At 43.3% G+C, this 115,343-nt stretch carries 114 protein-coding genes and 1 other annotated feature (2 of these 115 only partly in view); of the genes, 105 read left to right on the forward strand and 9 right to left on the reverse strand.

The window, feature by feature from the left end:
- Positions 1 to 310: the 3' portion of a 16S rRNA (guanine(966)-N(2))-methyltransferase RsmD gene (gene rsmD, locus G6R08_RS19305; RefSeq protein ID WP_163530376.1), read on the forward strand. Its footprint begins 287 nt before the window's first position; only the last 310 of its 597 coding nucleotides appear in the window; its start codon lies beyond the left edge, outside the window; the stop codon is at positions 308 to 310.
- Positions 307 to 786, forward strand: coding sequence for a pantetheine-phosphate adenylyltransferase (gene coaD / locus G6R08_RS19310; RefSeq protein WP_163530377.1), 480 nt, complete (start codon positions 307 to 309; stop codon positions 784 to 786). Before rsmD ends, coaD begins: the two co-directional genes overlap by 4 nt.
- Positions 787 to 1,068: 282 nt before the next feature.
- Here the strand turns inward: coaD and ylbJ are convergent, their stop codons facing one another.
- On the reverse strand, positions 1,069 to 2,238 hold the full coding sequence (ylbJ, locus tag G6R08_RS19315; RefSeq protein WP_163530380.1) for a sporulation integral membrane protein YlbJ: 1,170 nt from the start codon (positions 2,236 to 2,238) through the stop codon (positions 1,069 to 1,071).
- Between the two features lie 163 nt (positions 2,239 to 2,401).
- On the opposite strand from ylbJ, the gene G6R08_RS19320 reads away from it, so the two are divergent.
- Positions 2,402 to 3,193 (forward strand): patatin-like phospholipase family protein, encoded by a 792-nt coding sequence (locus G6R08_RS19320; RefSeq protein WP_079529737.1) that lies wholly within the window; start codon positions 2,402 to 2,404, stop codon positions 3,191 to 3,193.
- On the forward strand, positions 3,193 to 4,218 hold the full coding sequence (locus G6R08_RS19325) for a SepM family pheromone-processing serine protease (protein WP_163530382.1): 1,026 nt from the start codon (positions 3,193 to 3,195) through the stop codon (positions 4,216 to 4,218). Before G6R08_RS19320 ends, G6R08_RS19325 begins: the two co-directional genes overlap by 1 nt.
- Before the next feature lie 44 nt (positions 4,219 to 4,262).
- On the opposite strand, the gene G6R08_RS19330 is transcribed toward G6R08_RS19325, so the two are convergent.
- Complete coding sequence (locus G6R08_RS19330; protein ID WP_163530384.1) at positions 4,263 to 5,465, reverse strand: nucleotidyltransferase; 1,203 nt, start codon at positions 5,463 to 5,465, stop codon at positions 4,263 to 4,265.
- Positions 5,466 to 5,691: 226 nt separating this feature from the next.
- On the opposite strand from G6R08_RS19330, the gene G6R08_RS19335 reads away from it, so the two are divergent.
- From G6R08_RS19335 to G6R08_RS19350, 4 genes are all read left to right on the forward strand, one after another.
- Positions 5,692 to 6,216: a YceD family protein gene (locus tag G6R08_RS19335; RefSeq protein WP_163530386.1), complete on the forward strand. Its 525-nt coding sequence runs from the start codon at positions 5,692 to 5,694 to the stop codon at positions 6,214 to 6,216.
- Between the two features lie 48 nt (positions 6,217 to 6,264).
- Entirely contained in the window at positions 6,265 to 6,438 is a 174-nt protein-coding gene (gene rpmF, locus G6R08_RS19340) for a 50S ribosomal protein L32 (RefSeq protein WP_079529741.1), read from the forward strand.
- A 93-nt stretch (positions 6,439 to 6,531) separates the two neighbouring features.
- Positions 6,532 to 7,302: an enoyl-CoA hydratase/isomerase family protein gene (locus G6R08_RS19345; protein WP_163530388.1), complete on the forward strand. Its 771-nt coding sequence runs from the start codon at positions 6,532 to 6,534 to the stop codon at positions 7,300 to 7,302.
- Between the two features lie 61 nt (positions 7,303 to 7,363).
- Positions 7,364 to 7,840, forward strand: a complete 477-nt coding sequence (locus G6R08_RS19350; protein ID WP_163530390.1) for an RsfA family transcriptional regulator — start codon at positions 7,364 to 7,366, stop codon at positions 7,838 to 7,840.
- A gap of 54 nt (positions 7,841 to 7,894) precedes the next feature.
- Here the strand turns inward: G6R08_RS19350 and G6R08_RS19355 are convergent, their stop codons facing one another.
- Positions 7,895 to 8,371 (reverse strand): N-acetyltransferase, encoded by a 477-nt coding sequence (locus G6R08_RS19355; protein WP_079529744.1) that lies wholly within the window; start codon positions 8,369 to 8,371, stop codon positions 7,895 to 7,897.
- Positions 8,372 to 8,536: 165 nt separating this feature from the next.
- On the opposite strand from G6R08_RS19355, the gene G6R08_RS19360 reads away from it, so the two are divergent.
- The 30 genes from G6R08_RS19360 (at position 8,537) to ileS (ending at position 40,575) form a co-directional block, all read left to right on the forward strand.
- Positions 8,537 to 9,412: a 2-dehydropantoate 2-reductase gene (locus G6R08_RS19360; RefSeq protein WP_163530392.1), complete on the forward strand. Its 876-nt coding sequence runs from the start codon at positions 8,537 to 8,539 to the stop codon at positions 9,410 to 9,412.
- Positions 9,409 to 9,789 (forward strand): DUF3397 domain-containing protein, encoded by a 381-nt coding sequence (locus G6R08_RS19365; RefSeq protein WP_163530394.1) that lies wholly within the window; start codon positions 9,409 to 9,411, stop codon positions 9,787 to 9,789. The genes G6R08_RS19360 and G6R08_RS19365 overlap by 4 nt, the downstream gene beginning before the upstream one ends.
- Positions 9,790 to 9,945: 156 nt before the next feature.
- The gene (gene bshC / locus G6R08_RS19370) at positions 9,946 to 11,571 is read left to right on the forward strand and encodes a bacillithiol biosynthesis cysteine-adding enzyme BshC (RefSeq protein ID WP_163530396.1); all 1,626 of its coding nucleotides are present in this window, start codon (positions 9,946 to 9,948) and stop codon (positions 11,569 to 11,571) included.
- Between the two features lie 159 nt (positions 11,572 to 11,730).
- Positions 11,731 to 12,162 (forward strand): division/cell wall cluster transcriptional repressor MraZ, encoded by a 432-nt coding sequence (gene mraZ, locus G6R08_RS19375; RefSeq protein ID WP_079530608.1) that lies wholly within the window; start codon positions 11,731 to 11,733, stop codon positions 12,160 to 12,162.
- A 24-nt stretch (positions 12,163 to 12,186) separates the two neighbouring features.
- The gene (gene rsmH, locus G6R08_RS19380; RefSeq protein ID WP_163530398.1) at positions 12,187 to 13,167 is read left to right on the forward strand and encodes a 16S rRNA (cytosine(1402)-N(4))-methyltransferase RsmH; all 981 of its coding nucleotides are present in this window, start codon (positions 12,187 to 12,189) and stop codon (positions 13,165 to 13,167) included.
- Positions 13,164 to 13,529: a cell division protein FtsL gene (gene ftsL / locus G6R08_RS19385; RefSeq protein ID WP_163530400.1), complete on the forward strand. Its 366-nt coding sequence runs from the start codon at positions 13,164 to 13,166 to the stop codon at positions 13,527 to 13,529. The genes rsmH and ftsL overlap by 4 nt, the downstream gene beginning before the upstream one ends.
- 22 nt (positions 13,530 to 13,551) lie before the next feature.
- Complete coding sequence (locus tag G6R08_RS19390; protein WP_163530402.1) at positions 13,552 to 15,690, forward strand: penicillin-binding protein; 2,139 nt, start codon at positions 13,552 to 13,554, stop codon at positions 15,688 to 15,690.
- 84 nt (positions 15,691 to 15,774) lie between these two features.
- Complete coding sequence (locus G6R08_RS19395) at positions 15,775 to 17,700, forward strand: stage V sporulation protein D (RefSeq protein WP_163530404.1); 1,926 nt, start codon at positions 15,775 to 15,777, stop codon at positions 17,698 to 17,700.
- Between the two features lie 85 nt (positions 17,701 to 17,785).
- Positions 17,786 to 19,261: a UDP-N-acetylmuramoyl-L-alanyl-D-glutamate--2,6-diaminopimelate ligase gene (locus tag G6R08_RS19400; RefSeq protein ID WP_163530406.1), complete on the forward strand. Its 1,476-nt coding sequence runs from the start codon at positions 17,786 to 17,788 to the stop codon at positions 19,259 to 19,261.
- Positions 19,261 to 20,613, forward strand: coding sequence for a UDP-N-acetylmuramoyl-tripeptide--D-alanyl-D-alanine ligase (locus tag G6R08_RS19405; RefSeq protein WP_163530409.1), 1,353 nt, complete (start codon positions 19,261 to 19,263; stop codon positions 20,611 to 20,613). Before G6R08_RS19400 ends, G6R08_RS19405 begins: the two co-directional genes overlap by 1 nt.
- Positions 20,614 to 20,651: 38 nt before the next feature.
- Positions 20,652 to 21,638 carry a phospho-N-acetylmuramoyl-pentapeptide-transferase gene (mraY, locus tag G6R08_RS19410; RefSeq protein WP_163530411.1) on the forward strand — a complete coding sequence of 329 codons (987 nt, stop codon included), beginning with the start codon at positions 20,652 to 20,654 and terminating at the stop codon, positions 21,636 to 21,638.
- Positions 21,635 to 22,978: a UDP-N-acetylmuramoyl-L-alanine--D-glutamate ligase gene (gene murD / locus G6R08_RS19415; protein ID WP_163530413.1), complete on the forward strand. Its 1,344-nt coding sequence runs from the start codon at positions 21,635 to 21,637 to the stop codon at positions 22,976 to 22,978. The genes mraY and murD overlap by 4 nt, the downstream gene beginning before the upstream one ends.
- A gap of 68 nt (positions 22,979 to 23,046) precedes the next feature.
- Positions 23,047 to 24,147 carry a stage V sporulation protein E gene (spoVE, locus tag G6R08_RS19420; RefSeq protein WP_163530415.1) on the forward strand — a complete coding sequence of 367 codons (1,101 nt, stop codon included), beginning with the start codon at positions 23,047 to 23,049 and terminating at the stop codon, positions 24,145 to 24,147.
- Positions 24,148 to 24,688: 541 nt separating this feature from the next.
- Positions 24,689 to 25,498, forward strand: a complete 810-nt coding sequence (locus G6R08_RS19425) for a cell division protein FtsQ/DivIB (protein ID WP_163530417.1) — start codon at positions 24,689 to 24,691, stop codon at positions 25,496 to 25,498.
- Entirely contained in the window at positions 25,488 to 26,189 is a 702-nt protein-coding gene (locus G6R08_RS19430; RefSeq protein WP_240339780.1) for a DUF881 domain-containing protein, read from the forward strand. The genes G6R08_RS19425 and G6R08_RS19430 overlap by 11 nt, the downstream gene beginning before the upstream one ends.
- A gap of 5 nt (positions 26,190 to 26,194) precedes the next feature.
- Positions 26,195 to 26,914 carry a DUF881 domain-containing protein gene (locus tag G6R08_RS19435; protein ID WP_163530421.1) on the forward strand — a complete coding sequence of 240 codons (720 nt, stop codon included), beginning with the start codon at positions 26,195 to 26,197 and terminating at the stop codon, positions 26,912 to 26,914.
- 1 nt (position 26,915) lies between these two features.
- Complete coding sequence (locus tag G6R08_RS19440; RefSeq protein ID WP_163531404.1) at positions 26,916 to 27,284, forward strand: small basic family protein; 369 nt, start codon at positions 26,916 to 26,918, stop codon at positions 27,282 to 27,284.
- 177 nt (positions 27,285 to 27,461) lie between these two features.
- Positions 27,462 to 28,757 carry a cell division protein FtsA gene (gene ftsA / locus G6R08_RS19445; protein WP_163530423.1) on the forward strand — a complete coding sequence of 432 codons (1,296 nt, stop codon included), beginning with the start codon at positions 27,462 to 27,464 and terminating at the stop codon, positions 28,755 to 28,757.
- A gap of 75 nt (positions 28,758 to 28,832) precedes the next feature.
- The gene (gene ftsZ, locus G6R08_RS19450; RefSeq protein WP_163530425.1) at positions 28,833 to 29,984 is read left to right on the forward strand and encodes a cell division protein FtsZ; all 1,152 of its coding nucleotides are present in this window, start codon (positions 28,833 to 28,835) and stop codon (positions 29,982 to 29,984) included.
- A 746-nt stretch (positions 29,985 to 30,730) separates the two neighbouring features.
- Positions 30,731 to 31,639, forward strand: a complete 909-nt coding sequence (gene spoIIGA, locus G6R08_RS19455) for a sigma-E processing peptidase SpoIIGA (RefSeq protein ID WP_275897962.1) — start codon at positions 30,731 to 30,733, stop codon at positions 31,637 to 31,639.
- A gap of 16 nt (positions 31,640 to 31,655) precedes the next feature.
- The gene (gene sigE, locus G6R08_RS19460; protein WP_079529762.1) at positions 31,656 to 32,372 is read left to right on the forward strand and encodes an RNA polymerase sporulation sigma factor SigE; all 717 of its coding nucleotides are present in this window, start codon (positions 31,656 to 31,658) and stop codon (positions 32,370 to 32,372) included.
- Positions 32,373 to 32,455: 83 nt separating this feature from the next.
- Positions 32,456 to 33,235 (forward strand): RNA polymerase sporulation sigma factor SigG, encoded by a 780-nt coding sequence (gene sigG / locus G6R08_RS19465; RefSeq protein WP_079529763.1) that lies wholly within the window; start codon positions 32,456 to 32,458, stop codon positions 33,233 to 33,235.
- Between the two features lie 99 nt (positions 33,236 to 33,334).
- Entirely contained in the window at positions 33,335 to 33,610 is a 276-nt protein-coding gene (locus tag G6R08_RS19470) for a YlmC/YmxH family sporulation protein (protein ID WP_079529764.1), read from the forward strand.
- A gap of 65 nt (positions 33,611 to 33,675) precedes the next feature.
- Positions 33,676 to 34,467 (forward strand): peptidoglycan editing factor PgeF, encoded by a 792-nt coding sequence (gene pgeF, locus G6R08_RS19475; protein ID WP_163530427.1) that lies wholly within the window; start codon positions 33,676 to 33,678, stop codon positions 34,465 to 34,467.
- Positions 34,468 to 34,496: 29 nt separating this feature from the next.
- Positions 34,497 to 35,165, forward strand: coding sequence for a YggS family pyridoxal phosphate-dependent enzyme (locus G6R08_RS19480; protein ID WP_163530429.1), 669 nt, complete (start codon positions 34,497 to 34,499; stop codon positions 35,163 to 35,165).
- A 24-nt stretch (positions 35,166 to 35,189) separates the two neighbouring features.
- Entirely contained in the window at positions 35,190 to 35,645 is a 456-nt protein-coding gene (locus G6R08_RS19485; RefSeq protein ID WP_163530431.1) for a cell division protein SepF, read from the forward strand.
- A 3-nt stretch (positions 35,646 to 35,648) separates the two neighbouring features.
- Positions 35,649 to 35,915, forward strand: a complete 267-nt coding sequence (locus tag G6R08_RS19490; RefSeq protein WP_163531406.1) for a YggT family protein — start codon at positions 35,649 to 35,651, stop codon at positions 35,913 to 35,915.
- An 83-nt stretch (positions 35,916 to 35,998) separates the two neighbouring features.
- Positions 35,999 to 36,775, forward strand: a complete 777-nt coding sequence (locus G6R08_RS19495; protein WP_163530433.1) for a YlmH family RNA-binding protein — start codon at positions 35,999 to 36,001, stop codon at positions 36,773 to 36,775.
- A gap of 79 nt (positions 36,776 to 36,854) precedes the next feature.
- Positions 36,855 to 37,364 (forward strand): DivIVA domain-containing protein, encoded by a 510-nt coding sequence (locus G6R08_RS19500; RefSeq protein WP_079529770.1) that lies wholly within the window; start codon positions 36,855 to 36,857, stop codon positions 37,362 to 37,364.
- 86 nt (positions 37,365 to 37,450) lie between these two features.
- Positions 37,451 to 37,680, forward strand: a binding site (T-box leader).
- Positions 37,681 to 37,824: 144 nt separating this feature from the next.
- Positions 37,825 to 40,575: an isoleucine--tRNA ligase gene (gene ileS / locus G6R08_RS19505; RefSeq protein ID WP_163530435.1), complete on the forward strand. Its 2,751-nt coding sequence runs from the start codon at positions 37,825 to 37,827 to the stop codon at positions 40,573 to 40,575.
- Between the two features lie 409 nt (positions 40,576 to 40,984).
- Here ileS and G6R08_RS19510 read toward each other — a convergent pair whose 3' ends face one another.
- Positions 40,985 to 41,761: a TerC family protein gene (locus tag G6R08_RS19510; protein ID WP_163530437.1), complete on the reverse strand. Its 777-nt coding sequence runs from the start codon at positions 41,759 to 41,761 to the stop codon at positions 40,985 to 40,987.
- 394 nt (positions 41,762 to 42,155) lie between these two features.
- On the opposite strand from G6R08_RS19510, the gene lspA reads away from it, so the two are divergent.
- The 12 genes from lspA (at position 42,156) to pyrE (ending at position 55,448) form a co-directional block, all read left to right on the forward strand.
- Positions 42,156 to 42,629 (forward strand): signal peptidase II, encoded by a 474-nt coding sequence (gene lspA, locus G6R08_RS19515; protein WP_163530439.1) that lies wholly within the window; start codon positions 42,156 to 42,158, stop codon positions 42,627 to 42,629.
- A complete protein-coding gene (locus G6R08_RS19520; RefSeq protein ID WP_163530440.1) occupies positions 42,626 to 43,534 on the forward strand; it encodes an RluA family pseudouridine synthase in 909 nt (302 codons plus the stop codon). The genes lspA and G6R08_RS19520 overlap by 4 nt, the downstream gene beginning before the upstream one ends.
- 159 nt (positions 43,535 to 43,693) lie before the next feature.
- On the forward strand, positions 43,694 to 44,236 hold the full coding sequence (pyrR, locus tag G6R08_RS19525; RefSeq protein ID WP_163530442.1) for a bifunctional pyr operon transcriptional regulator/uracil phosphoribosyltransferase PyrR: 543 nt from the start codon (positions 43,694 to 43,696) through the stop codon (positions 44,234 to 44,236).
- Positions 44,237 to 44,470: 234 nt separating this feature from the next.
- Positions 44,471 to 45,856, forward strand: a complete 1,386-nt coding sequence (locus tag G6R08_RS19530) for a solute carrier family 23 protein (RefSeq protein ID WP_163530444.1) — start codon at positions 44,471 to 44,473, stop codon at positions 45,854 to 45,856.
- Between the two features lie 144 nt (positions 45,857 to 46,000).
- Positions 46,001 to 46,894: an aspartate carbamoyltransferase catalytic subunit gene (locus tag G6R08_RS19535; protein WP_163530447.1), complete on the forward strand. Its 894-nt coding sequence runs from the start codon at positions 46,001 to 46,003 to the stop codon at positions 46,892 to 46,894.
- Positions 46,884 to 48,176, forward strand: coding sequence for a dihydroorotase (locus G6R08_RS19540; protein ID WP_163530449.1), 1,293 nt, complete (start codon positions 46,884 to 46,886; stop codon positions 48,174 to 48,176). Before G6R08_RS19535 ends, G6R08_RS19540 begins: the two co-directional genes overlap by 11 nt.
- Positions 48,151 to 49,251 (forward strand): carbamoyl phosphate synthase small subunit, encoded by a 1,101-nt coding sequence (locus tag G6R08_RS19545; protein ID WP_163530450.1) that lies wholly within the window; start codon positions 48,151 to 48,153, stop codon positions 49,249 to 49,251. Before G6R08_RS19540 ends, G6R08_RS19545 begins: the two co-directional genes overlap by 26 nt.
- Entirely contained in the window at positions 49,244 to 52,444 is a 3,201-nt protein-coding gene (gene carB / locus G6R08_RS19550; protein ID WP_163530453.1) for a carbamoyl-phosphate synthase large subunit, read from the forward strand. The genes G6R08_RS19545 and carB overlap by 8 nt, the downstream gene beginning before the upstream one ends.
- Positions 52,444 to 53,208: a dihydroorotate dehydrogenase electron transfer subunit gene (locus G6R08_RS19555; RefSeq protein WP_163530455.1), complete on the forward strand. Its 765-nt coding sequence runs from the start codon at positions 52,444 to 52,446 to the stop codon at positions 53,206 to 53,208. Before carB ends, G6R08_RS19555 begins: the two co-directional genes overlap by 1 nt.
- Positions 53,208 to 54,113: a dihydroorotate dehydrogenase gene (locus G6R08_RS19560; protein WP_163531407.1), complete on the forward strand. Its 906-nt coding sequence runs from the start codon at positions 53,208 to 53,210 to the stop codon at positions 54,111 to 54,113. The genes G6R08_RS19555 and G6R08_RS19560 overlap by 1 nt, the downstream gene beginning before the upstream one ends.
- Positions 54,110 to 54,853, forward strand: a complete 744-nt coding sequence (gene pyrF / locus G6R08_RS19565; protein WP_163530457.1) for an orotidine-5'-phosphate decarboxylase — start codon at positions 54,110 to 54,112, stop codon at positions 54,851 to 54,853. The genes G6R08_RS19560 and pyrF overlap by 4 nt, the downstream gene beginning before the upstream one ends.
- Positions 54,819 to 55,448 carry an orotate phosphoribosyltransferase gene (gene pyrE, locus G6R08_RS19570; protein WP_163530459.1) on the forward strand — a complete coding sequence of 210 codons (630 nt, stop codon included), beginning with the start codon at positions 54,819 to 54,821 and terminating at the stop codon, positions 55,446 to 55,448. The genes pyrF and pyrE overlap by 35 nt, the downstream gene beginning before the upstream one ends.
- A gap of 513 nt (positions 55,449 to 55,961) precedes the next feature.
- Here the strand turns inward: pyrE and G6R08_RS19575 are convergent.
- Positions 55,962 to 56,555, reverse strand: a complete 594-nt coding sequence (locus G6R08_RS19575) for a TetR/AcrR family transcriptional regulator (RefSeq protein WP_163530461.1) — start codon at positions 56,553 to 56,555, stop codon at positions 55,962 to 55,964.
- 83 nt (positions 56,556 to 56,638) lie between these two features.
- Between G6R08_RS19575 and G6R08_RS19580 the strand changes: the two genes are divergently transcribed.
- Entirely contained in the window at positions 56,639 to 57,178 is a 540-nt protein-coding gene (locus G6R08_RS19580) for a hypothetical protein (protein ID WP_163530463.1), read from the forward strand.
- 476 nt (positions 57,179 to 57,654) lie between these two features.
- Here the strand turns inward: G6R08_RS19580 and G6R08_RS19585 are convergent, their stop codons facing one another.
- Positions 57,655 to 59,364 (reverse strand): Rqc2 family fibronectin-binding protein, encoded by a 1,710-nt coding sequence (locus G6R08_RS19585; RefSeq protein ID WP_163530465.1) that lies wholly within the window; start codon positions 59,362 to 59,364, stop codon positions 57,655 to 57,657.
- A gap of 237 nt (positions 59,365 to 59,601) precedes the next feature.
- On the opposite strand from G6R08_RS19585, the gene G6R08_RS19590 reads away from it, so the two are divergent.
- The 14 genes from G6R08_RS19590 to spoVM all read left to right on the forward strand — a co-directional run bounded on the left by G6R08_RS19590 (position 59,602) and on the right by spoVM (position 73,242).
- On the forward strand, positions 59,602 to 60,483 hold the full coding sequence (locus tag G6R08_RS19590) for a YicC/YloC family endoribonuclease (protein ID WP_163530467.1): 882 nt from the start codon (positions 59,602 to 59,604) through the stop codon (positions 60,481 to 60,483).
- Positions 60,484 to 60,615: 132 nt separating this feature from the next.
- Positions 60,616 to 60,879, forward strand: coding sequence for an extracellular matrix/biofilm regulator RemA (remA, locus tag G6R08_RS19595; RefSeq protein ID WP_079529790.1), 264 nt, complete (start codon positions 60,616 to 60,618; stop codon positions 60,877 to 60,879).
- 12 nt (positions 60,880 to 60,891) lie between these two features.
- Positions 60,892 to 61,518: a guanylate kinase gene (gmk, locus tag G6R08_RS19600; RefSeq protein ID WP_163530469.1), complete on the forward strand. Its 627-nt coding sequence runs from the start codon at positions 60,892 to 60,894 to the stop codon at positions 61,516 to 61,518.
- Positions 61,508 to 61,735, forward strand: a complete 228-nt coding sequence (gene rpoZ, locus G6R08_RS19605) for a DNA-directed RNA polymerase subunit omega (protein WP_079529792.1) — start codon at positions 61,508 to 61,510, stop codon at positions 61,733 to 61,735. Before gmk ends, rpoZ begins: the two co-directional genes overlap by 11 nt.
- 154 nt (positions 61,736 to 61,889) lie before the next feature.
- Positions 61,890 to 63,095, forward strand: a complete 1,206-nt coding sequence (coaBC, locus tag G6R08_RS19610; RefSeq protein ID WP_163530471.1) for a bifunctional phosphopantothenoylcysteine decarboxylase/phosphopantothenate--cysteine ligase CoaBC — start codon at positions 61,890 to 61,892, stop codon at positions 63,093 to 63,095.
- Positions 63,092 to 65,503 carry a primosomal protein N' gene (gene priA, locus G6R08_RS19615; protein WP_163530473.1) on the forward strand — a complete coding sequence of 804 codons (2,412 nt, stop codon included), beginning with the start codon at positions 63,092 to 63,094 and terminating at the stop codon, positions 65,501 to 65,503. The genes coaBC and priA overlap by 4 nt, the downstream gene beginning before the upstream one ends.
- Positions 65,504 to 65,523: 20 nt before the next feature.
- Positions 65,524 to 66,471 (forward strand): methionyl-tRNA formyltransferase, encoded by a 948-nt coding sequence (fmt, locus tag G6R08_RS19620; protein ID WP_163530475.1) that lies wholly within the window; start codon positions 65,524 to 65,526, stop codon positions 66,469 to 66,471.
- Complete coding sequence (gene rsmB, locus G6R08_RS19625) at positions 66,464 to 67,810, forward strand: 16S rRNA (cytosine(967)-C(5))-methyltransferase RsmB (protein WP_163530476.1); 1,347 nt, start codon at positions 66,464 to 66,466, stop codon at positions 67,808 to 67,810. The genes fmt and rsmB overlap by 8 nt, the downstream gene beginning before the upstream one ends.
- 299 nt (positions 67,811 to 68,109) lie before the next feature.
- Entirely contained in the window at positions 68,110 to 68,853 is a 744-nt protein-coding gene (locus tag G6R08_RS19630) for a Stp1/IreP family PP2C-type Ser/Thr phosphatase (RefSeq protein WP_205439480.1), read from the forward strand.
- A complete protein-coding gene (gene pknB, locus G6R08_RS19635) occupies positions 68,853 to 70,859 on the forward strand; it encodes a Stk1 family PASTA domain-containing Ser/Thr kinase (protein WP_163530481.1) in 2,007 nt (668 codons plus the stop codon). The genes G6R08_RS19630 and pknB overlap by 1 nt, the downstream gene beginning before the upstream one ends.
- A complete protein-coding gene (gene rsgA, locus G6R08_RS19640; RefSeq protein ID WP_163530483.1) occupies positions 70,860 to 71,741 on the forward strand; it encodes a ribosome small subunit-dependent GTPase A in 882 nt (293 codons plus the stop codon).
- A 1-nt stretch (position 71,742) separates the two neighbouring features.
- Positions 71,743 to 72,393: a ribulose-phosphate 3-epimerase gene (gene rpe, locus G6R08_RS19645; protein ID WP_163530485.1), complete on the forward strand. Its 651-nt coding sequence runs from the start codon at positions 71,743 to 71,745 to the stop codon at positions 72,391 to 72,393.
- A gap of 69 nt (positions 72,394 to 72,462) precedes the next feature.
- Positions 72,463 to 73,113, forward strand: a complete 651-nt coding sequence (locus tag G6R08_RS19650; protein WP_163530487.1) for a thiamine diphosphokinase — start codon at positions 72,463 to 72,465, stop codon at positions 73,111 to 73,113.
- Positions 73,114 to 73,161: 48 nt separating this feature from the next.
- Positions 73,162 to 73,242, forward strand: coding sequence for a stage V sporulation protein SpoVM (gene spoVM, locus G6R08_RS19655; RefSeq protein ID WP_079529801.1), 81 nt, complete (start codon positions 73,162 to 73,164; stop codon positions 73,240 to 73,242).
- 45 nt (positions 73,243 to 73,287) lie between these two features.
- Here the strand turns inward: spoVM and rpmB are convergent, their stop codons facing one another.
- Positions 73,288 to 73,476, reverse strand: coding sequence for a 50S ribosomal protein L28 (gene rpmB, locus G6R08_RS19660; protein WP_079529802.1), 189 nt, complete (start codon positions 73,474 to 73,476; stop codon positions 73,288 to 73,290).
- Positions 73,477 to 73,702: 226 nt separating this feature from the next.
- Between rpmB and G6R08_RS19665 the strand changes: the two genes are divergently transcribed.
- On the forward strand, positions 73,703 to 74,065 hold the full coding sequence (locus tag G6R08_RS19665) for an Asp23/Gls24 family envelope stress response protein (protein ID WP_163530489.1): 363 nt from the start codon (positions 73,703 to 73,705) through the stop codon (positions 74,063 to 74,065).
- A gap of 30 nt (positions 74,066 to 74,095) precedes the next feature.
- Positions 74,096 to 75,757: a DAK2 domain-containing protein gene (locus G6R08_RS19670; protein WP_163530491.1), complete on the forward strand. Its 1,662-nt coding sequence runs from the start codon at positions 74,096 to 74,098 to the stop codon at positions 75,755 to 75,757.
- A gap of 444 nt (positions 75,758 to 76,201) precedes the next feature.
- Here the strand turns inward: G6R08_RS19670 and G6R08_RS19675 are convergent, their stop codons facing one another.
- Complete coding sequence (locus G6R08_RS19675; protein ID WP_163530493.1) at positions 76,202 to 77,470, reverse strand: NCS2 family permease; 1,269 nt, start codon at positions 77,468 to 77,470, stop codon at positions 76,202 to 76,204.
- Positions 77,471 to 77,686: 216 nt separating this feature from the next.
- On the opposite strand from G6R08_RS19675, the gene sdaAB reads away from it, so the two are divergent.
- The 9 genes from sdaAB (at position 77,687) to rnc (ending at position 85,920) form a co-directional block, all read left to right on the forward strand.
- A complete protein-coding gene (gene sdaAB, locus G6R08_RS19680; RefSeq protein WP_163530495.1) occupies positions 77,687 to 78,349 on the forward strand; it encodes an L-serine ammonia-lyase, iron-sulfur-dependent subunit beta in 663 nt (220 codons plus the stop codon).
- 21 nt (positions 78,350 to 78,370) lie between these two features.
- The gene (gene sdaAA / locus G6R08_RS19685) at positions 78,371 to 79,255 is read left to right on the forward strand and encodes an L-serine ammonia-lyase, iron-sulfur-dependent, subunit alpha (RefSeq protein WP_163530497.1); all 885 of its coding nucleotides are present in this window, start codon (positions 78,371 to 78,373) and stop codon (positions 79,253 to 79,255) included.
- Positions 79,256 to 79,260: 5 nt separating this feature from the next.
- On the forward strand, positions 79,261 to 81,297 hold the full coding sequence (recG, locus tag G6R08_RS19690; RefSeq protein WP_163530499.1) for an ATP-dependent DNA helicase RecG: 2,037 nt from the start codon (positions 79,261 to 79,263) through the stop codon (positions 81,295 to 81,297).
- Between the two features lie 306 nt (positions 81,298 to 81,603).
- Positions 81,604 to 82,173: a transcription factor FapR gene (gene fapR / locus G6R08_RS19695; protein WP_163530501.1), complete on the forward strand. Its 570-nt coding sequence runs from the start codon at positions 81,604 to 81,606 to the stop codon at positions 82,171 to 82,173.
- 8 nt (positions 82,174 to 82,181) lie between these two features.
- Positions 82,182 to 83,186: a phosphate acyltransferase PlsX gene (plsX, locus tag G6R08_RS19700; protein WP_163530503.1), complete on the forward strand. Its 1,005-nt coding sequence runs from the start codon at positions 82,182 to 82,184 to the stop codon at positions 83,184 to 83,186.
- Entirely contained in the window at positions 83,183 to 84,124 is a 942-nt protein-coding gene (gene fabD, locus G6R08_RS19705) for an ACP S-malonyltransferase (RefSeq protein ID WP_163530504.1), read from the forward strand. The genes plsX and fabD overlap by 4 nt, the downstream gene beginning before the upstream one ends.
- The gene (gene fabG / locus G6R08_RS19710; protein ID WP_163530506.1) at positions 84,124 to 84,864 is read left to right on the forward strand and encodes a 3-oxoacyl-[acyl-carrier-protein] reductase; all 741 of its coding nucleotides are present in this window, start codon (positions 84,124 to 84,126) and stop codon (positions 84,862 to 84,864) included. Before fabD ends, fabG begins: the two co-directional genes overlap by 1 nt.
- A gap of 59 nt (positions 84,865 to 84,923) precedes the next feature.
- Positions 84,924 to 85,157, forward strand: coding sequence for an acyl carrier protein (gene acpP, locus G6R08_RS19715; protein WP_079529814.1), 234 nt, complete (start codon positions 84,924 to 84,926; stop codon positions 85,155 to 85,157).
- A gap of 73 nt (positions 85,158 to 85,230) precedes the next feature.
- Positions 85,231 to 85,920: a ribonuclease III gene (rnc, locus tag G6R08_RS19720; RefSeq protein ID WP_163530508.1), complete on the forward strand. Its 690-nt coding sequence runs from the start codon at positions 85,231 to 85,233 to the stop codon at positions 85,918 to 85,920.
- Between the two features lie 98 nt (positions 85,921 to 86,018).
- On the opposite strand, the gene G6R08_RS19725 is transcribed toward rnc, so the two are convergent.
- Positions 86,019 to 86,240: a DUF1128 domain-containing protein gene (locus G6R08_RS19725; protein WP_163530510.1), complete on the reverse strand. Its 222-nt coding sequence runs from the start codon at positions 86,238 to 86,240 to the stop codon at positions 86,019 to 86,021.
- 336 nt (positions 86,241 to 86,576) lie between these two features.
- Between G6R08_RS19725 and smc the strand changes: the two genes are divergently transcribed.
- The 29 genes from smc to fliH form a co-directional block, all read left to right on the forward strand.
- Complete coding sequence (gene smc / locus G6R08_RS19730; protein ID WP_163530512.1) at positions 86,577 to 90,143, forward strand: chromosome segregation protein SMC; 3,567 nt, start codon at positions 86,577 to 86,579, stop codon at positions 90,141 to 90,143.
- 13 nt (positions 90,144 to 90,156) lie between these two features.
- Positions 90,157 to 91,374, forward strand: coding sequence for a signal recognition particle-docking protein FtsY (ftsY, locus tag G6R08_RS19735; protein ID WP_163530514.1), 1,218 nt, complete (start codon positions 90,157 to 90,159; stop codon positions 91,372 to 91,374).
- Positions 91,375 to 92,152: 778 nt separating this feature from the next.
- The gene (locus G6R08_RS19740) at positions 92,153 to 92,482 is read left to right on the forward strand and encodes a putative DNA-binding protein (protein ID WP_163530516.1); all 330 of its coding nucleotides are present in this window, start codon (positions 92,153 to 92,155) and stop codon (positions 92,480 to 92,482) included.
- Positions 92,483 to 92,495: 13 nt separating this feature from the next.
- The gene (ffh, locus tag G6R08_RS19745; RefSeq protein WP_163530518.1) at positions 92,496 to 93,836 is read left to right on the forward strand and encodes a signal recognition particle protein; all 1,341 of its coding nucleotides are present in this window, start codon (positions 92,496 to 92,498) and stop codon (positions 93,834 to 93,836) included.
- Between the two features lie 90 nt (positions 93,837 to 93,926).
- Positions 93,927 to 94,199: a 30S ribosomal protein S16 gene (rpsP, locus tag G6R08_RS19750; RefSeq protein WP_163530520.1), complete on the forward strand. Its 273-nt coding sequence runs from the start codon at positions 93,927 to 93,929 to the stop codon at positions 94,197 to 94,199.
- Positions 94,200 to 94,213: 14 nt separating this feature from the next.
- Entirely contained in the window at positions 94,214 to 94,441 is a 228-nt protein-coding gene (locus G6R08_RS19755; protein ID WP_163530522.1) for a KH domain-containing protein, read from the forward strand.
- Between the two features lie 66 nt (positions 94,442 to 94,507).
- Positions 94,508 to 94,894, forward strand: a complete 387-nt coding sequence (locus tag G6R08_RS19760) for a YlqD family protein (protein WP_163530524.1) — start codon at positions 94,508 to 94,510, stop codon at positions 94,892 to 94,894.
- 6 nt (positions 94,895 to 94,900) lie between these two features.
- Complete coding sequence (gene rimM / locus G6R08_RS19765; protein WP_163530526.1) at positions 94,901 to 95,422, forward strand: ribosome maturation factor RimM; 522 nt, start codon at positions 94,901 to 94,903, stop codon at positions 95,420 to 95,422.
- On the forward strand, positions 95,422 to 96,153 hold the full coding sequence (trmD, locus tag G6R08_RS19770; RefSeq protein ID WP_163530527.1) for a tRNA (guanosine(37)-N1)-methyltransferase TrmD: 732 nt from the start codon (positions 95,422 to 95,424) through the stop codon (positions 96,151 to 96,153). Before rimM ends, trmD begins: the two co-directional genes overlap by 1 nt.
- A 129-nt stretch (positions 96,154 to 96,282) precedes the next feature.
- On the forward strand, positions 96,283 to 96,627 hold the full coding sequence (rplS, locus tag G6R08_RS19775) for a 50S ribosomal protein L19 (RefSeq protein WP_079529826.1): 345 nt from the start codon (positions 96,283 to 96,285) through the stop codon (positions 96,625 to 96,627).
- 66 nt (positions 96,628 to 96,693) lie between these two features.
- Positions 96,694 to 97,239: a signal peptidase I gene (gene lepB, locus G6R08_RS19780; RefSeq protein ID WP_163530529.1), complete on the forward strand. Its 546-nt coding sequence runs from the start codon at positions 96,694 to 96,696 to the stop codon at positions 97,237 to 97,239.
- Between the two features lie 16 nt (positions 97,240 to 97,255).
- The gene (gene ylqF / locus G6R08_RS19785; protein ID WP_163530531.1) at positions 97,256 to 98,098 is read left to right on the forward strand and encodes a ribosome biogenesis GTPase YlqF; all 843 of its coding nucleotides are present in this window, start codon (positions 97,256 to 97,258) and stop codon (positions 98,096 to 98,098) included.
- A 135-nt stretch (positions 98,099 to 98,233) separates the two neighbouring features.
- Complete coding sequence (locus G6R08_RS19790) at positions 98,234 to 99,004, forward strand: ribonuclease HII (RefSeq protein WP_163530533.1); 771 nt, start codon at positions 98,234 to 98,236, stop codon at positions 99,002 to 99,004.
- A 15-nt stretch (positions 99,005 to 99,019) separates the two neighbouring features.
- On the forward strand, positions 99,020 to 100,894 hold the full coding sequence (locus tag G6R08_RS19795; RefSeq protein WP_163530535.1) for a hypothetical protein: 1,875 nt from the start codon (positions 99,020 to 99,022) through the stop codon (positions 100,892 to 100,894).
- Positions 100,891 to 101,163: an EscU/YscU/HrcU family type III secretion system export apparatus switch protein gene (locus tag G6R08_RS19800; protein ID WP_163530537.1), complete on the forward strand. Its 273-nt coding sequence runs from the start codon at positions 100,891 to 100,893 to the stop codon at positions 101,161 to 101,163. Before G6R08_RS19795 ends, G6R08_RS19800 begins: the two co-directional genes overlap by 4 nt.
- Positions 101,164 to 101,288: 125 nt before the next feature.
- The gene (gene sucC / locus G6R08_RS19805; RefSeq protein ID WP_163530539.1) at positions 101,289 to 102,449 is read left to right on the forward strand and encodes an ADP-forming succinate--CoA ligase subunit beta; all 1,161 of its coding nucleotides are present in this window, start codon (positions 101,289 to 101,291) and stop codon (positions 102,447 to 102,449) included.
- A 17-nt stretch (positions 102,450 to 102,466) separates the two neighbouring features.
- Positions 102,467 to 103,369 (forward strand): succinate--CoA ligase subunit alpha, encoded by a 903-nt coding sequence (gene sucD, locus G6R08_RS19810; protein ID WP_163530541.1) that lies wholly within the window; start codon positions 102,467 to 102,469, stop codon positions 103,367 to 103,369.
- A 77-nt stretch (positions 103,370 to 103,446) separates the two neighbouring features.
- Positions 103,447 to 104,328, forward strand: coding sequence for a DNA-processing protein DprA (dprA, locus tag G6R08_RS19815; protein ID WP_163530544.1), 882 nt, complete (start codon positions 103,447 to 103,449; stop codon positions 104,326 to 104,328).
- 156 nt (positions 104,329 to 104,484) lie between these two features.
- Positions 104,485 to 106,560 (forward strand): type I DNA topoisomerase, encoded by a 2,076-nt coding sequence (gene topA, locus G6R08_RS19820; RefSeq protein WP_163530546.1) that lies wholly within the window; start codon positions 104,485 to 104,487, stop codon positions 106,558 to 106,560.
- A 491-nt stretch (positions 106,561 to 107,051) separates the two neighbouring features.
- Entirely contained in the window at positions 107,052 to 107,960 is a 909-nt protein-coding gene (gene xerC, locus G6R08_RS19825; RefSeq protein WP_163530547.1) for a tyrosine recombinase XerC, read from the forward strand.
- Positions 107,961 to 107,973: 13 nt separating this feature from the next.
- On the forward strand, positions 107,974 to 108,519 hold the full coding sequence (gene hslV / locus G6R08_RS19830) for an ATP-dependent protease subunit HslV (protein ID WP_163530549.1): 546 nt from the start codon (positions 107,974 to 107,976) through the stop codon (positions 108,517 to 108,519).
- Positions 108,520 to 108,531: 12 nt separating this feature from the next.
- The gene (gene hslU, locus G6R08_RS19835) at positions 108,532 to 109,929 is read left to right on the forward strand and encodes an HslU--HslV peptidase ATPase subunit (protein WP_163530551.1); all 1,398 of its coding nucleotides are present in this window, start codon (positions 108,532 to 108,534) and stop codon (positions 109,927 to 109,929) included.
- A gap of 25 nt (positions 109,930 to 109,954) precedes the next feature.
- Positions 109,955 to 110,734: a GTP-sensing pleiotropic transcriptional regulator CodY gene (gene codY, locus G6R08_RS19840; protein ID WP_079529839.1), complete on the forward strand. Its 780-nt coding sequence runs from the start codon at positions 109,955 to 109,957 to the stop codon at positions 110,732 to 110,734.
- 368 nt (positions 110,735 to 111,102) lie between these two features.
- Positions 111,103 to 111,495 (forward strand): flagellar basal body rod protein FlgB, encoded by a 393-nt coding sequence (gene flgB, locus G6R08_RS19845; RefSeq protein WP_163530553.1) that lies wholly within the window; start codon positions 111,103 to 111,105, stop codon positions 111,493 to 111,495.
- Between the two features lie 3 nt (positions 111,496 to 111,498).
- A complete protein-coding gene (flgC, locus tag G6R08_RS19850) occupies positions 111,499 to 111,954 on the forward strand; it encodes a flagellar basal body rod protein FlgC (RefSeq protein ID WP_163530555.1) in 456 nt (151 codons plus the stop codon).
- Positions 111,955 to 111,969: 15 nt separating this feature from the next.
- Positions 111,970 to 112,278, forward strand: coding sequence for a flagellar hook-basal body complex protein FliE (fliE, locus tag G6R08_RS19855; protein WP_163530557.1), 309 nt, complete (start codon positions 111,970 to 111,972; stop codon positions 112,276 to 112,278).
- Positions 112,279 to 112,341: 63 nt separating this feature from the next.
- Positions 112,342 to 113,937 (forward strand): flagellar basal-body MS-ring/collar protein FliF, encoded by a 1,596-nt coding sequence (gene fliF, locus G6R08_RS19860; protein WP_163530559.1) that lies wholly within the window; start codon positions 112,342 to 112,344, stop codon positions 113,935 to 113,937.
- A 12-nt stretch (positions 113,938 to 113,949) separates the two neighbouring features.
- Positions 113,950 to 114,963: a flagellar motor switch protein FliG gene (gene fliG / locus G6R08_RS19865; protein WP_163530561.1), complete on the forward strand. Its 1,014-nt coding sequence runs from the start codon at positions 113,950 to 113,952 to the stop codon at positions 114,961 to 114,963.
- On the forward strand, positions 114,956 to 115,343 hold the 5' portion of the coding sequence (fliH, locus tag G6R08_RS19870; protein WP_163530563.1) for a flagellar assembly protein FliH. It continues 365 nt past the right edge of the window; the window shows 388 of its 753 coding nt (coding positions 1-388); the start codon lies at positions 114,956 to 114,958; its stop codon lies off the right edge, out of view. Before fliG ends, fliH begins: the two co-directional genes overlap by 8 nt.

Below are 115,343 nucleotides of genomic sequence, written 5' to 3' on the forward strand. Positions count from 1 at the left end.
GACTCTCAGTTTAAAGGATCAGGCTGAAATATTTAGAACTGATGCGCACAGAGCGATTAAGGCGGCTGGGAAGAGAGGACTGACTTTTCAATACATATTTCTCGACCCTCCTTATAAAAAGTTTTCCTATGAAGAGCTGCTGGAAGCTCTGATTCATGAGGAACTGATTGATAGCGGGACAACCGTCGTCTGTGAACACGATGCTGCTGAGGATATTCCTGTGCAAGTAGGGCAGCTTAAACAAATAAAAACAGAGAAATACGGCAGTAATATCGGTGTTTCTATTTTTAGATATGAGGTGACAGAATGACCAGGTTAGCGATTTGTCCAGGAAGTTTTGATCCTGTGACATACGGACATTTAGATATCATTCAACGCGGGGCGAAGGTGTTCGATCACCTGATCGTAGCTGTGTTTAATAATCAAAGCAAGGCGCCGTTGTTTGATGTCCATGAGCGTGTAGCATTATTGGAAGAAGTAACAGCTGATCTTCCTAACGTTTCAGTGGATGCTTGTGACGGACTGTTAATGGAGTATGCGCAGGGTAAAGGGGCACAAGCGATCATTCGTGGATTGAGAGCCGTTAGTGATTTTGAGTATGAAATGCAGATTACATCTATGAATCGGAAGCTTAATGAAGAAATTGAGACCTTCTTCATGATGACGAATAATCAATATTCGTTCTTAAGTTCGAGTATCGTCAAAGAAGTTGCCAAGTACAGAGCCAATATTTCTGATTTGGTTCCGCCGACAGTTGAGAAAGCGCTGCAAAATAAATATAAATAAGCAAGAGGGTGTCCCCAACATGAGGGGCACCCTCTTTTTTAGAAGGGTTTTACATTTTTTTACACCTCAGGTCATCCATTCATTTCCATTTTCATAGGTTTTTTTAATGTTATATTTCATTGTTCCCTAACGTGAAGCGATAACGCCCTGTCTCAAAATTATAGCGCCCTATCTCAAAAATATACCTTCCTAACTCGAAGTCATTACGACTTTACGAACAAACATTATGTCATAACTCATAACCTTACTTTCGAATTGTTTTGATAGGAGAGAAATAGTGGATCATCCTCTTTTTTTAATCCAAAAAATGTAAAGGGATAGGGATAGCAGACAGAACGTAAAGGTCGGACCGTAATTTTCAAAAAAAGTCATCCAGTGATTATGTGGATCGTGTGTTCCTGTCCATACATTGAGCGAATCTTCAGCAACACCGAAATACGGATAAAAAATCATCATGAGAATAGCGGCAATTGTTCCATGGGCCAATCTCGCCCAGGCATATGGGGCAAAGCGAATATCTGTATCGGCTAAGATGCTGGCAATTTGAGCTTGAATAGACAGCCCGTGAAATCCTAGTATAAAACTGACGAAAACCAATTGAGCTAATAAAGACGTGTTCGTATCGGTCAATGCTGAAACACCGGTTGTAATTTCGAACAATCCTGCTGTTAATGGTAGATGGAATACCTCAGGGATACCGATCAAACTGAGCAGGATAGCAGATAAATGGATCACATCTGTTTGTTTTAACAAATCTGTTACGACGGAAAACATCATAATAAAGCCTCCGACGAGGATTAAAGTCTGGACAGAGCGCATTACAGCATCTCCAAGCAGCTGGCCAAACGGGCGGCCATCATTAATCCTTGTTTGGTGCAAAATGTGAAATGCCTCTTTTATCGATTTTTTATGAGAGTGGACAGTCGGCTGGTCTGCTCCATAACGATAAAAGCGCATACCAAGTCCAACTAAAAAGTTTCCCCCGTAATGAGCAGCAGCGATCATCAGCCCCAGGCCTGTATTACCGAAGAATGCACCTGCTACCACCCCGAAGAGGAAGAGTGGACTGGAAGCATTCGTAAACGCTACGAGTCGTTCTGCTTCGATCTTTGTGACCTGGCCGTTCTCCCGTAAATCTTTTGTCCATTTTGCGCCTGCCGGATATCCACTCACCATCCCCATCACCCATACAAATCCACCTGCTCCCGGCACATTAAATAATGGACGCATAAATCGTTCGCATAATGCCCCAACCCCGTGTACGACACCGAACCCGAAAAGCAATTCAGCAACGATGAAGAACGGCAGCAGCGATGGAAATACTTTAGTCGCCCATAAGTCTAGTCCTCGTAAACTGGCGGATAAGACCGTATCAGGATACATAATAAGGGCAATGGTAAAAAAGATAGATAGGAAGGTGAAAGCGACGGTCGTTAATTTAGCGATAGCCATCACACCTTTACACGTCGTTTTCTGTACTTCTAAAATCATCCATAGTAAAATGAGTATAGATTTTACATCGTAATGGTTGTCCCCACTTATATGTACGCTCATAAGTAACGCAGATATACCATAAAATAGAATCAATCGATTTTCAGTCAAGGAGAGATGTGGTGTGGAGCATCCTAAAATAGGGCTGGCCCTTGGCTCAGGGGGTGCTCGAGGGTTTGCGCATTTGGGAGTACTTAAGGTGCTGAGTGATCATGGAATCCCGGTACATTTGATCGCTGGCAGCAGTATGGGAGCCCTCGTCGGTTCATTTTATGCAGCGGGACAACGAATTGAAGACTTATATAAGTTAGCCTTCACATTCAAACGGAAGTACTACCTTGATTTCACTGTTCCGAAAATGGGATTCATTCAGGGACGAAGAATTAAGGAGTATATCCGTTTATTTACGTTTGGTAAATCCATTGAACAATTTAATCTGCCCATGTCGATCATTGCGACAGATTTATCAGCCGGAACGAAGAAAGTGTTTCAAAATGGTCCTGCAAGCGATGCTGTTCGAGCTAGCATAGGGATCCCTGGGATTTTCGTTCCAGAAAAAATTAATGATCGTTTGTATATCGACGGCGGGGTGATTGATCGGGTGCCCGTCTCGGTAGTCAAGCAAATGGGCGCCGATCTGATTATTGCAGTTGATTGCTCTCATTTCGATGCTGATCCAAGCATTCATTCTATTTATGATGTTATTTTCCAGAGTATCGATATTATGCAGGATCAACTGTCAACAGCGATGGGGATTTCCTCAGATGCAGATGTGATGATACGCCCTGAGGTGACCACTTACAGTTCCCGAGCTTTCACCAATATTAAGGAAATTATTGAGGCAGGGGAAGCAGCAACCACACTGCAGATCGACGCGATTAAACACAAGATAGCTAATTGGAAGGGGACATCATAATGAAATCGAATAAACGGATTATAATAACTGGAATCATTACGATCTTAATCGTTGCATTTCTCGGAGCTTATCGATTACCTTATTACATTTACAAACCGGGAAGCGCTGACGCCCTGGACCCTTTTGTTGAAGTGGCCAGCGGGTACTCGAGCGAAGGGGATATGCATTTAGTAACCGTCCGAGGCGGGCAGGCTACGCCGATTCAGTGGCTGGTCGCTAAAGTCAGACCATTTTATCAAGTTCATCCTTTAGATGAGATCAGACCAGAAGGCATTTCTGAAGAGGAATATTTTCATGCCCAGCTCAGAATGATGGAATCTTCCCAGGAGGCTGCCAAGGTGGTAGCCTACCAAGCGGCTGACAAAGATATTGACATTAATTACGAAGGAGTCTACGTTGTCAATGTGTTAAAAGGAATGCCGGCGGCGGATCATCTTAAAGCTGGGGATGAAATTGTTCAAGTAGATGGGAAAAAGATCAATGAATCAACTGAACTGGTTGAGTATGTCGGCGGATTTAGTGAAGGAGAGACGGTATCGCTGACGATTAAACGAAACGGGGAAAAGCTGACAAAAGAAATCGAACTTGCTACTTTCCCCGAAAACCCAGATAAAGCAGGTGTCGGCATATCGCTTGTTACCGACCGCACGGTGGAAGTGGATCCTAATGTTAAGATAAAAAGCGGTGAAATTGGCGGGCCTAGTGCCGGGCTGATGTTTTCATTGGAAATGTATGATCAATTAACAAAGCAGGACCTCACGAAAGGTTATCAGATCGCTGGTACTGGTGAAATTAATTATGAAGGTCAGGTAGGCAGAATCGGCGGGATTGGTAAAAAGGTAGTAGCAGCTGATGAGGACGGCTGTGATATCTTCTTCGCTCCAAGTGAAGAGGGGAGAGAGAAGTCTAACTATGAGATGGCTAAGAAAGCAGCAGAAGAGATCGGAACAGATATGAAAATTGTTCCGGTTGATACCTTCCAGGATGCACTTAACTACCTGCAGGATCTTGAACCCAAAGAATAGAGAAGTACAAAGAATGCCGCAGATTCAACTTGCGGCATTCTTTTTTATATTCGAACGGGAGGCCCGTACTCTGTAGCTATTTGTTTGACTCTTTCCTCAGCAGGCAGCACGCTGTAGTATGCCGCGACAGCCCTTTCTTCGAATTCCAGCAGAGGATGAGCCCATTGCTGAGGCTGAGTAATCAGCGGAACTTCCATGCGTTTTTTTTGTTTATTCAAATAGGTCTGCCCCGTTTCATTCATGCCAAGCACACGTACATAAGGCGTCTGTGTGTTCAGAGACTGTTGGGCTTCGTTCTTGGTCAGACCTGTTAAAATGTGGACACATGTCCGTTGCAGTCGTGTCCATGTGTATCGTTTCGTTTTAACCGTATCAATGAGCTGGTCAAAACTTGCGGTTTTTTTGGCGGCTTGCTTAAAACGATGCTCTAACCCTTCGTCCATGCCGTGAATCAGCTGTAATTGTTCTGCAGGAAGAGTAAGTAGTTTATACTGAAGCAAGTCAAAGTAATGCTCCCACTCATGCCAGAGTTCATTCTTATGTCTGTAACGGGCCAGTTCGTTAGCTGTCAGTATGGGCATAGCCTCACGCGCTTGTTCCGTCATTTCATGATGGGCTAGTAAGTCTTTTCGTATACTTGTAGCACTAGCGATTGATCCGCCCATTTGCTGGTCGTGGTACTGGCTTCCTGTCCGTTTAATAGTAAGCGGAGTAATCTGTTTATGACGGGTAAGCATCTGTTTCATGTAGCTGTATCCTAGAGTGTTATTGGGCTGGCCAAGGTCAAGGGCCTCCAATCCGATTGCTTCGTAGGCAAAACGAGCTGCTTCCGGATAAGACAGCCCTTTATCCATATGCTGACGTAAGCTGCTATGGAATTCTTCTCCGTGCTGCTTTAAAGTTTCGTGCGCCGCCAGAAACGGGGCGATTTCACCATTCTCGCTGCCAAAACAAATCGCATCGACTCCAGCGTAAGACAGCGTATCGACAGCACCCTGACTAAAATAATCACTATGCTGGACGGCAAAAACATAAGGCAGTTCCAGCACTAAATCGGCTCCAGATTGTAATGCGGCTCTGGTTCTATGCCATTTATCGATGATAGCGGGTTCGCCTCGCTGCAAGAAGTTCCCGCTCATCACGGCAATCATACAATCCGCATGAGCGGCTTGTCTGCTTTGTTCGATGTGATAAGCATGACCATTATGAAACGGATTGTACTCGACAATGACTCCACAAGATTTCATCGTATGAAAGTCCTCCTTCGTTTAATACTAGAGCATAACGGACCTATTGAATCCCTGCTGTTTATATCTTATCATGAAGATAGTATAAAATTTTTCATTTATAAGTAAAGGGTAGGTTCTAAAAGACTGGGATTATACACGCACGTGTAAAAGGGTGTAAAGAAAATATATTGACAAAAAGCTTAAATCCTTTTACAATAACTCTTGTTGCCATGGGGTGATAACTATGAAATTTCCTCTACAAAAACTAAACCAGGCGGGCGATGATCCGTTTGATTTTGAAGACGATGTAGACATTCGCGAATTAGAGGACATGAATAACGACATTCGCAGGATTTCTCCTGTTCATGTAGAAGGTCAAGCCAGAAGACGCGGTGATGATATCTCGGTGACTTTTTCCGTTGAAGGCGAAATGATTTTGCCATGTGCAAGAACATTAGTTGATGTGGAATACCCTTTTCAAATTGAGGTGCGGGAAGAATTTAACCTGTCTCCCTATTATGAAGAGGAAGATGAAAGCGAGATTCACCCTGTTAGTGGAGAAGTGCTTGACTTAACGCCTTATATCAAGGAAAATGTACTATTAGAGGTTCCAACTCGGGTATTTTCAGATGATCAAGAGGCACATGATCAAGCTCTTACAGAGGGTAAGGGCTGGCAGGTGGTTACAGAGGAACCGGAGGAGAAGAAAGTGGATCCTCGAATGGCTAAGCTGCAATCATTATTGAATGAAGAAGAAAATAACGAATAAGAAAATCATTTTGGTTTTCTCGGTCGTAAATAAAAGGAGGTGTACAACATGGCAGTACCTAAGCGTAGAACATCCAAAAAGGTAAAAAACCAACGTCGTACTCATAAAAAACTTCACGTACCTGGTATGGTAGAATGCCAAAACTGTGGAGAGTATACAAAACCACACCATGTTTGCAAATCTTGTGGACAATATGATGGAAAGCAAGTGGTTGAACAGTAAGATCTGTACGGAAAAAAGGGCCTGAATGTCAGGTCCTTTTTTTTGCAAAAAAAGAAGTCCATGAATGATATCACACGAAAAGGGAGCAAACTTATGGAACAAGTAACACTGACTGTATCTGATGACGGGTATGGACTGGTCACGCTGAATCGTTCGGATAAAATGAATGCGGTTACAAAGCAGATGGCTGACGAACTCCTTAATGCTTTAGAACAAGCGAAGAACATAGAACATATTAAATGTCTCGTTATCCGCGGAGCAGGGGACCGTGCATTTTGTGCAGGCGGAGACTTAACAGAGCTGCATGGCGATTTAACGAGCGAACAGGCTTATCGCACCCTTTTACCTATGAAGCAGGTGCTGCATGAGCTGGCCTGCTTTCCAGTCCCCACGTTCGCGTTTCTCAATGGTCAGGCTCGCGGCGGGGGATGTGAAATAGCAACGGCTTGTGATTTTAGATATGGTTTAGCGGACGGAAGTTATGGATTCATTCAAGGCCAGTTAGGCATTACGCCAGGTTGGGGCGGCGGGGAAATTTTATATAAACGGATCCCATCTAATATTGCTGCGCATTGGTTAATGGAGGCGCAGATGTACAGTGCAAGCCGGGCCCTTGAGATTGGCTGGTTACATAAGATCGTGACAAGACAGCAAATGGACGGCAAGGAATTACTTCGTCCTTTTTTAGAAAAATCGGTGGAACAATTGCATGTCTTCAAACAGCAATACATAGAAAAGCTTTCTATAGAAGGGTTATCACAGCACATGGATCAAGAAGTCCAGCATTGTGCCGGGCTATGGGAATCCGAGGCGCATGTAAAAGCCGTGAGAAGATTCGCCGCATCTTCCAGAAAAAACTCATAAATACGATTCTATCAACCTCTTCTTTTGCATAACTATAAGCAAACGATAGAGGAGGGATCAAATGGACGCCCCAAGACAAGATGCCTGGAAGGGTGAAGAAGATGTGCTTCTTGCCCAGACGGTGCTGCGCTATATCCGGGATGGAAGAACCCAGCTGGAAGCCTTTCAGGAGGTAGCACAGCAGCTGAAACGAACCCCCGCAGCATGTGGGTTTCGATGGAATGCTACAGTAAGAAAGGATTATCAGAAGGACATACGTGAAGCGAAGCAAAATAGAAAATCCAGATCTGTACTTGCGCAAACAGCTTTACAAAGGGAGTCGCCCATTTCATTTGATGATGCCATTTCTTTTCTGAAAGAGATGAAAACGAGTCAGCATTCATCGTATGATCATGAACAGCTTCAAAGCAGGCTGCATCAGTTAAATGAAGATAATGTTAAATTAAAGGACCAATTGAAGGAGCTGGAACAAGCGTGGAGTGAAATGGAAAAGCTTGTGACTTATGTGAAAAAAAGCAGGCCGCAAACCTACACATAATGAGAGAAAGAAAAAGGCCCTACACAGCATTGTAGCGGCCTTGTTTATTTTATATTAAACTTCTCTTTCTTTTACACCTGAAGGCATCCAGATCAGCGGGTTCTCACCGAGGTCACGCCCAACATCGTAATGAGCCTTTTGGAAGTCCATTTTTTCCCAGAAAGAGTGGGATTTAATTCTCGGATTTGTCTTGATAGGCAAATTAAAGCTTTTCGCGAAATCTACCATTGCTTTTCCGAATCCTTGGTCACGATAGTCTGGCAGTACTTCTAATTTCCAAAGCTCCAAGTAGTCTTGTGGCGGGTTAAAGTAATGATCGTATTTCGCCCGGACACGATAAAGGCTCATCCTGCCCGCTAAAGCGTTTCCAAAGTAGACTCCGAAGAAAGGTGACTCGCTGTCATTCTCGACAATGTTGCTTTCAAGGTCTTCGAGCATCGCTAATTCTTGATTGCCATATTCTTTAAATCGTTTAAATTCTTCTAATGTTTTATAATTAACTAATAATGGCTGAACTTTATGCTTCGTCATCACGTGGAATTCCCCTTTCAAAATTCTGTATCTCTCCCTAATTATAATATAAAAATATTCAGAATGAAATGAATGACCCTCATATTTATAAAAAGCCATTCCCTGTTTTAGCGGAAGTTTGCTACAATAAGGAAAAAAGAGGCTTTAAGGAAATGAGGGAATGCCATGGAAGTGGGAATTATTGGCGGTGGTGCGATTGGGTTATTGATAGCCTCACACTTACATGAAGTACATAACGTAACTCTTTATGTCAAACGGGAGGAACAGCGTAATCGTCTATCCAGGGAGGGCGTATCTTGTTCTTCGTTACCTCATCCCGCCCCTGTAGACGTTGAGTTGTTTGCAGGTCAGCAATTGGAACATGACTTGGTTATACTTGCTGTTAAACAGCGGTCTCTATCTTCAATCATTGACAATCTACGTACAGAAGCTCCATTACTTTTTCTGCAAAATGGAATGAACCATCTCGACCTCGTTTCCCATTTATCTAATCCATGCCTGATCGGAGTTGTGGAGCATGGGGCTCTTAAGGAAAGTGATACGGCCGTTCATCATAAGGGCCTAGGGAAAATACTAATCGCTCCTCATCATGGAGGAGAAGTGATTGAAAAGTGGGCAGCAAGATTATCAACTGATGCGTTTTTGTTTAAAGCTGAAAAAGCATACTTTCCGATCATGGCCGACAAACTAGTGGTAAACACAGTCATCAATCCTTTGACAGCTCTTTTTCACGTTTCCAATAACATGATTATGGACAACCCTTCGATTCAATCATTGGCTAAACAGCTGTGCAGCGAAGCGTGCTCTGTTCTTAATCTTTCCTACCCCGACCAATGGGATCGTGTTGCCGCTGTGGCTTGCAATACGGGAGAGAATCAATCATCAATGCTTCAAGATATTCGGCTTGGAAGGAAAACAGAAGTGGACGCCATTTGCGGGTATATTGTGAACGCAGGTAAGGGAGAGGTCCCTTTCCATGAGTTTGTAACGGAAGCGATTCATGCCTTGGAAATACGATCGGCTAAAGGAGAAGCGCAATGATTAATTTCCTCAGCTATATTATTGCTGCTTTAGTAACCATGCCGCTGTTATTTTTATTGATAAGTTACTTTTTTGCGATGAAATGGCACCGTTATAAGAAAAGAGCTGTCCGGCAGTGCACACAATTTACGGTTCCGTTTCTAGTATTAGCAATTCACGTCTTGCTGCTTGTCTTATTTGAGGAGAGTTACTGGTCCTGGATTATTATTTTTTTACTGGTCATTCTAAGCTTATCTGTTATTATTCAATATAAAGTATATGAAGAGGTACAACTGGGGCGGTCGTTCATTGTATTTCTGAGGCTTAGCTTTGTTGTACTGCTGGTTGTGTACATGGGCTTGACGGTATATGGGCTGGCTGACAGGCTGTTTCTCTGAAAAATTTTAGAGGTTAAGCGAAGGCAACACAAGGTTTTTCTAATTATTACCGAAGAGATATGTTTTTTAGCAAACAGATTAGGTGAACTCTCCGGCGCTTTTTTGTACAATACATAAGGGTACATAACAACCTGAGCATAAAAGGAGACGTTCATCATGCGAATCGATCCCGTCAAACTAAATCAGAAGAATGTTTTAGTAGACGATTATTTAAATCATTATAAAAATGTAGAAGATAAATTTGAATACAACCCTCATCATGAAGATACGTTACGAAAGCGGGCTGAGTATGTGCAGGAGCGCACATACAATCGTAACGGCTTGGCGGATACACTCACTGAGATGAATGAACAGTGGGAGGCTCCTTCGCACACCTTCACCATGATTGAAAAACTTAGAAATGACAAGACGATGGCCGTAGTGGCTGGACAGCAGGCTGGGCTGTTGACGGGGCCTTTATACACCATTCATAAAATCATTTCAGTGATTCAGCTCGCAAAACAACAGGAGAAGGAGCTTGGCACACCTGTCATTCCAATCTTTTGGATTGCCGGGGAAGACCATGATTTTGCTGAAATCAATCACGTGATGATGAAGAGCGAACAAAGAATGAAGAAAATTCAGCTGCAGGCTCAAAATGATCAGAAAGCTTCCGTGTCAGATTTGCCTTTTGATCGTGAAGCCGTAGACTCCTGGTTGAAGAAGGTTTTCGCTGAGGTTAAGGAAACCGAAATTACACGCGACTTTTACCAAACAGTGGTCAGCCACATGAAACTTTCCTCAAGTTACAGTGAGTTCTTCGCACGTTTGCTCTATACTCTGTTTAATGAAGAAGGTTTAATCATTGTAGATGCGCATCACCAGGGCATCCGTCGACTGGAATCTGGGTATTTTGAGCAGATGATTCATGAAAATGAAACCATTGCAGAAGGCGTATGGGCAGCGATTCAGCGAAACAGACAGCAAGGATATCCGGTATCGTTAGATAGTGAGGCCGATGATGCTCATTTGTTCTATCATCACAACGGCGAACGAGTCTTGCTTGCGAGAGCCGAGGAAGGAAGTTTCCGTGGTAAAAAGAATGAGCTGGAGAAGACCAAAACAGAACTGCTTCAAATCGCACAGGAATCGCCTTGGCAATTAAGTAACAACGTGGTCACAAGACCTCTTATGCAGGAATTTTTGCTTCCTGTTCTTTCTTTCATTGGCGGACCTGGTGAAATTAGCTATTGGTCTGTGCTCAAACCAGCTTTTCAAGCAGTAGGGTTACAAATGCCGCCTGTTTATCCGCGACTATCTTTTACGCTGGTTGATCGAAAGACTGAGGTAGCGCTTCGTGAGCTGCAGCTGGACATGAAGAAAGTTCTAGAACATGGGACTGCGAGTGAGAAGGTGAAATGGCTGGCGGCAGCGAGCAACCCGCCTATTGAACAGATGAGCGAGCAGATTAAACAAGAGATGGCAAGCATACACCAGCCGCTTCGTGAAAAAGCGTCTGAACTCGGCCCTGACCTAGAGGCGCTGGGAGAGAAGAATTTAGACTATATCAAGCAAATGGTGGAGTTTTTAGAACATCGGATGCTTCAATCGATTGAAGAAAAATATCAACGAGAGATGAAGACATTCAAAGAACTGGATCTGCTGCTTCATCCCGAAGGAGGATTACAAGAGAGGGTGTGGAACATCACTCCATGGGTGAACACGTATGGAATGGATGTGTTTAAGCGAATCAACGATCATCAGCTTTCCTTTACTCATCCGCATTATGTGGTGTATGTGTGAATCCCTCCACAATCCCCCACAATGAAAAAATAAAATAAAAACCTTGAAAATCTTGCCCCTCCAGGCAGGATTTTTTTATTATTTAAAGAATGATAAAAAAGTAAGTGGTGAAAAGTGGAGCGATGTGGTAGGATGATTGTAGAAGGTGGGGAAGAGTCTATGTTCATGGGCGAATTTCAACATAACATTGATACCAAAGGACGAATTATCGTACCTTCTAAATTTCGTGATGAACTCCAGGACGGCTTTGTGCTGACAAGGGGTTTGGACCAATGTTTATTTGCCTATCCTATGAATGAGTGGAAGCTGCTTGAAGAGAAACTGAAAAAGCTTCCATTAACGAAGAAAGACGCCCGCGCCTTCACGCGGTTTTTCTTATCCGGGGCTGTTGAATGTGAAGTAGACAAGCAGGGAAGAATTAATATCCCTCCACCGCTTCGAAAGCACGCTCTGCTCGATAAGGAATGTGTCGTTATTGGTGTTTCCAACCGTATTGAATTCTGGAGTAAGGATCAGTGGGAAACGTATTTCGAAGCATCCGAAGAATCTTTCTCTGAGATTGCAGAAAATATGCTTGATTTTGATATTTGATTGATAGAAGAAACGAGTGAGTAGATGTTCGAACATTATAGTGTGTTAAAAGAAGAAACGATAAAAGGGTTACATATTCGACCGAATGGTGTGTATGTTGACTGTACGTTGGGAGGAGGAGGTCACGCAGAAGAGATCGCTTCCCGGCTCGGGGAAGGCGGACAGTTAATCGCCTTTGACCAGGATGAGCATGCACTAGAAGCGGCACGAGAGAGATTAGCCCCTTATCGTGAACGAATCACCTTTGTTCATGCCAACTTCAGGCAATTGGAAGAGAAATTGGCAGAACTAAGCTATGACCAGGTGGATGGAATTGTTTATGACCTTGGCGTCTCAAGTCCGCAGCTCGATGTGGCTGAGCGTGGGTTTAGTTATCATAATGATGCTCCACTCGATATGAGGATGAACCAGTCAGATGAATTATCAGCGTGGCATGTGATTAATGAATGGCCTTATGAAGACCTCGTACGCATCTTCTTTAAATATGGAGAAGAAAAATTTTCTAAACAGATTGCCAGGAAAATTGAGGCAGCGAGAGAGCAGCAGGCGATAGATACGACAGATCAGCTTGTAGACCTCATTAAAGAAGGGATTCCGGCTCCGGCACGCAGAAAAGGCGGGCACCCCGCTAAACGAGTGTTTCAGGCCATCAGAATCGCTGTGAATGACGAGCTGGGGGCTTTTCAGGATACCCTGCATCAGGCAGCTAGAGTGGTAGGGGTAGAAGGACGAATCGCTGTCATCACCTTCCATTCACTTGAAGATCGATTGTGCAAACAAACCTTTAAGAAATGGAGTTCGAATCCTCCATTGCCAAAGAATATTCCAGTGATTCCGGAGGACAAACAGCCTCCATTTACTTTAATTACGAGAAAACCTATTACAGCAGATAACGATGAACTTGAAGACAATAGACGATCACGATCAGCCAAGCTCCGTGTAGTAGAAAAAGTGAAACCGTGGTCAGAAGAATTTAAATTTGAAGAAGGGTGGAAGCAAACATGAGCACTGAAAGAGTAAGAGATTTGCAACAGCCTGTACAAGAACCGAATAAGCAGCAGCCCAAAGTAAAAGTTCATAAGAAGCAATGGATCAGTACGGGAGAAAAGTTTTTATACAGTGCTTTTACAGGAGTCGTCGTTGCTGCTTCTATCTTTATGGTTAACTTTACCTCTTCGACAGATACGCTAAACCGAAATATTCAGCAACTTGAACAGGAAGTAGAGCAGCAGGCAGCACACAATGAAACCCTTGCTTACCAAGTAAAAGAACTAAGCAACCCGGACCGTATCCTGGAGATTGCCAAAGAACACGGCCTTGACATTCAGAATGCTAAAGTGAAGCAGGCAGGCTACTTAGGAAACTAACTCCATAGAAGGTGGTGTCTTTATGAAAAGTGCCAATACACATAAAGGTGCCGCTTTGTTGATCATTCTTTTTTCAATCATGTTCCTTATTATTGCCGGGCGATTTCTTTATATTGAAACAACGGCTGAAGTAGAAGGGGTTAACCTGGAGAAATGGGCTGAAGAAAGCCGAACAACTTCCTATCAGTTGGACGCAAGCCGCGGTAAAATTTTTGACAAAAACGGAATGGTGTTGGCGTACGATCGTCCCACCTACCGTTTATATGCAATTGTTGATCCTGCTTTTACTACTAATAAGGAGGATCCTAAACACGTAGATGATATTCAGGAAACAGCCTCAAAGCTGGCTCCAATATTAGATATGGATGCTGCAAAGATGGCCGAGACGATGAAGGAAGCACAGGAAGCTGGAAGTTTTCAGGTTGAGTTTGGAAGTAAAGGCCGGGAGATCTCCCGCAAGACTATGAAGAAAATTAAGGAAATGGATTTAAGCGGAATAAAGTTTGATCAAAGATCTAAGCGGTATTATCCAAACGGAAAATTTGCCTCGCACATCATCGGTTTTGCCCGAACGGAAAACGGACATATCAACGGTGTGACTGGCGTTGAGAAACAGTTGGAGGAATATTTAGAAGGTGAAAAAGGTAAAATTTCCTATGAACGTGATAAATATGGAGTAAAGCTTCTGGATCCGAACGAAATATTGAAACCGCCGGATGATGGTGAAAATGTTCATCTTACCATTGACCAGAAAATCCAAACATTCCTCGAGGATGCGATGTCTTCTGTCCAAGAACAGTACAAGCCAAAGAAAATCATGGCAGCTGTTATGGACCCGGAGACTGGGCAAATTCTGGCCATGAGTAACCGGCCAAGTTATAATCCGAATGATATTGGTGATGTGGAAAACTGGTATAATGACGTGATTTCCTATCCATTTGAACCAGGATCTACAATGAAAATGTTCACGTGGGCCGCTGCGATTGAAGAAGGGGTCTATAATGGAAAGGAAAAATTCAAATCCGGTTCATATGATATCGGTGAGAATTACAGAGCGATTCATGATCACAATTACGAAGGATGGGGAGAAATTACCTTTAATGAAGGGTTTAGACGTTCCTCTAATGTGGCTGCAGCCAAGTTGGCAATGGAGAAGATTGGACCACAGACATTTAGAGAGTATCTGTCAGACTTCCATTTTGATCAGAAAACAGGGATAGACTTACCTGGCGAAGCGAAAGGAAAGATCCTCTACAAGTGGCCGATTGAGAAAGTGACGACATCATTTGGACAAGGGACGACGACGACACCGATTCAATTGATGACCGCCGCGACTTCGATCGCAAATGATGGGGAAATGATGCGTCCGTATGTGCTCTCCAAAATCACCGGAAGTGATTCAGACAAAACGATTGAAATTAGTGAACCTGAAGTCATAGGCGAGCCGATTTCTGCTGAAACTGCTAAAAAAATGCGTGATTTATTAGGCAGCGTTGTAACAGGTGAACATGGGACAGGAGCTCCCTATAAGTTAGGAGATTATTCTGTAGCCGGGAAAACGGGTACAGCCCAAATTCCAAGTCCTGACGGCGGGTATATGACTGGAAGAGAGAATTACATCTTCTCTTTCCTTGGAATGGCGCCTAAAAAAGATCCGGAACTTCTTATGTACGTGGCTGTACAGCAGCCAGAGCTTGAACCGACTGAAACTGGATCTGCACCTGTGTCATATATCTTTAATACCGTAATGGAGAACAGTCTGCATTATCTTGATATTAATCCAGATAAAAATAATGATCAGCAGGTGAAAACACAAGAGCTTCAAGATGTGACAAACATGTCTACAAAAGATGCCGTGGCTCAATTACAGAAAACATATGAGCATGTTTCCGTCGTAGGGAATGGTGGGAAAGTAGAGGCCACCCTCCCAGAAGCAGGGACGACAACGCTGAATGGCGAGCGTATTATTGTCATTACTGATCAGCCCACGATGCCTGACCTTACTGGATGGTCGTTACGGGATGTCCAAAGGCTGGCAGACTATTTTAATTTAAAAATGGAAACTATGGGTAGTGGATACGTTGTGAAACAAAGCATCGAAAAAGGTTCTAAATTAAAAGGTGATGGTTATTTGGTGGTCGAACTTTCGCCGCCGCAGTAACCCTAAATGAGCAGTGTTCTAATCGTTCTGTGATTGCATATAGTGATACAAGCCTACTCTATCGATTTTAAAGGAGTTATGGATATGAGGAGAGTATCACAAGTAGTCGTCAGAAAACGTTTAGTCACTGTTTTTTTAGTGGGTTTACTTATTTTTACCACGATCGCTGGCCGGTTAGGGTACGTTCAATTCGTGTTAAGTGACTTTTTAATCGCTAAGGCCGAAGAATCGTGGGGGAGAGATATCACCTTCGAGCCTGAGCGCGGCAGAATTTTAGACACGAATGGAAAAGTGCTCGTTGGAAATCAATCAGCCCCTACAGTTATGGTCGTGCCAAGACAAATTAAGAAGCCAGAAGAAACGGCCCAAAAACTGGCCAAGATTCTCGATATGACAGTAGAGAAAGCCTATGACCATGTCACAAACAAAGTATCGATCGAGAAAATCAATCCAGAAGGCCGGAAAATATCTGAAGATCAAGCAGAAGCCATTCAGTCGTTGAACATCCCTGGCGTGTACATAGCTGAAGATTCCAAGCGCTATTACCCACATGGTGCTTTTCTTTCGCATGTACTTGGTTTCAGCGGGATAGATAATCAGGGACTGCTGGGACTGGAAGCCTATTATGATGAGAAACTTAGTGGGGAGCAGGGAGCACTTTCGTTCTTTTCTGATGCAAAAGGGAAGCGAATGCCCGATATTGCTGATGTGTACGAACCTCCTGTTGATGGAAAGGATCTGCGTCTGACGATTGACTATAAGGTACAGTCGATCATTGAGCGGGAGCTGGATTTAGCCGTTGAAAAGTACAACCCTGATGGTGCGCTGGCCATTGCGGTTGACCCGGATACTGGCAAGGTAATGGCTATGTCATCGCGGCCTAATTTCCATCCAGGTAATTATCAAAATGTTGATCCATCTGTTTACGACCGAAATTTACCAATCTGGAGTACGTATGAGCCTGGGTCAACGTTCAAAATCATCACCTTAGCAGCAGCTCTTGAAGAAGATGTAGTTGATTTACATGACGATCATTATCACGATGACGGTTCGATAAAAGTGGATGGGACGACCTTGCATTGTTGGAAACGAGGCGGACATGGTGATCAATCCTATCTTGAGGTTGTTCAGAATTCATGTAACCCAGGTTTTGTCACCCTAGGGCAGAAGTTAGGCACAGAAAGCTTGTTTGAATACATTAATCGATTTGGCTTTGGTCAGAAAACAGGGATCGATTTACAAGGTGAAGGAAAAGGGATCTTATTCAAACCGGAACGAGTCGGACCTGTCGAATTGGCGACGACAGCTTTCGGTCAAGGGGTATCTGTCACACCGATTCAGCAAGTTATGGCTGTAGCGGCCGCCGTAAACGGGGGGTACTATTACGAACCTTATGTTCAGGAAGCATGGCTCGACCCAGTGAGCGGTGAAGTTTTGCAAAAAAGTGAACCGGAAATGGAGAGACGAGTCATTTCGGAGGAAACGTCAGAGCAAGTACGAAAAGCACTTGAAAGCGTTGTGGCAAAAGGAACCGGACGCGGTGCATATGTCGAAGGCTATCGAGTTGGCGGAAAAACCGGTACCGCCCAGAAGGTGGGGGAAGATGGTCAGTATATGAGCAACAACCATATTGTATCATTTATTGGGTTTGCTCCTGCAGACGATCCTGAACTCGTCGTTTATCTTGCTATTGATAACCCGAAAAACACGGTCCAGTTTGGGGGCGTCGTTGCGGCTCCGATTGTAGGAAACATCATGGAGGACAGTTTGCGTTCCTTAGGTGTAAAACCGAGAAAAGACGGTCTCGAGAAAGAATACGCCTGGCCGGAGGAACCACTTGTTGAAGTTCCGGACGTGACTGGGATGGAGAAAAAAGAACTCACCCAATTTTTAACAACTTTAAAAATTAAAACAAGCGGTGAAGGATCAGAAGTTGTTACTCAGGCGCCAGAAGCCGGAGTGAAGGTGCCGAGCGGATCCACTATTCGCGTTTACTTGGGTGAGGAATAAGTTGTCAAAATTCATTATAGGACGGTACAGCCGATTATATCTTTGCTATAATGAATGAGAATGTGGGAAAGTTAGGATGATTAGAATGAAGTTGAAAGAGTTATTAGAAATTGTTCCATTTTATAAAACTAACCAATCAATTGATACGATTACGATAACCGGTGTGACGATGGATTCAAGAACTGTTTCCCCTGGCGACTTGTTCGTATGTATTCGCGGGGCCGAAACCGACGGTCATGCTTATGTGACATCTGCAATTGATCAAGGAGCAGCCGCAATTGTGGCGGAAGAAGACTTGAATATTGAGTTTCCTGTCGTCATTGTAAATGACACGACCAAGGTGCTGGCCATGCTGGCAGCCGCCTATTATGAATATCCAACAGAGAGTGTTTACACAATTGGTGTAACAGGTACGAATGGTAAAACAACCGTTACGTATTTGCTTGATGAAATTTTTCGACGTGAACAGCAGACGACAGCCACCATTGGTACGATCCAAATGAATATAGCAGGGGATGTGTATCCAGTGAAGAACACAACCCCAGACGCTCTTTCGTTACAGAGCAGTTTTCGCAAGATGATCGACAGTGGTGTGGAAACAGCGATCATGGAGGTTTCTTCCCATGCCCTTGATCAGGGCCGCGTCTATGGCTGCGACTTTGATATTGCTATTTTTACAAATTTAAGTCAAGATCATTTAGATTATCATGAAGATATGGAAGATTATCTTCGTGCTAAGTCCCTATTGTTTGCACAGCTTGGAAACGGGTATAATGTGGAGCGGGAAAAATTTGCTGTCATTAATATTGACTCGCCTGTGGCAGCTAAGCTGGTGCGTTCAACGGCTAAACCGACGTTAACGTATGGCATACATGAGCAGGCAGATATTATGGCGAAAAACATTGATCTTCACGAAAAAGGTGCTTCATTTACACTGGAAACCCCTAAAGGGACAGTTATGATTACAAGCCCTTTAATGGGTATGTTCAGTGTGTATAATATGCTGGCAGCCGCTGGAGCCGCTCTGGCTGCAGGAGTAAGTCTGCAGACGATCCAGCAATCCTTCGCGCAAACAGAAGGGGTACGCGGCCGTTTCGAACCTGTACTAGCAGGTCAGGAATTCGGTGTTGTGGTAGATTATGCTCACACACCGGATTCGCTTGAGAATGTGCTGAAAACAATGAAAGAATTTTGCTCTGGGCAAATTCGTGTCGTGGTAGGCTGCGGCGGAGACCGTGATCGGACTAAACGATCGTTAATGGCTGATGTGGCGATGAAGTATGGAGACCACATTATTTTCACATCAGACAATCCGCGAACAGAAGAGCCTGAGCGAATTCTTTATGACATGACAGCACATTTGGACGGGAATTTTGAAGTAGAAAAGGACCGGAAGCAGGCCATTGAACAAGCCATTCTTCACTCAAGTGAAGGAGACATGGTGCTGATTGCCGGGAAAGGTCATGAGACGTATCAAGAGATCAACGGTGTAAGGTATGACTTTGATGATCGTGAAGTGGCCAGAGATATTTTATTGAAAGTAAAAGGGAGTCATTTTTAATGTTCACAGTTGAAGAACTAACAAACGTCTTTCCGGATTACAGGGGAGAAACAGGTGCTATCTTGATGGAACGCATTATGACAGATACGAGAAAAGAGGCTAAGAAGAGCCTCTTTGTTCCGATCGTAGGGGAGTCATTTGATGCCCATCACTTTCTTATGGAAGCAATCGATCAAGGAGCGGTAGCTGCTCTATGGCAGGAAAACTATGCTCTTCCTGAGAGCCTGCCGACAGGGTTTCCGATCTTTTTTGTTAAGGATACAACTGCTGCGCTGCAGCAGACTGCGAAATATTACTTGAAGCAAGTTGCTCCGATGGTGATCGGGGTGACCGGCTCAAATGGTAAAACAACCACGAAAGATCTAGTGGCCTCCATTCTGCAAGTCAAGTATAAAACCCATAAAACAGCAGGAAACTATAATAATCATATTGGATTACCGTTAACGCTCCTAGCCATGCCGAGAGATACAGAGGTGGCGGTACTAGAAATGGGGATGAATCAGGCCGGTGAAATCTCGCTGCTGTCCCAACTAGCGGAACCAGACCATGTGATCATTACAAATATTGGCGAGTCTCATATCGAGTATTTGGGATCGCGGGAAAATATTTCGCGCGCTAAACTCGAAATTCTTGATGGCTGGAAACAGCAAGGGTTATTTGTCTTCGATGGCGATGAACCGTTGCTTGCTGCTGATTCCTATGGTCCGTCTGCGATATCATGCGGATTCTTAGACAGCTCCCGGGAGCAAATCCGGAATGTGGAAATGACTGATCATGACAGCAGCTTTACTTTTGCAGGTACATCCTACCATATCCCGCTATCGGGCAGGCATAACGTTAAAAATGCATCATACGTTATAGCTATTGCTACTTTTTTAGGAATGACGCCAGCGGAAATTAATCAAGGGTTTACACGCCTGGAAATGTCCGGGATGCGTTTTGAGAAACATGAAGGGCAGCAGGGGGCTTTGATTATTAATGATGCTTACAATGCCTCACCCACTTCAATGAAGGCTGTCATTGAAGTGATTTGTCATTTAAAAGAGAAGACACATAAAATACTTGTGCTCGGAGATATGTTTGAGCTGGGCGAATATGCTGATGAACTACATGCAGGCGTCGCTGAAGCGATAACCGATCAAATTCAGGCTGTCTATACGATTGGTGATCATGCTGATAAGATTTCAGCAGCTGTTCAGAAATCTCATCCAGCCATCGAAGCCCAACATTTTGAAACAAAACAACAATTGAGTGATCAGCTTCAAGGTCAATTAACATCAGAGAGCGTTGTACTAATCAAAGCTTCACGGGGCATGAAACTTGAAGAGCTAATGACAGATTTAACGAACTGATGAGCAGGCGATTGCGATCACGATAAAGGAGGAAAAACATGAACGACTACATACTTTTCATAACCATGGCTCTAGCATTCGCTATAACAGTCGTTATATCGCCGATCATTATCCCGTTTTTAAGACGGCTTAAATTTGGCCAGAAAATTAGGGAAGAGGGTCCACAGTCTCATCAGAAGAAATCGGGAACACCTACGATGGGCGGTGTGATGATTCTGATCGGGATCACACTGACTACGCTCGCCATTACTTTCTGGTTTTTACCAGAAGCAGAAGTTGTCAAGGTATTTATTGTGCTGTTTGTACTACTTGGTTATGGATTATTAGGATTTCTGGATGATTATATTAAAGTGGCCAAGAAACGAAATCTTGGGTTAACGTCAAAGCAGAAGATGCTCGGGCAAATTGTGATTGCCGTCGTCGTCTATTGGATGTTAGTACAAAATGATTTCCCCACATACATTACACTCCCTGGGACTTCCTTTGAGTTCGAATTGGGCTGGGGATATGGACTATTAATTTTATTCATGCTTGTTGGTGGATCCAATGCTGTCAATCTGACAGACGGACTAGATGGTCTTCTTGCCGGAACTGCAGCAATCGCTTTTGGAGCATTTGGTATTTTAGCGTGGAATGGCGAAGCTGATACAGTCGTCGCCATCTTTTCGATTGCTGTTGTGGGAGCACTGTTAGGTTTTCTAGTGTTTAACGCCCACCCTGCCAAAGTGTTTATGGGCGATACTGGCTCACTTGCTTTAGGCGGAGCCATTGCCATTATTGCTATTTTGACAAAACTTGAATTGCTTCTCGTCATCATCGGCGGTGTATTTGTGATTGAAACCTTATCAGTCATTATTCAAGTAATATCATTTAAAACGACGGGTAAACGAGTATTTAAAATGAGCCCCCTGCACCATCATTATGAATTGAAAGGATGGTCAGAGTGGCGTGTCGTCACCACATTTTGGGCGGTAGGGCTGCTTTTCGCAATACTCGGGATTTATATTGAGGTGATGTTCGGATGAGAAGTTTTTCATCATTTGCTTATAAGCATGTATTAGTCTTGGGTCTTGCTAAAAGCGGTACTGCAGCGGCTGAACTGCTTTTAGACAGCGGAGTTTCGGTACGGATCAATGATTTGAAAGCGGATGAAGAAAGTGATCTGGTGAAACGTCTCAAAAGTAAGGGGGCAGAAGTGATCACAGGCGGTCACCCGCTCCATCTTCTTGATGGGATCGACCTGATCGTTAAAAACCCAGGGATTCGCTATGAAAATCCGATTGTAGAGGAAGGGCTAAAGCGAGGGATTTCAGTCGTCACCGAAATTGAACTGGCAGGTCAGCTCCATCGGGGAGATTTAATAGGCGTAACTGGATCCAATGGTAAAACAACGACCACAACGCTGATTCATGCTTTTTTACAAGCAGATCAACAGCCTGTATCCATTGCAGGAAATATTGGCGAAGTAGCCTCTGAAGTAGCTCGTACCACAACAGAAGAGGAGACGATGGTCATCGAACTTTCCTCTTTTCAGCTGATGGGCGTGGAGACTTTTAAACCGAACATTGCTGTCTGGTTGAATTTATTCGAAGCTCATTTGGATTATCACCATACGCTGGAGCATTATTTTCAAGCCAAAGCGAATATCATGAGAATGCAGACAGAAGAAGATTACTTGGTGTATAACGCGGATGATGAAGCAATTTTGTCTTTTCTACAGGAGGCAGCTTCCACTCTAGTTCCTTTCTCGATTACGAACAAAGTGAACGGAGCATGGGCAGATGACGAGTATATTTATTTTAAAGAAGAGACAGTCATGAAGCGCAGTGAAATTGTTTTGGTGGGGGAACACAACCTGGCAAATATCCTGGCAGCTGTGGCGACGGTTAAAATAAGAGGAATTTCAAACCAAGCAATTCAAACTGTTTTGACAAGCTTTGCAGGCGTGACGCATCGGTTAGAATATGTGACCAAAAAGCGAGGCGTTTTATTTTACAATGATTCAAAGGCTACGAATATTTTAGCAACTTCCTATGCATTAAGGTCGTTTACACAGCCGACTGTATTGTTGGCAGGGGGTCTTGACCGGGGTAACGGTTTTGATGCATTAATACCTTATTTGAATCATGTGAAAGCTATGGTCGTGTTCGGGGAAACAAAAGACAAGCTGGCTGAGGCTGCAAAGCAGGCGAATGTTGAGCATGTAAAGATCGTTGAAACGATGGACGAAGCTGTAGGTGCTGCTGATCGTTTCACGAATGAAGGGGATGTAGTTTTATTATCTCCGGCCTGTGCCAGCTGGGATCAATATCGTACATTCGAAGAAAGAGGTCATATGTTTAAACAAGCTGTGCATAAGCTGTAAGTAAGGGGCTTATGTGACAAGCTTGACAAGCCCTGTTTTCCAAATCATATGGGAGGTAGGGCTTTTTTATGGACAGAAATGAAAAAAAGCCAGACATATGGCTGACTTGTACAATCCTTAGCATTTTAATTATTGGCATTGTGATGGTTTACAGCTCTTCAAGCATCTGGTCAGAATATAAATTTGATGATGCATGGTATTATGCCAAGCGCCAAATATTGTTTGCTATTTTAGGCTTGGTTGCGATGGTTGCCCTATCCCGGATTCCTTATCATATGTGGTTTAAACATGCGAAATGGATCGCGATCCTCTGTCTCGTTTTTCTCGTCGCCGTGTTAATTCCAGGAGTTGGAATGGTCCGCGGGGGAGCGCGAAGCTGGATTGGAATCGGAATGTTCAGCATCCAGCCGTCAGAGTTCATGAAGCTTGGATTAATTATTTTTCTGGCCAAGTTTTTAGCGTTAAGGCAAAAGAAAATTGTCTCGTTTCAGGAAGGATTTCTTCCAGGACTAGCTTTGATCCTCGTTCCTTTTGCTTTGATTATGCTTCAGCCAGATTTAGGGACAGGCGTCGTTATGGTCACCACATGCCTCGTTATGATGTTTACAGCTGGTGCAAGAATAAGCCATTTTATGTGGATCGCAGCCGCCGGGGCAGCGGGGATGGTCGGTTTGATTGCTTCGGCACCGTACCGAATTGATCGGATTACAGCCTTTTTGCATCCGTGGGAAGATCCGCTTGGGACCGGCTTTCAAATTATCCAATCCTTATATGCGATCGGACCGGGAGGACTGCTCGGAGTGGGGTTAGGCAACAGTATGCAGAAGTTCTTCTACCTGCCCGAACCGCAAACTGATTTCATTTTCTCTGTGTTAGCAGAAGAATTAGGGTTTCTCGGCGGCAGTGCGGTGCTGTTTTTATTTTTAATTTTATTGTGGCGCGGAATTCGTGCCAGCTTATACGCACCAGATTTATATGGCAGTTTACTGGCACTTGGAATAGTTGGGATGATCTCCATTCAAGTGATGATTAATGTCAGCGTGGTCACGGGGTTAATTCCAGTAACAGGAATCACTCTTCCGCTCGTAAGTTATGGAGGGTCTTCTTTAACTTTAACTCTCGCTGCACTTGGCTTATTGTTAAGCGTCAGCCGCTATTCAACGAAATAGGTGACCGTGCTAATTTTCAACAAGAGGCTAGGGCATAAGTAAAACAATGATGTCAAAGAACGACGATGAAAAATTGAATAGTAAAAACGCAGATCATTAGCGTAGTCAAAATACGAAGACTCCTGCGGGAACAGCGCGAGTCGAAGATCCCGCAGGAAAGCGTTCCTTGCTTTTCGAGGAATCTGAGGCCGTGCCCGCGGAAAGCGAAGTGTTTTGACGGAGCGATGGTAGAAATCCTTTCTTGGCTACATAAGTAATTCCGAACTGAATAGTTCGGATTATTTTATGTTTAGTTCAGTTTTGTATCCCAATCCCTTTTTTTATGTGGACTTATTGACTGGGTATAATATCTTGTTATTTTACATGAAAGAGGGCTTGAAAAAACAAGTATTAAATTGCAAACTAGTTCCTAATTCGCATGGGTATATGTGATATAATGGGGGGTACCATGAGCCTAATCAGTTCATATTAATTGATTGAAAAAGTTAGAAGTTTGCTGTGATGAAGCTTTTACATCTGGCAACAAGGAGACATGCTGATTATGGAAGAAAAAAAGAAAGTTGTTTCCATAGAGGATCGAATTCCTAAATTAAAACAAGTTAGAAAGAAAAAAGCGAATAGAAGGTTAGTTCAATATTTGTCCGTATTATTTCTGTTAATCGCGATTGTTGTCTATTTACAGTCTCCTCTCAGTCATGTGCGCAACATTGAGGTCGAAGGGGAGAATTATGTCAGCAGCGAGCAAATAAAAGACATGTCAGAGATAACCGATACTACGAACTTTTGGAAAGTCGACCCAGCTGACATAGAAGCAAACATCTCATCCCATAATCAAATTATTGATGTGGAAGTGAAGAGAAATTTACCAAGCACGATCCGCATCGAGGTAGAAGAAGCGGAAAGAATTGGATATGTGCAGGTGGATGGCAAGTTTCAGCCTATTTTAGAAAATGGCACAAAGCTAGATGTGCAAATGGCCATCCCTGGCGGGGACGCGCCCGTTTTAAAAGGGTTTACAAAAGCCACATATTTAAAGGAAATGTCTAAAGAACTCAAGGAGCTGCCAAACAGTATTGCCAGTTTAATTTCTGAAATTCACTGGACGCCTAAAGAGGACAACCCTTATCTGATCACGCTTTACATGAATGACGGGTATGAAGTACAGGCTTCAATACGAACTTTTTCCAGTAAAATGCCAGCTTACCCTTCCATTGTCTCTCAGCTGAGCGAGGATCAAGAAGGAATCGTACATATTGATGTAGGAGCCTATTTCGAAGCCTATCCGGACTCAAAGAAGAAAGAAGATGACACGGAAGGGAATGCGGCCGAGGAGAATGAGGATGAGTCATAAAGGAAGAACCTTTATCCTTTCTCTCGTGTTACTCAGCTCAGGTTTTCTAGTTGCCTACAGCTACCAGCAAACGAAAGCGGAACCGGAAATGGTTCAGTTAAATGACACCCAATGGGAAAAAGAATACTACTATCAGCAGCAGTTGTTAAAAATTGAGAAAAGGAATAAACAGCTGAAAGAAGAATTAAGAAGTAAGCGTAAAGAAATCCAGGAGTTCGAACGTCAGTTGGCACAGTCTGAACAAATGGTTTCAGATTATGTGGATGAAAAGCAGGAGCTCCAGTTATTGGCAGGCGAGTTACCCGTCAAAGGGCCAGGTGTGACCATTACGCTGCGTGACGCCAAATATACCCCCGAGGCCGGCAATATTAATAACTATATGGTCCATGAAAGCCATGTACACCTTGTGATTAACGAGCTGCTGAGTGCAGGAGCTAAGGCGGTATCTATCAATGGCCAACGTTATTTTAGTGATAGCTACATCTCCTGTACCGGTCCTGTCATTACAGTAGATGGTGTCCAACATGCCGCTCCCTTTGTGATTTCCGCGATCGGAGACACCAATGTTCTCTATTCAAGTCTAGATTTAACACGCGGGGTAGTAGATCAATTAGAGAGTGAGCATGTTGATGTTGAAATGACAGAAGAAAACGAAATCAGAATGAAAGCTAGAGTTACATCTGAAGGGTGAAAGGCATGAGCAAACGTACAACATGGGTGATTTCAGTTATCTTTCTAGTAATTGGATTTATGATTGCGATTCAATATCAAACGACCCAAGCTGGACCTGTTAAACGAGACACGAGGGACGTATGGGAAATAAGAGAGGCATTGGATAGGCAGCAAACCCAACAGCAGGACCTGTTGGAGAAAATTGCTGACGCGGACCGTACGATCGAGAAGTATCAGGAGCAAAGCCAACAAGAGCAAATCGAAACACTGAAATCTTCCATTAATAAACTCGAAAGAAACCTCGGGCTGACTCAGCAAACAGGTTCAGGAATTGTGATTGAGGTAGGGCCTATCTTTGTGGAGACAGATGAAGTGCAAAGTTACCCATCCATTTCTCCAGAGCTCCTGACTCGTCTGATTAATGATTTAAACAAGTTTGGAGCATCAGAAATAGCGATAGGGAACGAACGGGTTACTAATTTATCACCAGTGAGAGGTGTGAACGGTTATACTTATATAAACAATCGCCCTTTACCTCCGCTGCCCGTAACCATTTATGCCCTCTCCTCTAATCCTGAAAAGCTGTCAGACTATATGGAAGTGAGTCAGTCAAAAGAGTACTTTGCCATTGAAAATCTCGAACTGAAAGTTAGTATTAAGACCAACATCACTCTGCCGGAATATGAAGATCCTTTACATTTGGAAGTGTTACAAAAAGGGGAAATGGGGGAGACAAGTGAATAGAATGTGGCTCCCTGTACTGTTTTTGATTATCGGGGTTGCGGTTGGTTTGATGACGAACCTTCGTATACCTGAGGAGGATAAGGATTATCTGTCTATTGCTGTTTTAGCTGCATTTGATACACTATTAGGAGGGGTACGGGCCAGTTTGGAGAAAACATTTAATGAGACCGTATTCGTAACTGGCTTTTTTTCAAATGTTGCTCTAGCGGCGTTGCTCGCCTTTGTAGGTGTACAACTGGGGATAGACCTGTACCTTGCGGCAGTATTCGCTTTTGGGGTACGTTTATTCCAGAATATCGCTGTAATTAGGAGACAAGTGATTGACCAACGGCTTATCACACGTAAAATTGAAAAAATGAGGCAAAAATAAAAGGAATTCTTGAAGTGGTGTGGAAAATAATAATTATACAATATTTTCTATTCAGCCGTTAATTTCATTACTCAATTTATCAATTCATTTACGTTTTTATTGCAACGATTGTTTTTTATCTGTAAATTCGATATGATTTTAGTACTTATATGGCTTGTAATAGGAGGTGCGTCACTGGTGAACCAAAATGAAATATTAGTGAGTTTAGATATAGGAACGAGTCGAATTAAAGTTATTATTGGAGAAATTATGAATGATTCCCTTAATATAATTGGCGTTGGATCATCCAAATCAAATGGCATGAAAAAAGGCGCTATTGTAGATATTGACCAAACCGTACATTCGATTAAATCTGCTGTAGAACAAGCAGAGCGAATGGTAGATATGAAAATAGATCGTGTAGTAGTCGGTGTTAACGGCAATCATATTCAACTGCAGCCCTGCCATGGGGTCGTAGCTGTTTCTAGTGAAACGCGTGAAATTGGGAATGAAGATATTACGAGAGTAATAGATGCAGCACAGGTGGTTTCAATTCCTCCTGAACGGGAAATTATTGATGTAATTCCACAACAATTTATTGTGGATGGCCAGGATGAAATCACGGACCCTCGCGGGATGATCGGAGTTCGTCTTGAAATGGAAGGCATGATTATTACATGCGCGAAAACCGTTTTACATAATACATTGAAATGTGTGGAACGAGCCGGGTTAGAAGTGCTCGATGTTTGTTTGCAGCCACTTGCAACCGGTACGGTGGCACTTTCTGAAGATGAAACAAATCTCGGAGTGGCTCTTGTCGATGTAGGTGGTGGATCAACGACTATATCTATTTTTGATGAAGGGCATTTAAGAGGCACAAGTATGATTCCTTATGGTGGAGATAATTTAACGAAAGACTTGTCCGTTGGTTTAAGAACTTCTACACAGGAAGCTGAAAAAATTAAAATCGATCATGGGCATGCTTTTTTTGATGATGCGAACGAAGAGGAAACATTTTCTGTCACAATTATTGGGAGTAATCGCGAACAATCATTCAATCAATTGCAAATCTCTGATATGATTGAAGCAAGACTGGAAGAGATCCTTGTTTTTGCTGCCCAGGAATTGCAGCGTATGGGTGTACGGGAACTACCGGGGGGCTTTGTGCTTACCGGCGGCGCGATGAATATGCCTGGCGTACTGGAGTTGGCTCAAGATGTGTTCAACTCAAATATCCGTCTAGCCATCCCTGATTACATTGGTGTTCGCGAGCCACAGTACACAAGTGGTGTTGGGATATTGCAATTCGCTTATCGTAATGCGAAAATACAAGGGAAAGAGATGTTTCCATCTGTCTCTATGGATTTTGAGCAGCCTGCTCCTAAAAAACAGAAGCGGGTGGCAAAGCAGACAAAAGAAGAAGAAACTGAAGAGCCTAAGAAGAAGAAAAAGGAATCAGGGTTCCAGAACCTATTAAAGTATTTCTTTGATTAAAGTAACAAGAAAATATTTATGGGTAACGTTCGACATAGTAAATCTTGTAATCTTGTGTATTAGGAGGAACGGAAGATGTTAGAGTTTGATACGAGCATGGATTCGCTAGCAACAATTAAAGTGATTGGGGTCGGTGGCGGTGGAAGTAATGCCGTTAACCGAATGATCGAGCATGGAGTTCAAGGTGTAGAATTTATTGCTGTGAACACAGATGCTCAGGCGTTGAATCTATCGAAAGCTGAAGTAAAAATGCAGATTGGCGGCAAACTGACGCGCGGACTTGGTGCTGGAGCGAATCCAGAAGTGGGTCGCAAAGCAGCTGAAGAAAGTAAAGAACAGTTAGAAGAAGCGTTGCAAGGAGCCGATATGGTCTTCGTTACAGCCGGAATGGGTGGAGGCACAGGTACAGGTGCAGCTCCTGTTATTGCTCAAGTAGCTAAAGAACTTGGAGCTTTAACTGTCGGTGTTGTTACCCGTCCGTTTACGTTCGAAGGCCGCAAACGTTCAACTCAGGCAACAGGTGGAATTGAAGGCTTAAAAGGCAGTGTAGATACGTTAATTGTTATCCCGAATGACCGCCTGCTTGAGATCGTTGATAAAAATACACCGATGCTTGAAGCTTTCCGTGAAGCCGACAACGTGCTTCGCCAGGGTGTTCAAGGTATTTCAGATTTGATCGCAGTACCTGGTTTAATTAACGTTGACTTTGCAGACGTCAAAACCATCATGGTTGATAAAGGTTCAGCATTGATGGGGATTGGTATTGCTACAGGAGAAAGCCGGGCGGCAGAAGCTGCCAAAAAAGCAATCTCCTCACCGTTGCTTGAAACGTCTATTGATGGAGCACACGGGGTTCTCATGAACATTAGTGGTGGAGCGAATTTAAGTCTTTATGAAGTCCAGGAGGCAGCTGATATTGTTACGTCGGCAGCAGATCAGGAAGTAAATGTTATCTTTGGTTCCGTTATCAACGAGAACTTGAAAGATGAGATCGTCGTAACTGTTATCGCGACTGGATTTGATGAGGCTCAAATTGCAGAAGCTCAAAAGAGACCGCGCGGTAATATGATGAATCAATCGAAGCCGACACCTCAAGAGCGTGTACGTGAAGAACAGCCGCAATCACGTCGAGAGGCTTCTCATCAAGTGCCGCCTAAACAAGCTCCGCAAGAAGAAGATACACTTGATATTCCAACGTTTTTACGTAACCGTAATCGCCGTAGATAAATAAGTGTGAGAATATCGCTGTCCCTAGAGGGGCAGCGATATTTTTTTATGTGCAGAGATCTATTTTATAGCAGTTAAGTTTATATAAGTTTGGGTGCGTTCAGCGCAAGGAGTAATTAATCAATTCTGGCGGACATCACAGATTCGTATAGTTCTCAGAGAGTTTCACCCGTTATGATATGGCATAATAACCGCGTCACAGAGAGATTTTCATCTATCTCATAAGAAGTTATTTTATCGTGGGTATCTTGAACCTGGAGTGTTTCCGTTCTTCTTTAAACACAAGGAGGTTCGGGAAATTGCGAGACTCCTGTGGGATGAACATGACAGGTGAGACCTCAGAGGACGGAGTCCGAGGAGGCTCAGCGGGTAAAGGAAGTTCGGGGAAAGGCAACGGAAATATATCTCGAGACTGGGTCTTCCAGATTGCTGCCCTTCACCTAATAAAAATGATTTCAAATATTTGACTAGACTTATAGGAGGTATTTCTTTATACATATTTAATCCCTTGGAGAACATGTGACTTAAATTATGAAATTGATTTAACTAACTACAATTTAGTCTACATAATAAAATTACTATGTACTTAACCTTGCAGTTTTCCTCCATAATCATTTTTGAGATTCCCCAAAAATTACTAGACAGAAACTAACAAAACTAGCTTTGAATCAAATCAAAATGTGACAGACTTTTTACATAGACAGGCTTTATACTAATTTATAAATCAATAGAGAGGAGAGGGGAGGATTTACCTTGATGCTGTTTGGACATTGAATATTTTCATGGACGGGATGATTCTATACTTAACGCAAGGATTAACTCGGGCGAAAACGACTAATAAACGTTTAGCCGCAGCAGCTTTGTTTGCTTCCTGCATCGTTCCTATTACGGTGTATATGCCTCATATTTGGTTAACTTCAGCGTTAGGGAAGTTATTTTTTTCGCTTATCATTATCTATATGGCATTTTCTTTTAAGTCTATTCAATCATTTTTCATCCAATGGCTGACGTTCTATTTTGTAACGTTTGCGATTGGAGGTGCATTACTTGGGATTCACTTTTTTTTAAATAGTCGAATTGAATTTGATGGGAGCAGTATGATCACCTTTTCTTCTGGATATGGAGATCCTGTCAGCTGGGTACTTGTGTGTGTCGGCTTTCCGTTATCGTGGTTGTTTACGAAATGGCGCATGGAACAAGTGCAAGCTCACAAAATGAAGACAGAGGATTTGTATAATGTCACGGTCAGCTTTGATGGAAAACAGGCAGATTGTACCGGGTTAGTGGATAGTGGAAACCAGCTGATTGATCCGATCAGCAAGAAAATGGTTTTCTTAGCTGACCTCCATGTGTGGAAGCAGCTTTTGCCCGAACAGGATTTAGAGTACGTAAAGACAGACGAAGTATTGGAGCACTTAGAAGAATTGTCACCTGCAGTACAATCAGCGGTCCGTGTTGTACCGTATCAGGGAGCAGGGTCGCTTGGGCAGTTGATGGTTACGTTCTTTGTCGAGTCGATTACCATTCATACTGATGAAGGTCAATTAAAGGTAGATCAACCACTTCTGGGCGTTCAGCATCATGACTTAACACATGACCAAATGTACCAGATTTTAATTCATCCTCATGCTTCATTAAAGGGAATTACGGCTTAGCGAAGGGAGAGTTTTCATGAAGTGGAAATTTAAACTTAAATTATGGATTTATAAGTTATTAATAAAACTCGGTATTAAGCAAAGTGAAATCTACTACATTGGCGGGAGTGAGGCATTGCCTCCGCCTTTATCTCGAGAGGAAGAGCGGGAATTATTAGAACGGCTGCCTAAAGGAGATAAGGCAGCGCGGGCTATGCTGATTGAACGTAACCTGCGTCTCGTTGTCTATATTGCTCGGAAATTTGAGAACACGGGGCTGAACATCGAAGATTTAATTAGTATCGGTACGATCGGACTCATTAAAGCTGTGAATACGTTTGATCCGGAGAAGAAGATTAAACTGGCAACGTACGCATCAAGATGTATTGAAAATGAAATTCTCATGCACTTGCGTAAAAGCAACAAGCTAAAGACCGAGGTTTCTTTTGATGAACCATTGAATGTGGATTGGGACGGAAATGAATTACTCTTGTCTGACATCCTTGGCACGGATGAAGATTTAATTACAAGAGGCATTGAGAAAAAGATTGATAAAACATTACTTAAATCAGCTCTCAAACAATTAAATGATCGTGAGAAAGAGATTATGGAATTGCGGTTTGGATTGATTGGAAAAAAAGAAAAAACTCAAAAAGATGTTGCAGATATGATGGGCATCTCTCAATCCTATATATCAAGGCTTGAGAAGAAAATCATCCGCCGCTTGCAACGTGAATTTGATAAAATGGTATAGATATTCTTACGTGGAGTCGTGCATAAATTTTCCTCCCAAGGAGATACTGAGAACTGATTAAAGCTTCTTGGGAGGGTCTTACATTGACACGTCATAAAGTAGAAATATGTGGTGTAGATACATCAAAGCTTCCTGTACTTAAAAATAAAGAAATGCGGGCCCTATTTAAACGAATGCAAAGTGGAGATGACAGTGCTCGGGAAGAGCTTGTCAATGGAAACTTACGCCTAGTTTTATCAGTCATTCAGAGGTTTAACAATCGCGGCGAATACGGGGATGATTTGTTCCAGGTTGGCTGTATTGGATTGATGAAATCGATTGATAACTTTGATCTCAGTCACAATGTGAAATTTTCCACCTATGCCGTTCCGATGATCATTGGGGAAATTCGCCGTTACTTGCGGGATAATAACCCCATTCGCGTTTCCCGTTCACTTCGGGATACAGCCTACAAAGCGCTGCAGATGCGTGAGAAAATGATAGGTGAAACATCGAAGGATCCAGCCCCTCATGAAATCGCTGATAAAATGGGTGTGCCCCATGAGGATGTTGTCTTTGCGATGGATGCGATCCAAGATCCTGTTTCCTTGTTTGAACCGATTTATAATGATGGCGGAGACCCGATTTTTGTTGTCGATCAATTAAAGGATGATCGTGAAAAAGATTCTAACTGGGTGGACGAGTTATCTTTAAGGGAAGGTATGAAAAAGCTGAATGACCGCGAAAAGATGATTCTAACGAAACGATTTTTTCAAGGGAAAACTCAAATGGAAGTTGCTGATGAAATCGGTATTTCACAAGCACAAGTTTCAAGGCTGGAGAAAGCGGCCATAAAGGAAATGAATTCATCTATGTTTCAATAGAGAAAACACCGTTTGCAAGGAATTTGCAGCGGTGTTTTCTTTTTGTAAAGAAAGAGTTGCCGATCTTGTGCATACACTCTAGAAAGGAGTGGTGAAGTAATGAAAATTTCTGAACTGCAAATGAAAGATGTTATTGCGATGGAAACAGGGGAACGCCTTGGCTATATATCAGATTTAGACATCGATACTCAACGCGGCCAGCTGCAAGGCTTAGTCATTACCTTAAAAGGAAAAGCGATGGGGCTGTTCGGCAAAGACGAGGAAATCGTCATCCCCTGGACGCAAATTGTAAACATTGGGGCCGACGTTATTTTAGTGAAAAAATCCAGTTATAGTGGAGTTAAGAGTCAACAAAAGTCAAATTCTCACGAATGACTTACGAATGATATAGGAAAAAGCATGAATAATGTGGTAAAATGGAGGGAAATTGAGGTGGTATTATGACCGAGCCTTTCAAACACCAGGCGATGAGACATTTATCGTGTTTAGAAGAATATGGCGTAAAAGCAGGAATAACGACGAGACAGAACGGGTATAGTGAAATGCCATACGATTCATTAAATATGGGATTACATGTCGGCGATGCAGAAGCTGACGTGTTACGGAATCGCAAAGAACTTGCAAATGATCTGGGAATTCCATTAGCCCAATGGGTGATGGGCCAACAAGTTCATGGAACGGGTATACACGTTGTCAAACAGGAAGATGCAGGAAGAGGAGCATTTGCTAAAGAACAGACGATAGCTGATGTAGATGGATTGATTACCAATCAAAAAGATCTTCTTCTTACCGCCTTCTATGCGGATTGTGTTCCTCTTCTTTTCATCGACCCGGAAGCAGAATGGATAGGGATCGCCCATGCAGGCTGGAAAGGTACTGTGCACGATATGACTGAGCGCATGGTTAATGCTTTAACAAGCCAGGGGGCTTCTGCCGAGAACATGAGGATGGTTATTGGACCTTCCATTGGTGAACGAAATTATGAAGTCGACCACCATGTTATTCGTCACATTCCCGAAGCTTATAAGAAGAAAGTGTCCATTCCTAAGGGATCTGATAAATATTTGTTAGACTTAAAAGAATTAAACAGACAAACGGCGCTTGATGCAGGTTTGCGCGAATCCCACATTTATAAGACGAATTTATGTACGTATGAGGAAGATGAGCTATTCTATTCTCATCGGCGTGACCATGGGAAAACGGGGAGAATGCTGGCTTATATTGGTCTTTAAGTAAATGTGAAAGGAGCAGCGATACATACATGACTGTAGCAGACAACTTAACACAAATGGAAGAAACGATTGAGCAAGCGTGCAAGAGAAGTAATCGTAATCGTGATGAGATTACGATCATTGCTGTAACGAAGTACGTATCGATCGAAAGGACAAAAGAAGCATTGGAAGCTGGGGTAACAAATCTCGGTGAGAACAGGAAAGAAGGCTTCCTTGAAAAATATGAGAGTATTGGAAATCAGGCGAAGTGGCATTTTATCGGTTCACTGCAATCGCGTAAGGTGAAGGATGTAATCCACCAAATTGATATGCTTCACTCTTTGGATCGCCGGTCCCTCGCAAAAGAAATTAATAAGCGGGCTGAAGACCCTGTTTCTTGTTTTGTACAAGTTAATGTCAGTGGAGAAGAATCGAAACATGGCCTCCCCCCGGAGGAAGTGGGCTCCTTCATTGAGGCCATGAAAGCATATGAAAAAGTTAAGATTGTCGGACTAATGACTATGGCGCCGCATGTTGAGGCAGAAGAGGAATTAAGAGCCGTTTTTAGAAAACTACGTGCTTTACGTGACCAGGTTAGGGACAAGCATCTGGCCCATGCTCCTTGCGAATGGCTGTCCATGGGAATGAGTAATGATTACCAGATTGCCATTGAAGAGGGAGCTACCCACATCCGGGTCGGATCCAGTTTAGTTGGATAATAAAAAATATCTGAGGTGATCAGAATGAGCATGAAAAATAAATTCAAATCTTTTTTTACACTGGAAGATGAATATGAATACGTCGACGAAGATAGAATGGATAGTGAAGCAGAGGAAGAAGAAATAACACCTATGCAAAGAAACAGGCAAAGACAGGAACATCAAAATGTTGTGAGCCTGAAGAGTGCCAAGTCTTCCTCTAAAATGGTTTTAAGTGAACCTAAAGCATATAACGAGGCGCAGGAAATAGCTGACCAGCTTGTGAATCGAAAAGCAGTGGTTATTAATTTGCAGCGAGTAGACCATCACCAAGCGAAGCGAATTGTGGATTTTCTCAGTGGTACCGTTTATGCTATAGGTGGAGACATTCAAAAGCTTGGTACCCAAACATTTCTATGTACACCGGATAATGTGGAAATTTCTGGTTCGATTACAGAAATGCTGATGGGTGAAGAAGAAGATATGAGTAGAAGGTGGTAAATGATGGTCCAGTTGTTCAATGTTTTACTTTTTGCGATTAATATTTATAGTTGGCTCTTAATTATTTACATTCTTTTGTCTTGGTTCCCAGGTGCAAGAGAGTCAAGTTTTGGCGAGATTCTCAGTAAAATGTGCGAACCATTTCTAGAGCCGTTTCGAAAGATCATTCCGCCGCTAGGAATGATTGATTTATCTCCTCTTGTAGCCATTTTTGTCTTGCGATTTGCAGGGCAAGGTCTTCAAGTTTTGTTTAATATGATTTTTTATTAATAACCGAATCGGAACAGGTTAGATGCTAGCCGAAAGCAGCCAGCCTCTCATCTGTTCTTTTTGTCGTAAACGGTGGTGATTTTATGGAAATCTATCAGCATTTCAGAGAAGATGAGCGTCCATTTATCGATCAAGTGATCTCCTGGGAGAATGATGTGGAGATGCGCTATGAACGAAAAGAAAGTGATTTTCTAAACCCCCGGGAACAACAGATCGTAAGTGCAGTTATGGGAAATAATCCTGTGCTGCAATGGAGCTTATACGGCGGATCAGAAGCCAGTGAGAGAAAACGAGCGATTATAGCTCCTGAATATGAAGTCATTAATGACCAGGACTTCCAAGTTGTGCTGTTGGAAGCAAGTTATCCTGATAAGTTTATGACACTTGAGCACCGGGATGTACTTGGGGCGTTTATGTCACTAGGCATTCGCAGGGAAAAACTCGGTGACCTTATTGTTCAAAATGGATGGATTCACATTGTGGCAGCTTCCGAAATCAGTGAATACATATGTATGAATTTTACCGGCGTGAAAAAAGCAAAAGTAAGCTTCGAGCCAAAGCCGCTTAACTCGTTGATGGAAAGTAACGACGTGTGGCAGTCGAAAGACGCTACGTTAAGCTCATTAAGGCTAGATGTCGTTGTAAAAGAAATATACGGCGTATCTCGAAAAAAGGCAGCAATGTATATTGAGGCGGGGCATGTGAAGGTCAATTTTAAAATAGTAGAAAGCCCATCCTTTCTTATAGAAGCAGGAGATCTCCTTTCTGTCCGGGGAAGCGGAAGAAGCAGAGTAGACCAAATTAATGGCATGACGAAGAAAGAAAAATATCGTGTGACGATTTCTAAATTAATTGGATGAATTTAGAGGAATTACACGAATGACTGTCGAAAGAAGTAACTAGTGCTATTTGTATCGAACTTATAGGGAGGTGGCCGGTGTGCCTTTAACACCACTTGATATTCACAATAAAGAATTTACACGCGGGTTCAGGGGATATGATGAGGATGAAGTCAATGAATTTCTAGATCAAGTCATCAAAGATTATGAAATCGTCATTCGTAAGAAGAAAGAACTCGAACGTGAAGTCGAACAGATGAATGAACGTCTAGGTCACTTCAACACAATTGAAACCACGCTGAATAAATCCATTCTTGTTGCGCAGGAAACCGCGGAAGAAGTTAAAAATAGCGCGACGAAAGAATCTAAACTTATCGTACGCGAAGCAGAAAAAAATGCAGACCGGATTATTAATGAGGCTTTAGAGAAATCCAGAAGAATTTCAGTAGAAGTTGAAGAAATGAAGAAACAAGCTAAAGTGTTTAAGATGAGGCTGCGCATGCTCGTTGAAGCACAAGTGGATATGATTGATAATGATGACTGGGATCATCTCTTTGAAACTGAATTTGATGAAGAAATTGACTTAAAAGAAGAGCTGGCAAATAAATAACACTTGACTTCTTGAACGGGATTACATATAATGCATAAGCATAAAGTGAAACTCCCATGTCTATTTGGCCGGGATAATTGAATATGAATCAAACGATGATAGGGAAAGTACGTCAGGGATGCAGGGACTCTTGAAGCGATTCGGTGATGGTGGAAGACCGAAGCTTGCCTCTGTTGGAAAATCCCCCTTGAGTTACTACGTCGAACCTTGTAGCAGTAGATGTAGTCGAGTCATTCACGATACGAATAAGACAAGTGAATCAGCTGCGTTCCAGCTGATTGATTAGGGTGGTAACGCGAGCCTTCTCGTCCCTTTATTAGGGATGAGAAGGCTTTTTTATCGTCATTAGATATCCATTTAAAGGCAGGATCATTTTGCTGGCAAGCGAAGTTGGGTAGCCCGTTTCCCGGCACCCAGGCAGCTTGCGATTTAGTTCTATGAAAACGAAGGAGGAGCATCTATGAATTACAAAGAAACATTGCTGATGCCTAAAACAGAATTTCCGATGCGAGGCAATTTACCGAATCGTGAACCGGAAATGCAGAAAACGTGGGAAGAATTAAATATTTATCAGGAAGTCCAAAAACGAACAGAGGGACGTCCGTTGTTCGTGCTGCATGATGGACCTCCCTACGCCAACGGAAGCCTGCACATGGGGCATGCGTTAAATAAGTCACTAAAAGATTTTATTGTACGATATAAATCCATGGCCGGCTACCATGCTCCATACGTTCCTGGCTGGGATACGCACGGGTTGCCAATCGAATCAGCGTTAGCTAAGAAAAAGGTAGATCGCAAAAAAATGTCTGTTGCGGAATTCCGTGAGCGCTGTGCCGAGTATGCTCTAGGTCAGCTTGACAGTCAGCGAAAAGAATTTAAACGTATGGGTGTTCGCGGTGACTGGGATAACCCTTATATTACATTAAATAAAGATTATGAGGCCGAACAAATTAAGGTATTCGGCGACATGGCTAAGAAAGGATATATTTATAAAGGTCTTAAGCCAGTTTTCTGGTCTCCATCTTCTGAATCTGCTTTAGCTGAAGCAGAAATTGAATATCAGGATAAGCGTTCTCCATCTATTTATGTAGCGTTTGACGTTAAAGATGGTAAAGGACTACTGGAAGGCGATGAAAAGTTTATCATCTGGACGACAACGCCTTGGACGATTCCGTCTAACTTAGGGATTGCTTTAAATCCGGGCTATGATTACGCAGTCGTTCAAGTCGGTCAAAATAAATTTATCATTGCTCGCGATTTGCTAGACACAGTAGCTGAAAAGCTTGAGTGGACAGATTATGAAGTGAAACAGATTTTCAAAGGAAAAGAAGCGGATCGTATAACCGCCAAACATCCATTGTATGATCGTGAATCACTAGTCGTTCTAGGGGACCACGTTACCGTCGACGGTGGTACGGGATGTGTGCACACTGCCCCAGGTCACGGGGAAGATGACTTCTGGGTAGGGCAGCAGTATGGTCTTGATGTGCTTTGCCCTGTCGATCATAAAGGTGTCTTCACAGAGGAAGCTCCGGGGTATGAAGGAATGTTCTATGATAAAGCTAACAAACCGATCACGGATGAGCTGAAAGAATCAGGTGCCTTGTTAAGCCTTGAATTTATTACACACTCCTATCCGCACGATTGGCGTACGAAGAAGCCGACTATTTTCCGGGCTACGGATCAATGGTTTGCTTCAATTAAAGATTTCCGTGAAGAACTATTGGAGGAAATCAATCAGGTAAAATGGACGCCTAAATGGGGAGAAACCCGTTTGTATAATATGGTTCGCGACCGTCAGGACTGGTGTATTTCCCGTCAGCGCACGTGGGGCGTGCCGATCCCTGTCTTCTATGCTGAAAATGGCACACCTATTATTACAGATGAGACAATTACTCACGTATCTGAGCTGTTCCGTGAACACGGTTCTAATGTCTGGTTTGAGCGTGAAGCGAAAGACTTGCTTCCTGAAGGATTTACGTCAGAATATAGTCCAAATGGTGAGTTTACGAAAGAGACGGATATTATGGACGTATGGTTTGATTCTGGATCTTCCCATCAAGGTGTCCTGCATCAAAGGGAAGAGCTGAATCGCCCTGCTGATCTTTATCTCGAAGGATCCGACCAATACAGAGGCTGGTTTAACTCTTCGTTATCGACCTCTGTTGCAGTTACAGGAAAGGCACCGTTCAAAGGTATCCTGAGTCATGGATTTGCTCTTGATGGAAATGGACGCAAGATGAGTAAGTCGCTTGGAAATGTCATCATTCCTGACAAAGTGATGAAACAGCTTGGTGCTGATATTATTCGTCTTTGGGTTGCCTCTGCGGATTATCAAGCTGATGTGAGAATTTCTGATAAAATTTTAAAACAAGTAGCTGAAGTTTACCGTAAAGTTCGTAATACCTTCCGCTTTTTACTCGGTAATCTGCACGATTTTGATCCAACCACAGACATGGTTAGCGACGAGAAGCTCCAGGAAGTGGATCAATATATGCTGCATCGTCTCCATACGCTTGTAGATGACGTTCGCCATGCATATGATGACTACGAGTTTTCGGTAGTTTATAACAAGGTACACAATTTCTGTACCATTGATCTAAGTTCATTCTATTTAGACTTTGCTAAAGATATTCTGTATATTGAAGCGAAAAATCATCCTTACCGTCGCAGCATCCAGACGGTTTATTATAAGATTTTAACTTCTCTCGTGAAGCTGATGTCACCGATTATCCCGCATACGGCTGATGAGACTTGGCGCTTTATTCTAGGAGCAGATGCAGCTAGTGTCCAGCTGACGGATATGCCGGAAGCCAATGATCCTGTCGATGCGTCACTCGTTGAGAAATGGGATCACTTCATGGAAGTACGCGATGACGTGTTAAAAGCACTTGAAGTCGCTCGTAATGAAAAAGTGATCGGAAAATCACTTGAGGCTCGTGTGACTCTGATACCTAAGGATGACAAAACCCGTGAAGTCCTTACGAGCATTGAGCACCTCCATCAGCTTCTGATTGTATCGGACGCAACCGTTGCGACGGAGGCAAAAGAAGCTCAATCTTATGAGCATGTGGACGTAGAAGTTGTGAAGCATGACGGGGAAAAATGTGAGCGCTGCTGGGTATCCTCTGATGATATTGGAAAAGATCAGAATCATCCAGAATTGTGTGTGCGTTGTGCAACCGTTGTGAAAGAACATTACGAAGTGTAAATAAAGTGTGCCGCTCTCGTTGATGGGGCGGCACATTTTTTTGTGTGAAGGGGGCAGACTCTGGCCATTGGGTAGAATAACTGATCGCTAGAGCCGAATCCCCGTGTGTTAAGGCCGAACCTCCGTGTGTTAGGGGCGAACTCTCATGCGCTAGGTCCGAACCCCCGCGCGCCAGGGTCGAGCCCCTGCGAGCTAAGTCCGAACCTCCACGCGCTAGGGTCGAGCCTCCGTGAGCTAGGTCCGAACCTCCGCACGCCAGGGTCGAACCCTCATGTGCTAAGTCCGAACGAGCTACCCGGCCCCCAGATCAAATCCATAGTGTCAATTTCACTAGACCGAACGATACTAAAAAGCCCTAACCTCTGATTCAGAAGTTAGGGCTTTTGCATAAGTTTTAATGAAATGACTTCTAATTAGAATTAGAATACTCTTTCTGTGACTTGCTCTTATCAGAAAGGAACCAGCCGCCGATTGCGATGGTAAGTAGTACGGTCCAGAAAATAATTGTCCAAATTGTGCTGTGAGCAAATGTTTCTGGCAGTATGCCGACATTGTGGTGGGACAGTGTAATAATAGCTAGTTTCACACCTACCCATGTCACGATCAAATAGGCTGCTGTCTCTAAGCCAGGACGTTTTTCAAGAAGTTGTACAAACCAGTTGGCTGCAAATTTAATAAGTACCAGTCCTGCGATCGTGGCGATGACGATTACCGCATATTTACCGCCATCCATTCCTCCAAACTGGGGAAGTGGTGTAGCTGGTAATGTTACGGCAAGGGCCACGGCTGCCAGGATAGAATCGATCGCAAAAGCCACATCGGCAATCCCGATTTTTGCTACAGTAGGCCAGAAACCGGCTCCAGCTTTATCTTCCTCACTTTCTTCACCTTCATTTTTCTTAACGAAAAATGTAGCATATACGTGTTTGACACCGAGGTAGATAAGGTAAGCTGCTCCAATTGCCTGAACTTGCCAGACACCTGCCAAAAATGAGATTAGGAAGATGGCAGCGAATCGGAAAATAAAGGCCATAAGAATACCATAGTCGATCGCACGTTTTTTCTCATTTTCTGGTAAGTGCTTGGCGATCACCGCAAGCACAAGGGCGTTATCAGCAGATAAGATACCCTCCAGACCAATTAACACCAGTAAGGTCCAGCCATATTCCAGCCAGATTGATTCCATGTTGATTTCTCCTTTCAAGACGACAATATAAGATGAATGCATTTCCAAGTTGAACTGGTATAGACCACAAAAAACAAGACCTTTCACCATTCAACATGGTCAAAGGTCTTGCTAACAATACCGTAGTTGCCAGTAATGCCGAGAATGATTTTACCCACTCTGTAATGACGACAGTTACTGTTAAAGCTACTCCCCTTTGGAATTCTATGATTAGTTAACCACGTTAGGCACCATAAGTCAATAATTTTTCCCTGAGGTTATTAAACTAATTGTAGACAAAACATGGGCCTGATGAATGCCGAGCTAGTCTGAGTGAAGACATGTGACCCTGGTCTCTCCGCTTCCTTTCATTTTATGATACAATAACAAAGGAAAATAATAATGGAGGCCGGTTATGTACATATTCTATTTGATTGCTGCTGCGATTATCGTGCTTGATCAACTGACTAAGTGGATTATTGTACGAACTATGGAGATACGTGAATCCATTCCTGTTATTGAGAACTTCTTTTACATCACCTCCCATCGAAATCAAGGGGCGGCCTGGGGAATCCTGCAGGGTCAAATGTGGTTTTTCTACATTGTTACCGTCATCGTAATTGGTGTGATTATTTATTATATGGGTCAATACGCGAAACAAAGCAGCTTCGTGGGAGTGGCTCTAGCCTTAATACTAGGCGGTGCAATTGGGAACTTCATTGATCGGTTATTTCGAAAAGAAGTCGTTGATTTTCTTAATTTCTATATTGGAAACTATAATTTTCCGATCTTTAATGTCGCGGATTCATCACTCGTTGTAGGCGTGATCTTTGTGCTCATTGCTACATTTATTGATGAACGACGCCAGAAAAAAGGAGTAAAAGCATGAGTGAAACTTATCAGGCGAAAGATACTGACCAATCCAAAAGAATTGATAAATTGTTAGCGGACATCATCGACGATGCTTCCAGGTCCCAAGTGCAGGGCTGGTTAAAAGAGGATCTCGTATTAGTCAACGAACAACCTGTCAAAAGTAATTACAAAATTCAAGCGGGAGATGTGATTACCTGGACAATCCCTGAACCCAAGCCATTAGAGCTAAAGGCAGAAAACATCGATCTTGAAATTGTGTATGAGGATCGTGATGTAATTGTTGTCAATAAGCCTTCTGGGATGGTCGTTCACCCTTCAGCCGGCCATGAGAGTGGAACGCTCGTGAACGCCTTGCTGTATCATTGTGATGATTTGTCAGGAATCAATGGCGTAGAGCGTCTGGGTATTGTGCATCGGATTGATAAAGATACGAGTGGACTATTGATGGTGGCCAAAAATGATCGTGCTCATGAGTCTCTTGTTACACAACTTAGGGACAAAACAGTGGAACGAAAATATATAGCAATTGTTCACGGGTCGATCTCTCATGAATATGGCACGATCGATGCTCCGATTGGACGTGATACGAAAGACCGTCAGCGTATGGCAGTCGTTGAAGGAGGCCGAGATGCGGTCACACACTTCAAAGTACTTGATCATTTTCCTGAATTCACTCTCGTTGAATGTACATTGGAGACGGGAAGAACCCATCAAATTCGTGTTCATATGCGCTATATTAATCATCCGCTGGCAGGTGACCCTAAATACGGTCCGCGAAAAACGCTTGATTTGAACGGACAAGCCCTTCATGCGAAAACCTTGGGATTTGATCACCCCACGTCAGGCGAGCGGTTGACGTTTGAAATTGAACCACCAGCGGAATTCACGAAAACCATTCAACATCTAAGAAATAGAAGTTGACAAATCTCTGCAAGTTTGCCATAATTCCTATTAGAATAAAATAGTCCTTTAATGATAGTCCCGTGAGGCTAAAAAGGTTCGGTTCACACCTTGTGTGGTTAAGCCCTTTTTCTGCCTTCATGTGGAAAAAGGGCTTTTGTTATGAATAGGGGTGAGCAGATGGAGAGAAAGGCAACAGTACTTGATGATGCAGCGATTCGACGGGCTCTTACGAGGATTTCCCACGAGATCATTGAGAAAAATAAAGGCGTGGAAGATGTTGTCCTTGTCGGGATCAAAACACGCGGAGTTCCGATAGCTGAGCGTCTCCGTTCAAAAATTGAGAGCATTGAAGGAGATTCGCTTCCTGGAGGCGAACTCGATATTACTCTCTATCGTGATGATCTTTCGAAAAAAGGAAATCAAGCTGACCCGGATGTTAAAGAAACAAACATTTCCGAGGATATAACGAACAAAAAAGTAATTTTAGTAGATGATGTGCTTTATACGGGCCGTACGGTGCGTGCCGCAATGGACGCTCTAATGGATTATGGAAGGCCATCACAAATACAGTTAGCAGTTCTGGTTGATCGCGGCCATCGCGAACTTCCGATTCGTGCGGATTATGTTGGGAAGAATGTGCCTACTTCACTTAATGAAGTAGTGACCGTCTCACTGTCAGAAACCGACGCAGCTGATGAAGTATATATTTCCGAAAAATAAATAGATGTTACACCTTTAATGGAAGTCCCGTGAGGCTTAAAAGGTCGTAAATGAAAAGCGCGTCCACCGATGCGCCCACCTCTTTGCGTACCTTTATGCAAAGAGGTTTTTTTATACGAAAAGCGGAGAGGGGCGTTTAGACCTGACACGCATAAGCGGAGCGGGGCGCTTAGAGAATTCGACTAAAAACCGCCCGTTCTGCGGAAAACAGCGCAAATAAAAGGAGGAAATGGTATGAACTCAACAGAAGGAACAATCGGGATTCGAGAAATACCGAAAGCACATAAATGGATCACATTAAGCATTCAGCATCTTTTCGCCATGTTTGGTGCAACGATACTGGTACCATTTCTAACCGGTTTATCACCAGCCGTCGCACTCGTTTCAAGCGGTTTTGGAACATTGGCTTATCTGCTCATTACAAGAGGAAGGATTCCAGCTTACCTTGGCTCAAGTTTTGCTTTCATTTATCCTATTGTAGAAGTATCGAAGACAAGCGGTATAGCTGGAGCCATGATTGGCAGCTTTTTAGCAGGGCTTGTGTACGGAGCAGTGGCCTTACTTATATCCATATTCGGATTAAATTGGCTGATTAAATTACTGCCTCCGGTTGTAGTAGGACCAGTCATCATTGTCATTGGCTTAGGACTATCCTCCACGGCAATTGATATGGCCATGTATTTGCCAGGTGAAGGACAAGTGTACAGTGCTACACACTTTACCGTAGCGCTCGTCACGTTAGGAATTACAATCTTGGCTACCGTCTTTCTAAGAGGATTTTTAAGCCTGCTGCCGATCTTATTCGGAATTATTGGCGGCTATCTGTTTGCATGGACACAAGGGATTGTCGACACTACTCAGATTCAGGCGGAGTGGCAGAACATTGTATCGGCAGGCTCAATTGGAGGTATTTTTCAAGCACTCTTCCAGATGCCGGAATTTCTTATCCCATTCAAGGATTTCTCACCGACAGAAGTATTCAGCTGGCATATCGTACTAGTCATGGTGCCTTTTGCTCTCGTAACAATTACGGAACATATTGGCGATCAAATGGTATTATCCAAGGTTGTCGGTAAGAACTTTTTAAAGGATCCAGGACTAAACCGATCTATTCTTGGGGATGGTGTCGCGACGATGATGGCTTCATGCCTTGGGGGTCCGCCGAATACGACGTATGGTGAAAATATCGGGGTCCTGGCTATAACGAAAGTTTACAGCGTGTTTGTCATCGGAGGAGCAGCTCTTGTGGCTATCCTATTCGGGTTCATGGGAATGAGCACAGCCGTAATTGGATCAATCCCTTCAGCTGTAATGGGCGGAGTTTCGATTCTGCTATTCGGAACGATCGCTTCAAGTGGATTACGGATGTTAATCGACAATCAAGTAGATTTTGGGGAAAAACGTAATTTAATTATCGCGTCCGTTATCCTTGTACTAGGAGTTGGCGGCGCATTTATTCAAGTGACAGATGAAGTCCAGATTGCCGGCATGGCGCTAGCAGCGATTGTGGGAGTATTACTAAACCTCATTCTTCCTGGAAAAGAAAAAAGTCAGGGGAATGGCCGTATGTTTGAAGAACCTGAAGTGGAACAAGAACAGAAAAATGATGGAGCAGCGTAATCTAAACCTAAACACGTTTTAACAGAGTCCTGTGAGACTTTGAAGGGTGTACTTTGGGCTTAGCTTGTTCGCCTATGGCGACGAAAGCACCCCCGGTATATCCGGAGGGTGCTTTTGTTGTTTTGACTTTAAGGGGGGAGAATTGTGCAGCATTTATTATCGATGAATGACCTTACCAAGCAAGAGATTATGAATTTGATTGACACTGCTCAAACGATTGAATCTGGTGAACACTTTCTGCCAATGGATCGAGAGTTTGCAATCAACATTTTTCTCGAGCCTAGTACACGTACGAAAAACAGCTTTTATATTGCCGAAAAACGGTTAGGAATGGAAATCCTCGATATGAATGGGATCGACTCCAGCGTGACGAAAGGGGAGACGCTTGAAGACACACTGAAAACTTTACAGGCCATTGGGGTGAGACTGGCGGTTGTTCGTCAGCCCGAAGCCGGGGTGTTGCAGCAGGTTGCTCAGGGGCTGGAAAGTCTGTCTCTCATTAATGCCGGAGACGGCACAGGGGAACATCCAACCCAATCACTACTAGACCTTTATACGATCTCAAAAGAGTTCCCTAGCTTTGAAGGGCTTCGAGTAGCGATTGCAGGTGATATTAAACATAGCCGGGTGGCCCGTTCTAACGCATGCGCCTTAGAGAAACTAGGTGCACATGTAAACTTTGTAGCCCCGGAAGCCTGGAGGGATGAGTCGATTTCGATGAATTATATCAGTATGGATGAAGCTTGCGAGCAAGTTGATGTATTGATGCTGCTGCGCATACAACATGAACGGCATATCACCCGTAACAACCAGGGAGATTACTTACAAGAGTTTGGATTGACGATAGACCGCGAACGACGCATGAAGGATGAGGCCGTCATTCTTCATCCCGCTCCTGTAAATCGGGGAGTGGAAATCGATTCTTCATTAGTAGAATGTGATAAATCGCGAATCTTTCAACAAATGTCTAACGGGGTTTTGATGCGAATGGCTATTATTCAGACGTTATTAAAGGGGGAGCTGCAATATGAGTATTAAAATTGTGAACAGCAAGCGAATCGTAAAGGGTCAGTTCGTAAAATGTGAGGTGCTCGTAGAGAGTAATCAGATCGTTGAACTAGGGGAGAAAGTAAACGGAGAGGCAGACAAAGTCATTGATGCCAAAGGCCGTTTGCTCTCAGCCGGCTTTGTGGATGTGCATATCCATCTTAGAGAACCAGGCGGGGAAGCCAAAGAAACGATTGCTACAGGCACACAAGCTGCAGCCAGAGGCGGATTTACAACGGTTTGTGCGATGCCGAATACGCGTCCTGTGCCCGACTCCGAAGAAACGCTGGCCAACCTTTTTGAAAAAATTAACCAGGATGCCGTGGTGCGTGTATTACCTTATGCGGCCATCACCACCCGTCAGCTAGGCAAAGAGCTCGTAAATATGAAACAGCTCAGCGAAATGGGCGCCTTCGCTTTTACCGATGACGGTGTGGGTGTGCAAACGGCTGGCAAAATGTACGAGGCTATGAAGGCTTCAGCGCGAGTCAATAAAGCAGTTGTCGCCCACTGTGAGGATAACTCGCTTGTGTATGGCGGAGTGGCTCATGACGGCGAAGTCAGTGAACGACTGGACATCCCCGGCATCCCAAACATCGCTGAATCTGTTCATATTGCCCGCGATGTGCTGCTGGCTGAAGCGGCAGACTGCCACTATCACGTCTGCCACGTCTCAACAAAAGAATCCGTCCGTGTGATCCGAGATGCCAAGAAAGCAGGAATCCGTGTGACGGCTGAAGTAACACCACATCATCTTCTGCTGAATGAAGAAGATATTAAACAAGATGATGCGTTATTTAAAATGAATCCGCCGCTTCGTTCTAAAGAAGATCAGGCAGCACTGCTAGAGGGGCTGCTGGATGGGACGATCGATTGTATTGCAACAGATCATGCCCCACATACAGAAGAAGAGAAACAAGCAGGGTTCCTTCAGTCTCCATTTGGAATTACGGGACTAGAAACAGCATTTCCGCTGCTCTACACCCAACTCGTTGAAAAAGAAGTCATCAGCCTTGAGCAGTTAATAAATTGGCTGACAATTCGTCCGAGCGAAATTTTTCAGCTCCCATATGGAAAACTTGAAGTAGGCGCAACGGCAGATCTAACAATTATTGACCTGGAAGAAACAAAGGAAATCGACCGTCACAAGCTCGTATCAAAAGGAAAAAACAGTCCTTTCCACGAAGTTCCCGTGAAAGGGTGGCCTGTAGCAACGATTGTAAATGGAAAACTAGTTTTTGAGGAGGATGTATATGAAGCAGCTCGTTCTTGAAGATGGCACAGTATTTGAAGGAAAAGGTTTTGGCAGTGATCGCGAAAGCTTTGGTGAGATTGTATTTAATACCGGCATGACAGGGTATCAGGAAGTCATTTCTGACCCATCTTACTGTGGGCAGATGGTGACGTTCACCTATCCGTTAGTTGGAAATTACGGCATTAATCGAGACGACTTTGAAACCGTCGACCCTGCCATTTTAGGGGTCGTGGTGAAAGAACATTGCGAGCATCCTTCGAACTTCAGAAATGAGGAGACACTGGATGAATTTCTGAAAGCCAAGCGAATTCCAGGAATTAGCGGTGTGGATACAAGAAAGCTTACCAAAATTATTCGTAAGCATGGCACGATGAAGGCAATGATTACGTCGGGTGACCGCCCTGTTGAACAGCTCGTTGATTTTATGAAAAATACTCCGCTCGCAACCGATCAAGTGAAGCAAGTGTCGACCGTTAAGCCATACGTAGTGCCAGGGCGCGGTTACCGAATCGTGCTGATTGATTACGGGATGAAGCATGGCATCCTCAGGGAATTTACGAAGCGAAGCTGTCACGTTACCGTCGTACCTTACAATACTTCTGCTGAGGAAATTGAAAGGCTGAGACCAGATGGCATTATGCTTTCTAACGGCCCCGGAGATCCAAAAGACGTCCCTGAAGCGATTCAAACAGTCCGCAAGCTGATGGGGCACGTTCCGATCTTTGGCATCTGCCTTGGACACCAGCTGATTGCCCTGGCTTCCGGTGCAGACACTGTGAAAATGAAGTTCGGTCATCGCGGCGGAAACCAGCCTGTAAAAGATTTGCGTACGAACTGGACCGCGATTACTTCACAAAATCATGGCTATGCCGTGGCTCGTGACTCGCTTGAGTCTACAAGTCTATCTTTAACACAAATCTCCTTGAATGACGGGACTGTGGAAGGGCTCGAGCATCAGACGATGAACGTTTTTACTGTGCAGTACCATCCTGAGAGTTCTCCAGGACCAGAAGACACATCAAGCTTATTTGACGAATTTCTAACGAGAATTACCGAATCCCATAAAGCAGCGAAGGAGGCTCTTCATGTCTAAGCGGACAGATATTAAACGTATTTTAGTGATCGGCTCCGGTCCTATTATCATTGGTCAGGCGGCTGAGTTCGACTATTCCGGAACCCAGGCGTGTCAAGCTCTGAAAGAAGAAGGATATGAAGTCATTTTAGCAAACTCCAATCCCGCCACGATCATGACGGATCACACGTTTGCCGACAAGGTGTACATGGAGCCGTTAACTCTTGAATTTTTAACAAAAATTGTTCGAAAAGAATCACCAGATGCGATTCTGCCTACTCTTGGCGGGCAAACTGGACTGAATCTGGCTGTAGCTTTAAGTGAATCCGGCATCCTTGAACAGCTTCAAGTCGAGTTGCTGGGTACGCCGCTGGATGCAATTCAACGGGCCGAGGATCGGGAGAAGTTCCGCGCGCTCATGCATAAAATGGAGCAGCCTGTACCAGAAAGTGAGATCGTAAGTTCTGTTGACCAGGCCGTTAATTTTGCCAATAAAATCGGCTTTCCTGTTATTGTACGCCCCGCCTATACCATGGGAGGAGCCGGCGGCGGAATGTGTGATAACGAAGAACAGCTTCGAGAAATCGCCCGCAGTGGACTGGCCCAATCCCCTGTTCATCAATGTTTAATCGAGCGCAATATCGCCGGCTTTAAGGAAATCGAATATGAAGTGATGCGCGATGCCAACGATCAGGCGATTGTTGTCTGTAACATGGAAAACTTTGATCCAGTCGGTATCCATACGGGAGATTCAATCGTTGTGGCGCCTTCACAAACGTTGAGTGATCGTGAATATCAAATGTTGAGGAATGCCTCACTTGATATTATTCGAGCTCTGGAAATTGAAGGCGGCTGTAACGTTCAGTTAGCTCTTGATCCTGATAGCTTTCAGTACTATGTGATTGAAGTGAACCCGCGTGTCAGCCGGTCATCTGCCCTGGCATCAAAAGCTACCGGTTATCCGATTGCTAAAATGGCTGCTAAAATCGCCGTGGGGATGACACTTGATGAAATTGAAAATCCAATTACTGAAACAACTTACGCTTGCTTTGAACCAGCGCTGGATTATGTAGTAACGAAAATTCCACGCTGGCCCTTTGATAAATTTGCCAAAGGAAATCGTAAATTAGGGACGCAAATGAAAGCCACCGGCGAAGTGATGTCGATCGGCCGTACGATTGAAGAATCTTTATTAAAAGGAATTCGCTCACTGGAAGGCGAAACAGATGATTTGTTTGTTGCCTCTGTCGCAGAACTTTCGAATGAGGAAATGTTCAAAAGATTACACTTAGCAGATGATGAGCGGATTTTCATTCTAGCTGAAGCGTTAAGACGGAACATTACACTTACTGAAATTCACGAGACGACGGGCATCGATTACTTTTTCCTTCATAAATTACAGCATATTATTCAGCTGGAGCAGCAAGTGAAAGAAACACGCTGGGATGCTGCCCTGATTCGTGAAGTGAAAGAGTTAGGCTTTGCCGATCGACAAATTGCCCGGCTGCTTGAGACGACCATTGATGAAGTGATGAATTTTAGAAAACAACACAGCATCTCACCGGTTTATAAAATGGTCGACACGTGTGCAGGTGAATTTGTTTCGGAAACACCGTATTTTTACAGCAGTTATGAAGACGAAAATGAATCAGTTGTCACAGATTCCAAAAAAGTGCTTGTTATTGGGTCTGGTCCGATTCGAATCGGCCAGGGAGTTGAATTCGACTATGCGACCGTCCACTCGGTTCTAGCGCTAAAAGAGATGGGTTATGAAGCCATTATTATGAACAATAACCCGGAAACCGTATCAACCGACTTTAGCGTTTCTGACAAGCTTTACTTTGAGCCGTTAACGTTGGAAGATGTTATGCATGTCATTGACCTGGAACAGCCTGAAGGCGTCATCGTTCAGTTTGGCGGACAGACAGCGATCAACCTTGTAGAAGGGCTGAGTCGTCACGGGGTCAATATTCTCGGCACGACGATGGATGCGATTAACCAGACTGAAGATCGTGATCTTTTTGAACAGTTGTTAACGAACCTTGACATCGCCAAGCCTGGTGGGGAAAGTGTGACAAGTGAAGAAGAGGCGGTGCAAGCAGCGCAGCGAATTGGTTACCCTGTTGTCGTCAGGCCTTCTTATGTGCTTGGCGGACGCGCGATGGAAATTGTCTACTCTGAAGAAGAGTTACTGATTTACATGGAAGAAAATGTACGTGTCCACAACGGTCATCCGATCTTGATCGATAAGTATTTAACAGGAATGGAAATCGAAGTTGATGCGATTACCGACGGTCAGGATGTCGTCATCCCGGGGATTATGGAGCATATTGAACGTGCGGGTGTCCACTCAGGCGATTCGATGGCAGTCTATCCGCCACAGCGCTTATCCGAGCGGCTCGAACAGCAATGTATTGATGCTACCGTCAAAATTGCCCGTGAATTAAACATGAAAGGGCTTATCAACATCCAATTCGTCATCCTGGATGGAACAGCTTATGTGCTTGAGGTGAATCCGCGTGCCAGCCGTACGGTTCCTTTTCTTAGTAAAATTACTGGGATCACGATGGCCCAGGTAGCCACGAAAGCCATTATGGGTGAATCATTAGCATCTTTAGGCTACACATCAGGGATTGCTCAAAAGCCTGAAGGAGTGTATGTCAAAGTACCGGTATTCTCATTTGAAAAACTTCGCAGCGTCGATACAACGCTTGGACCCGAAATGAAATCTACAGGTGAAGTGATCGGCTATGATCAAAGCCTTGAGAAAGCTCTATATAAAGGCATGACAGCGGCCGGATTAAAAATACCGACTGAAGGCGCCGTGTTATTAACGGTAGCCGATAAAGACAAGCAGGAAATGCTGGAGATTGCGAGGACATTCCATCAGCTTGGCTTCCACTTATATGCGACTGAAGGGACAGCAAGAGCGATCGAAGACGTTTCCCTGCCTGTGGAAGCGGTTGGCAAACTCGGATCAAGTCAGCGTGACGTCGTCGATTTAATTCGCAGCGGCGATGTTCAGTTTGTTGTGAACACGTTAAATAAAGGTCGTCGATCCCGCTCAGATGGTTTCCAAATTAGACGCGAAGCTGTGGAGCATGGGATTGCTTCCTTGACGAGTCTTGATACAGCTAAAACAATCGTTGAAGTTATCGATGCCATGACTTTCACAGCCAGGACCATTGCGAAGAAAGAGGCGGTGTTCGTCTAATGCAGAGAGAGTGGATGACGATCATGACCCATCAATCCATTGCGTCGCAAACCTATCTGTTAGAACTGCAAGGGAGTCTTCCTCAATTCGTGGAGACTCCTGGGCAGTTTGTCCACATTCAGGTTAGTGATGATTATTTTCTGCGACGCCCCGTTTCGATAGCTGACGTTGATGAGGAAAAAGGAACATTCACACTACTTTATAAGGTTATGGGCAAAGGCACAGCAGCTTTAACACAGAAGCAAGCAGGAGAGAAACTGGATGTACTCGGGCCAAGTGGAACAGGTTTTCCGATTGAGGAACTTACCACAGAGAAAGCACTGCTTATAGGCGGGGGGATCGGTGTACCGCCACTGTATTACTTAGCGAAGAACTTAAAAGAACGAGGAATTGAAGTTACAAGTGTTCTCGGTTTTCGCTCAAGTGATGATGCCTTTTATATCGACAAGTTCCAGGAGCTCGGTGAAGTGCACGTGGCGACCAATGATGGAAGTCTCGGAACGCGCGGGTTTGTCACAGACGTTATTCCTCAAGTAGTTTCCTATGATACGTATTTTTCCTGCGGCCCTACGGTGATGCTCAAAGGGGTTAAAGAGCAGTTGAAAGATGTTCCTGGCTATATCTCGATTGAAGAGCGCATGGGCTGCGGTGTCGGTGCCTGTTTTGCCTGCGTTGTCGAATGTGCCGATGAAGAGGATGCGAAAGGTTACCGTAAGATCTGCTCGGATGGGCCCGTGTTCCGGCCAGAGGAGGTTATTCTATGATCGATACGACAGTTGATTTACCAGGATTACAATTGAAAAACCCTGTAATGCCTGCATCGGGATGTTTCGGCTTTGGACGGGAATTTGCCCAGTTTTATGATTTATCACACTTAGGTGCGATCATTATTAAAGCCGCAACGGCAACGAAACGTTTTGGCAACCCGACACCAAGAGTGGCGGAAACAGCCAGTGGAATGCTGAACGCGATTGGTCTCCAAAATCCAGGGGTGGATACGATTATTAAGGAAGAACTGCCGTTTCTTGAAACCTATCAAACCCCGATCATTGCAAATGTCGCAGGCAGTGCCATGGAAGATTACGAAGAAGTTGCAGCGAAGCTTGGGGATAGTATGGTCTCCGCGCTTGAACTGAACATCTCCTGTCCGAATGTAAAGGAAGGAGGCGTCCAGTTTGGTGTCGACCCCGAACTTGCTTATTCCGTGACGAAGCGGGTAAAGCAAGCTAGCGACAAACCACTTTATGTGAAACTGTCTCCTAATGTCACCAACGTTGTCGCAATGGCAAAAGCTGTTGAAGAAGCCGGAGCAGATGGGTTATCCATGATCAACACGTTAACAGGAATGCGGATTGATCCCGTCTCTAGAAAACCGATCATTGCCAATCAAACAGGTGGTTTGTCAGGCCCCGCGATTAAACCTGTTGCGATCCGGATGATTCATCAAGTCCATCAAGCCGTGAACCTGCCTATCATCGGAATGGGCGGCATTGAAACAACTGATGACATTATCGAATATTTGCTGGCAGGGGCCAGTGCAGTAGCAGTCGGAAGTGCAAACTTTAAAAATCCTTATATATGCAAGGAGTTAATTGACCAACTGCCTGATGCTCTGGCGGCTTACGGTTTTGATTCCGTTAAAGATGTAATAGGAGGCGTTCACTTATGAAAACTAGTCACCTTCAACCGCTTTATCTTGCTCTAGATTTGGAAAATAAAAGCCAGGTCCTGCACTTCCTCGAGCAACACCAGCTTCAAGGTATTCCTGTTAAAGTGGGTATGGAATTGTTTTACAGGGAAGGGCCAAGCATGATTGAAGAATTGGCGAAGCAAGGTCACCCCATCTTCCTGGATTTAAAACTCCACGATATTCCGACAACCGTGAAGCGGGCAATGAGTAATGTAGCAAAACTTGATGTGGATGTGGTCAATGTTCATGCACAAGGGGGAAAACACATGATCGAGGCTGCCCGGGAAGGTCTCGAACAATCAAGTCAAGGTAAGCGGCCACTACTGCTGGCGGTTACACAGCTGACTTCAACCGATGAATCGATGCTTCATCATGAACTGCTTGTGAAGGAAAAGATGACAGATGTTGTGGATCATTACGCTGGGGTTTCCAAACAATCCGGAGCGGATGGCGTCGTATGTGCTGTTCATGAGGTAAAGGCAATAAAACAGAACTGTGGGAACTCGTTCCTGACTTTAACACCGGGTATTCGCCGTTCCTCTGGTGAGAACCACGACCAGAAACGATCAGCCACACCGTTTAAAGCTGGGGAGATCGGCAGTGATTCAATTGTGGTCGGACGGGGCATTACTCAAGCAAGTGATCCGTTAGCCGCCTATCAAACGTTCAAGGAGGAATTGGAAAATGGAAGACAAACCGCTCGTTCAACATCTACTTGATATTGGAGCTGTACAACTTAGCCCCGAAGACTTTTTTACATGGACATCGGGACTGCGCTCACCGATTTACTGTGATAATCGACTGACCATGTCTTACCCCGCGATCCGTCGGAGAATTGCAAAAGAGTTCTCTATGTTTGTACAAAATATGGATGAAGAAATCGACATCATTGCCGGATGTGCTACAGCAGGCATCCCCCATGCTGCCTGGGTGGCGGATCAACTGGACTTGCCGATGGTTTATGTTCGATCTTCCGCCAAAAAGCACGGAAAAGGCAACCAGATCGAAGGAGCTTATCAAGCAGGACAAAAGGCTATCGTCATTGAGGATCTTATTTCAACAGGGAAATCATCAATTGAGGCAGCAGAAGCACTGCAGCAAGAAGGTGTAGAAGTCGTTCATGTAGTATCCATTTTTAGTTATAATCTTACCGAGGCTGAAGAAGCATTTGCTGGCAAGCGTCTTCCTGTGCATTCCTTAACCGATTATAATCATCTTCTGCACACTATGGAAAAAGATGCATTATTAAGCGAAGAACAGCATAGTAAGTTACTACAATGGCGAGAAAACCCTTCAGCCTTCATGCACTCTTGAACGAGCGTTAGTTGCGATTCTCAGGCAAGGCTAGTACGATAGAAACATCGGAAAGCTTTGGTGATGACAATGAATTCTACTAAACATTCTATCTTTCTCTTAGTAAATGCCTCACTCGGACTTATAACATGCATGATTTATTTATACACATGGCTTGCTTTCGCCTTCATGGGATCGATGTGGTCCTTCGAGCCGATGCTGAGTCTGGTTCTTTGTTTGAGTGTTTTCTTGCTTTGGAACAAATGGATGCTGAGAAAAGAAAACAAGCGGTATTGGGCTCAAGGCGTCTTCTCTTATTTTGGCACCATTTTGATCTTCATTTATTTTCTAAGTTGACGGTCCGTTGTATAAAGTTGATAGGAATCGTCACGATCTTACTGCAGATCATAATCTTCGGTCGGTTGCCAGAATCTGATTAAATAGTTAGCATAAATAGCCCTGTTTCGCAGCTTCATATCTGCGAAACAGGGCTATTTAACTTTGAGTAAGGAAGCTCTTTCCTCTAGCTGTTTTTTACATCTTACAAATGGACTGAAGGTGATATTGCAGTGTACGGATCATTTTGTCGTACGGAAAAGCTGATGGATGCAGCATGTGATGAAGGGCTAATCCATCGACAAGAGTATGCAATCGATCAACTTCTGTCTCCAAGTCAAGATTATCATTTGCGAACCGGTTTGAAGGTAGAGAATAAATGACAGTGGCCAATCCTTCGTGCATTTCGTTGTACACCTTTTCGCTTAAGGAGCTGAGCTTTGGATCGACAAGTGTTTTAGCTGAAAAAACGAACCATACCTCCATTTCAATTCGTCTTTCTTCATCGACCGGCAGAAATTCACAAATAAATGTCGTCAGCATATCCTTTGACGAACCTTCATAGTTTTTTGCTTCGATACGCTGTTTAACTCGTTCAGAAACAAGCTCCATCGAAAATAAGAATAGTTCGGATTGAGAGGCAAAATAGTGTCGCAGCGACCCAACCGACAATCCAGCGGCTGCTGCAATTTTCCGTACGGTGGCATGTTCAAGTCCTTCCTCAACGATGACCCTCCACGTGGCCTCAGCAATTTGAATTTTACGTTTCTTATGGTCAATAAATTTTGGCATGTCCTTATTTTAACACACTTGTGTTAAATAAATAACTTTGCTATATTTAATAATACAATTGTACTAAAAAAAGGGGTGCTGTTTTGATAGGCTGGTTAATAATTGCCTGTGAAGTTGGATTTTGGGTGTTTGTTTTAGCTGGGCTGGCTGCAAGATATGTGCTGAGAAAAGAGAGGCTCGGAGCTTTCTTACTGATCTGTACGCCCATCGTCGATCTCATCTTGCTGATCGCAACTGTCATGGATTTGAAAAATGGGGCCGTGGCCTCCACGGTGCATGGTATTGCCGCCATTTATATTGGAGTAAGTGTGGCGTACGGGCATCAAATGATTCAGTGGGCAGACAGTCAGTTTATGTATCGTTTTATTAAAAAAGAAAAGCCGCCGAAGAAGAAAAAATACGGGATGGAATACGCCAGAGATGAACGTATTGGATGGTATCGTCATTTACTGGCTTGGATCATAGGAGGCGCGATTTTAGGAGCAATTATTTTTTACATCCATGACAGTCAGCAGACTGAAGCACTATTTCAAACTTTACGTTTGTGGACGCTTATCCTAGTAATTGATTTTGTAATTAGCTTCAGTTATACGGTATTTCCAAGAAAAGCAAAAGGGACCTGAGCTTTAAATCACAGTTAGCCTATGACATTTAGAAGGGGCTTGGTCTTAGTAAATCAATGATGACAAATATCGGTAACATAAACATACTAAGATTAATGGGTAAAGTCGACGGAGGACCTTGCTCACTATTTTTCTTTTAGGGTTATAGTGAGAAGTGAAAGAAAGCTCGACCAGTCTTTAGGATTTTGAATCCGAAACAAAACCGAGCTTCTTCACTTTCATTTTTGAATCAGGTTCACGTATGTTGGGGCCATTTAGGCTGGGACATAAGTAAACCTCTAAAGTGAAAAGACGAACGAAGTGCTGTTTAAGCGGAGAAAATATACGGAGACTCCTGCGGGAGGAAAGGCCTAGGTGAGACCTCGCAGTGCGCCAGCACAGGAAGGCTCAACAGCCGCCCGCGGAAAGCGCAGTATATTTTCGTAGCGGGATATACAACAATCATAGAAAATACTTTTATCCCAGCCCCTTGTCTATTACTTTGTTTTCATATCGCGGATAAGATTGATATCAGGAGTCACATATAACGTTTGCTGATGGTCATACGTAACAAAGCCCGGTTTGGCCCCGGAAGGCTTTTTGACATGTTTAATCAATGTATAATCCACCGGCACTGAAGAAGATTGGCTGAACTTACTGTAATAGGCCGCAAGCTGAGCCGCCTCAAATAAGACGTCTTCTGTTGGTGCATCATCCTGAATGACCACATGAGAACCTGGAATATCCTTCGCATGCAGCCACGTATCATGCTTGTTGGCCAGGCGATTGGTGAGGTATTCATTTTGTTTATTGTTGCGCCCAACATAAAGGGAAGTGCCGTTACTAGCCGTATAGTGTTCAGGTTTTGGTTTCGAAGGCTTGTTCGATTTCTTCTTGGAAGAACTCCTTTTTTTCATATAACCCTGTTCTCTAAGTTCTTCTCTAATCTCTTCAATATCCACTTCCCTCGCAGATTCAACTTGCTGGATGAGCCGGTCAAAATAGTCAATTTCTTCTTCAGCTTTTCCAATTTCCTTCTGGACTACTTGTTTAGATTTCTTTAGTTTCTGGTAAGTTTGAAAATAGCTCTGAGCGTTTTCACTTGGTGATTTATTCGGATTAAGTTCAATGGTACGCTCGCCTTGATCAGGATCGTAATAATCAACAACGCTTGCGATTTCGTCCCCTTGCTTCACTAAATGCATGTGGGCTGTCAGTAGCTCGCCAAGACGCTGGTAATCTTCAGCGGCTTCCGATTTCTTCAGTGTCGTTTCGTGTTTTTTAATTTTACGTTTATTTTTATCACGTTCATTTTTTAAAAATTTATAGAGGTCGCCAGCTTGCTGTTTAACACGGTCGCGCTCTGCTTTTCCTGAATAGTAGCGATCAAGCATACCGCTGACTGTAGGAAAGGACTTCTCTTCTTGGTTAAGAAATGTAAGCGGCAGGACGTAAAATTGTTCGCGATCCCCTGAGTAGATAGTTGGCTGATAGTTGTTTTCAATGATTTGCTCACGGATAGCAGAATAGGCGTTTTCATAGGCATCTGTCCCGCCTAAATGAGCACGATGGACGATCTCTTTCGTAATCATTGGTGAAAAGCCCATTACTGTATTAAGAATTTGTTTATCGATCTTTCCCGAATTGAAATCCAGTTTTTTCATGAGCTGGTCAGCTTCAAGCTCAAGCGGATTGGTTTTCCCTTGTTCGGGCGGAAGCTTATATGGCTGCCCCGGCATTACTGTACGGTGGCGGTTTTGTGAAGGGGGCAAGTGTTTAATACTGTCTAAAATATGCCCTTGCTCTGTATCTACAAGCAAAATGTTCGAGTGTTTCCCCATCACTTCAATGATCAACGTCTTCATCGTCTCGTCACCAATTTCATTCCGGGACCGAACGTGGAACTTGACGATCCGTTCCATACTCACTTGTTCAACTTTTTCAAGAAAGCCGCCGACAAGATGTTTCCTGAGCAGCATACATAGCATTGGTGGTTCTTTTGGGTTGTGATACTGATCTTTCGTCAAGTGAAACCGTGCATAGCTGGGATGTGACGATAATAATAACGTATGGTTCGTTCGGTTCTTTCTAATGGTAAAAACTAATTCCGTTTCAGTTGGCTGATAAATTTTAACGATTCTTCCGGTCTTCACTTCTTCATTCATTTCGTGAGTGATTGCCCGGGTTACAATGCCGTCAAATGACATAGTGCATCACCTCTCTACTTGTGCAAGTATAGCATGTTTTGCTTATAAATCCCTAAAAACTCTGCCTGAAGAACAGGAAAGAAATTATGTTGTTTTACCTGGCCATTTTTGAGAGGACAGATTAGCTCCAAAATCAAAGAGATTTTACTTTTCATGTGTCTTACATTAGCCTATTGATGGAGGGATTTGATAAACTATAGAAAGAAACGTAAAATTGAACCGTGGGTGTGATAACAAGTGGCAAAAAGCATGACAGGATATGGACGAGATACAGTAGAAACCGCTGGGATGAGACTTACCATTGAACTTCGAAGTGTCAATCACCGTTTTTTGGATATTTCTCCAAAAATACCACGGAACTTTTTGTTTCTTGAGGAGGCTTTGAAACGCCACTTGAAACAGAAGCTTAGCCGCGGGCGAGTGGATCTTTTTCTAACGGCAGAGGGAGAAGGGCTGCTGAATAAACGGCTTGAAGCGGATGATGAGCTTCTTCATCAATACATAACCAAGTTAATGAATGTAAAGGAACAGTACAAGTTGACGGGGGACATCTCGATTGATACAGTAGCTGGGCTTGAGGGAATTTTTACAGTTCGGGAAACGGATCAGCCGATCCATCAAATCAAAGTAGAACTTTTAAACGCGCTCGATGCGGCATGTACAGACTTAGTCGAAATGAGAAATCAGGAAGGTGAACGACTGGCTCAGGATCTTCTAAACAGGCTGCAATCTGTGAAAGATACAGTGTCTGCCATAGAAGAACGGCGCCCAGTTGTCGTGGAGGAATACAAAGCTAAAGTTTTAGCAAGGGTCGAGACGTTTATTAACGAAGAGATTGCCGTAGAAGAGTCCAGAGTGCTGCAAGAGGTTGCCTTGCTCGCTGAAAAAGGTGATATTACCGAAGAGGTCACAAGGTTATATTCGCATATCGACCAATTTCACTACACCCTTGAAAAACAAGTGCCGATTGGGCGTACACTTGATTTCATCGTTCAGGAAATGCATCGTGAGATCAATACGATTGGTTCGAAGTCAAATGACAGTCAGTTGTCCAACAGTGTGGTGATGTTAAAGAGTGAAGTAGAGAAAATGAAAGAACAAGTACAAAATATTGAATAAACATTGAGATTTGCTAGGTATTTTTCATATAATAGTAGTAATACTCGTTTAATAACGTTGTCAGAGATGTATGTGCTGGTGACAGTTTGAGCGAATTTAGTAGATCTGTCTCGTTAGAAGGAGGAAACGTCATTGAGTTTAAAGTTAATTAATATCGGCTTTGGAAACGTGGTGTCAGCTAATCGAATCATTTCTATTGTTTCACCAGAATCTGCGCCGATTAAACGTATTATAACCGTAGCAAGAGATAATAATAAATTAGTAGACGCTACATACGGCAGAAGAACGCGTGCCGTTATTATTACAGATAGCGATCATGTTGTGCTTTCGGCAGTTCAGCCGGAAACTGTGGGGCAGCGTGTAATCAGTAATGATGAAATGTCAGATGAGAATTAGGAGGGTCCATACGTGATCGATGAAAAAGGTATATTATTTATTTTATCTGGACCATCCGGCGTAGGGAAGGGCACGGTCCGTAAAGCATTATTCGATCAATCGACCAACCTTCGTTATTCCATCTCCATGACAACCAGAGAGCCAAGAGAAGGCGAAGTGGATGGCATTGACTATTTTTTTAAGTCGCGAGCAGAATTTGAAACGCTTATTGAAAAGCGGCAATTAATTGAGCATGCTGAATATGTAGGAAACTACTATGGAACTCCTAAACAATACGTTGAAGATACGCTCAATGAGGGAAAAGATGTTTTCCTTGAAATTGAAGTACAAGGGGCCCTCAAAGTAAGAGAGAATTTTCCAGAAGGCGTATTCGTCTTTCTCATCCCGCCTTCTCTTGAAGAACTGAAGGATCGGATTGTCAACCGCGGCACAGAAACAGAAGATAAAGTGAAGAACCGTCTGCTGGCGGCTAAAGAAGAAATTGAGATGATGGATGCGTATGATTACGTCGTTGTCAATGACAGAGTTGATCATGCTGTAGGCAAAATACAGTCGATCGTAGCGAGTGAGCATTGCAAGCGTGAGCGAGTATCACAACAATATAAAAAAGCACTGGAGGCTGATCAACATGATGCTTGAGCCATCAATTGATTCATTACAAAAGCAAATCAAATCAAAGTACACCCTTGTCACTCTCTCCGCCCGCCGAGCGCGTGAATTGAAACAAGGAAGCGCTCCGATGGTGGAAAATGCAACTTCAAGCCAGCAAGTTGGCGTGGCGCTGGAAGAAATACAGGCTGGAAAACTGGATTATACTCATAGTGACCAAATTCAATCTAGAACGGAAACACTATAATTTTACTACAAGCCGCGCTGACACTAGAGGAGAGCGCGGCTTTTCCTTATTTCTAAGTTTTGTCTTCCGCGGCAAATTAGGGCCTTCTCTTCTTTTAACAATGTAAGGATAAGTCCTGCCAGGGCCCAAGTAAGGTGAAAGGAAATGATGAAATATGCTAGAGGGGAAAAAGATCGTATTAGGTGTAAGCGGGGGAATTGCTGCATACAAAGCCGCAGACTTAACGAGTAAGCTTGTGCAGGCAGGCGCTGAAGTGAAGGTCATCATGACAGAGAGTGCTTTAAAATTTGTCGGGGCCACAACATTCCAGGCATTAAGTCGTCAACCTGTCTACACTGATACGTTTAAAGAACATGATTCAACACAAATCCAGCACATTGATGTGGCCGATTGGGCTGATTTATTTCTCATCGCTCCAGCCACCGCCAACACGATTGGAAAACTGGCAAATGGGATAGCGGATGATATGTTAACAACGACTTTACTGGCTACAGAGGCCCCAGTTTATATAGCTCCGGCGATGAACGTACATATGTACAGCCACCCATCTGTGATCCGTAATTTAAAACAACTGGATCAATGGGGATTCAAGTTCATTGAACCTGGGGAAGGCTATTTAGCATGTGGTTATGTTGGAAAGGGCCGTCTTGAAGAACCGCAGACGATCGTTTCTGTTCTGCAGCAGCAGTCCACCCAGAGCCTTTCCTTATCAGGGAAGCGAGTGCTCATAACAGCTGGACCTACGCGGGAAAAGATTGATCCGGTTAGGTATTTTACGAATCCTTCTTCAGGTAAAATGGGATTCGCTCTGGCACGCAAGGCTGCAGACTTAGGAGCAAGTGTGACGTTAATCGCAGGCCCAGTCCACCTAGATACACCACGGGGCGTAAACAGAATTGATGTTGTAACGGCAGAAGAGATGTACGAGCAGGTGTTGTCCCATTACGAGGCCAGTGACCTTGTCATCAAGTCCGCAGCTGTAGCTGATTACAGACCAAAACAGGTTTTTGATCAAAAAATGAAAAAAACTCCCGGCGATTACTCGGTGGAGATGGAGCGGACGCGCGATATTTTACAAGAACTCGGGGAACGCAAACAGCACCAATATTTGATCGGATTTGCCGCAGAAACTCAGGACCTTGACCATTACGGCGAGCAAAAACTCGTAAAGAAAAACTTGGATGCGATTGTGATGAACAACATAGCTGAGCAAGGTTCCGGTTTTAATAGTGATACAAACGCCTCTGTTTATTTGACGAAAGAAGGACAGCGAGTGGACTGGCCGTTAATGTCTAAAGATGAGCTGGCCGCGAATATTTTACGAATGGCAAGCGCAGCACTTGTCGGTGAAGAGTCTTGAATATTGCTAAAGTGATTGTGGATGTTGCTTCTCAAAACACGAACCGCCCTTTTGATTATGGCATTCCCGAACAATTTTCAGGGGTTGTTCAGCCGGGCGTCAGGGTAATCATTCCGTTTGGACCGAGAAAAATTATGGGCTATGTCGTCTCACTGACAGATCATAGCAATTTTGACAAAATCCGAGACATTGAAGATGTCCTTGATTTGACCCCGATTCTAACGAAAGAGCTGCTTCAAATTGGCAAATGGTTATCCAATCAAACGTTGAGTTATTACATTTCCTGTTTGCAAGTTATGCTGCCGCAAGTGTTGAAAGCGAAGTACCGGAAGGAATTGTGGGTAACGACTGAAGAAGATCTCCCTGAAGGGCTCCAAAAGATTTTTGCAGGCAGAGACGTGATTGATTATGAAGAATTTCAGCAGTCAAACCTGAGCTACCAGAAGCTGCGGGCGTTGATCGAAGACGGCTGGATTGATGTTCATTATGAGGTGAAAAGCAGGGAAACAAAGCGGACTACGACCATGGTCGAACCGAGCAAAGATGCGATTGAGTTAGAAGAAGCTTTAGTTGATCTGTCCAAACAAGCCAAAAAGCAGAGAACTGTGATTCAATACTTTCTCGACCATGAACAGCCTATCCCGAAAAAGCAGTTGCTCCAAACCTTGCAAACGACTGCCGCAACGCTGAAACCGCTGTTTTCAAAAGGCATTTTAAGAGAATACAAGCAAGAGGTGTTAAGGGATCCGTATGGTCATAGAGATTTTGAAAGAACCGAGCCGTTTACGTTAACCGAAGAACAGCAGACTGCCATCAAACCTGTACTCGCTGCGATCGAAGAGAAAGCACATGACGTCTTTCTGCTCCACGGTGTTACTGGCAGTGGAAAAACGGAAGTGTATTTGCAGTCGATTCAACAGGTGATTGACAGGGGGCAGGAAGCGATTATGCTTGTTCCTGAAATTGCGTTAACGCCACAAATGGTGGAACGGTTTAAAGGAAGATTTGGGTCAAAAGTGGCCGTGTTGCACAGTGCTCTATCAGCCGGTGAAAAATACGATGAATGGAGAAAGATTCAACGGCAGGAAGTTCAAGTCGTTGTAGGGGCCCGTTCTGCTATCTTTGCGCCTTTTACAAATATCGGAATTATTATTATTGACGAAGAGCACGAATCGAGCTATAAACAAGAAGACCGTACAAGGTATCATGCTCGTGATGTGGCAATTGAACGAGGTAAAATTCATGCTTGTCCAGTTATGCTAGGCAGCGCAACTCCAGCTCTTGAAACGTATGCTCGTGCAGTTAAAGGCAACTACCACTTACTCACGCTGTCGAAGCGAATGAATGAAGCGGTGATGCCGAAAGCCGAGCTGGTTGATATGAGGGAGGAACTGCATGAGGGGAATCGATCGATGTTCTCCCGGCAGTTGAAAGATAAAATTGAAGAGCGGATTGCCAGAGGAGAACAAATTGTTCTGTTTCTAAATCGCCGCGGGTACGCCACTTTTGTTATGTGCCGGGACTGTGGCCATGTGAAGGAATGTCCGCACTGCGATATTGCATTAACATACCATAGGAGACAAGAAAGGTTGAAATGCCATTATTGCTCCCACGAAGAGCCAATGCCAGCACAGTGTCCGGAGTGTGAAAGTAAAACGATTCGGTATTTTGGAACCGGTACACAAAAAATTGAGGAAGGCCTTCAACAGTTAATTCCTGAAGCCCGCGTCATTCGGATGGATGTGGATACAACAAGGCGAAAAGGGGCCCATGAGCAACTGCTCCAGCAATTTGGTGAAAAACAGGCTGATATTTTGCTTGGGACACAAATGATCGCGAAAGGGTTAGATTTTGCCAATGTGACACTGGTCGGAGTTCTCGCAGCTGATTCACTGCTCAACCTGCCTGATTTTCGAGCATCTGAAAAAACGTTTCAACTGTTGACGCAAGTAAGCGGACGAGCAGGCCGGCATAAATTGCCTGGAGAAGTGGTTATCCAAACTTACACCCCCGAACACTATAGTATTCAACTGTCGAGTCAGTTTAATTATGAAGCATTTTTTGCAGAAGAGATGAGGCTGCGAAAGGCGTTTCACTATCCGCCTTATTATTTCTTGACATTGTTTACGGTATCACACCCGAATCAACTAAAGGTTCAGGAAGTTACTCAGAAAATCGTTCAATTTATGGGGCAGCGATTGAGTGAAAGGGCAGATGTGTTAGGCCCGACCCCTTCTGCGTTAACCCGGATCAACGATAGATATCGCTACCAATGCATGGTAAAATACAAGAAGGAACCCGAGCAGCGGAAATTAGTTCAGCGTATCCTTCATTATTACGAAGATGAAATGAAGCAAGAAAACGGATTACAGATTACGGTCGACTTCCAGCCGTATCAGCTTATGTAAGAAAGGGGCTCTTTCGCCAAATGACAAGAATAGTTTTTATGGGAACACCTGATTTTGCTGTTCCTGTTCTGGACCAGCTTATGCAGCACAACTATGAAGTTGTATTAGCGGTTACTCAGCCTGACCGTCCGAAAGGCCGCAAGCGTACCCTCACACCTCCGCCTGTTAAAGAAGCGGCTGAGAAGTGGGAAATCCCGGTTTTTCAACCTGAGAAAATAAAAGATGAGTATGAGGAAGTCTTATCATATAAGCCTGATCTAATTGTGACAGCAGCCTTCGGACAAATCCTGCCTGAAGCTTTACTCACGGCTCCTGAGCACGGATGTATTAATGTTCATGCTTCTTTGTTACCTGAACTTAGAGGCGGGGCACCAATCCATTATGCGATTATCCAGGGAAATCAGGAGACAGGGGTTACCATTATGTATATGGTGAAAAAACTTGATGCCGGGGATATCCTGACACAAGTACGTGTACCTATTGAGGATAATGACCACGTAGGGACATTACACGATAAATTAGCAGAGGCAGGGTCCCGCTTGTTGATGGAAACACTGCCGCGGCTTTTAAACGGCGAAATCACACCACAACAACAAGAGGAAGAGAATGTAACGTTTGCTGCGAATATAAAGAGAGAGCAAGAACGGATCGATTGGAGTTTGGATCAACAGTCGGTTTATAACCATATTCGCGGCTTGCACCCATGGCCTGTTGCCTTTACATACTGGAAAGGTAAGCCTATGAAAGTCTGGTGGGCGACCAAGGTAAACGGAGAGTATGATCAAGCTCCTGGAACTGTATTAGCACGTGAAGAAGATGGATTCCTTGTACAGACTGGTGACGGGAAAGCTGTGAAACTTATGGATGTTCAGCCTGCAGGAAAGAAGCGCATGGATGGACAGGCCTTTTTAAACGGTGCCGGCCAGGCACTGACAACCGGAGAAGTATTGGGGGAGCATGATGGCTAAATATGCACTGCGAGAATCCGCTTTACATCTCCTGACAAGAATTGGCGAACAAGGTGGTTACAGTCATGTGTTGTTAGATCAGGAGATGAATAAGCGCAGTTTATCGAACAAAGATGGTGCTCTGTTAACAGAAATCGTTTATGGAACTTTGCAAAACAAACGTAAGATTGAGTTTCAAATTCAACCCTACATCGCCAAACAAAAGAAAATTAAGCCGTGGGTGAAATGGCTGCTCTATATGTCGGTCTATCAAATGCTGTATTTAGAACGCGTGCCGGATCACGCCGTCATCCATGAAGCTGTGGAAATATCCAAAAAAAGAGGACATAAAGGAGTCGTATCCTTTATGAATGGAGTCCTCCGTAATGTCCAGCGTAAAGGCGTCCAGGATACTTCTGCGATTGACAACAAAGTGGAACGACTTGCTGTTGAAACAAGCCATCCAGCTTGGCTTGTCAGTCGCTGGGTGGACCAATATGGCTGGGACTTAACCACTGGGATGTGCAGGCAGAATTTAAAGCGCCTTCCTATGTCGGTTCGGATTCAGCCATTGCGTATATCCCGTGCGGAAGCCACAGCGGAATTGGAAGAGCGTGGAATTATCGTCAAGGAAAGTGCACTATCAAGTCAAGGGCTCTTAGTTGAGGAAGGACGAATCATTGACGATCGCTTATTAACGGAAGGATATCTTACCGTACAAGATCAAAGCTCGATGCTTGTAGCTGAAATGATGGATCTGAAACCAGGTTTGACCGTACTTGATGCCTGCAGTGCTCCAGGCGGTAAAACTACTCATATTGCTGAGAAAATGAAGGATCAAGGATCAGTCATGGCGTATGATTTACACGACAAGAAAGCCAAGCTTGTCAATGAAAAAGCAATGTTACTTCATCTTCAGTCCATTGAAGCGAAGCAAGCTGACTCGAGACGACTGCACGAACTCCACGAAGTCGAAGCCTTTGACCGCATTCTTCTCGATGCCCCGTGTTCAGGACTCGGTGTCATGCGGGGGAAACCTGATATTAAGTATCATAAAACCGAATCAGACATCTTCGCCCTCCGAAACATACAAGATGAGTTATTAGACAATGTGGCTCCGCTGTTAAAGTTTGGCGGAAAGCTTGTGTACAGTACCTGTACAGTTGACCGTCATGAAAATGAGCAAGCTGTTGAGTACTTTTTACAGCAACATCCTGAATTTGAATTGGACCCGACTTTTGCAGAAGACTTGCCTGAAGAGCTAAGGGATTCCGTGGGGCTTACTGAGTTCGGTCTCCAATTGTTTCCACAGCAATGGGATACAGATGGGTTCTTTTTGACGAGAATGGTAAAGAAGTGAAGCAGCCGAATCTGCTCCTTTCATTTGGATAGATGTAAATTGAACCGATTCTTTTAAGCAATGGTTTTAAGGGAGCGTGATTATGGTTATTCTGTTTAAGTAACCCTGAATGTGAACACACTATTGCGAACAGTATTAAACCCTGGGTATTGAAAAAAGTTTTCCCAACCAGTTGAAACATCACGATTGGCAGAAACAGAGGAATCATTTACAGGAATTAGGCCGCAATCAGCATGTGGCCGGCTTCGTAAAAAGGAGCGAAACGAAGAAACGAGGTGAAGACCGTGTTCGACTGCTTTATGACAGATCAAGGTAAAGTTAGAAATCATAATGAAGATGCTGGCGGTATTTTTTCCAGTGAATCAGGGCAAAACTTAGCTGTTGTTGCAGATGGGATGGGCGGCCATCGAGCAGGAGATGTAGCGAGTCAACTGGCCGTGACAGTCTTACATAATAAGTGGCAGGAAGCTGGTGCTTTTAACACCCCGGATGAGGCAGAAGGCTGGTTAAAGCAATCGGTGCTTGAAGTAAATCAGGATATTCAGCAACATGCTGCTCAGCATGAAGAATGTCAGGGGATGGGGACAACCCTTGTGGCTGCGATCTGTACAGATGGGTTTGCCACGATAGCCCATATTGGGGATAGTCGGTGTTATTTAGCAAACAGTTTTGGATTCAAACAAGTTACCGAGGACCATTCATTAGTGAACGAGTTAGTTCGATCAGGTCAAATCACCTCAGAACAGGCGGAACATCATCCGAGAAAAAATGTGTTATTAAAAGCCCTCGGAACAGAGGAAGGGATTACACCTGATATTCTCACGATTTCGTTTGATGAGGATGACCGTTTACTGCTATGTTCTGATGGGTTAAGCAATAAAGTCACAGATGAAGAGTTGGGAGAATTGGCAGCCTTTAACGGGGAGTGGGAACAATTTTGCCAATCTCTAATACATCTGGCGAATGAAAGAGGCGGCGAAGATAATATCACTCTTGCTGTCATTCATAATAGTCACACAGATTCGAAAGAAGGTGCTGACTAATGATGAATAATCGTCTCCTGAACGAACGATATAAAATTATGGAGATGATCGGCGGAGGAGGGATGGCCAACGTCTATCTAGCTCACGATACGATTTTAAATCGGGATGTCGCGATTAAAGTGCTACGCCTTGAACATGGAGACGATGATGAATTTATTGCCCGCTTCCATCGCGAAGCGCAATCTGCTTCAAGCCTCTCTCATCCGAATATCGTTAATATTTACGACGTCGGTGAAGAAGAAGACTTATATTTTATGGCGATGGAATACGTTGATGGGATGACCTTAAAACAATATATCCAGAAAAACAGTCCAATTGATGCAGCAGACGCGATCGATATTATTCGGCAAATTACTTCAGCTATGTCTCATGCCCATGATAATGGGATTGTGCACCGTGATATTAAGCCGCAAAATATTTTAATTGATCATTATGGACAAGTGAAAGTTACAGATTTCGGGATTGCTATGGCTTTAAGCGCTACGGCCTTAACGCAAACGAATTCTGTGCTGGGATCTGTTCATTACTTATCACCTGAGCAGGCGAGAGGCGGTATGGCAACTAAAAAGTCGGATATTTATTCATTAGGTATCGTGCTTTTTGAACTGCTAACAGGACGTCTGCCTTTCTCAGGAGAGTCACCAGTGGCCATTGCCCTTAAGCATTTACAGCATGACACTCCTTCGCTTAAGCGCTGGATTGCGGACTTGCCCCAAAGTGTGGAGAATATTGTATTAAAGGCAACTGCTAAAGACCCATTTCATCGTTACGATTCGGTCATGGAAATGGAGTATGATCTTGAAACATCTCTTGAACCGGAACGCCTTAATGAACCCATTTTTACGACGCCGAATGATGAAGATGAAGAACAGACCAAGGCAATTCCAGTGATTACAGAAGAAAACTATGGAGATGACGGAAAAGAAGATACGATTGTTCATAGTAATACAACAAAAGTCAATCAAGATCAAAACCTTTCAAAAAAAGAAAAGAAGCAAGCAAAGAAGCTTCACAAAAAGTCAAAAAAGCAGCAGAAGAAGAAAAGGCCTTTGTTATGGTTATTAATCATTTTTCTTGTACTTTCCGCAGCTGGTGCTATTGCTTTGTTTGTCGTACCCATTTTTCTACAGCCCGATGATGTTGAAATGATTGATGTCGAAGGGATGGAGTATGGAGAAGCATATGGGCAGCTAAGTGAGCTGAACTTAAACGTAACACGTGAACCTATCTACTCAGACACGGTTCAAGAAGGACTAGTAGTGCGAACAGATCCTGATGCGGGAATGGTCATAAAAGAAGAGTCTGAAGTTACCGTATATACGAGTCAAGGTAAAGAACGAGTTGAATTTGGCAGCTATGAAGGAGAAGATTTTGACAGAGTCAAGCAAGAGCTTAAGGACCAAGGCTACTCAAGTGTTCTCGCCATCGATGAAAATTCAGAAGAGCCTGCTGGTGAGATTATTCAGCAAATCCAGCCTCAGGAGGATGAAGAAGTTGTACCTGAAGAGACGAGTGTTATTTTCAGAGTCAGCCTCGGACCGCCTACAGTGACACTAAGGTCATTAGAGGGGGAGACGCTGCAGTCAGCTCAAAACTATTTAGATGATAATAACTTGAATGCTACAGTAACAGAGGAACACTCACCGGATGTCCCTGAAGGTCATGTCATTGGTCATCAGCCTCAAGCACTAAGTGAAATAGAAGAGGGATCAACTGTTAATCTCGTAGTCTCGCTTGGACCGAAAGAACAGCCGCCGCGGGAAGAAGAGATCCAGGTAGAGGTTCCATATGACGAAGAAGCGGAACAAAAGGAACAGACCGTGCTCATCTATTTAAATGACGCCAATCATGAGATGAGTGAGGTCTTTCGGGAAGAGACAATTACAGAAGACACCACGGTAGAATTTACGTTAACGATTCCACCCGAAGAAGAAGCTTCCTATAAAGTGCAGCTGGGTGATGAAGTAATTGAGGAAAAAACGGTGCCATATGAAGAAGGTGAATAAATGGCAACAGGTAAAATAATAAAGGCATTAAGCGGATTTTATTATGTGCTCCATAACGGAACAGTTTACCAATGTCGAGGCAGAGGTGTGTTTAGAAAACGAAAGATTACACCTCTTGTGGGAGATCTTGTCGAATTTAAAGCAGAAACGATCGAAGAAGGCTATATTCTTTCTATTGAAAAAAGGCAGAATGAACTCGTTAGACCGCCGATATCCAATATTGATCAAGCTTTGATTGTAACATCTGCCATACATCCTGATTTTAATTCGTTGTTATTAGATCGATTCCTTGTCTTGATAGAGGCAAAACGTATTGAACCATTAATTGTTATTTCGAAATTAGATCAGGTGGCAGCTGATGTGTTACAACAGATGGAAAACTACAAGAATTTATACGAAGAAGTAGGATATCGTGTTATCCTCTCCTCCGTTACGGATTCACAATCGATTGATCAGCTGCAGTCTCACTTAGCTGACCGAACGACTGTGATAGCCGGGCAATCAGGGGTAGGGAAATCTTCGTTACTGAATTCAATCGACCCTCGTCTGGCCATTGATACGGATGAAATTTCAGAAAGTCTAGGGCGGGGCAAACATACAACGAGACACGTAGAACTCTATGAAATTTCAGGTGGACTAGTTGCCGATACACCTGGTTTTAGTTCATTGGAATTTGGCGGATTAGAGTTGGACCAATTAAGTGAATGTTTTCCTGAATTTGTTGCTGTCCAGGATGAATGTAAGTTTCGCGGCTGTCTTCACAATAAAGAGCCCAAATGTGCCGTGAAAGCAGGAGTAGAGAACGGCACGATCGCTAAACAGCGGTATGACCATTATTTACAATTCGTTGAAGAAATTCAAAACAGAAAGCCGAGGTATTAACATGACTAAGATTGCCCCATCGATCCTGGCATCGGACTTTGCTCAGTTAGGGTCAGAAATTCAAGATGTGGAACGCGGAGGAGCTGACTACATTCACGTCGATGTAATGGACGGCCATTTTGTTCCTAATATTACGATTGGACCACTGATTGTAGAAGCGATTCGTCCGATTACTAAGTTACCGCTGGATGTGCACTTGATGATTGAAAATCCTGATGCTTATATTGGTGATTTTGCTAAGGCAGGATCTGATATTATTACTGTTCACCAGGAAACCTGCCCTCATCTGCATCGCACTATTCAGCTAATTAAAAGCCATGGTGTAAAAGCAGGTGTAGTGATCAATCCTGCCACACCTGCTGAATCTATCAAACCGATATTACAAGATGTGGATCTTGTACTGCTTATGACCGTAAACCCTGGATTTGGCGGACAATCGTTCATTGAAAGTGTTGTTCCGAAAATCAACAAGATTGCCACATGGCGAAGCGAACTAGATCTTGAATTTGAAATTGAGATTGATGGCGGGGTCAATAAAGACACAGCGCGAATTTGCACGGAAGCGGGTGCAGATGTACTGGTAGCAGGAAGTGCAGTGTTTAAAAAAGAAGATCGAGCAAACGCGATCACAGAAATTCGTCAATCTTTATAAATAGCAAGAAGCCAAAATGTGTGGTTCACTGCCGATATTTTGGCTTCTTTTTTTGAAGGTGGTAAGGTTATGAAGAAAATAGCGATCGTTGCGGGCGGGCCAAAAGAATTCGTGCCTAATCTCTCAGAATATGATGAAGAAGTTATGCTTTGGATGGGGGCTGATCTTGGAGCCGAAATGATCCTTGAGCAGGGTGTGCGACTCGATATAGCTGTCGGTGATTTTGACTCAGTCAGCTCGGAGTCATTGATATGGATTAAAAAATCAGCGGGGAGAACGGACACCTACCCAAATGAAAAGAATGAAACAGATCTCGAAATTGCCATCCTCGAAGCTTTAAAATATCAACCCGAGCATATTTTGCTCTTTGGAGTAACGGGCGGACGACTTGATCATACGATGGTGAATACTCAGATTTTGTACCCCCTATTAACAAAAGGTATTAGAGGCACTATTATCGATCAGCAAAATCAAGTGGAATTAGTTAAGGAAGGGATGCATACACTGAAGAAGATCAGCCAATATCCATATGTATCCTTCTTACCGGTAACGCTTGCGATCAAAGGATTAAGTTTGGAAGGGTTTTATTATCCGTTACAGGAGGCTCAGCTTTCTTATGGATCGACGCGCTGCATATCCAATCAATTGATTGAAGATAGAGGTACTTTTTCATTCACCGAAGGCATACTCTTAGTAATAAGAAGCCATGACGTTATCTAACGGAAGGGTTGCAAGGCGCACTAGCTTTACATTTTGAGGAGGGGGCTCATGAAATTCTATACGATTAAACTCCCGCGTTTTCTCGGAGGGTTTGTACGGGCTATCATTGGTACTTTTAAAAAAGAATAGCAAAAAAGCACCCTGCAATAGGGTGCTTTTTTGTTCCTGCCTTACTTAGACGCGCTCTACTTTACCTGATTTTAAATCACGTGCAGATACATAAACCTTTTTAGGTTTTCCATCCACGAGAATACGCACTTTTTGTACGTTAGCTTTAAATTGACGTTTATTAGCGTTCATAGCGTGTGAACGATTATTTCCAGAACGTGTGCGACGTCCTGAAACGACACATTTGCGTGACATATAAATCCCTCCTGTTACGATGCATAAATCATGAAATACTTACTTAATGTATCATAATAAACACGTAAATGCAATATAACTAAAGACAATATCAAGAATTTTATCTTGACAGACAGAAGCAATTGTTTCAAAGTATAGAAGGGGTTCATGCAGGATCTGCCTGCGAAGTATGAATTCTGTGATATAATGGGTGCACGAACATGGTGAGTATAAAGGAGGATTTAAAATGTCCGTTGATCTTACTACTAAATATGGTCATATCACGATTAGCAATGAAGTCATTTCCACTGTAGCAGGTGGTGCTGCGGTCGAATGTTACGGAATTGTCGGCATGGCCTCTAAAAATCAACTTCGAGATGGCCTGGCTGAAATGCTGCGTCGTGAGAATTTTTCAAGGGGCGTAGTTGTAAGACAGGAAAATGAACATCTCCATATCGATATGTATATAATTGTAAGCTATGGAACGAAAATATCAGAAGTCGCACATAATGTTCAATCACAAGTGAAATACACATTAAATAAAACGGTAGGCTTATCAGTTAGTTCGGTAAATATTTTCATCCAGGGTGTAAGAGTGATCAGCGAATAAAGGCAGTCGTTAGTCAAAGGAGGAAGTAGCGTGACGTTACAAAAGTTAGATGGGACAACACTGGCAGAAATGGTTCTGCAAGGTGCTCATCATCTTAAAAGCAACTCGCAGATGATTGATGCTTTAAATGTGTTTCCTGTTCCGGATGGAGATACCGGCACAAATATGAATTTGTCCATGTCATCAGGGGCAGAAGAAGTGAAGAATGTTTCGGAAGATCATGCTGGTCTCGTTTCACAAGCGCTCGCAAAAGGTTTGTTAATGGGAGCACGTGGGAACTCAGGGGTTATTCTTTCTCAACTATTCAGAGGGTTTTCTAAATCGTTGGAAGAGAAAGAAACGATCACAACAAAAGATTTTGCTGAAGCCCTTCAAGGCGGCGTAAAGACAGCTTATAAAGCAGTTATGAAACCTGTCGAAGGTACGATTCTCACAGTTGCAAGAGAAACAGGAGAAGCATCCGTTACATTAGCGGAACAGGAAGAAGAATTCCTGCCATTTATTCAGGGTGTGGTGGATGCAGCGCGTCAATCATTAAAAGGAACACCTGAATTGCTTCCGGTTTTAAAAGAAGTTGGAGTAGTAGATAGTGGTGGACAAGGCTTATTAACGATTTACGAAGGATTTCTAGCCAATTTAAAAGGTGAAGAAATGCCTGAACACAGTATGATGAACTCCATGGGAGAAATGGTGAACGCTGAACACCATAAACTCGCCCAGGATTTTATGGATACAGAAGACATTGAATATGGATATTGTACAGAGTTTATGGTCAAGTTTGAAGAAGAAAAGCTGGCCGGCAAACCATACAATGAAGAAAATTTTCGCGACGTATTAAGTGAACACGGCGATTCCTTACTTGTCGTGTCAGACGAAGAATTGATCAAAGTTCATATCCACACAGAGCATCCAGGCAATGCTCTTAATTTGGGTCAGCAATACGGCAGTTTAGTGAATATGAAGATCGAGAATATGCGAGAACAGCATACGTCAATCGTGGGCGATAAAAAACAATCCAAAGCTAATAAAAAGGCCGAGTATGGGATTGTAACGGTAGCGATGGGCGACGGAATAAAGAAATTGTTTGAGAGCCTTGGGGCAAGTATTGTCATTCAAGGCGGGCAGACGATGAATCCAAGCACAAAGGATATTTCAGATGCGATCGTGGAAGCTCATGCTGACAACGTACTCATTTTGCCAAATAATAAAAACATTACGATGGCGGCCGAACAGGCGGCTGAATTAGCTGAAGTGAATGCAGCAGTTGTGGCATCGAAAACGATTCCTCAGGGGATTAGTGCCTTGCTTGGGTTTAATCCAGAAGCAGATCTTGCGGCGAACCAGGAAGAAATGTCTTCCTTAATGACCCAGGTGAAATCAGGGCAAATCACCTATGCGGTCAGGGACACGCAAATCGATGGCCTTTCGATAGAAAAAGGACATTTTATGGGGATATATGAAGGGAAAATCTCTTCTGCTCAAAAGGACAAGTTGGATACAGCTAAGGCTTTATTAAAAGAAATGATTGATGATGAAGAGGACGAGATCGTCACGATCATCAGTGGTGAAGATGCGGATGAGCAAGAGGTTAAAGCCTTAGAAGATTATTTAGAGGAAAACTTCGAGGATATAGAAGTAGAAATTCATCATGGCGGCCAGCCTATCTATTCTTTTATTTTTTCAGTTGAATAAACAACAAAAGCGGAACCGCTCATTATGCGGCTCCGCTTTTTCTGTAGTCCAGCTTCTAACGCAGACCATAGCGTTATAAGTTATTCCATTTTGTACGATGAACTGCAACTTATTTTACAGAATGAAAAGTTGTTTATTTTGAAATAAAGTTCTTTCCTGTTTTTTTCAACCGGGCAGGATTTTTGAAATACTTAATTCCCGAGTGGAGTAGGGGGGATGGGGAAGGAGTCGCTTTCCGTGGGAGTACGGTGAGCTTCCTCAGGCTGCGCCTTGCGGGATCTCACCCTGTACTTTTAATCCCACAGGGGTCTCCACCTTCCCCATCCCCCCTCCCATTCTCTTATTAAAAATACGGAACCTTACTTCAAATTCGACAATCGAGGGCGCATCCAGAATAATAGTAAATGACTTTATTCTGATTAACATGCCTTTTTCGTCTTTCAATTAATGTCCGAGTGATCGCATGATAAATTCAAGGAGAAAGATCATGGCTATACATACAACCGGTGTGGTTAATTCCCGCTGTTTTCCGATCGCAAACTTCACGATAGGATAGGCAATGAACCCAAAGGCCATGCCGTCTGCAATCGAATAGGTGAACGGAATCATCACAATGATCAAAAAGGCTGGCATTGCTTCAGATAAATTGTCCAACGGGATTTCCTTAATGTTTTGGACCATCAACGCGCCAACGATAATTAAGATAGGACTGATGGCGGTAGCAGGAACCATTGAAATCCATGGGATCAGCAGCAATGTTGCCAGGAACAGCACTGCCATCGTCAGACTTGAGCGGCCTGATTTACCTCCAGATGCAATAACAGCAGCACTTTCAGCCGAAGAAACTGTCGGAGAAGTTCCAAAAAATCCGCTTGCGAGTGCAGAAAATGCTGAAGCTTGATAAGCTTTTTTAAACTTATCGTCCTGTTTTAACATCGACAGTTGTCCATGAATCAAACCCATATTTTCAAAAATGAGTACAATCGTTAATGGAAATACCGCCATCCAGAAGCTGAATTCTGTAATTCCGCTGAATGATGGCATCATAACCCATTCTTGATCCGCTAAGGACAGTGAAGGCCCAGGTGCTTCTAATAAGCCGGTAAAGTGTGCGACAAGCGTGCCAATAATCATCGTGATCAGAAAGTTGCCGGGAACGTTTTTAGCAAAAAGAAAAACGGCAATAAATAAGGTAAGTAAACTCGTGATCACGAGAGCGGAAGACGGATTACCTAAAGTAATCAGTGAATGCTCTCCGCGGACAACGAGGCCGCCTTTTTCTAAGCCGATTAAGGTCAAAAACATCCCGAGACCTACAGTGACTGCATGCTTTAATGATTCAGGAATAGCCGTTTTTAACCAATCTCCTAAACGCGTGAAAGCGGTCAATAGGAAGATCAATCCGGCTACAAGGATGACAGCCAGCCCCTCCTGGAAAGGGATCCCGCTGCCTTCGACAATCGAATAAGCAAATAAAGCATTTACTCCCATACCGGGAATGAGTACCATAGGTGCATTGGCATATAAAGCCATGATCAAACAGCCTGCAGCGCTTGCTAGAATGGTAGCCACCATGCCTTGCTGTAATGGCAGCCCTGCCGTTGACAAAATCTGGCTGTTTACCGCAACGATATAAACCGTGGTAAAATAGCCAATTAAGCCCGCTAACAGGTCTTGACGCAAGCCAAGCGTGTGATTATGCTTGTTAAGCATAGACAATCGCCTCTATGAAATTATCCCTCTCCCACCCGGTTACCGTGTAACCCACAAAGATCCATTATACTCTTCCCTCAGTTAAGAATCAATTCATTTTTTATTATAAATGGCACAAATGAAGCTCAATATGATAGAATAAATGGGGTTAAATTTGTAAAAGTAAGCGTTTTCCCGTTAAAATAGAAGAGAGTATCAGAGGGGGATGGTGATAGAATGAAGTTTAGATCAGTGTTTGATATAATTGGTCCTGTTATGATTGGACCCTCTAGCTCCCATACAGCTGGAGCAGCCCGGATTGGCCGTGCTGCCAGACATTTATTTGGCCGGGAGCCAAAATACGCCACAATTCATTTATATGGTTCATTTAAAGATACGTATAAAGGTCATGGAACTGATGTCGCTATTATTGGCGGATTACTAGATTACGATACAGATGATACAAGAATAAGTACGGCCTTGGATACAGCGCGTGAAAAAGGAATGAAGGTCCAATTTATTGAGGAAGAAGAGCAAACGGATCACCCGAATACGGCCCGTATTAAAATTGGAGATGAACAGGATGAGATTGAACTTGTCGGGATATCAATCGGCGGGGGAAAAGCTGAGATTACTGAGCTTAATGGTTTTGAACTTAGGCTCTCTGGAAGCCACCCGGCCATCCTGCTTATTCATAACGATCGGTACGGGGCAATTGCCTCAGCGACAACCATACTGGCGAGCCACGAAATTAATATCGGCCGTATGGAAGTGTCCAGAAAAGGTGAGGGCGAACAGGCACTGATGGTGATTGAAGTTGATCAAAATATTGATGTTTCTATTCTAAGCGAATTAGAACGAGCTGACCATATTACCCAGGTCGCTAAAATATCAGACTAACCTAGAGAAAGGGGTAGGACTTTGTTTAAAAATGTTGCAGAATTAATACAACTCGCAGAAAGCAAAGGCGAAAAAATTTCCGAGATTATGATTCAGCAGGAAGTGGAAGTGAAGCAAGTTTCGAGGGAAGAGATCTTTTCTCAAATGGAACGAAATCTTGCAGTTATGGAGGAAGCAGTGGAGGATGGTTTAAAAGGTGTGGAATCGCATAGTGGATTAACCGGCGGTGATGCTGTTTTAGTTCAAAACTATATGAGAGACCATGAACCACTTTCTGGAAATTTATTGATGGATGCGGTTAGTAAAGCTGTCGCTACCAATGAAGTGAATGCAGCGATGGGAACGATTTGCGCGACTCCAACAGCAGGCAGCGCCGGCTGTGTGCCAGGAACACTGTTTGCTGTGAAAAATAAATTAAATCCTACTCGCGAACAGATGGTGCGTTTTCTATTTACCTCGGGTGCATTTGGCTTTGTCGTGGCGAACAATGCCTCCATCTCTGGTGCAGCGGGAGGCTGCCAGGCTGAAGTTGGTTCAGCTGCCGGAATGGCATCAGCTGCGATTGTAGAAATGGCTGGAGGAACCCCGGCACAATCTGCTGAGGCGATGGCAATCACGCTTAAGAATATGCTCGGGCTCATCTGTGATCCTGTAGCAGGATTAGTAGAAGTTCCCTGTGTGAAAAGGAATGCGATGGGCGCAACGAATGCAATCGTATCTGCGGATATGGCACTTGCAGGCGTTACGAGCCGCATCCCTTGTGATGAAGTCATCGATGCCATGCATAAAGTTGGTCAGCGTATGCCGACAGCTTTTCGCGAAACGGCTCAAGGCGGACTTGCTGCTACGCCGACAGGTAAGCAGCTTGAGGCCAAAGTGTACGGCATTCCGTTTGAGAAAGAGTGAGTTCGATGCTGAGTCAATCTATAAGTGAAGTAAAAGGTGTAGGGGAAAAGCTCCAAGCTCATTTGAATGAGCTTGGACTTTTTACAATTGAAGATTTGTTATTCTATTTTCCTTACCGTTATGATACGTATGAAATCAAGCCGCTAACCGAACTGGTTCATAATGAGAAGGCGACCATTGAAGGAGTTCTGACGGCAGAGCCCGCTGTAAACTTTTACGGAAGAAAGAAATCCCGGTTAACGATGACCTTACAGGTGGAGCAATTTGCGGTGAAAGCAGTGATGTTTAATCGGGCTTTTGCTAAAAAACAACTACATAAAGGCGATACCATCACGGTCACTGGAAAGTGGGATCAGCACCGTTTGCAAATTACAGTGAGTCAATTTAAAAAAGGGGAAGCTAAAAGTCAGGATCCGATTCAGCCGGTTTACACGTTGAAAGAAAGTGTAACGCTGAAGACGTTAAGAAAAGTGATAAAAGCAGCCCTTGAGGAGCATGCAGACGAAGTTGAAGAAATTTTGCCTGAAGAAACGTTGCTTACCTATAAACTTCCGGACCGCAGGCAAGCGTTGATGCAAATGCATTACCCTGAAAGTCGCATCATGCTCAAGCATTCAAAAAGGCGATTTATTTATGAGGAATTTCTCGTATTTCAATTGAAAATGCAGCTGCTAAGAAAGCTGCATCGCGAGTCTACTAAAGGAAACGCACAAAACTATAATAATGACAAGTTAACCAACTTTGTACAGGGGCTTCCGTTTGAACTGACAGCTGCACAAAAACGTTCACTGGCGGAGATTTTAAAGGATATGAAGAATCCTTACCGTATGAATCGGCTTCTGCAAGGGGATGTCGGGTCAGGGAAAACAGCCGTTGCAGCGATTGCTTTATATGCTTCGATTACGACAGGTAAGCAAGGAGCCCTCATGGTGCCGACTGAAATTCTTGCTGAACAGCACTACCATTCACTAAGTGAAATGTTTGCCGGCAGAGCTCATGTAGTTTTGTTAACAGGTTCTGTGAAAGGTAAAAAACGTAAAGAAATTCTGGAGTCCATTAAGGCCCACGAAGCGGATATCATTGTGGGAACACATGCCCTGATTCAGGAGGAAGTTGATTTTAACGAGCTGGGCTTTGTGATCGTAGACGAGCAGCACCGCTTCGGTGTTAACCAGCGCCGTGCGTTAAGGGGAAAAGGCTTGAATCCAGATGTATTGTTCATGACGGCAACGCCGATTCCGAGAACCCTGGCCATTACGGCGTTTGGTGATATGGACGTATCGGTAATTGATGAAATGCCAGCTGGGCGAAAACCGATTGAAACCTACTGGATTAAAGGCGGAATGACGGACCGCCTGCTGGGTTTTATTAAAAAAGTGGTCACGAATGATCAGCAGGCCTATGTAATTTGTCCATTGATTGAGGAGTCTGATCAGTTAGACATTCAAAATGCGGTTGATTTATATCAGCAAATTGCTGAAGTTTATGAACCTGATATTTCAGTCGGCCTCATGCATGGACGCCTTCATAATGAAGAAAAAGAAGAAGTTATGAAGCGTTTTGCGGAAAATGAATTGCAAGTGCTCGTGTCAACCACAGTCGTTGAGGTAGGAGTGAATGTTCCAAATGCAACTGTAATGGTGATCCATGACGCGGAACGATTTGGACTTTCTCAGCTTCATCAACTGCGTGGCCGTGTCGGTCGAGGAAGTGAACAAAGTTATTGTATTTTACTCGCTGATCCTAAAGGTGACGTAGGCAAAGAACGGATGCGGATTATGACAGAAACGAATGATGGCTTTGAATTGTCTGAGCAGGATTTAAAACTAAGAGGACCTGGAGACTTTTTTGGCAGAAAACAAAGCGGCCTGCCTGAATTTAAAGTGGGCGACATGGTCCATGACTATCGAGCTCTTGAAACGGCCAGAGCCGATGCTGCTGAAATAATAGCAAACGGTTCGTTGGTTCATGATGAACAATTTAAGCCGCTGAAAGCGATCATTGCGCAAGATGAGCATATCAGCGGTGAAGTCCTTGATTGAGGCTGGGACATAACTAAACTTCTTGAATGAAAAAACAAGCGATGTGCTGTTTAAGCGAAGTATATTTTCGTAGCGTGTTATAGGACCAATCATAGCTTTTTACTTAGTTCGGAATTTCATTTGATAAAAACGCTTTCGTTCCAGCCTCGTCGTGTCAACCGGGAAAGCTTGCACTTTTGTTCTGTTGTATGTTTTTATCGTTTCCTCGAACAATATAGGGAAACTATTGCGTAATTGATTCAGGTATTATATATTACTGTTAGTACCTAGTCATAAAATTTGTGACAATCGAACGGTGGGAACGTGATGAAACGTACAAAACAGATGAGGCAAAGTGAATTAAAGGCAACCATTGACGCTACTCCATTCATCACTGATGAAACGCTGGCGACCCATTTTGGGGTTAGTATTCAGACCATTCGTCTCGACCGTATGGAATTATCAATTCCTGAATTGAGAGAACGAATCAAATCTGTAGCTACCCAGGAATGGAACGAAACCGTGAAAGCTCTTCCGATTGAGGAAGTCATCGGGGAAGTGGTTGATTTGGAACTTGATCAACGTGCCATTTCCATTATGGATATTAAATCAGAACATGTTTTCTCAAGGAATCACATTGCCCGCGGGCATCATTTATTTGCTCAGGCCAATTCCCTTGCTGTAGCTGTAATTGATGATGAGCTGGCCCTGACAGCTGAGTCGAGGATACGCTTTATGCGGCAAGTTAAGCAAGGTGAGCGTGTTATAGCAAAAGCATTCGTCCGAGGCGATGGTGATAAAGGGCGCACGCTCGTGGATGTTCACAGCTATGTAGAGAATGAGGAAGTGTTCGCAGGTACATTTGAAATGTTTCGTCAGCAAGAGTCGAAGGAGTGAAGTAAGCAATGAAACTAGCCATAGATGCTATGGGCGGAGATCATGCTCCTGAGTCGATCGTTATGGGGGCGGTGCAAGCCGTTTCTAAGATTGATGATCTGTCCATAACCTTGATAGGTGATGAGAAAAAAATCAATCCTTTATTAGGTGACACAGCAAATATTTCCGTTATACATACAGAGGAAAAAATCACATCAGATGATGAGCCTGTTAAAGCAGTTCGCAGAAAAAAGACGGCCTCAATGGTGTTGATGGCAAAAGAAGTAAGTGAAGGCAGAGCTGATGGATGTATATCAGCCGGGAATACAGGCGCGCTTATGAGTGCCGGTTTATTTATCGTCGGCAGAATGAAAGGAATCGATCGCCCGGCATTAAGTCCTACGCTTCCTACAGAAGATGGCAAAGGCTTTCTTCTGCTCGATGTAGGCGCCAATGTGGATGCAAAACCGAATCATTTATTGCAATACGCAATTATGGGTTCTATCTACAGTGAAAAAGTCCGTGAAATATCCTCGCCAAGAGTAGGGTTATTGAATGTAGGGACAGAAGACGGAAAGGGAAGCGAATTAACGAAGCAGGTGTTTAAGCTGCTCTCAGATGCACCGATTAATTTTATCGGTAATGTGGAAGCCAGAGATTTATTAATGGGCGTCGCTGACGTAGTCGTGACCGATGGGTTTACTGGAAACGTAACACTAAAAACACTCGAGGGTACGGCTATGACGATGTTTTCCATGATGAAGAAAACGTTCATGTCCAGCTTTAAAACGAAGCTTGCTGCAGGGCTTGTTAAAAACGATTTAAAACAGTTAAAGGATCAGCTGGATTATTCTGAGTATGGAGGTGCAGGCTTGTTTGGTCTGGCTTCACCTGTCATAAAAGCTCATGGTTCTTCTAATGAACGTGCAGTGTATAATGCGATTCGGCAAGCGTGTGAAATGATCGAACGAAATGTGTCTACAACAATCGCTGATACGATGAAAGAACTGCAGGCAAAGGAGGATAACGAATGAAACGTATAGCTTATATTTTTCCAGGCCAAGGCTCCCAGGAGGTTGGTATGGGACAGGAAATGTACGAAAATTACCCCCAAGTAAAAGAACTATTCGATGCAGCGGATGAGGCATTAGGTTATTCGCTGACATCCTTAATGTTTGAAGGGCCAGCTGAGGAATTAACGAAAACCGAAAATGCACAGCCAGCTCTGTTGTTAAATAGTGTTGCCATTGCAAAGGTGTTAGAGGAAGAGGGCGTTACCCCGGCCATGACAGCTGGTCACAGTTTAGGGGAATACAGCGCATTAGTTAGTGCAGGGGCCCTTGATGCAATTGACGCGGTTAAACTTGTTCATACACGTGGTAAATTAATGGAAGAGGCCTATCCGACAGGGTTAGGAGCCATGGCGGCCGTTCTTGGTTTGGAAAAAGAGGAGATTGAACGCGTTTTAGCGAAAATGGATCAAGACCAGCCGGTGGATCTAGCCAACATCAATTGCCCTGGTCAAATTGTGATCGCCGGAACATCAGACGGGGTAAAACAAGCTTCTGAACAGCTGCAGGAAGCGGGAGCAAAGCGCGTATTGCCCCTTAACGTCAGCGGTCCTTTTCATTCAAGATTAATGAAGCCGGCGAGTGAAAGTTTTTCAAATTCTCTTGCGAAGACTGTGCTGCATGACGCTAAAATTCCAGTGTACGCAAATGTATCAGCAGAAGCTGTTACAGATGCCAGTAAGATTCAGAGTTTATTAGTGGAACAACTGTATTCCCCTGTCCGCTTTCAAGAAATTCTCGAACAATTTGTTGAAGAAGACATTGAGGCAATTGTAGAAGTCGGGCACGGTAAAGTATTAAGTGGTCTCGTTAGAAAAGTAAAACGCAGAATGAAGACGTTTGCGATCGGTGACCCGGAATCGGCAGCTTCATTTTTAGAATGGTATAAGGAGGATTCATAATGCTTCATGAACAAGTTGCACTCGTCACAGGTGCTTCACGTGGAATTGGCCGGTCCATTGCCCTTGAGCTGGCTCAAAGCGGAGCGAAAGTTGCTGTGAATTATGCGGGCAGTGAAGATCGAGCAGATGCGGTTGTTCAAGAAATTAAGGATAACGGCGGCGAAGCGATTAAAATTCAAGCCAACGTCTCTCAAGGGGATGATGTCAGCCGAATGGTGAAGACAGTAGTCGAAGAATTTGGCCGCCTGGATATTTTAGTGAACAATGCTGGAATCACAAAAGACAATCTGCTAATGCGTATGAAGGAACAAGAATTTGATGATGTAATCGACACCAACTTAAAAGGCGTTTTTATGTGTACAAAAGGCGTAACGAGACAGATGATGAAGCAGAAGTTTGGCCGAATTATTAATATTTCCTCTATTGTTGGGGTTTCAGGTAATCCAGGACAAGCCAACTATGTAGCTGCTAAAGCAGGCGTTATTGGATTAACAAAATCTAATGCCAAGGAACTGGCTTCACGTAATATTACGGTGAATGCCGTGGCTCCTGGCTATATTACAACAGATATGACTGATCAGCTTACAGAGGAACAGCGTGAACAAATGCTTGCTTTGATTCCTCTTAACCGATTAGGCGAAGGAGCAGACGTTGCTCGAGCTGTACGTTTCCTCGCCTCAGGTGACGCTGCCTATATTACAGGGCAGACACTTCACGTTGATGGCGGTATGGTCATGTAAATTGATCTGGTTTCTGTAAGTGAAATCTACTATAATAACTGAAGGGAGGTGAAGTTCCTATGGCAGAAACATTTGATCGCGTTAAACAAATCATTGTCGATCGTCTCGATGCAGACGAATCTAAAGTAACAATGGAAGCTTCCTTCAAAGAAGATCTAGAAGCAGACTCTCTTGACGTAGTAGAATTAGTAATGGAGCTCGAAGATGAGTTTGATATGGAAATCTCTGATGAAGAAGCTGAAAAAATCAATACGGTTGGCGACGCTGTGAATTACATAAACAGTGTGTCCTAACCATTGAATAGCTGCCTGTTTTTTCAGGCAGCCTTTCCTATATTGATAAATTACAAAAAGGACAAGGTGACGTATGGAGGATTTTTCCAGTTTTCAAGCTGAAATTAGCCAACAATTTAAAAATCTTTCGTTGCTGGAACAAGCTTTTACCCATTCATCCTATGTGAATGAGCATCGCAAAACGGACCGTGAAGACAATGAGCGTCTTGAATTTCTAGGAGATGCAGTCCTGGAATTAGGGGTGTCTCAATACTTATATAAAGAATTTCCGAACAAGCCTGAAGGAGAATTAACAAAACTGAGGGCATCGATTGTTTGTGAAGCTTCACTTGTCAAATTTGCAAATGATTTAAATTTTCAAGAGTTAATCTTGCTCGGTAAAGGGGAAGAAATGACTGGAGGCCGTAATCGGCCTGCCTTATTAGCTGATGTATTCGAGGCATTTATAGGTGCTCTATACTTAGATAAAGGCTTTAATCAAGTCGTTCATTTTCTTGAAAATTACGTTTACCCCAAGATTAAAGAAGGTGCTTTTTCTCATGCGATGGATTATAAAAGTCAGCTCCAAGAATTCATTCAACGAGACCGAAATAGTCGAATTGAGTATGAAATTGTTGAAGAAAGAGGGCCGGCACACAGCAGAGAGTTTGTAGCCCATGTCCGGATACAGAGTGAGGATGCTGGGATCGGCATTGGACGTACGAAGAAAGAAGCAGAACAAAAAGCGGCTCAGCAGGCACTGATAAATCAAGGGGCTCTATAAAAAAGACGGCCAGATGATCATTCATCTGTACCGTCTTTTTTTACGGCCCTTTAGCCAGTGAAAGGATCACGTTATCTGTCTTTTGGGTATGACTCCTTCTATTTACGATATTGGCCTAGTTCCTGGACGAATGCCTGGATTTCAGAAACGCTTAACTGGCCTTTCATCTCCACAATGTCGTGCAATGATTTAATTTCGTCATATTTATTTATATCGTAGTCCTCAGGATCCATAAGGGAGCGGTTGACAACTTGTAAGCGTTCAGCCATATCATTTATGATAATGTTTAAATTATCCTGGGTAGGTTCTTGTAAACTCATAACGTATCCTCCTTCATCGTCTCTTAATTTTTACTATATATTATCATAAAATAAATTCTATCATTTTAAAACCCTTGACAATGTATTTACTCATGTTAAGTGAGGTTCCAGCATTTGTGCAAATAGAGGTTCCAACCTTATTGTCCTTGCCTTCATATCTACCGCTCCGCAGCAGACTATGATAAAATGAGTAAGTTGAAATTAAGTATAGTTCTTACTAAAAGAGGCGACTACAAGCTTCGTTAGCTCGAGTTTCAGCTCACCTGCCAGTACTTATGGCGTTGTTGAATACTAGAGATCCGACGCTTTTGTATATTAATAAACAGGAGGATGAGTATGTTCCTCAAACGTTTGGATACAGTAGGATTTAAATCATTTGCCGAACGAGTAACAGTGGACTTCGTTTCAGGAGTCACTTCAGTTGTCGGTCCAAATGGAAGTGGGAAAAGTAATATAACAGATGCGATCCGCTGGGTACTCGGTGAACAATCTGCCCGATCATTGCGAGGGGCAAAAATGGAAGATATCATTTTTGCCGGAAGTGAGACGAGAAAAGCCTTAAATATGGCGGAAGTCACTTTAACGTTAAATAACGAACATCATACGTTACCACTTGATTATCAGGAAGTTAGTGTAACGCGGCGAGTATATCGTTCAGGAGAAAGTGAATTTTATATAAATAATCAAACATGCCGTCTAAAGGATATTGTCGATTTATTTATGGATTCCGGACTCGGCAGAGAAGCATTCTCGATTATTAGTCAGGGAAAAGTCGAAGAAATTCTCAGCTCTAAACCTGAAGAGCGCCGTTCTATTTTTGAAGAGGCGGCTGGGGTGCTTAAGTATAAACAAAGAAAAAAGAAGGCGGAACATAAGCTTTTTGAGACACAAGAAAACCTCAATCGAGTAGAAGATATTATTCATGAGATTGATGGACAGTTGGAGCCATTGAAGGAGCAAGCCTCAGTGGCGAAAGATTACTTAGAGAAAAAAGACGAGTTGAAGAACGTAGAAATTGCTTTACTCGTTACTCAGATTGAAAATCTCCATGAAGAGTGGCAGGGGCTTCTAGACCAATTAGAGGAAGTGAAACACGAAGAAGGTAAATTGAAGGCTGATGTAGACGAGAGAGCAGCTTCGATAGCTAAGAAACGTGAAAACATGGAGGCTTTGGAAGAATCAATTGAAGACCTGCAGGAAACGTTGTTGGTGCTTACGCGCGAACTGGAAAACTTAGAAGGTAAAAAAGAGTTAATGAAGGAACGCCATAAACATTACTCTGAAAACAAGACGAAATTAACCTCAGAATATGAAGAGCTATCTTCACAGCTCGACGTTGTAAAGCAAAAGGCACAGGCTGAAACGAACAAATTAAAGACATTTCGACAAAATCGTAAAGAAACCAAAGCAAATCTTAAACAGGCAAAAGAAGCTCTGCACCAAGGTGTAGAGGATATCGAAGCTGAAATTGAAGATTGTAAGAGTGATTATATTGACTTATTAAACAAACAGGCTGCCAAACGTAATGAGCAGCAAACCTTAGAGCAGCAACTCGTCCAGCTGTCTAATAAAAAAGGGGTACAGCAAGGGAAGTTTCAGGAGCTGTCAGACGAAAGGGCTGTTATTGAGAGTTCCTTAAAAGAGCGGAATCATAAGCTGGAAACAGCCAGTCAGAAGCGGCAGGATTTAGAAGAGGAGCTTAAAGCACTTGATGATCAAATTAAAAAAGATGATCAGGCTTATCAGGAATGGCAGCAAAAGCTTTATCAGGGATACCAATACTTAGAAAAAATGCGCTCTAAAAAAGAAATGCTTGAGGAGATGAAGGAAGATTACTCTGGCTATTTTCACGGAGTGCGCGAGGTGCTGAAGGCGAGAGAGAAACAGCTCATCCATGGCGTGGAAGGCGCTGTTCTTGAAGTCATTGACATTCCAATAAACTATTTAACGGCTATTGAAACCGCTCTGGGTGCCCAAGCCCAGCATGTCATTGTGCAGGATGAGAAGTCGGGACGACAAGCTATTCACTGGCTGAAACAAAACAATAAAGGACGGGCAACTTTTCTTCCGTTAACAACGATTCAGCCTCGCTCTATTTACGGACAGGCGGCTGACAAGTTAACAGGTGAGGAAGGTTTTGTCGGTGTTGCCTCCGAGCTGATCCAGTTTGATTCTCGTTATGAAAAGGCGATTCAACACTTATTAGGTCATATTGTGATCGCAACAAATCTAGAGCAAGCGAATAGGATTGCCAATGCAGTTAATCGCAAATACCGGATTGTTACCCTTGAAGGAGACGTTGTAAATCCGGGCGGATCAATGTCAGGCGGTGCTCAAAAGAAATCTAACCAATCGCTTTTTACAAGAGAAAAAGAACTACAGGAGTTAACAGAGAAGATTACGTCTTTTGATGCTAAAGCGAGAAATGTTGAAGAAAAAGTAAAGCGGCTGAAAGACCAGCTTAATTCGAATACTGAGAAGCGAGAACAAGTAAAGGAACAGTCCATTTCTTCACGAAACGCTGAGTATGAAGAGCAATCAGCTATCAGAGAACTGCAGGTAAAAGTCGGTCATTTAAATGATCAGCTGCAATTATATGATCAGGATCAATCACAATTTAATCAAGATCAATCGCAGGCAAATGAGCGGTTAAGCACGTTGACAGAAGAATTAACTTCCCTCAACAAACAGCTGGAACATCTGCAGAAGAGAATCGATGATTTGAATGGTGCTAAAGGCCAACAGCAAGAGGATGAAGCCAATCAGAAGGAACGTTATCAGAACTTGCAAATCAAACTTGCAGAACAAGATTCAGCTGTTGAGAACCAAAAAGAAAAAGCGGAGCGTTTACAAGAAGACTTGCAATCGGTGCAAGACCAACTAGAAAAAAATCGTCATTCTTACGAGCAGCTCGTGGAAGTCGTGGATTCTAATCAATCAGAAGAAGACATTATGGAAGACATTGAAAAGTCAAAAATAAGAAAAGAAACAACGTCTTCACTGATTCAGGAACGCAGGGAAGAGAGAAATCAATTAGCTCAGTCTGTTCATCAGGAAGAACAAACACAGAAAGAAATCCAGCGCAGACATCAAAACTATCTTCAAGATATTCAGCAGAAGGAAGTCAAAGTAAACCGGCTCGATGTAGAGCTTGAGAATTTGCTGAATTATTTGCAGGACGAATATGTGATAACGTTTGAGAAAGCAAAAAACGATTATCAAGGTGTCGAGGATGTCCAGTCAGCCTCTACACGTGTGAAATTAATTAAGCGGGCCATTGATGAGTTAGGGACGGTTAATCTTGGAGCTATTGATGAGTACGACCGAATCGTGGAACGCTACGATTTCCTAACAGGACAGCAGACAGATTTGCTGCAGGCTAAGGAAACCCTTTACTCGATTATTTATGAAATGGATAGTGAGATGGAGCGCCGGTTCGAGGAAACGTTCACGAAAATCCGGGCTCAATTTGGTGAAGTATTTAAAGACTTATTTGGCGGCGGAAAGGCAGATCTGCAGCTAACACAGCCTGATAATATGCTTGAAACGGGTGTAGATATCGTGGCCCAGCCCCCTGGTAAGAAACTGCAGAATCTCAGCCTTTTATCCGGAGGAGAACGTGCTCTGACCGCGATAGCTCTGTTATTCTCTATTTTGCGAGTACGACCTGTTCCTTTCTGTGTGCTCGATGAAGTAGAAGCTGCACTAGATGAAGCGAACGTCGAGCGGTTCGCACGGTTTCTAAAAGAGTTTAGTGCACAAACCCAGTTTATTGTGATCACCCACAGAAAAGGAACCATGGAAGAATCAGACGTCTTGTATGGCGTAACGATGCAGGAATCCGGAGTGTCGAAACTTGTTTCTGTTCGATTGGAAGACACGGCGGAATTAGTGGGAACATAGAAAGGAAGATTTGATGAGCTTTTTTAAGAAGTTAAAGGAAAAATTTGTTCAAGAACCGATGGAAAAAGCAATAGAGGAGTCTATGGAGAAAGAAGAAGAAAGGGAGCCGGTCACGCCTGAGCCTGAGGAGACAGCGGAAGAAGCTGAATCGCTCGAAGGAGAAACGGAAGTTGAGGAAGCCGAGGAGGACCTCGGAGAAGAGCAGGACTTACCGAATGATCCAGGTGAGGAAGCGCAACAGCCTGAATCAGAAGAAGAAACGCAGTCCAAAGAAGCTAACATTGCGTCAAAGTTTAAAATGGGCTTAACGAAAACGAGAAATTCATTTACGAGTAAAATTAATGACTTAGTAGCCCGTTATCGAACGGTTGATGAAGACTTTTTTGAAGAACTTGAAGAGGTGCTGATATCTGCTGATGTCGGCGTTAATGCTGTTATGGAAATGATTGATGAGCTGGAGATGGAAGTGAAACGCAGAAATATTAAAGACACTCACCAGGTGAAAGAAGTTATTTCGGAGAAGCTTGTTGAACTGTATTATGGTGATGAAGACAAAGGTGCGGTAGAAGAACTGCAAACCAACGCTGATGGCCTAACGATTTATCTGTTCGTCGGTGTTAATGGAGTCGGAAAAACAACGACAATCGGCAAGCTCGCTCACCAGTTGAAATCCGAAGGAAAAAAAGTTACCTTAGCCGCTGGTGATACATTTAGAGCGGGGGCGATCGATCAGTTGGACGAATGGGGGAAACGTGCCGGAGTTCATGTGATTAAACATAGTGAAGGCAGTGATCCCGCCGCAGTTATTTATGATGGCATTCAATCCGCAAAATCAAAGCAGGCCGATGTGCTGATTTGTGACACAGCAGGGCGACTTCAAAATAAAGTGAACTTGATGAACGAGCTATCTAAAGTAAAGCGTGTCATCGAACGGGAAGTTCCGGGAGCCCCTCATGAAGTACTGCTTGTTCTTGATGCAACAACAGGCCAGAATGCGATGAGTCAGGCGAAGACGTTTTCTGAGGCTACAGATGTTTCCGGCATTGTCCTTACCAAACTGGATGGAACCGCGAAAGGCGGCATTGTCCTCGCGATCCGTAATGAACTGGAAATTCCGGTGAAGCTGGTGGGGTTAGGTGAAAAAGTAAGTGATTTAGAAACATTTGACGCACACGCCTTCGTTTATGGGTTGTTTGCTGATATGATAGAAGAGCAAGCGGAAGAAGAATAGCTGTCGTGGATCATAAAGATGTTTTATTACAATAAATATGTTCCGTAAACGGGCAGTATTGTTGTATAACGCACCTGACGATTTTAGCCGTTCCATCATTGGGATGAGAGAAGGTGATCGTGGAAATAACTCGCTTTCCGTGGGCGTACGGTGAGCCTCCTCGGCTGCGCCTGCGGGGTCTCACCCTGTACGATCATCCCACAGGAGTCTCGTTATTTCCACAACCACCTTACCATAAGAGGGAAGGAACAGGTATCTATCACTGGAGGACACTCCATGACCATTGGGTATAAGAATAACTGTTGAAGTATCTATTACAGATACATCACCTCGTTTTATATAAAAGGTGGTTCCGTTTGTCTCATTATCGAAATGGGGGATGGAAAACTGCGAGACTCCTGCGGGAAAAGCAAGGCTGGCAAGACCCCGCGGGGCGCAGCCCTAGGAGGCTCGCCGTCTTCCCCGCGGAAAGCGAGTGGTTTTCCATCCCCCATTCACCTTTTTAAAAATACGGAACCTAACTCCTATTGTTGTTCAACAAATGGAAATAATTGTGGAAAAAGTAGTTAGTGAATATCTTTTTGGCATTATTCTCCTTTGGAACAGTAAGGAAGTAGACACATGATCCGCATTTTTCAATAGAAGAAAACGAGTTTCAGCTTTTGATAGGAAAGAACTTTTGTATGGAACAATAGTGTGGTCAACCTTGACATGGGAGGATGATCTTCGGTAGTATTCATATGTAAAGGTATTTCACTTAACAAGGAGTGCATATGCTGTGCTTGAAAAAACAACACGCATTAACTATTTGTTTGACTTTTATCAGTCCCTGTTGACTCCAAAACAGCGAAACTATATGGAACTCTATTATTTAGAAGATTATTCGCTCGGTGAAATATCAGAGACTTTTAATGTATCAAGACAAGCTGTCTATGATAATATTCGCCGTACAGAAGCGATGCTTGAGGAATACGAGGACAAGTTATTTTTGTACGGAAAGTTTGAGAAGCGTCAGCAATTGATCCAGAAAATGATAGAGGCAGTGAACGATACTGAGCAGAACAATCAGTTCCACAACTGGCTCGAGCAACTACAAGAATTAGAATAGGAGGGTTCCTTCGATGGCATTTGAAGGTTTATCCGACCGATTACAGCAAACCATCCAGAAAATTAAGGGAAAAGGGAAGGTTTCCGAACAAGATGTTAAGGAAATGAGCCGCGAGGTGCGGCTCGCCCTCCTTGAGGCCGACGTTAACTTTAAAGTGGTAAAAGACTTTGTTAAGCGGATACGTGAACGAGCGGTCGGCTCTGAAGTGATGGAAAGCCTGACTCCAGGTCAGCAAGTCATTAAGATTGTTAAAGAAGAATTAACGGATTTAATGGGCGGGGATGAGAGTAAGATTGCTGTGGCCAACCGCCCGCCAACGGTCATTATGATGGTCGGTTTGCAAGGTGCCGGTAAAACGACGACAACAGGAAAACTTGCAAACCTGCTTAGGAAAAATTATAACCGTAAACCTATGCTGGCAGCAGCCGACGTTTATCGTCCAGCGGCGATCCAGCAGCTTGAGACATTAGGCCGTCAGCTGGATATGCCAGTTCATGCTCAAGGGACTGAGGCAGACCCTGTTGATATTGCTAAGAATGCGGTAGAAAAGGCTAAAGAAGAGCATCATGACTATGTCATTATTGATACCGCTGGTCGACTCCATGTCGATGGTGATCTGATGAATGAACTGCAGCGCATTAAAGACGCTGTCGTTCCTGATGAAATCTTTCTTGTCGTGGATGCGATGACAGGTCAGGACGCTGTGAACGTAGCGGAGAGTTTTGATGAACAGCTGGATATTACCGGCGTGTTACTAACGAAACTTGACGGCGATACGCGCGGTGGTGCTGCGCTGTCTATTAAAGCAGTAACCGGTAAGCCAATTAAATTTGCCGGTACGGGTGAAAAGCTTGACCAGATTGAACCATTTCACCCTGAACGAATGGCTTCCCGAATTCTAGGGATGGGTGACATGCTTACATTGATTGAGAAAGCTCAAACGCAGGTCGATGAGAAGCAGGCGAAGGAACTTGAATCGAAAATGCGTAACGCCTCTTTTACGTTTGAGGATTTTCTTGATCAAATGCAGCAAGTCAAAAATATGGGGCCGCTTGATGAACTGGTCAATATGATCCCTGGTGCCAACAAAATGAAAGGCTTAAAGAATGCCTCATTTGACGATAAGCAAATTTCTCACATTGAAGCGATTATTCAATCTATGACCATAAAAGAGCGACAGGATCCGTCTCTGATGAATGCCAGCCGTAAGAAACGGATTGCCCGCGGTTCAGGCAGGTCTGTTTCCGAGGTTAACCGACTGCTGAAACAGTTTGAAGATATGAAAAAGATGATGAAGCAAATGAGTAATACCAAAGGGAAAAAAGGCAAAGGAATGAATTTTCCCTTTATGTAATGTAAAAAACCTTTACAGACATTCATTCATCTGCTAAAATCTAAACTTGTGTAAAACATTTATTTAAAAGAATGATGGAGGTGCTTAAACATGGCAGTAAAAATTCGCCTAAAACGAATGGGCTCTAAACGTAACCCGTTCTATCGTGTAGTAGTAGCAGATTCACGTTCACCTCGTGATGGACGTTTTATTGAACAAATCGGGACATATAACCCAGTAGTTAACCCAGTAGCGGTTGATATCGATGCTGATAAAGCAATCGACTGGATGTCTAACGGTGCTAAGCCAAGCGATACAGTTCGTAACTTATTTTCAAATGAAGGCATCATGAAGCAATTTCACGACAAGAAAAACCAAAAGTAAAGTAGTGTGATATCATGAAAGCCTTGATCGAAACAATCGTAACACCGCTCGTAGATCACCCGGAAGAGATCGCTGTTGAGGTGAAGGAGGAGGACAATAAGATTGTCTATCACTTAACCGTCCATACAGAAGATGTCGGAAAGGTAATAGGAAAGAACGGTAGAATTGCCAAAGCAATACGTACGGTCGTGTATGCGGCAGGGTCTGATTCAAACAAACGAATCTATTTAGATATCATGTAAAAGGGGAAGGGGAAAAGCCTTTCCCTTTTTTTCCATATAATTATAACAATGAGGCAGGTACATGTTATGCAAATTCTTAAACGAATACCTGTGAAACAAGTGTTAACAGCAGCAAGCAGAAAAAAACTAACTGAGCAGTTTGAGCAAGATTATTTTCGTCTGAAACAAGAATGTGAACAGTTATGGTTTGAACAAAAGAAGCTTGAAAAAAAGCAGGAGTTTTCTAAAATGGATGTGGAAAAACGTTTTTCCACTGAGATTCAAAAGCGTAAAGATAAAATGAAGAGGGCAGAACACCTGCTTGGTCAATTGGAAATTCTTCCGGATGACAGTGAATTAGTCATTGATGAGGTGGATTCTATTGTGACTATGGAAGCAGGGGATCGATATGAGGAACGAATGCTCGATCCTCAGATTATTATTAAGGACGGAATAGTCATACGAGCGAGGTAGGAAGTCATGAACGAACAATTGTACAATGTTGGACAAGTTATTAATACTCATGGCATAAAAGGTGAAGTCAAAGTCCGCCGAATTACCGACTTTGATGAACGTTTTCAGCCGGGTCAGCTTTTGTATTGGGTGCGTGATGAGCAAGAACACGACTTAGAAGAACTAGTTGTAAAAACCCACCGAATGCATAAAGGGTTTGATTTAATTTCCTTTGAAGATCATGCTTCCATAAACGAAGTGGAAAAATATCGTGATGGATTTCTGAAGGTGTCTGAAAGCGAACAGCTTCCATTAGCCGAACACGAATTTTATTTTCATGAAATAATCGGATGTAAGGTTTATTTGACTACAGGTGAGGCACTGGGTGAAGTCAAAGAAATTCTTACTCCTGGAGCTAATGATGTATGGGTAGTAGCACGTCAACACCAAAAAGACGTACTGATCCCTTATATTGAAGAGATTGTGAAGGATGTCAATGTTGAGGAGCAAACGGTCATCATTGATCCAATAGAAGGGCTGCTAGACTAATGCATATTGATATTTTAACATTGTTTCCTGAAATGTTTGACGGGGTTCTAAACCATTCGATAATGAAACGAGCGCAGGATAAAGGAGCATTCAGCTGTCAGACGATTAATTTCAGGGAATATACAACCAATAAACATAACAAAGTCGACGATTACCCGTATGGTGGTGGGGCCGGACTTGTGCTTACTCCTCAGCCGATTTTCGATGCGATCGAAGACATCCGCCCTGCCAGCCAACAGAAAACGCGTGTGATTCTTATGTGTCCACAAGGGGAGCCCTATACCCAGGCTAAAGCAGAGGAATTGGCAAAGGAAGATCAGTTAATCTTCATTTGCGGCCATTACGAAGGGTACGACGAACGAATTCGTCAAGAACTCGTGACTGATGAAATATCGATTGGGGATTATGTGTTAACAGGTGGCGAGCTTGGTGCAATGGTGGTCATGGATTCAGTTGTCCGTTTGCTTCCTGACGTGTTAGGCAATGACCAGTCAGCACCAGAAGATTCCTTTTCCAGTGGTTTGTTGGAACACCCTCATTATACAAGACCGGCGGAGTTCAGAGGCCAGCAGGTGCCTGACGTGCTTCTGTCCGGGAACCATGCTAAAATCGCTGAATGGCGGCATTACGAATCATTAAAAAGGACGTTCACGAGGCGCCCGGACCTTCTGGAACAGCGAGAGCTGACTGACCAGGAAAAGCAGTGGGTTCAGGAGTGGAAAAAAAGCTGAGGACGTCTTGCGAAAATGATTGGTTTATGGTATATTATCAGTTGTGCTTAAACGTTCGGTTTAAGTGGAAAACGATGTTCCGCTGTCTCTTAGAAGGCAAGAGCATTAGTTAAGAAGGAGTGAAACAATATGCAACAGCTAATTCAAGACATTACAAAAGAACAGCTTCGTACAGATCACCCTAACTTCCGCGCAGGTGACACAGTTAAAGTGCACGTGAAGGTTGTAGAGGGTAACCGTGAACGTATTCAGGTGTTCGAAGGTGTCGTAATTAAACGTCAGAATGGTGGCATCAGCGAAACATTTACTGTACGTAAGATCTCTTACGGCGTTGGTGTTGAACGTACATTCCCGATGCACTCTCCACGAATTGCTAAAATAGAGCGTTCCCGTCGCGGTAAAGTTCGTCGCGCGAAGCTTTATTATCTACGTAATCTGCGTGGTAAAGCAGCACGTATTAAAGAAATCATTTAATTACAGTGAGAAAGGAGCTTGCATTCGCAAAGCTCCTTTTTTTCTAACGACGAAGGGGACACTAGCATGAAAAAGCAATGGGTAGAATGGATAAAGGCTTTTGCGATCGCAGCTGTATTAGCTATCATTGTTCGTGTATTTCTTTTCGCACCTGTTGTGGTGGAAGGGCCTTCCATGTTACCGACCTTACATAATGGGGATCATTTAATTGTCAGTAAAATCAACTATACGTTAGGTTCGCCTGAGCGATTTGATATCGTCGTTTTTCACGCAACTGAGAGAAAAGATTATATAAAACGCGTAATCGGCTTGCCAGGGGACAAAGTGGCTGTTAAAGACGATCAGCTGTATATTAATGGTGAACCAGTTGATGAACCTTTTTTAAATGAGGAAATTAAACAGCTGCCAGGTGGCGAGAAGCTGACACAAAACTTCACGATCAGCCAGCTCCCAGGAGGTTATGAAGAAGTACCTGAAGGGTATTTACTTGTATTGGGAGATAATCGTGACAATTCTACAGACAGCCGAACGATTGGAATGGTTTCGAAAGATGAGCTCGTAGGAGAAGCGGTATTTATTTATTGGCCTTTTGATCGAATTGGCTTCGTGTAGTAAGGGAGGATTCTAGATGACGATACAATGGTATCCTGGTCACATGGCGAAAGCGAAACGAGAAGCAGAAGAGAAGCTTAAATTAGTCGATTTTGTAATTGAACTAGTCGATGCTAGAGCTCCGATATCCTCGGAAAATCCAGTCCTACATGGTTTATTGCAAAATAAACCTAAAATGGTGGTGCTTATGAAGAAGGATTTAGCAGATCCAGCCATTACTAAAGCTTGGCTCGATGACTATAAGCATAAGGGTATTCATGCCCTGGCCATTGAAGCGAACCAGAAAAAAGATATACAACTGATTGTTCAGATGGCGAAAGATCTTGCTCGGGATAAAATGGACAAGCTCCGTGCAAAGGGAGTTCGCCCCCGGGCGGCCCGGGCCATGATCCTTGGTATCCCCAATGTAGGAAAGTCAACCCTTATCAATCGACTTGCGAATAAAAAAGCAGCGAATACTGGAGACCGCCCAGGAGTTACCCAAAAACAGCAGTGGATTAAAGTGAAGAAAGACTTTGAGTTGCTCGACACTCCTGGGATACTCTGGCCGAAATTTGAAGAAGAGGAAATTGGGTATAAGCTGGCTGCCATTGGTACGATCAAAGATCAGATTTTACCAAAAGAAGATGTAGCGGCATACATCTTGGATTTTATGAGTACGAATTATCCGGATTTCTTAGAGCAACGTTTTGGATTTGCAGGATATGACGATATCATGGGAGCTTTCGAAAAAATAGGTCAGAAGCGTGGCTGTCTTGAAAGTGGCGGTCATGTGAACTTTGACAAAACCTCTGATGTGATTCTCCAAGACTTACGAAGTGGAAAGCTTGGTTTGATTAGCTTCGATCAACCGGAATAGAGACAAGGATAACGCAATCAGGAGCTGTGGACTTCTGATTGCGTTCTTTCTTTTAAACAGAGACTCCGAATTGTTCTAAAATTGTACATAATGAGCTCAAACGACCGATATACCAATTATAAAAGGAAGTAATATATGCGTGAATTAACGATAAAAGACATTAAATATAAATTAGATTCGAACCAATTTTCTAAGTCCGAACGAGATTTATTAAGAAACGACCATCGCAGAGGTGTACATAAACTTTTAAAGCAATATGATGTTAAGCAGCAGAGAAAGATAGAATTAAAGAATCAATATGAGCAGATGCTTTCGATGGAAAACGAGGCTCGAACTTCGGGGAAAGTATGGATTGCAGGGATTGATGAAGCCGGGAGAGGTCCGCTCGCGGGCCCTGTTGTGGCGGCTGCCGTCATTTTACCAGCGTCGTTCTATTTAGAAGGGCTTAATGACTCCAAGCAATTGTCCCCACTCCAAAGAGATCAATTTTTTGAAAAAATAAAGAAACAAGCAGATTATGGAGTAGGTACGGCAAGCAATGATGAAATTGATCAGTGGAATATTTATCAGGCAACAAAATTGGCGATGAAGCGAGCAGTGGAGCAGTTGCCGCTTGCCCCTGACCATTTGTTAATTGATGCGATGACGCTTGAGGGGATGCCATGCACACAGCAATCGCTTGTGAAAGGTGACCAGCGAAGTGTGTCGATTGCAGCTGCGAGTATTATGGCAAAAGTTACACGTGATCGCGTTATGAAAACAATAGGTGAACAGTACCCTGCCTATGACTTTGCTTCTAATCAAGGGTATGGCACGAAACATCATTTACATGCCCTGACGACATATGGTCACACCCCTTATCATCGGAAAAGTTTCGCGCCGGTGAAGGATCTTATTTACTCTTAAAAGGAGGAAACTTCAATGAGCCTAAGTTCTTCCCCTCTGTTTAAAGCGCTTCATCAGACTGCTGCATTAAAATCAGAGCAGCCGCCTAAAGTCGGACAAATTATAGCGGGCAGAATGGTTAAGCCTCTTCCCGACCAGCGTGCACTTGTACAAGTGGGGAAGCGCCAGTTTCCCGTACAACTCGAAGCTTCAATACAACAAGGGAAGAGATATTTGTTTCAAGTAACAGCAGTCGGTGATGGATTAACGTTGAAAGTACTTTCTAAACAGACAGTAGAAAACAAGCAGCAGGCAATTGTAAGCTTGTTGAAGCAACTAGGGGTAAAAGCAACGAAAGGCAATGCGGACTTCATGCTGCAGCTGATACAGCATGGAGTTTCGTTTACCAAAAAAGATCTTTCCTTTGCTTTTCAGGCGTTACAAAACCACAAGGGCAACAGAGCAGCTTCTGAAACATTACTGCACATGTTTCAGAGACAATTACCGATCAAACAAGGAGTATTTGCTGCTCTGATGACGAGACAGACCACATCATTGACAGGTCAATTTGTGCGAATCTATGATCAACTCCGTCAATCAAAAGAACCTGTCCAACCTCGTCTTCCTGATTTAATTGGGTTATTAGCAGGAAAGCAATCTGCACGGACCTTCAAGGAAGAAGCGTTTACAAGATTTATATCTGATATGGAAAAAGGAAATAGAACGACCTTTCTCTTATTTCAACAATCCGGTATCGTTAAGAAGGAAGTAAGTTTCGAACAATTTCAGCAAAGTCTCAAGAGTTTGATTCAACCACACATGGGTGCTGTACAGAGTACGGACACCCTCGTGAAAAACTTAATCCGTTCGGGTAAGTCTATCCCATTTATAGATACAGAGCCACAGGCTGAAGCTGCTTTCCAAAAGCTGTTCGCTCAACAGCTGCCACTGTCAGCAAAAGAAATGACCTTGATTAGGGAGTGGAGCAAGCAGCTACATTTAGTATATCTGAAAGAACAACCGGCATCCGTTTCAACCCAGAGTAAGTTACAAACACAGTTTCAAACGCTTTCTTCAGCCGGGGTGTTAGAGAAACTCCTCCCCTTTATGGGGAAGCAAACGTTGGATATCCTTACTGAAGCTTCGCAGCGCCCATCCCCAAATTTTGATAAAACCCTGCTTGCTTTAGCAGCCCTGGAGAGTACGTTGGCCAAACAGGTTCCTGACTCAGCTAAAACCGCATTACTGGAGTGGATGGTTCGTCTTCAGACGCTGCCGGCCAATATGGGAGGAAAAGAAATAATGCTTGCCAAGATCAAGCTGATGCATTTGCTGTCGGGCATCAATCATGAAGCACAAGTAAAAGCTGGTCTGCATGGAGAAAATCAGCTGGCTAAAGAGGAAACTGTGAAATCTATGTTGCTGCAGCATGTGCACGAAAATCCGATGAGAAGCCATGATTCAAGCAGACAGTTTATCCAACTTCTCAGTGGTATTCAGCTAGTTTCCCAGCAGGAAACCGGTCAAATGCTTCAACTCGCCTTTACTTTTCCAGGAGATGTGCTGAAAGTCAATCAAGATATCCATTTGAACATGGAAGGGAAAAAGAATAAAGATGGTGAAATTGACCCGGATTCTTGTCATATTATGTTTTTCCTGCAACTAGAGCATCTGAAGGATACAGTCATTGATTTGTCGATTGTTGAACGCCGGGTGGCGGTCACGATTTATAATCAATTGGAGGCAGCTGAATCGATTACTAACCATTATAAGAAAATGTTAAAAGACGGATTGGAAAAGTTAGGTTATGAATTGTCCTCACTTAGAGTACAGCAAACAAGTGACCAGCAGCAAGTCCAACAAATTCCTGCATCACGCCAGGATTATAAGGGAGTCGATATCCGTATATGAAGGATAAACGAAAAGAAGCGATCGCACTTGGTTATCAGGCAGAAAAGGACCAGGCACCACAAGTACTGGCAAAGGGAAAAGGTATTGTAGCTGATAATATTTTGGAGAAAGCAAAAGAAAATGAGGTGCCTATTCAGGAGGATGCCACCTTAGTTGAACTGTTGTCCGAATTAAATATTAATGAACATATTCCTGAAGAACTGTACCATGTAGTCGCAGAGGTATTTGCATTTATTTACCGTGCGGATCAAGAAATGGAAAGAAACTAAGTCTACATAACCTGGTGAAGGTAAACTATTGAACGACTTTCGACATAAAAAGAGGTTACTGTGGACAATTGACAGCGTTTTTTTATACAATGGGAATGCAGTGAAATTTGATGGGAGGATGAAACATGAACATTCACGAGTATCAAGGAAAACAAATTATGCGCGATTTTGGCGTGTCAGTGCCAAATGGCCATGTGGCATATACCGTAGATGAAGCTGTTGATGCAGCTAAGAAACTGGGGACTGATGTCACAGTCGTAAAAGCACAAATCCACGCAGGCGGACGCGGAAAAGCCGGCGGTGTTAAGATTGCTAAAAATCTTGATGAAGTGCGTACATACGCAAATGAAATCTTAGGTAAGAATCTAGTAACCCATCAGACCGGACCAGAAGGAAAAGAAGTTAAGCGTTTGCTAATTGAAGAAGGCTGCGACATTAAGAGCGAATATTATGTCGGACTTGTCTTAGACCGTGCCACGAGCAAGGTAACGATGATGGCTTCAGAAGAGGGCGGAACTGAAATTGAAGAAGTAGCAGAGAAAACACCTGAGAAGATCTTTAAAGAGATCATTGATCCTGTTACTGGTTTAACGCCGTTCCAAGCACGTCGTTTGGCGTTTAATATTAATATTCCTAAAGAATCACTAGGCAAAGCTGTCAAATTCATGATGGGCCTTTATGATGTTTTTGTTAAAAAGGACTGCTCCATTGCAGAAATTAACCCGCTTGTAACGACTGGGGACGGGGGCGTATTGGCACTTGACTCTAAACTGAACTTTGATGACAATGCCTTGTTCCGTCAAAAAGATGTAGCGGAACTTCGCGACCTTGAAGAAGAAGATCCAAAAGAAGTTGAAGCATCTAAGTATGACCTCAGCTACATTGCTTTAGACGGTAATATCGGCTGTATGGTTAATGGTGCCGGACTAGCTATGGCAACAATGGATACGATTAAGCACTATAGTGGCGATCCTGCGAACTTCCTGGATGTAGGCGGTGGAGCTACTACGGAAAAAGTTACCGAAGCATTTAAGATCATTCTGTCTGATGACAATGTAAAAGGTATTTTCGTAAACATTTTCGGTGGAATTATGAAGTGTGACATTATCGCTGAAGGTGTTGTCGAAGCAACGAAGCAGATCGGATTAACATTACCGCTTGTCGTGCGTCTTGAAGGTACGAATGTTAAAGCTGGTAAGAACATCTTAGAAGAGTCTGGATTGAATATTACGTCTGCTGACTCCATGGCAGATGGCGCTCAAAAAATCGTAGAACTAGTTAAGTAGGAAAGGCGGGGAATCTGATGAGTGTATATATTAATAAAGATACAAAAGTTATTGTTCAAGGGATTACAGGCTCTACAGCTTTATTCCATACAAAACAAATGGTTGAATACGGTACACAAATCGTTGGTGGAGTAACGCCTGGTAAAGGCGGTACCGAAGTGGAAGGAATTCCAGTATTTAATACGGTTTCTGAAGCTGTTGAAAAAACAGGTGCCAATGCGTCTGTCATTTACGTGCCGGCTCCATTTGCTGCTGACGCGATCATGGAAGCAACAGATGCAGATATGGATCTAGCCATTTGCATCACTGAACATATTCCGGTTATGGATATGGTCAAAGTGAAACGTTATATGGAAGGGAAGAGAACTCGCCTGGTAGGGCCAAACTGCCCAGGTGTAATCACTCCTGATGAATGTAAAATTGGAATCATGCCTGGCTATATCCATAATAAAGGTCATGTAGGGGTAGTTTCTCGTTCTGGTACGCTTACGTATGAAGCAGTTCATCAATTATCTGAAGCTGGAGTAGGCCAATCTACTGCCGTAGGAATCGGCGGTGACCCTGTAAATGGAACAGACTTCATTGACGTGCTGAAAGCCTTTAATGAAGATGAAGATACCGAAGCAGTTATTATGATTGGTGAAATCGGCGGAACAGCAGAAGAAGAAGCTGCTGAATGGGTTAAAGAAAATATGGATAAGCCTGTTGTCGGCTTTATTGGCGGACGTACAGCACCTCCAGGAAAACGCATGGGCCACGCTGGTGCGATTATTTCTGGCGGTAAAGGTACAGCTGATGAAAAGATTCGAGTTATGAACGAGTGTGGCATCGAAGTTGCGGAAACGCCATCCGTTATGGGTGAAACACTGATCAATGTTCTGAAAAAAGAAAACTTGTATGAAAAATGTAAAACTCATTAATCATTCAATATGGGGAGGACTGCGCTTATACGGCGCAGTTCTTCTTTATCCTATTAACAAAAGAAAGAGGCTGATCGATGAACACGTTTAGGCAGCGCTTAATCCATTTACATGACTGTCCGTATGTATCACGTAAATTGCTAAGAGCTTGGTTAAAGAAAGACCCTAGCCTTTCATATCTCCCAAATATTTCCCCTAAAGAAATAGCCGCTTCACTTCAACTATCACACGAAACAGCCCGCTCGATTTACAATCACATTCATGATTCAACTATAATGAAGAAACTCGACATAAATGAACAAATATACAATTGTGTGACGTATTTTGACGAAGCGTATCCTGCCTTATTGAAAATTATTCCTGATCCACCGCTTGTCCTTTATACAAGAGGCGACATGACGCTGCTGCACCATCCATTAACACTTAGTGTAGTCGGGACGCGAACTCCATCGAAATATGCCTTTCCAGCTATGGAGCAAATCCTGCTTCCGCTCATACAATCTAATTTCTGTATCGTAAGCGGAATGGCAGTTGGAGTCGATCAGCATGCTCATCGTTTAGCCCTCCAGCATAAAGGCAGTACTATAGCGGTGATGGGTTCTGGTTTTGAACATCTCTATCCTCGAAACAATCCAGCACTATTTACCCATTTGTGCGAACGCCAGCTGGTTATTAGCGAATACCCTCCTTCTCGGCCACCTAGAAAGTTTCATTTTCCTGAACGTAATCGAATTATCTCCGGACTCTCTGAGGCGACACTTGTGATTGAAGCGAGATTAAAAAGCGGGTCCCTTATTACTGTAGATCAGGCCCTTGAACAAGGGCGGGAAGTTTTGTCACTGCCGGGACCGATCGGAAGCAAAACAAGTGAAGGCTGCCACGCCATCATAAAAGAAGGAGCGCGGCTGATTCAAAGCCATCAGGATGTTCTGTCAGCATATAGGGAAAAATTTAATTAATTTCCTGATAATTGCATTTTGACAAAGGTTCACTCCCCTTGAAAAAGTAAAAATTAAAACGATGAAGTTTGACAAACGGTTTCATTGTATTTAATAATAGGGAAGATTTATAAAACGAAAAGCAAACAGAAATACACCTCTATGGGAGGAACCTAAATGGCAGACTATCTTGTAATTGTTGAATCACCCGCAAAAGCAAAAACAATTGAACGTTATCTCGGAAAAAAATATAAAGTAAAGGCTTCACTTGGACACGTACGTGACCTTCCCAGAAGTCAGATGGGTGTAAATGTAGAAGAAGAATTTGAACCTAAATATATTACGATACGAGGAAAAGGCCCTGTATTAAAAGACTTAAAAGCAGCAGCTAAGAAAGCAAAACGCGTATATCTGGCAGCCGACCCCGATCGTGAAGGGGAAGCTATTGCCTGGCACCTGGCACATAGCTTGGACATTGATGATCAATCAAAATGCCGCGTCGTATTTAACGAAATCACAAAGGAAGCAATCAAAGACTCGTTTAAACAACCGAGATCGATTGATTCTGATTTAGTCGATGCCCAGCAGGCGAGGCGTATTTTAGACCGGCTTGTCGGGTACAACATCAGCCCTATTCTGTGGAAGAAGGTAAAAAAAGGCCTGAGTGCAGGACGCGTGCAATCCGTAGCTGTGAAGATTATTATCGATCGTGAGAATGAAATTAAACAATTCAAACCCGAAGAGTACTGGACGATCGAAGCGGATTTTCTTAAAGGCAAAGAAACCTTTGAAGGAGCGTTTTACGGGGTAGACGGAAAAAAGAGAGAATTGAAAACGAAAGAGGATGTAGAAGAGATCCAGAAGAAGCTCAAAGGTGATGAGTACTCAATTGAGAAAGTCAATAAGCGGGAACGTAAACGAAATCCTTCCTTACCCTTCACTACATCATCTCTCCAACAGGAAGCAGCGAGAAAGCTAAATTTTAGAGCCAAAAAGACCATGATGCTTGCTCAGCAGCTTTACGAGGGGATTGATCTTGGCGGCAAGCAAGGTACAGCAGGTTTAATTACCTACATGCGTACAGATTCCACCAGGCTTTCAAACACCGCGAAGGAAGAAGCAAAGGATTATATTGAATCCACTTTTGGCAAAGAATTTTTAGGAAAAGGGAAAGCTTCTAAAAAACAGGAAGGGGCACAGGACGCCCACGAAGCAATTCGTCCGACAAGTGCTTCGCGAGATCCTAAATCAATGAAGAGTGCATTATCAAGAGACCAGCATCGACTCTATAAGCTCATTTGGGATCGGTTTATCTCAAGTCAAATGGCGCCGGCTATCCTTGACACCATGACCGTTCATTTGATGAATCAAGGGGTGGAATTCAGAGCGACTGGCTCAAAAGTTAAATTCAAAGGATTTATGAAAGTCTATATTGAAGGCAATGATGATAATAAAAAAGAGAAAGATAAAATGCTTCCGAACTTGGAAGAAGGAATGACGGTAAAAGCGGAGGAAATTAAACCGAACCAGCACTTCACTCAGCCGCCGCCGCGGTATACTGAAGCTCGTTTAGTAAAGACCTTAGAGGAGCTTGGTATCGGCCGTCCATCCACTTATGCTCCGACGCTTGATGTAATCCAGCGCCGCGGCTATGTGGCCCTTGATAATAAGCGCTTCATTCCTACAGAACTCGGCGAGATTGTTATGGAACAGCTCAAACAATACTTCCCGGAAATAATTGATGCCGGATTTACGAAAGAAATGGAAGATGATCTCGACTCCATCGAAGAAGGAAAAAATAATTGGGTATCGGTCATTGCCGAGTTTTACCAAGGGTTCGAACCAAGACTGGATAAAGCAGAAAAAGAGATGGAAGAGATTGAGATTAAAGATGAAACTGCAGGAATAGATTGTGAGAAATGCGGGCATGAAATGGTTTATAAAATGGGTCGATACGGAAAGTTTTTAGCCTGCTCTAACTTTCCAGATTGCCGAAATACGAAACCAATTCTTAAAGAGGTTGGCGTTACTTGTCCTAAATGTAACGAAGGAGAGGTCGTAGAAAGAAAGAGTAAGAAAAATCGTAAATTTTACGGGTGTGATCGGTACCCAGAATGCGACTTTATTTCCTGGGATAAGCCGATTTCAAGACCTTGTCCGCGATGTGAATCATTACTCGTTGAAAAACGCTCTAAAAAAGGGACACAAATCCAATGTACGGAATGTGACTACAAAGAGCAGCCACAATCTTAACTTAATGACCGTTTTTCTTATAAGTAAGGGTGACGGGGACATAAGTTATGCGATGATGTCAAAAAAAAGATATATAAAATATACACGCTGATTAATTAGCGTAGTCAAAATACGTAGACTCCAGCGGGAACAGCGCGAGCAAACGAACCCACAGGAAAGCGAAGTGTTTTGACGAAGCGTCCGAACTGATTTCGATAGGAATCGTTCGGATTTTTTTATGCTTCATTCAATTTTGGACCTGCCACGTACTTTTTTAGTATATCAATTGACACAAGCACTAGAGACGGCTATAATTACGGTTTGGTAAGTATGTTTACTTGACAGCTTAATGGGTTATTTTAATAAGTAGGCTTACATAAAATGATTCCTTGGTATGGCTGTTAAAATAAAAATGTTGGAAACAATTCAGAATTTTGTTACAGTTTTATTAAAGCCATTGTGATTCATAGGATAGTTGTGGTAAAATTTAAGCGCCTTTGCGGGGGTGAATCATGGCAGAACTGACTAGATTTAAACAATTATTTTTAGAATATCTCCAAATCGAAAAGAATGCATCGCCATTGACAGTAAGACACTATGGTGATGATATAACAGCTTTTTTTGTTTTTATGGAGTCAGAATCAATTAATTCATTAGAGGAAGTGGATTACTCGGTGATCCGGGTTTATCTTACAAAGCTTTTTGAGGAAAACATGGCGCGGAAAAGTATGGCAAGGAAAATTTCTTCGCTGCGCAGCTTTTATCGGTTTTTAGAACGGGAAGAGCTTATGAAACATAATCCATTTATAAACGTACGGTTACCTAAGAGTGAACAGCGGATCCCGGAGTTTTTCTATGAAGAAGAACTGAATCAGTTATTTTCAGTAAGTGACTGCTCAACATCTTTGGGACAGAGAAACCAGGCTATACTTGAGCTGCTATATGGTACAGGAATCCGGGTAAGCGAATGTGTGCAGCTGGAAGAATCTCATATCGATTTCTCGCTTTCCACTTTGCTGGTGTATGGAAAAGGCAGAAAAGAAAGGTATGTACCCTTTGGTCAATTTGCAGAGAAAGCACTGCGAAACTATCTTAACCATGCCCGGCCCCAGCTACTTAAAAAACAGTCACAGCCGGTGCAGAAGTTGTTCGTAAACGCAAAAGGAGGACCTCTTACCGCACGGGGGGTACGCTTGATTCTGGATAAGATGGTAAAAAAGGCAGCTTTAACTGTAGATATCCATCCCCATAAGTTAAGACACTCCTTTGCGACCCATTTATTAAATGCAGGCGCTGACTTACGCTCCGTTCAGGAGTTGCTAGGGCATGAGCACTTATCGTCAACACAGATTTATACTCATGTAACGAAAGATAGGCTTCGGCAGGTGTATATGAACAGCCATCCCCGAGCCAATAAGTAACGAGGTGATGTTAATGGACCAACAATTTCATGCGACGACAATTTTTGCTGTACAGCACAACGGAACATGTGCAATGAGTGGCGACGGTCAAGTGACGCTTGGGAATCAGGTTGTGATGAAGCATAAAGCTGTGAAAGTTCGCAAACTTTTTAATGACCAAGTCTTAGCCGGGTTTGCAGGATCTGTTGCGGACGCCTTTACTCTATTTGAAAAATTTGAAGCAAAGCTCGAAACCTACGATGGAAATTTGGCCCGGGCGTCCGTCGAACTAGCGAAAGAATGGCGCAGTGACAAAGTGCTTAGAAAACTTGAAGCGATGCTGATTGTAATGGATAAGGGTAAAATGTTTCTCGTATCAGGAACAGGGGAAGTAATAGAACCGGATGACGGCATATTGGCGATTGGCTCAGGGGGCAATTTTGCTTTAAGTGCTGGTCGTGCTTTAAAAAGGTATTCACCAGATCAATCTGCCAGGCAAATTGCGCGGGCGGCTCTTGAAATCGCTGGTGAAATCTGTGTGTTTACGAATGATCAGATAACCCTGGAAGTTTTGGAATAGGAGGCTGATGAAATGTCTTTAGATTTAACGCCTAAACAAATTGTGGAGCGGCTCGATCAATATATCATCGGTCAAACGAATGCAAAGAAATCTGTAGCTGTTGCTTTACGAAACCGTTACAGAAGGATGAAATTAACCGATGACATAAAAGAAGAAGTTGTACCTAAAAACATCCTCATGATGGGCCCAACAGGTGTAGGGAAAACAGAGGTTGCCCGCCGTCTGGCAAAGCTTGTCGGAGCCCCGTTTGTTAAAGTTGAAGCGACGAAGTTTACGGAAGTAGGATACGTGGGCCGTGATGTGGAATCTATGGTTCGAGACTTAGTGGAAATGGCTGTTCGGATGGTGAAAGAGGAAAAGATTGAAGCAGTCCGGGAAACGGCAGAAGAACAGGCGAATAAGCGGTTGATCAAACTGCTGGTCCCGGCTAAAGATAAACAGTCATCTAACTTTAAGAATCCTTTAGAGATGTTGTTTCAGCAAGGTAATCAGCAGCAAACCGATTCCACTTCTGATCAGGAAGAAACAGAAATCAAAAACAAACGCAAGCGTATTAAGCATCAACTTGAACTGGGCGAGCTTGAAGATCATATGGTGACGATTGAAGTCGAAGAATCTCAATCGTCCATGTTTGACATGCTGCAAGGTTCGGGAATGGAACAGATGGGTATGAACATGCAGGATGCCTTCAGCCAGTTCATGCCGAAGAAAAAAAAGAAACGTAAGCTTCCAGTAAGTGAAGCGCGAAAAGTACTTACTCAAGAAGAAGCTCAAAAACTTGTTGATATGGATGAAGTCGGACAGATGGCTGTGGAGAAAGTTGAGCAGTCAGGCATCATTTTTATTGACGAAATTGATAAAGTGGCGGCCAAAGGGGATAATCAGGCGAATGTATCACGAGAAGGCGTACAGCGGGATATTCTCCCCATCGTTGAGGGTTCTACCATCGTTACGAAGTACGGTCCCGTGTCTACAGACCATATTTTGTTTGTAGCAGCCGGAGCTTTTCATATGGCAAAACCTTCAGATTTAATCCCGGAACTGCAAGGGCGCTTTCCGATTCGGGTGGAATTAAATAAACTAACAATAGAAGATTTTCGAAGCATCTTAGTAGAACCTTCGAATGCTCTATTAAAGCAATATAAGGCACTTTTAGAAACTGAAGGTATAAAGGTCGAATTTTCTGACGATGCTATTACTAGAATTGCTGAAATTGCCTATGAAGTGAATCAGGAAACGGACAATATCGGAGCGAGACGCCTGCATACAATCTTAGAGAAGTTATTAGAAGACTTATCATTCGAAGCACCGGATGTCACACTGGAAACTATAGACATAACCCCTCAATATGTAGACAGCAAATTATCTACTATTGTTAAAAATAAAGATTTAAGCAGGTTTATACTGTAGTGAATTTACTCAAGGAGGAACAATAATGGAATTATTAAATCGCGCAAGAAGAATTAATGCAATGCTGCAAAAAACAACAGGGAAATCGGTGGACTTTAATGATATGTCTGCCACATTAAGAGATGTCATCGAAGCCAATACTTTTGTTGTCAGCCGTCGAGGTAAACTGCTTGGATTTGCCATCAAACAGGAAATAGAAAATGAGCGTATGCAGGCAATGTTGACTGAACGTCAATTTCCTCAAGAATACACTCAAAATCTTTTTAACGTTCAGGAAACGACTCCTAACCTTGACATGAATAGCGAATACACTGCTTTCCCTGTGGAAAACAGAGAGTTATTTGAAGATGGCCTTACCACAATTGTACCAATCATTGGCGGTGGTCAACGCTTGGGTACATTGATTTTAAGCCGGCTCAACAGCAGCTTCGAGGAAGATGATCTATTACTAGCAGAATACGGAGCTACTGTAGTAGGTATGGAAATTCTTCACGAGAAAACAGAAGAAATTGAGCAGGAAGCACGTAGTAAAGCTGTGGTACAAATGGCGATCAGTTCATTGTCCTACAGTGAACTTGAAGCGATCGAGCATATTTTTGAAGAATTAGAAGGTAATGAAGGATTACTAGTAGCCAGTAAGATTGCAGACCGTGTTGGTATTACCCGCTCTGTTATCGTTAACGCTTTGCGTAAACTTGAAAGTGCCGGTGTGATTGAATCACGTTCACTGGGAATGAAAGGTACGTACATTAAAGTTCTTAATAACAATTTCTTAGTAGAACTTCAAAAACTTCGCTCAAATTAATAGAAACTTAGAAAAAGCCGCTGCCATTAAATTGGCAGCGGCTTTTTTTGTGTAAGATTTAAGACCTATAATAATTACAATTTATAACAAAATGTATACACAAAAGTTATAGAAAGTGCTCCTTTTGTAGGCATTTTATAAAGGAATTATAAATGTAATTTATTTTATGAATTAAATGTGTAATAATGTTCATTATAGTAGATTTTTCGACAAGTGGTAACAATTACCGCAGAACTCAATCATATGTAGTAAGAGAGAAGAACTATTTATGTTCATAATCAAAAAGGTTTGGGTTCAAAATGTACTAATATTTATCTTGTATTTAAAATCTATTCGGGCCATTAGTAATTGATAGGAGGTCATAAAGATTGAAACTTTTTAGTGAAACATTTACCCTTCTTGAAAACTCTCTAAACTACACAACTGCAAAAAATAGAGCAATTTCTAACAATATCGCTAACGTGGACACACCTGGCTATAAAGCGAAGGATGTTGTCTTTAAGCATGTGTTAGAAGGGGAAATGAACAGCTTAGAGGCAAAACGAACAAACTCCCGCCACATTCCATTTTCTAATGAGGGAAACAGTCCGTACAAAACGGTGACGCAGCAGGGCACTACATATAATCACAACGGAAACAATGTGGATATTGATAAGGAAATGAATGAGCTTGCGAAAAATCAAATTCTCTATCAAGCTCTAGTTGACCGCATGGGCGGAAAGTTTAGGAGTCTTGAAAATGTGCTTAAAGGAGGAAATTAATCCATGAGTATTTTTCATGCGATAAATACGAGCGCGAGTGCTTTAACAGCTCAGCGATTAAGGATGGATATTGCTTCTTCGAACATAGCCAATGCGAATTCAACAAGAGCGACCATCAATGAAAATGGCGAGTGGGGACCTTACAGAAGAAAAATGGTTGTATTCGAACCTAAAGACAATTCGTTCCAATCCTTTTTAGATACAGCGGCTAATCGTTCGGGCTCGCCCGGTAAGGGTGTCAAAGCATCCGCAATCGTAGAGGATGAGGAACCATTTAAACAAATGTATAACCCCTCACACCCGGATGCAAACGAGAATGGCTATGTTCTGCTTCCGAATGTGGACCCTTTACAGGAAATGGTCGATCTGATGAGTGCAACACGTTCATATGAAGCTAATGTGACAGCAATTAACGCCACAAAAGGCATGTTAATGAAAGCCCTGGAAATTGGTAAGTAACAAGGAGGAATACATATGGTAAATGGAGTGCCCGTTACTAATGATCCATTCATTAAATTGATACAGTCTCAAGCTTCAAAACCAGTCTCCACTGGTGAAGCGCATGAGGCATTCGCTAGCAGCTTGAAACAAGCTATTAATACAGTGAATGAGGCTCAAATTGCCTCAGATGCGAAAACAAAGGCCTTGGCACGCGGTGAAGTAAACGATTTGCATGGCGTTATGATCGCCTCACAAAAAGCGAGTATTACGATGCAGACAACCATTGAAATTCGCAATAAAGTTATTGATGCTTATAAAGAAATGATGAGAATGCAAGTCTAACCGTACTCTCATCATTTGTTATCATACATATTCTCTTAACTTGTTCGTTTTATGGGGGCAATTATGAAAGAAAAAATAATAGTTTTTAAGAATAAAATAACTGCCTATTGGAGGGAAAGGTCCTCGAAGCAGAAAGGGTTGTTTATTGGGGCAGCAGCAGGAATTATTCTGTTGCTGAGTATAGCCAGCTTTTTAGCGGCACAGACCAATATGGTGCCACTCTATCGGGATTTATCACTCCAGGAAGTAGGCCAAGTAAAAGCGGAGCTGGATACACGCGGTGTTCCTTATGAACTGGATCAAGGGGGGACAACGATTTCCGTTCCTGCAGAGCAGGCTGATTCATTGCTGGTAGATCTGGCAGCTGCAGGCTTGCCTGACAGCGGTAATATTGACTACAGCTTTTTCAGTGGAAATGTCTCGTGGGGCATGACCGATAACGAGTTTGATGTCATCAAACTTGATGCGATGCAAACAGAGCTTGCCAACTTAATGACAGAGATCACGGGGATTGAAGATGCCAAAGTGATGATTAATATACCGGAGGAACAGGTATTTTTGTCTGAATCCACTCAGGATGCGTCGGCATCAGTAGTGCTTAATATACAGCCAGGCTATGAACTCCAGCCGAACCAGGTGGAAGCCTTGTATAATTTAGCATCAAAATCTGTTCCCAATCTTTCTAAAGATAATATCGTCATTATGGATCAGAACTTTAATTATTTTGACTTAAATCAAAATCAAATGGCTAGCGGCGCAGATACCTATACATATCAACAATCTATTAAAGAGGATATTGAGCGGGATATCCAGCAGCGCGTGCAAAAAATGCTCGGTATGATGATCGGGCACAATAAAGTGGTAGCGACAGTCACAGCAGATATTGATTTCACAAAAGAAAATCGAGTGGAAGAGTTAGTTGAGCCTGTTGATCCTGAAAGTATGGAAGGCTTGCCTGTCAGTGTGGAGCGAATTGAAGAAACTTACACAGGCGGTACTCCTGAAGGTGGTGTTCCCGGAGCTGGTGAAGGTGAGGTCCCTAATTATCCAGCTGAGGCAGAAGGAGATAACGGCGACTACGAAATGACGAAAGAAACGATCAACAACGAGTTCAATCGAATTCGGCGGGATATCGTTGAAAGTCCGTACAAAGTTCGTGATTTAGGTATACAGGTCGCCATTGATAATACGAAGGATACAAACGGTGACGGTGAAGTACAGCAGCTTACTCAACAGGAACAGCAAACGGTACAAGAGAGTGTTCAGTCGATTTTGAGCTCAATGATTACCACGTCTATTAACGGAAGTTATGGCGAAGTCAATCCTGAGGAAAAAGTATCGATTGTCTTCCAAGAGTTTAGCGGTGAACCAGAATTTCCTGCAGAAACTACAGGAATTCCGCTCTGGATGTATCTCGTTGGAGGTGGACTCCTTCTTGTGATTCTTGTGCTTATAGTAATGCTGTTCAAGCGTAAGAGTAAGGTTATGGAGGAGGAAGCAGTATTTGAAGAACCGGCTGTCCAACAGCCAGACAGCATACCAGACATAGAAGAAAATGAAACGGAGTCATCGGTCAGACGCAAACAGCTTGAACGTATGGCTAAAGATAAGCCTGAGGAGTTTGCCAAGCTGCTTCGTTCATGGATTGCTGAAGATTAAGGAGGTCCTAATATGGCCTATCAGGCATCAAGGTTAACAGGAAAGCAAAAAGCAGCAGTGCTGTTAATCTCTCTCGGTCCAGATGTTGCTGCACAAATCTATAAACATTTGACAGAAGAAGAAATGGAAAAACTAACATTGGAGATTTCCTCTGTTCAGAAAGTAGATACAGCTCAAAAGGAAGAAGTGCTGGATCAATTCCACCAGATCGCTCTGGCACAGGATTATATTTCACAAGGGGGGATCGGTTATGCGAAAACGGTCCTGGAGAAAGCGCTTGGCGAACAGGAGGCCTCCAATATTATCGGTCGACTGACATCTTCATTGCAGGTCAAGCCGTTTGATTTCGCGAGAAGAGCCGATCCTAATCAAATCTTAAATTTTATTCAAAATGAGCATCCGCAAACGATTGCACTTATTTTATCGTACTTGGATGCAGCCCAGTCAGGACAAATCCTGTCAGAGCTGCCTCAAGAGTTACAAGCGGATGTGGCACGAAGAATTGCGACAATGGATTCGACTTCGCCGGAAATCATCAACCAAATTGAAAGTATTCTTGAGAAGAAGCTTTCCGCAACTGTGACACAGGACTATACAGAAACTGGTGGGATCCAGGCGGTAGTAGAAGTGTTAAATGGAGTGGATCGAAGTACTGAACGAACGATTCTAGATGCGCTGGAAATTCAGGATCCTGAGTTGGCGGAAGAAATCAAGAAACGGATGTTCGTCTTTGAAGATATCGTGACATTGGATAACCGTGCTATTCAGCGTGTTATCCGCGAGGTGGACAATGATGATCTGCGCTTGTCCTTGAAAGTATCCAGTGATGAAGTGAAAGCACTCGTGTTTACGAACATGTCTGAACGGATGGCCGAGACTTTTAAAGAAGAAATGGAAATTATGGGGCCAGTGCGGCTGCGTGATGTAGAAGAGGCACAAACACGTGTAGTCGGAACTATCAGGCGTCTTGAGGAAGTGGGAGAAATCGTGGTGGCACGCGGTGGGGGAGATGACATTATTGTCTAATCAGAATTCATTGCAAAAGCGTGTCATTGGGTTAAAGCCTGTAACGATTCAGAAACGCCAGCATGAAAGAGAAGCTTCCGAGCAACAGAGTAATGACGAAGCAAATCGGCTCTTAGCGGAAGCAGAACAAGAGTTGGCTCTAGCAAAGCAGGAGGCGCAAAGTCAATTAAAAGCAGTCGAACAAGAAATTTCAGCGCAGCGCGACGCCTGGGATGGGGAAAAGGAATCGTTGGCTCAGGAAGCCTATCAAGAAGGTTTTAATAAGGGGTTTCATGATGGGCAATCACAAGGGTATCAGGAGTTTTCAGAACAGCTCACTCAGATCAATCACATTATGACTCTGGCGCAAAAGGACTATGCGAGTACAGTTTCAGCTAGTG

The organism is Halobacillus ihumii (assembly GCF_902726645.1).
GTDB classification, from domain to species: Bacteria; Bacillota; Bacilli; order Bacillales; family Halobacillaceae; genus Halobacillus_A; species Halobacillus_A ihumii.

Excerpts from the sequence above, each read along its gene's own strand:
- G6R08_RS19665 (WP_163530489.1), top strand. The coding sequence starts at position 73,703 with ATGTCCGTTGATCTTACTACTAAATATGGTCATATCACGATTAGCAAT.
- hslV (WP_163530549.1), top strand. The coding sequence starts at position 107,974 with ATGGACCAACAATTTCATGCGACGACAATTTTTGCTGTACAGCACAAC.
- rpoZ (WP_079529792.1), top strand. The coding sequence starts at position 61,508 with ATGATGCTTGAGCCATCAATTGATTCATTACAAAAGCAAATCAAATCA.
- codY (WP_079529839.1), top strand. The coding sequence starts at position 109,955 with ATGGAATTATTAAATCGCGCAAGAAGAATTAATGCAATGCTGCAAAAA.
- plsX (WP_163530503.1), top strand. The coding sequence starts at position 82,182 with ATGAAACTAGCCATAGATGCTATGGGCGGAGATCATGCTCCTGAGTCG.
- pyrR (WP_163530442.1), top strand. The coding sequence starts at position 43,694 with ATGGAGAGAAAGGCAACAGTACTTGATGATGCAGCGATTCGACGGGCT.
- fliG (WP_163530561.1), top strand. The coding sequence starts at position 113,950 with ATGGCCTATCAGGCATCAAGGTTAACAGGAAAGCAAAAAGCAGCAGTG.
- rnc (WP_163530508.1), top strand. The coding sequence starts at position 85,231 with ATGGAGGATTTTTCCAGTTTTCAAGCTGAAATTAGCCAACAATTTAAA.
- G6R08_RS19585 (WP_163530465.1), bottom strand. The coding sequence starts at position 59,364 with ATGTCATTTGACGGCATTGTAACCCGGGCAATCACTCACGAAATGAAT.
- rsmH (WP_163530398.1), top strand. The coding sequence starts at position 12,187 with ATGTTCGAACATTATAGTGTGTTAAAAGAAGAAACGATAAAAGGGTTA.
- G6R08_RS19400 (WP_163530406.1), top strand. The coding sequence starts at position 17,786 with ATGAAGTTGAAAGAGTTATTAGAAATTGTTCCATTTTATAAAACTAAC.
- ffh (WP_163530518.1), top strand. The coding sequence starts at position 92,496 with ATGGCATTTGAAGGTTTATCCGACCGATTACAGCAAACCATCCAGAAA.
- rpmB (WP_079529802.1), bottom strand. The coding sequence starts at position 73,476 with ATGTCACGCAAATGTGTCGTTTCAGGACGTCGCACACGTTCTGGAAAT.
- rimM (WP_163530526.1), top strand. The coding sequence starts at position 94,901 with ATGAACGAACAATTGTACAATGTTGGACAAGTTATTAATACTCATGGC.
- fabD (WP_163530504.1), top strand. The coding sequence starts at position 83,183 with ATGAAACGTATAGCTTATATTTTTCCAGGCCAAGGCTCCCAGGAGGTT.
- G6R08_RS19790 (WP_163530533.1), top strand. The coding sequence starts at position 98,234 with ATGCGTGAATTAACGATAAAAGACATTAAATATAAATTAGATTCGAAC.
- sucD (WP_163530541.1), top strand. The coding sequence starts at position 102,467 with ATGAGTGTATATATTAATAAAGATACAAAAGTTATTGTTCAAGGGATT.
- G6R08_RS19395 (WP_163530404.1), top strand. The coding sequence starts at position 15,775 with ATGAGGAGAGTATCACAAGTAGTCGTCAGAAAACGTTTAGTCACTGTT.
- lepB (WP_163530529.1), top strand. The coding sequence starts at position 96,694 with ATGAAAAAGCAATGGGTAGAATGGATAAAGGCTTTTGCGATCGCAGCT.
- G6R08_RS19800 (WP_163530537.1), top strand. The coding sequence starts at position 100,891 with ATGAAGGATAAACGAAAAGAAGCGATCGCACTTGGTTATCAGGCAGAA.
- G6R08_RS19480 (WP_163530429.1), top strand. The coding sequence starts at position 34,497 with ATGACTGTAGCAGACAACTTAACACAAATGGAAGAAACGATTGAGCAA.
- rpe (WP_163530485.1), top strand. The coding sequence starts at position 71,743 with ATGACTAAGATTGCCCCATCGATCCTGGCATCGGACTTTGCTCAGTTA.
- dprA (WP_163530544.1), top strand. The coding sequence starts at position 103,447 with ATGAACACGTTTAGGCAGCGCTTAATCCATTTACATGACTGTCCGTAT.
- G6R08_RS19355 (WP_079529744.1), bottom strand. The coding sequence starts at position 8,371 with ATGACGAAGCATAAAGTTCAGCCATTATTAGTTAATTATAAAACATTA.
- G6R08_RS19490 (WP_163531406.1), top strand. The coding sequence starts at position 35,649 with ATGGTCCAGTTGTTCAATGTTTTACTTTTTGCGATTAATATTTATAGT.
- G6R08_RS19365 (WP_163530394.1), top strand. The coding sequence starts at position 9,409 with ATGATTAATTTCCTCAGCTATATTATTGCTGCTTTAGTAACCATGCCG.
- ftsY (WP_163530514.1), top strand. The coding sequence starts at position 90,157 with ATGAGCTTTTTTAAGAAGTTAAAGGAAAAATTTGTTCAAGAACCGATG.
- rplS (WP_079529826.1), top strand. The coding sequence starts at position 96,283 with ATGCAACAGCTAATTCAAGACATTACAAAAGAACAGCTTCGTACAGAT.
- G6R08_RS19510 (WP_163530437.1), bottom strand. The coding sequence starts at position 41,761 with ATGGAATCAATCTGGCTGGAATATGGCTGGACCTTACTGGTGTTAATT.
- topA (WP_163530546.1), top strand. The coding sequence starts at position 104,485 with ATGGCAGACTATCTTGTAATTGTTGAATCACCCGCAAAAGCAAAAACA.
- G6R08_RS19495 (WP_163530433.1), top strand. The coding sequence starts at position 35,999 with ATGGAAATCTATCAGCATTTCAGAGAAGATGAGCGTCCATTTATCGAT.
- carB (WP_163530453.1), top strand. The coding sequence starts at position 49,244 with ATGTCTAAGCGGACAGATATTAAACGTATTTTAGTGATCGGCTCCGGT.
- mraY (WP_163530411.1), top strand. The coding sequence starts at position 20,652 with ATGAACGACTACATACTTTTCATAACCATGGCTCTAGCATTCGCTATA.
- G6R08_RS19540 (WP_163530449.1), top strand. The coding sequence starts at position 46,884 with ATGAGTATTAAAATTGTGAACAGCAAGCGAATCGTAAAGGGTCAGTTC.
- G6R08_RS19520 (WP_163530440.1), top strand. The coding sequence starts at position 42,626 with ATGAGTGAAACTTATCAGGCGAAAGATACTGACCAATCCAAAAGAATT.
- coaBC (WP_163530471.1), top strand. The coding sequence starts at position 61,890 with ATGCTAGAGGGGAAAAAGATCGTATTAGGTGTAAGCGGGGGAATTGCT.
- ylqF (WP_163530531.1), top strand. The coding sequence starts at position 97,256 with ATGACGATACAATGGTATCCTGGTCACATGGCGAAAGCGAAACGAGAA.
- flgC (WP_163530555.1), top strand. The coding sequence starts at position 111,499 with ATGAGTATTTTTCATGCGATAAATACGAGCGCGAGTGCTTTAACAGCT.
- G6R08_RS19425 (WP_163530417.1), top strand. The coding sequence starts at position 24,689 with ATGGAAGAAAAAAAGAAAGTTGTTTCCATAGAGGATCGAATTCCTAAA.
- rpsP (WP_163530520.1), top strand. The coding sequence starts at position 93,927 with ATGGCAGTAAAAATTCGCCTAAAACGAATGGGCTCTAAACGTAACCCG.
- sigE (WP_079529762.1), top strand. The coding sequence starts at position 31,656 with ATGAAGTGGAAATTTAAACTTAAATTATGGATTTATAAGTTATTAATA.
- recG (WP_163530499.1), top strand. The coding sequence starts at position 79,261 with ATGCTGAGTCAATCTATAAGTGAAGTAAAAGGTGTAGGGGAAAAGCTC.
- G6R08_RS19330 (WP_163530384.1), bottom strand. The coding sequence starts at position 5,465 with ATGAAATCTTGTGGAGTCATTGTCGAGTACAATCCGTTTCATAATGGT.
- fabG (WP_163530506.1), top strand. The coding sequence starts at position 84,124 with ATGCTTCATGAACAAGTTGCACTCGTCACAGGTGCTTCACGTGGAATT.
- fmt (WP_163530475.1), top strand. The coding sequence starts at position 65,524 with ATGACAAGAATAGTTTTTATGGGAACACCTGATTTTGCTGTTCCTGTT.
- G6R08_RS19485 (WP_163530431.1), top strand. The coding sequence starts at position 35,190 with ATGAGCATGAAAAATAAATTCAAATCTTTTTTTACACTGGAAGATGAA.
- G6R08_RS19530 (WP_163530444.1), top strand. The coding sequence starts at position 44,471 with ATGAACTCAACAGAAGGAACAATCGGGATTCGAGAAATACCGAAAGCA.
- G6R08_RS19435 (WP_163530421.1), top strand. The coding sequence starts at position 26,195 with ATGAGCAAACGTACAACATGGGTGATTTCAGTTATCTTTCTAGTAATT.
- G6R08_RS19345 (WP_163530388.1), top strand. The coding sequence starts at position 6,532 with ATGGAACAAGTAACACTGACTGTATCTGATGACGGGTATGGACTGGTC.
- trmD (WP_163530527.1), top strand. The coding sequence starts at position 95,422 with ATGCATATTGATATTTTAACATTGTTTCCTGAAATGTTTGACGGGGTT.
- G6R08_RS19630 (WP_205439480.1), top strand. The coding sequence starts at position 68,110 with ATGACAGATCAAGGTAAAGTTAGAAATCATAATGAAGATGCTGGCGGT.
- spoVM (WP_079529801.1), top strand. The coding sequence starts at position 73,162 with ATGAAATTCTATACGATTAAACTCCCGCGTTTTCTCGGAGGGTTTGTA.
- G6R08_RS19725 (WP_163530510.1), bottom strand. The coding sequence starts at position 86,240 with ATGAGTTTACAAGAACCTACCCAGGATAATTTAAACATTATCATAAAT.
- bshC (WP_163530396.1), top strand. The coding sequence starts at position 9,946 with ATGCGAATCGATCCCGTCAAACTAAATCAGAAGAATGTTTTAGTAGAC.
- spoVE (WP_163530415.1), top strand. The coding sequence starts at position 23,047 with ATGGACAGAAATGAAAAAAAGCCAGACATATGGCTGACTTGTACAATC.
- mraZ (WP_079530608.1), top strand. The coding sequence starts at position 11,731 with ATGTTCATGGGCGAATTTCAACATAACATTGATACCAAAGGACGAATT.
- pknB (WP_163530481.1), top strand. The coding sequence starts at position 68,853 with ATGATGAATAATCGTCTCCTGAACGAACGATATAAAATTATGGAGATG.
- pgeF (WP_163530427.1), top strand. The coding sequence starts at position 33,676 with ATGACCGAGCCTTTCAAACACCAGGCGATGAGACATTTATCGTGTTTA.
- G6R08_RS19430 (WP_240339780.1), top strand. The coding sequence starts at position 25,488 with ATGAGTCATAAAGGAAGAACCTTTATCCTTTCTCTCGTGTTACTCAGC.
- G6R08_RS19760 (WP_163530524.1), top strand. The coding sequence starts at position 94,508 with ATGCAAATTCTTAAACGAATACCTGTGAAACAAGTGTTAACAGCAGCA.
- acpP (WP_079529814.1), top strand. The coding sequence starts at position 84,924 with ATGGCAGAAACATTTGATCGCGTTAAACAAATCATTGTCGATCGTCTC.
- rsgA (WP_163530483.1), top strand. The coding sequence starts at position 70,860 with ATGGCAACAGGTAAAATAATAAAGGCATTAAGCGGATTTTATTATGTG.
- xerC (WP_163530547.1), top strand. The coding sequence starts at position 107,052 with ATGGCAGAACTGACTAGATTTAAACAATTATTTTTAGAATATCTCCAA.
- G6R08_RS19360 (WP_163530392.1), top strand. The coding sequence starts at position 8,537 with ATGGAAGTGGGAATTATTGGCGGTGGTGCGATTGGGTTATTGATAGCC.
- G6R08_RS19470 (WP_079529764.1), top strand. The coding sequence starts at position 33,335 with ATGAAAATTTCTGAACTGCAAATGAAAGATGTTATTGCGATGGAAACA.
- coaD (WP_163530377.1), top strand. The coding sequence starts at position 307 with ATGACCAGGTTAGCGATTTGTCCAGGAAGTTTTGATCCTGTGACATAC.
- smc (WP_163530512.1), top strand. The coding sequence starts at position 86,577 with ATGTTCCTCAAACGTTTGGATACAGTAGGATTTAAATCATTTGCCGAA.
- G6R08_RS19440 (WP_163531404.1), top strand. The coding sequence starts at position 26,916 with ATGTGGCTCCCTGTACTGTTTTTGATTATCGGGGTTGCGGTTGGTTTG.
- sdaAB (WP_163530495.1), top strand. The coding sequence starts at position 77,687 with ATGAAGTTTAGATCAGTGTTTGATATAATTGGTCCTGTTATGATTGGA.
- G6R08_RS19555 (WP_163530455.1), top strand. The coding sequence starts at position 52,444 with ATGCAGAGAGAGTGGATGACGATCATGACCCATCAATCCATTGCGTCG.
- sucC (WP_163530539.1), top strand. The coding sequence starts at position 101,289 with ATGAACATTCACGAGTATCAAGGAAAACAAATTATGCGCGATTTTGGC.
- ftsL (WP_163530400.1), top strand. The coding sequence starts at position 13,164 with ATGAGCACTGAAAGAGTAAGAGATTTGCAACAGCCTGTACAAGAACCG.
- G6R08_RS19325 (WP_163530382.1), top strand. The coding sequence starts at position 3,193 with ATGAAATCGAATAAACGGATTATAATAACTGGAATCATTACGATCTTA.
- fliF (WP_163530559.1), top strand. The coding sequence starts at position 112,342 with ATGAAAGAAAAAATAATAGTTTTTAAGAATAAAATAACTGCCTATTGG.
- G6R08_RS19575 (WP_163530461.1), bottom strand. The coding sequence starts at position 56,555 with ATGCCAAAATTTATTGACCATAAGAAACGTAAAATTCAAATTGCTGAG.
- G6R08_RS19795 (WP_163530535.1), top strand. The coding sequence starts at position 99,020 with ATGAGCCTAAGTTCTTCCCCTCTGTTTAAAGCGCTTCATCAGACTGCT.
- G6R08_RS19650 (WP_163530487.1), top strand. The coding sequence starts at position 72,463 with ATGAAGAAAATAGCGATCGTTGCGGGCGGGCCAAAAGAATTCGTGCCT.
- G6R08_RS19335 (WP_163530386.1), top strand. The coding sequence starts at position 5,692 with ATGAAATTTCCTCTACAAAAACTAAACCAGGCGGGCGATGATCCGTTT.
- G6R08_RS19675 (WP_163530493.1), bottom strand. The coding sequence starts at position 77,470 with ATGCTTAACAAGCATAATCACACGCTTGGCTTGCGTCAAGACCTGTTA.
- pyrF (WP_163530457.1), top strand. The coding sequence starts at position 54,110 with ATGAAAACTAGTCACCTTCAACCGCTTTATCTTGCTCTAGATTTGGAA.
- lspA (WP_163530439.1), top strand. The coding sequence starts at position 42,156 with ATGTACATATTCTATTTGATTGCTGCTGCGATTATCGTGCTTGATCAA.
- ylbJ (WP_163530380.1), bottom strand. The coding sequence starts at position 2,238 with ATGGCTATCGCTAAATTAACGACCGTCGCTTTCACCTTCCTATCTATC.
- murD (WP_163530413.1), top strand. The coding sequence starts at position 21,635 with ATGAGAAGTTTTTCATCATTTGCTTATAAGCATGTATTAGTCTTGGGT.
- rsmB (WP_163530476.1), top strand. The coding sequence starts at position 66,464 with ATGGCTAAATATGCACTGCGAGAATCCGCTTTACATCTCCTGACAAGA.
- G6R08_RS19405 (WP_163530409.1), top strand. The coding sequence starts at position 19,261 with ATGTTCACAGTTGAAGAACTAACAAACGTCTTTCCGGATTACAGGGGA.
- hslU (WP_163530551.1), top strand. The coding sequence starts at position 108,532 with ATGTCTTTAGATTTAACGCCTAAACAAATTGTGGAGCGGCTCGATCAA.
- G6R08_RS19390 (WP_163530402.1), top strand. The coding sequence starts at position 13,552 with ATGAAAAGTGCCAATACACATAAAGGTGCCGCTTTGTTGATCATTCTT.
- G6R08_RS19350 (WP_163530390.1), top strand. The coding sequence starts at position 7,364 with ATGGACGCCCCAAGACAAGATGCCTGGAAGGGTGAAGAAGATGTGCTT.
- G6R08_RS19545 (WP_163530450.1), top strand. The coding sequence starts at position 48,151 with ATGTATATGAAGCAGCTCGTTCTTGAAGATGGCACAGTATTTGAAGGA.
- rpmF (WP_079529741.1), top strand. The coding sequence starts at position 6,265 with ATGGCAGTACCTAAGCGTAGAACATCCAAAAAGGTAAAAAACCAACGT.
- ftsZ (WP_163530425.1), top strand. The coding sequence starts at position 28,833 with ATGTTAGAGTTTGATACGAGCATGGATTCGCTAGCAACAATTAAAGTG.
- ileS (WP_163530435.1), top strand. The coding sequence starts at position 37,825 with ATGAATTACAAAGAAACATTGCTGATGCCTAAAACAGAATTTCCGATG.
- fliE (WP_163530557.1), top strand. The coding sequence starts at position 111,970 with ATGGTAAATGGAGTGCCCGTTACTAATGATCCATTCATTAAATTGATA.
- G6R08_RS19755 (WP_163530522.1), top strand. The coding sequence starts at position 94,214 with ATGAAAGCCTTGATCGAAACAATCGTAACACCGCTCGTAGATCACCCG.
- pyrE (WP_163530459.1), top strand. The coding sequence starts at position 54,819 with ATGGAAGACAAACCGCTCGTTCAACATCTACTTGATATTGGAGCTGTA.
- fapR (WP_163530501.1), top strand. The coding sequence starts at position 81,604 with ATGAAACGTACAAAACAGATGAGGCAAAGTGAATTAAAGGCAACCATT.